Raw genomic sequence first — 111,263 nt, forward strand, 5'->3', positions numbered from 1 at the left:
TGCCGAACAGGCATTGCGCTCGATCGCCTGGGAAGGCCGCTTCCTGGTGATCGGCTTTGCCGCCGGCGATATTCCGAAGATGCCGCTGAACCTCGCGCTGCTGAAGGGCTGCGACATCAGAGGCGTGTTCTGGGGCGCCTGGACCCGGCAGAATCCGGAGAAGAATCGCGCCAATCTCGAGAAGCTCGTGAAGTGGACGGCGGAAGGCAAGATCTCCTCGCATGTCGACCGCACGTTCCCGCTGGCGCAGACCGCCGACGCAATGAAAGTGCTGGCGGGACGCCAGGCCATGGGCAAGGTGATCCTGCATCCGTGAGGACGCAGGCGGTGCCGCCACATAGGCAACCGCATCGCGGGAATCACCGGCGTCGCTGAAGCTACGCCGGCGTTTTCGCGCAGCGCCGTCTGGTTGAGCCTTTCTCAACCATCACCGTCAAAATTGCGGTGCATTCGCCCGCTTCGCCCGAATCAAACCAAACTATTTCCTGATTCGCGCAAACCGCCGTCGTTTTTTGGGCTGATTCGAACGGCGTTTTACCGGTTCCGTTTGCGGGACACTTCTGGACAAAAGCAAGAAGACTGAAGCCGGGAATGCCCCTGCGTTGCGTTGGTAAGGGGAGCATCACCATGGAGACGACGGCACATCGCCCGTCGACGGAGTCGACGGCGCTCGACTCCCATCGAGCAGCATCACATTCACCGACCGCGTCCTTTATCCGGGCGCGGGCCGCACGGGCCGATCTATCGCAGGACGATCCAATCCCACTCTTCCTGTCCGATCCGCTCGGTGCGCCGGACCCACGCGAATATGCGCCGATCGAGGTGCGCTCCAGACTGATCCCGCGAGTTCTCGGGGCGGTCCTGGCGGCATCCACGGTGGCTGTTCTGGCCGTGCTGTTTCAGTCCGAGATTCACGGCCTCTTTGCCGCCAATGCCGCAAACTGGATCGGCATCGCGGCGGACCAGGCCATGGCGTCGACCCATGCGCCCGCCGTACCGCAGACGGCGGGCAAGGGGCCGGAGCGCGAGAGCGATACGAGGCTGGCGAATGCCGACACGCAGGATCTTCCTGCGCCGTCGACGCCGAGCCGCGAAGCGATAGCGACCGCCTATCAAAGCGCGCTACAGGCGCAGGCACCAGCGCCTGTGGCGGCCGCAGCTGCCGCACCACCCGAGCCACCTTCACCCGCCAATCGGCTTCCGCCTGCCAGGACACTCGACGCGGACACGCTGGCGGGGCTGATGGCGCGCGCCAGGAGCCTGATGACCGTCGGCGACATCGCCGCGGCGCGGCTCCTGCTCGAACGCGCGGCCGATGCACAGGATGCGACGGCGGCGTTCGTGCTGGCGCAGACCTATGATCCCGCCGTGCTGGGCACCAAGGACACGCGGAGCATCACTGCGGACGCCGCAGCCGCGCGCGACTGGTACCGGAAAGCCGAGCAGCTTGGATCGGCGGAGGCGAAGCAGCGCCTCACCCAACTTCAGAACTAGATCTAGCAGGGGACATCATGCGTAACACTTTGAAGATGGCGCTTGCCGCCGTCTTGACGATCTGTGCCTTCGCGGCACGCGCCGAGCAGACCGAATACGATCCGGCCAAGGTCTCGGACAGCTTGAAAGCCATCTTCCAGTTCGGCTCGAACTCGACCAAGCAGGCGCTGAACGCCAACACCGTCACGCTGATAACCGGCACGATCGGCGGCACTTACGTGCAATTCGGCGCCGACCTCGCCTCCGTCCTCGACGACGGCAACAAGATCCGCGTGCTGCCGATCGTCGGCCGCGGCTCGGTGCAGAGCGTTGCCGACATCCTGTTCCTGCAAGGCGTCGATCTCGGCATCGTGCGCGCCGACACGCTCGACTATCTCGAGCGCAAGGGCTTCGCCAAGGACATCAAGAAGCAGTTCACCTATGTGTCCAAGCTCTACAATGAAGAGATGCAGGTGATCGCGCCGAAATCGGTCGCCACCCTCAAGGACCTCGAAGGCAAGACGGTGAGCGTCGACCTGCCCAACGGCGGCACCTTCGTCACCGCACTCACCGTGTTCGAGCGGCTCGGGATCAAGGCGAAATTCGTCTATATCGAGCAGCGTATCGCGATGGAGAAGCTGAAGGCTGGAGAGATCGACGCCGTCGTCGTGGTCGGCGGCAAGCCGTACAAGTCGGTCTCGACCTTCAGCAATGACGGACGCTTCCATCTTGCGGGCGTCGACTATGCAAAGCCGCTCCAGAGCGACTATCTGCCGGCGACGCTGACGCCCAAGGACTACCCGAACCTGATCAAGGACGGCGAGAGCGTGGACACGATCGCGGTGCCGGCGGTGCTTGCCGCGTATAATTGGGCGCCGAACACCGAGCGCTATCGCAAGCTCGCGCTGTTCGTGGACGCGTTCTTCACCAAATTCCCCGCGCTCCAGAACCCGCCCTTCCATCCCAAATGGAAGGAGGTCTCGCTTGCGGCGCCGCTCGCCGGCTGGAACAGATTGCCGGTGGCGCAGCAATGGCTTGACCGGCATGGTATCGAGCCGGTGACGCGGCAGCGCTTCGAGGCCTTTCTGAAGCAGAGCCCGGCAGCTGCGAAGGTGTCCGACGCAGAAAGGGAGACGCTGTTCAAGCAATTCCAGGCCTGGGACGCCGAGAAAGCACGGGCGGAGAAGAAGTAGCGAGCCCTCCTGTTATTGCGCGGCGTCCGTCGCTTCCACACCGCGCTTCAGTGCGGCGCGCGCGGCCTGCCGATGCTCCGACGTGATGTGGCTCGCGACCATGCGGATGGCGGTCGCGAGCACGGCGGCATCGTCGGTGAAGCCGAGCACCGGCATCACGTCTGGAATGAAGTCGAACGGCAGGATGAAATAGGCAATCGCGCCCAGCAGCGATGCCTGCACATGGCGCGGCGTCTGCCGGTCGAACGCGCAATAATAGGCGGCGAGCAGATCTTCCGCGAACGGCAGATGCGCGGCGACGCGCTTCAGCTTGCTCCAGAAGCGGCGGCGCACGCTGTCACGATCCTCCGCGAGCCGATCGGCCGGCTCGAAGCCGACGCTGTGTTCGGCAGCCATGTCTGGAAAACTCCCCTTCAACCGGACGCGGCGGATCGCCGCATCGTGTGCCGATCACGACATGGGGATGCGAATCCTGCCTGCAAGTGTCAGCCTGATACCGGCTTAGCGATGGCATTCATCGCCGTGGCAAGCTCGATGTCGAGCTTGGTGACGCCGCCCGCATCATGGGTCGACAGCACCACCTCGACCGTCTTGTAGACATTGCGCCATTCCGGATGGTGATCCATCTTCTCGGCCACCAGCGCCGCGCGGGTCATGAAGCCGAAGGCCTCGTTGAAATCCTTGAAGACAAAGGTTTTTCCGATGGCATCGCGGCCCTGGACCTCGGTCCAGCCCGGGATACCGCCCAGTGCCTGCTTGCGTGTGTCCGCCGATAGCCGTCCTGCCATCATCGTCCTCCGTCCTTCAGGGGAACTTTACCCTAACACCGTGCCTATGGCCCGGGTTCGGATCGATCCGCTAACCATGACGCAGATGTAACCCCGCCGGACAAGAAATTTGCTACAATTGCGGGTGCAAATCGCCGGCCGAGATGAGACTGAGCCTGAAGCGCCTGTTTGGGAGATCGATGACCGGGGATTCAAACCTGGCCGAAACGCCCTCTCCGCCTTCGCCGCGATCCGCGGCGCGGAAGACGGCGCTCGTGTCTCTGGCGCTGGTGCTCGCCATCGTCGGCGCGCTGGCCGGCGGCTATTATTTCGCGATGCGACCGGTGACGCTGAAGATTGCGGTCGGTCCCGCCAACAGCGACGACGTCAAGGTGGTGCAGGCGCTCACGCAGGCCTTCGCGCAGAGCAAGGGCTTCGTGCGGCTGCGCCCGATCCAGACCGACGGCGCCACCGCCAGCGCGGAGCAACTCGCCGAAGGCAAGGCCGATCTTGCGATCGTGCGCGGCGATCTCGATGTCCCCAAGAACGCGCAAGCGGTCGCCACGCTGCGCAAGAACGTCGCGGTGCTCTGGTCAGTGCCCGGCAAGGGCAAGAAGAAGGGCGCGAAGATCACCAAGATCGCCCAGCTCGCCGGCCATCGCATCGGCGTGATCGGCCGCACCCAGGCCAATGTCAGCCTGCTCAAGGTGATCCTGCAGCAATATGGCGTCGATCCCACCAAGGTCGAGATCGTGCAATTCCCGGCGAGCGAAGCCGCCGAAGCGATCAAGAGCCAGAAGGCCGACGTCTATCTCGCGGCCGGCCCGGTCAACAGCAAGATCACGGCGGATGCGATCGCGGCCTCCGCCAAGGATGGCGGCTCGCCGACCTTCATCGCGATCGATTCGGCTGACGCGATCGCGCAGAACCATCCGGTCTATGAGGCCTCGGAAATTCCTGCCGGCACTTACGGCGGGTCTCCCGATCGTCCCGATGACGAGGTCAAGACCATCAGCTTCTCGCACCACATCGTGGCGCGCAAAGGCCTGTCGGAGACCACGGTCGCAGCCTTCACCCGGCAGCTCTTCGCCGTGCGCCAGCAATTGCTGACCGAATTCCCGCAAACCGCGAAGATCGAAACGCCCGATACCGACAAGGACGCGGTGATCCCCGTGCATCCGGGCGCCGCGGCCTTCGTCGATGGCGAGGAGAAGACCTTCCTCGACAAATACAGCGATTACATCTGGTGGAGCCTGATGGCGCTCTCGGCCACCGGCTCGATCGGCGCCTGGTTCGCCGGCTATCTGAAGAAGGACGAGCGCGACAACAACAGCCATTTGCGCGAGCGCCTGCTCGACATGCTCGCCGCGGCCCGCAAGAGCGAGACCACCGAGGACCTCGACCAGATGCAGGCCGAAGCCGACGACATCCTGCGCGACACGCTGCGCTGCTACGATCACGGGGCGATCGAGGAAGGCGCGCTGACGGCCTTCAACATTGCGCTCGACCAATTCCACGCGGCGGTTGCCGACCGCAAGGCCGTGTTGATCGCCTTGCCGCAGAACCTGCAGCGCACCGGCGCGCAATTCCGGGCCGCCGGCAACGCATAAACGCGCGCGCTTGTAATCGCCGCGTCACATTCTCTCAATATAGCTCCCGCTGTCATTCCGGGATGGTCCGAAGGACCAGACCTCAGGTGCGCAATTGCGCACCGGGGAATCTCGAGCTTCGGGCTTCGCGCTTCGCGCGCTCCGGAATGACGGCGCAAGACAATGAGCCAGCGAGCCCATGAAGATCAAATTCTCCCGCCGTCGTTTCCTCACCACCAGCGCCGGTGCACTCGGCGCCATCGCGATGCCGCATCTGTCGCGCGCCGCCGACCGCCCTGCGGTGACCCATGGCGTACAGTCCGGCGACATCACCGTCGATGGCGGCGTGGTCTGGGCGCGCACCGACCGGCCGGCGCAAATGCTGGTGGATGTGGCGACGACTGATACCTTCAAGGACGCCCGCGCGCTGCCGCCCATCGCGGCGCTGCCCGAGAGCGACTTCACCGCGAAGATGCTGGTGGACAATCTCCCTGCCGGACAGGACATCTTCTACCGCGTCCGCTTCCGCGATCTCTCCCACACCGCGATCGAAGGCGAGCCGGTAGTCGGCCGCTTCCGCACCGCGCCGGCCGACCGCCGCGACGTCAGCTTCGTCTGGGGCGGCGACGTCGCAGGCCAGGGCTGGGGCATTAATCCCGATGACGGCGGCATGTTCACCTTCTCGGCGATGCGCAAGCACCGCCCGGACTTCTTCCTGCATTCCGGCGACACCATCTACGCCGACGGCGTGATCCCCTCCGAGGTCAAGCTTGCCGACGGCAAGGTCTGGAAGAACGTCACGATCCCCGAAAAAGCCAAGGTCGCGGAGACGCTGGACGAGTACCGCGCCGCGCACAAATACAATTTCACCGACGACAATGTCCGTGCCTTCAATGCCGAGGTGCCGATCTTCGTGCAGTGGGACGATCACGAGGTGACCAACAACTGGTCCCTCTCGAAGGACCTGCCCTCGACCTACAAGGTGCGCGACATCTCGCTGCTCGCCGCGCGCGCGGGCCGCGCCTTCCACGAGATGTATCCGATGCGCGAGAGCATCAATGAGCCGGGCCGGGTCTATCGCAAGATCTCCTACGGCCCGCATCTCGACGTGTTCATCCTCGACGAGCGCAGCTATCGCGGCCCGAACGGCGCCAATCTCGAGGCGGATTACGGCCCGGCCAGCTATTTCCTCGGCCCCGAGCAGATGGCCTGGCTGAAGCGCGAACTGCTCAATTCCCGTGCGACCTGGAAGGTGATCGCCTCCGACATGCCGCTCAGCCTGATCGTCTACGACGACGCCACCAACAAGAAGGGCTCGGAAGCATTCGCCCAAGGCGATGGCCCGGCGCGCGGCCGCGAGCTCGAGATCGCCGACATCCTTCGCTTCATCAAGATGGCGCCAATCAAGAATACGGTGTGGCTGACGGCGGACGTGCACTACGCCGCCGCGCATTATTACGATCCGAACAAGGCGCAATTCCAGGATTTCGAGCCGTTCTGGGAATTCGTCTCCGGTCCGCTGCATGCCGGCACGTTCGGTCCGAACGAGCTCGACAATACGTTTGGTCCGGAGGTGCGCTTCGTCAAGGCACCGGGCGACGACAAGCAGAACCTGCCGCCGTCCGCGGGCATGCAGTTCTTCGGCCACGTCAAGATCGATGGCGCGTCCGGCCAGATGACCGTGACCTTGCGCGACCGCGCCGATGTCGCGCTGTGGTCGACCACGCTCGATCCGAAATTCGCCTGAGCCGACTTAGCCGCCGCGCGTCTGCAACGCTGCCTCCAGCGCATCGCTGGAGCACGGCTTTTGCAGCCGCGGGCGCGCGGCAAACTGCGCGGGAATGCTGGTCTCCGCGCCGTAGCCGGTGACGAAGACGTAGGGAATTTTCAGCGCCGCGAGCCGCTCGGCGATGGCGAAGCTTGTTTCGCGGATCAGAGAGACGTCGAGCAGCGCAAAATCGGGCGCGCGCCTCGCGATCGCATCCAAGGCCTGCGCGACCGTGCCCACGGTACGGACGCTTCTCACGCCAAAACCGAGCAGGCGATCCTCGAAATCGATGGCGATGATCGGATCGTCCTCGACGATCAGCACATCAGCGGGAATGTCGGCCGCACCGTCCGGGGAAGCAGGTATCATGATCGTGTCTATTGAGGGCTGCATGGTATTACCGTTCAGGACAGCCTCAGGCCGATGCCTGCGCCCAGCGCATCGGAGGGTTCCCGGAACGAAACTCACCACAGAACAGTTTTCACGTCTGTTCACATGTGCACACAGGCCGTGGGCGGAACTCGCTACTGTGAGGAGGAGGACGGGAGTTCACGATGGATGCGCGTATCAGCAAGGCAAGCGAGGTCGAGAGCCGCCCCGCCAACAATCTTCTGCGGCGGCTGAGCCCGGCCGATTATGCGCTGATCGCTTCCTATGTCACCGTTGACGAGGCCGGCGCGAACCATCTGCTCTACAGCCCCGGCGACGATGTCCAGGTCGTGCACTTTCCCTGCGGGCCGTCGCTCGCGACGTTCCTGGTCCCGAACGAAGACGGGCGCGACGTCGAGACCATTCTGGTCGGCCGCGAAGGCGCCGTCGGCGGCATCGTCAGCGAAGGATTTCTGCCGGCCTATACCCGCATCTGCGTCAAGTTCGGCGGGCCATTTGCGCACATTCACGTCGGCAAACTGGAGGCGGCCAAGGCGCGCTCGCCGTCACTGCGCAATATCTTCGCCCGGTACGCCGACTGCATGCTGGCGCAGATTTTCCAGTCGACCGCCTGCAACGCGATCCACTCGATCGAGCAGCGCACGGCCAAATGGATCATCGCGGCGATGGAGCGGACCGGCGACGAAAGCAGCGTGCCACTGACGCATGAGCAGCTCGCCACCTTGCTCGGGGTCGGGCGCAGCTATGCCAGCCGCGTGCTGCAATCGTTCAAGGCCGAAGGCGTGCTCGACACCAGGCGCGGCTCGATCCTGGTCCGCAATCATGACGGCCTGCGCCTGCGCGCCTGCCTGTGCAACGACGCCGTGAAGCTGCATTTCGAGGAGGTGCTGCGGGGGGTCTATCCGAGCGAGGAGGCGAACAGCAGTCCGGCGCAGGGCTGACGTCCGGGCACCCGCCGCGGCCGGTTCAGGGCCCAAACCGTCCTTAAGACCCGGGAATTCCCGGGCAAAATTCAATCAACCAATCCCGAAAGAACGCATTGTTTTTTGGCGGTTTTTGCTTATATTGCGCCGCAAACGTATGGAGTGCCCGGTCGATCTGGCCGGGCTTCCTTTTTGGGTGTAATAGGCCCCGTTTTCCACGTTTCAGCGTTGTCCGTGAAGAGGTCCCGGCTTGACCGGCGAGATCGCGCTTAACCCATTGTCCGACCGCAAAGAAGCTCACTCATGAACCTCCGTAACGTCGCCATCATCGCCCACGTCGACCATGGCAAGACGACCCTCGTCGACAAGCTCCTCCAACAGTCCGGTACGTTCCGCGAGAACCAGAAGGTGACGGATCGCGCGATGGACTCCAACGATCTGGAGCGTGAGCGCGGCATCACCATTCTGGCCAAGGCGGCCTCGGTGCAGTGGAAGGACACCCGCATCAACATCGTCGACACGCCCGGCCACGCCGATTTCGGCGGCGAGGTCGAGCGCATCCTGAACATGGTGGATGGCGCCCTGGTGCTGGTCGACGCGGCCGAAGGTCCGTTGCCGCAGACCAAATTCGTGGTCTCCAAGGCGCTCAAGGTCGGCCTCAAGCCGATCGTCGTCATCAACAAGGTCGACCGCCCGGACGCGCGTCCGACCGAAGTCATCAACGAGGTGTTCGACCTGTTCGCGGCGCTCGACGCCAGCGAGGAGCAGCTCGATTTCCCGATCCTGTATGGGTCGGCCAAGCAGGGCTGGATGGCCGAGAGCCCCGAGGGTCCGCAGGACAAGGGCATGGAGCCGCTGTTCGACCTGGTGCTGCGCCACGTCGCCCCGCCGAAGGTCGAGGAAGGTCCGTTCCGCATGATCGGCACCATCCTGGAGGCCAACCCCTATCTCGGCCGCATCATCACCGGCCGCATCTCGTCAGGCGTGCTCAAGCCGAACCAGCAGGTCAAGGTGCTGCATGCCGACGGCAAGCTGGTCGAGACCGGGCGCATCACCAAGATCCTGGCGTTCCGCGGCCTCGAGCGCACGCCGCTCGACGAAGCCGAAGCCGGCGACATCGTCGCGATTGCGGGCCTCACCAAAGGCACTGTCGCCGACACCTTCTGCGATCCGACCGTCGAGGTGCCGCTGCCCGCGCAGCCGATCGATCCGCCGACCGTGTCGATGTCGTTCATCGTCAACAACTCCCCGCTCGCCGGCACCGAAGGCGACAAGGTGACGAGCCGCATGATCCGCGACCGTCTGCTGCGCGAAGCCGAAGGCAACGTCGCATTGCGCGTGGTCGAGGCCGCCGACAAGGATGCGATGGAAGTGTCCGGCCGCGGCGAATTGCAGCTCGCGATCCTGATCGAGACCATGCGTCGCGAGGGCTTCGAGCTCTCGGTGTCGCGCCCGCGCGTCGTCTACCAGAAGGACGAAGCGACCGGCGCCACCATGGAGCCGATCGAGGAGGTCGTGATCGACGTCGACGAGGAGCATTCCGGCGTCGTCGTGCAGAAGATGAGCGAGCGCAAGTCCGAGTTGATCGAGATGAAGCCCTCGGGCGGCAACCGCCAGCGGCTGGTGTTCTACTCGCCGACCCGCGGCCTGATCGGCTACCAGGGCGAACTGCTGACCGATACCCGCGGCACCGCGATCATGAACCGCCTGTTCCACGGCTATGCCCCCTACAAGGGCGAGATCCAGGGCCGCCGCAATGGCGTGCTGATCTCCAACGACCAGGGCGAAGCGGTGGCATACGCCATGTTCAAGCTGGAAGACCGCGGCCCGATGATGATCGAGCCGGGCTGGAAGGTCTACAAGGGCATGATCGTCGGCGAGCACACCCGCGACAACGATCTCGAGATCAACGTGCTCAAGGGCAAGCAGCTCACCAACATCCGCACGACCTCGAAGGACGAAGCCGTGCGCCTGACCCCGCCGATCCGCATGACGCTGGAAAAGGCGCTCGCCTATATCGAGGACGACGAGCTCGTCGAGGTCACCCCGAAGTCGATCCGCCTGCGCAAGAAGCACCTCGACCCGAACGAGCGCAAGCGCGCCGAAAAGGCCAAGGAAGCGGTGGCGTAAAAGCCGGGTCATCACCGTCATTCCCCGCGCAGGCGGGGAATCCAGTACGCCGCGGCCTCTCTGTACTTCACAACCGTCTCTGCAATACTGGATCACCCGCTTTCGCGGGTGATGACATCTCGTTTTGTGGTGGCGCCTCAGCGAACGTGCTAGAGCCCACCCATGTCCTTGCCTTCCTCCGTTGACGTCGCAATCATCGGCGCCGGTGCAGCCGGCCTCGGCGCGGCACATGCGCTGGAAGGCTCCGGGCTGTCCGTGATCGTACTGGAGGCGCGCAACCGCCTCGGCGGCCGCGCCTGGACCGTGCAGGCCTCGCCTGAGGTCACCTTCGACGTCGGCTGCGGCTGGCTTCATTCAGCGGACAGGAACTCCTTCGTCGCGATCGCGCGAAAACTCGGCTTCGAGCTCAACAAGGACCTGCCGCCCTGGCGCGAGCGCGCCTATGGCAATGCGTTTCCGCAGGAGCTCCGCGACGATTTCATGCGCGCGATGGACGCGTTCTACGAGCGACTGTGGCAGTCCGCGCAAAAGGGCAAGGACGAGCCCGCGAGCCGCAGCCTCGAACCCGGCAATCGCTGGAATCCGATGATCGACGCGATCTCGACCTACATCAACGGCTGCGAACTCGAGGACATGTCGACGCTCGACTGGGACGCCTATGAGGACAGCGAGCTCAACTGGCGCGTCCGCCGCGGCTATGGCGCGCTGATCGCCGCCTATGGCGCGCCCGGCCCGGTCGCGCTGAACTGCAATGTCGCGCTGATCGACCATTCCGGCAAGCACGTCCGCCTTGAGACATCCCTGGGCAGGCTCACCGCCGACAAGGTGATCGTCACCGTGCCGACCAACCTCATCGCCGAGGAAGCGATCCGCTTCTCGCCGCCGATTCCCGCCAAGGTCGATGCCGCCGCCGGCCTGCCGCTCGGCCTCGACGACAAGGTGACACTCGCGCTCGACGGCGCCGAGGCCTTCCCGAAAGAAGGCAATCTACGCGGCGCCACCATGCGCACCGGAATGGGCACCTATCACATCCGCCCGTTCGGCCAACCCTGCATCGAAGGTTTTTTCGGCGGCAGCTTTGCTCGCCAGCTCGAAGATGCAGGCGAAGGCGCCATCGCCGCGCACAGCATCGACGAGATCGCAGGCTTCCTCGGCAACGAGATCCGCAGCAAGCTGAAGCCGCTATATGAGTCGCGCTGGGGCCATGACCCGTTTGCGCGAGGGTCCTACTCGCACGCGCTGCCGGGACGTGCGGGGGACCGCGCGGTGCTGGCTGCGCCGGTCGATGGGCGATTGTTCTTTGCGGGTGAAGCGACGTCGCCGAATTTCTTCACGACGGCCCATGGGGCGCGGGACAGCGGAGAACGGGCGGCGGAGGAAGTGCTGGCGATTGTCGGCAAGCCATGACCACCCACTCCGTCATTGCGAGCGCAGCGAAGCAATCCCAGACTGGCAGGCGGTAACAGCCTGGATTGCTTCGTCGCTTCGCTCCTCGCAAGAACAGGAAGGCACCACTACTCGATCACACGCGCGCGCAAATCGGCATCCGGCACGAAGCACGCATCATACTTGCCGAAGATGCGATAGCGGTTGCGCGCGATGAGGCCGTAGACGGGGTCGCGCAGCGGCTTCGGCACGGCCAACAGAGCGCGCGCCCAACCCCAGCCGGGAAGCAGCGACAGCACCGTCAGCGCTGCATCGGACTTCATGAACGCCTCGCCGTCATGGACGACGGCATTGGTGTCGGGGTCATCGGGGTCGATGCCGAACGTGCGCGCGAGCCTCGCCCCATAATCCGACTGGATCGGCGTGAAGCGAAACTGCTTCGCCGTGTCGCGCTGTGCGACGAAGCGCACCCAGCGCGAGCAGAAGATGCAGACGCCGTCGAACAGGATGACGTCGTCATCAGGCCATTTTGGCATCAGATCCTCTTTTTGGCGCGTATTCTTCACGCGAAACGGTATCCACTTGGCTCGAAAGCGCTATCGATTATCCAGCATCAGAAGCGCCATCAGCATCAGCACGATCGCCGGTCCTGTCTTCACCAGCGCGCCGAGCGGCTCGATCCAGAGATCCGGCGTCAGGATCGCCGCGCCGCACATATAGCCGAGTGAGGCGACGATGCCCGCAATCAGGCCGATTGCAGCGGTGCGGCGGAAGGCGATCAGCACGCCGATGCTCATGTCGATCAGGCTGGCACTTGTCGTGATGGGATCGACCAGCGGCGCCGGAAAGCCGTGCGTAGCCAGGATGCCGGTGGCGGCACGGTAGGACACGAACAGCGCGATGACGCCGGAGACGAGCCAGAACGCGACCAGGCTCGCGAAGATCAATGCCTTGACCAGGAACAGCCGCGCGAACCATTTGTCCTGAATGGTGGCGGGATGGCGCCCGATCGTTTCTGCGAGCGTCTTCGGCGTGATGCCTGACGCGGCGATCCACGCCGAGGGATCACCGGTGACACCGCGGCGCAACTCGGCGATCGCCGTAGAGCGCATCGGCGGCATCCAGCCGAGAGTGTTTGCGAGATCGCCGATCCCGGCACCGAGATCGAGCATGAGAGCCGGCATCGCGATGCGCGGCCAACCGGCTGTGCCGAACGCGTGGCGAAACTGCTTGACGACGCCGGCCATGGTGATCGGCTCGGATTGCATCAGATCCCAGCTGACCGCTTTCATGGACGCATCGTCGATGTCGCGCGCGGCGAGCCAGGCGATGGTCGCCGAAATATCCTCGACCGCGACAGGCTGGAATGGTGTCGCCATCTCCTTGTCCGGCAAGTCGAACGGGAAGGCGGCGAGCGCGCGCAGCATGGCGCTGCCGCCATAGGCTGACGGTGCGACGACGAAGCCGGGCCGCAGGATCGCGTGAGCAAAGCCCGAAGCCGCGATCAGCCGCTCGGCCTCGCGCTTGGTGGTGGCGAACGCGCTGCGATCGGTTTCGGCTGTTCCGGGAATCGAGATGTGCACCAGCCTGATCGCGCGGCCGCTCACGGCGATGGCTTGAAGCAGCCGTGCGACAAAATCGCGATGAACGGCGCTGGTGTCGCTCCCGGGACCATCCTGGAGCACCCCGAGGCAGTTCACGACGAGATCAACCGCATGCTCCTTCAGCAAGGCGGTCAGGGCGGCCGCGTCGAGCGACAGGATCGGCAACTCGATATCGAGCGCGCTCATTCTCTGTGCCGGTGACAGGCTGCGTGCGAGACCAACCACGCGAAGGCCGCGCTCGCGCAAATCGTCAATGACATAGCGGCCGATCAGACCCGAGGCGCCGAGCACCAAGATGGTTCGAGAGCTCATGACATCTTTCAAGACGGTTTTGCGATCATGAGCCAGAGGATCGCCATCGTCGCGCCGAAGCCGGGGAAGCCGAACGCGAACCAGCGACGGAACAGGACGGAGTAGCGCGCGGGCAGCGCGGTGCGCTGATCTGCGGCCTTGCGCGCGAGATCGCGCATCTCGATCTGCATGAAGACGACGGGAATCCAAAACAGGCCCGCGATCGCGTAAAGCGCGAGTGAGACGACGATCCAGCGTTCCGCGATCGACGTGGATGAGAGCATCATCAGCAACCCGCCCGTGACCGGCTGCAGGATCACCGCCGACAGCGTGAAGATCGCATCCGCAATCACGACCAGCGACGCCGTGCGGGCGATGAAGTCCGGGTTATCAGTGCGATGGGCCATCAGCATGAAGAAGGCGATACCGGTCCCGGTGCCGAGGATGACGATGGCGCCGAGCACGTGCAGATATTTGACCAGGAAATACAGCGTCATGGCGTTCTGGTCGCCACAGGCCTTGGCAGGTTCAGCGCACGCGTCAGTTGGCTGCTTGCAGCCTCGACGCCCGCCTCGGTCTCGATCATCCAATGCCCCTCGCTGCCGGCGGCCGGCAGCATATGAAAATCGTCCTTGCCGCCGCCGCTGCGAAATGCATCCGCCAGGGCCTTCGAAAAGGCTGGCGCAAAATAGCTGTCATTGGCTGCAACCAGCGAGGTGACGGGAATGCGCGCCGACTTGCCGAACTCGGCAGCGGCGGCGAGAAGCGTATGCGGCGCGCAGACCTTGTTCGGCTCGTCATTGGCGTGACCACCGCGCCCGGGCGCAAACACCGCGATCGCCGAGATCGCTTTCGGATCGGCATTCGCAAGCGCCAGTGCACCCCATCCACCGGCGGAATGGCCGAGCACGATAGCGGCGTCCTTGCGAATGAAATCCTGCTTTTGCAGATAATCCAGCGCGAGCGAAATTTCCTCTGCGGTGGCGCGGCCCGCGCGCGCGTAGTCCGCCTCGTCGCAGCCGCCCTGGTCCTCGACATATCGGCCACCGGTCGCACCATGGCCGAGGCGCTCCGGCACCAGCACGGCAAAGCCGCGCGCGACGAGAAACGCTGCGAGCGCGCGGTATTCCGGCTGCGGCATTTGCGCACGACGCAGCACGTTCTGCGTCGAGGCATGAGCGATCACCGCGAGCCGGAACGGACCACGACCAAGGGGGCGAAACAGCAGCGCACGCGCAGCGATGTCGGCTTCCGGTGACGGCACGCGCCATTCCTGGCGACGAAGCGGCTCGCCCTCTGCCCCCGATGCGCCGAACGCGACCTGAGCGCGCAGAGGCGGCGCCGTCAGCAAGGCCAGCACAAGCAGAGGGGTAAGAGACTTGAAGAACCGCATGAATTGCCGAGAGCGAACACCGATGACGCGGGCCAGATTAATCCGAACGAATCACTCCGGGCGGAATTTCTGCATTGCAATCATGCTTCATTGGTTGCGGCCGCGGAGTTTTGCACCGGCACATGGCGACCCGGCGCTGTTCGAAAAGACGTCTTGTCTTTTTTCGGTACAGCATGGTCAAAATACTGATGCAGAAAGTCCACAGGTTAACCGATAATTAACGATAGGACTTGCCGCCGGCGCGGCGACTTGGTTTGATCCCCTCCATGAGCACAACCCTGATCGAGGTCCGGCCGGCGAAAGCTGCCGATGCAGCTGCGGTGGCGTCCACCCATGACGAAGCCTGGCGTTCCGCCTATCAGGGCATCATTCCCGGCGCCGAGCTGGAGAAGCTGATCAATCGTCGCGGTCCACAGTGGTGGGACAGCGCGATCCGCAAGGGCAGCCGCGTCAGCGTGCTCGTGTTCGGCGACAAGATCGCAGGCTACGCCAATTACGGCCGCAACCGCGCCCGCAGCCTGCACTTCGACGGCGAGATCTACGAGCTCTACCTGCGCCCCGAGTTTCAGGGCCTCGGTTTCGGCCGCCGCCTGTTCACGGCGGCCCGCCGCGACCTCATGCAGAGCAATCTGAAGAGCATGGTCGTGTGGGCGCTCTCGGACAATGATCCGGCGACCGAGTTCTACCGGGCGCTTGGCGGTCGCATGGTGGCGCGCTCCTCGGAGCGGTTCGGGCCGAAGGCGCTCGACAAGGTCGCCTTCGCCTGGACCAACTAAGATTTCTCCTGAGCCGCTGAAACCTTAACCGGCAGCGGGGCCCATCCGTCGATACCATCAGCCTTCTGCGCCGATGATCGCCGGATTCATTATTTCATGAAAACACGATGGATCAGCGGGCCAAGCCCGCGTATGACAGCGCCGAAAATCGCTGCCGGGCGAGATTTAACGTCGGCAATAACGGAGCCTTTCCAATGCGTATCGATGCGGTCTCAATCGGAAAAAACGTTCCTGAGGACGTCAACGTCATCATCGAAGTCCCCGTGGGTGGCGAACCGATCAAGTATGAGATGGACAAGGAGGCCGGCACGCTGGTGGTCGACCGCTTCCTCTATACGCCGATGCGTTACCCCGGTAATTACGGCTTCATCCCGCACACGCTGTCGGACGACGGCGATCCCTGCGACGTGCTGATCGTCAACACCCGCGCCATCATCCCCGGCGCCGTCATGAGCGTGCGCCCGGTCGGCGTGCTGTTCATGGAAGACGAAGCGGGCGGCGACGAGAAGATTCTGGCGGTGCCGTCGTCGAAGCTGACGCAGCGCTACGACAAGGTGAAGTCGTATTCCGACCTCCCCGACATCACGCTGCAGCAGATCCAGCACTTCTTCGAGCACTACAAGGATCTCGAGAAGGGCAAATGGGTGAAGATCACGCGCTGGGGTGGCCCCGAGGAAGCGCAGAAGCTGATCCTCGAAGGCATCGAGCGCGAGAAGAAAAAGAAGAAGGTGTGAGGTTGATGCCCCTGATGCAGCGCAGCGGAAACGCTGCGCTGCTGAGCCGGGGCCCAATACAGCGCGGCCAGGGGTGCCGGCTCAGCGTCGTTTCATTTCGTGCCGCGCCGCGTCCGGGACACCAGCGCGGCGCTACACCGCGGGCTTCGGCAGACCGGCGATCGCACACGCCGCGCGCAGCGTGTTCACGAGCAGGCAGGCGACCGTCATCTGGCCGACGCCTCCAGGCACCGGCGTGACCGCACCGGCAACGCCGAGTGCTTCCTGATAGGCGACATCGCCGACGAGACGGGTCTTGCCGTCCTCCTTCGGGATGCGATTGATGCCGATGTCGATCACGGTCGCGCCCGGCTTCAGCCAGTCGCCGCGCACCATCTCCGGCCTGCCGACAGCGGCGTAGATGAGGTCGGCCTGCCTCACGATCCCCGGCAGGTCGCGCGAGCGCGAATGGGCGATCGTCACCGTGGCGTTCTCGTTCAGCAGCAATTGCACCAGCGGACGGCCGACCAGGTTGGAGCGGCCGATGACGACGGCGTTCATGCCTTCGAGCGAGGGGTGCACGTTCTTGGTCAGGATGATGCAGCCCAGCGGCGTGCATGGGGACAGCGCCTGGAAGCCGCCGGCGAGCCGGCCGGCATTGTTCGGATGCAGGCCGTCGACGTCCTTGGCAGGATCGATGGCATTGATCACGGCCTCGGTATTCAGCCCCTTGGGCAGCGGCAGTTGCACGAGAATGCCGTGCACCGCAGGATCGCGGTTGAGCTTGGCAACGAGCGCCAGCAGATCGGCCTGCGAGACATCCGCGGGCAGCTTGTGCTCGAACGACGCCATGCCGGCCGCCTGGGTCTGCGTATGCTTGGAGCGGACATAGACCTCGCTGGCGGGATCTTGGCCGACCAGGACCACGGCGAGGCCAGGCACCAGATTGTGCTCGCGCTTGACGCGGGCGACCTCGTCGGCGACGCGGGCACGAAGGTCCGCCGCGATGACTTTTCCGTCGATGATCCTGGCCGTCATGTCAGTTCCCCTCGTCTGTCGATTTGACCGGCGCGAGCTTGCGCAATGCTTCGGTAAGTCCGGCCGGATCACCCGCGACGGCGACCTGCTTCAGCCGCGACGTCGTCCCGGACAGGAGACTGACGCTGGCCTTGGGCACGCCGAGCGATTTCGCCAGCAGCGCCAGCACCGCGCGATTGGCCTCGCCGGCATCGGCAATGGCACGCACGCGCACCTTTAGCACGCTGCGACCGTCGGACAGCCGCTCGATCCCGTCGATGCTGTCACGTCCGCCGCGCGGCGTCACCCGCAGCGCGATGCTGATGCCCGCGGAGGAGACTCGCCAAGGTCCGCTCAAGGCTCGGCCACGGTTCCGGGCCTACGGCACGTTCGGATAGACGTACTCGGCGAGGTAGAGCTGGATCAACCACAGCACGAAGAAGGCGACGATCGGAGACATGTCGAGCCCGCCCATGCTGGGCAGCCTGCGCCTGATGGGTCCGAGGACCGGCTCGGTGATCCGATAGAGAAACTCCGCGATCGCCCCGACAAACTGGTTGCGGGTATTCACGACGTTGAACGCGATCAACCAGGACAGGATTGCAGATGCGATCAGCAGATAGATGTAGAGATTGATGATCTGGATCAGAATGAAGACTATCGGGCGCATCAGCGAAACACTCTCTGGGCCTGTGTCGTGGCGGTGATCACCGCTAGATACCGGTTCCCCCCGGCCCAAACAAGGGAAGTCGGTGTCCGGGTGGGTAAAACCCCCTTACACCCGTCCTTGACTTGACCTTGGCGGGGACTTAAATGGCGCCCGGTTGTCGGCCGCGTTTACCAGAGCGGCCAGCAAAGGGGCCATAGCTCAGCTGGGAGAGCGCGTCGTTCGCAATGACGAGGTCGGCGGTTCGATCCCGCCTGGCTCCACCACGCTTCGCCCTTCGGGCTAAGCGTGGCGCAGCCGCGAGAAGCCCGAAGGGTGAAGCATGGTGTCCGGCGAAGCCCGTAGGGCGTAGACGGACTGTTGCCCCCTACCTCCCCGTAAACCTTGGCGGCCGCTTCTCCATGAAGCTTGCGACGCCCTCCCGGAAATCGCTGCCGTTCAGCGCCACCATCATCTCCCTGTTGGCCTCGATCGTCGCCTCCGCCAGCGTCTGGAACGGCACCTCGTAGAGCTGCCGCTTGATCACGGCCATCGCGCTCGGCGAGACGAAATCAGCGAGGTCGCGGGCGTAGGCATAGGTCTCCTCGCGCAGCTTGTCGGGCGAGCAGAGCCGGTTCACCAGCCCGATCCGCAACGCCTCGTCGCTCGAAACACGACGCGCCGAGAGCAGCAGGTCCATCGCATTGGCATGACCGACGATGCGCGGCAGCATCCAGCTCATGCCGTGTTCGGCGATAAGGCCGCGCCGTGCAAAGGCTGTGGTGAACACGGTGTTGTCGGCGGCAAAGCGCAGGTCGCAATACAGCGCATGCACGAGGCCGATGCCGGCAGTGGCGCCGTTGAGCATTGCGATGACGGGTTTTCCGATCGACGGATAGAAACCGTAGCGCGTCTGCCAGTCCGGACGGCGATTCATGTCGAAGGGTGGCAGGTTGGAGGCGCGCCCGACGTCGTTTGGATCAAGCCCTTTCAGCGCGTCCATGTCGGCGCCGGCGCAAAAGGCGCGACCTGCGCCTGTCAGCACGATGACGCGGACATTGTCATCGGCGCTCGAGGCTTCCATGGCATGGCGCACGTCGCGTTCCATGACAGGCGTCCACGCGTTCATCCGATCAGGCCGATTGAGCGTGATGGTCGCGATCTTGTCCCTCACCTCATAGAGAATATGCTCATAGGCCATGACGCTCTCCCTTTGCTGCCGGCACGCGTTCGCGCGCGCTCGTTGGCCGCGAGCCTAGCACAGTCAGGGATGGAGCAGGCACCTGAGCAAAGGCGCGGGTTACTCGGCGGCTTGCGCCAGCACCGGCCGGCGCGCCAACCAGCTGTCGATGAAATGATCGAGCCAGGCACGTTCCGCGGCGTCATGGACCGCACGGTCCGCGAAATGATGATGCCGTTCGCGCGCGCCGGGCGCGCTGAGCCCGTCATAGCCGCGCGTGGTCCAGCGATGCATCATGGCGTAGGTCACATCAGGATGAAACTGCACGCCGAAGGCATTGCCTGATCGAAACGCCTGGTTGGGAAAGTCATCGCCTTCCGCCAGCAGTTCGGCGCCTTCAGGCAGCTCAAAGCCTTCGCGATGCCAGTGATAGACCTGCGCGGGCCAATCCGGGCAGAGCGCGTGTCCCGCCGTCGTCGGACGGATCGGGTAGTAACCGATCTGGGTCAGCGCCTGCGGATGCGGCGCGACGCGGGCCCCGAGCTGCATCGCCAGCATCTGCGCGCCCAGGCAGATGCCGAGGAACGGCCGCTGCTCGCGGAGCGGAATTTCGATCCAGTCGATCTCGCGGCGGACGTACTCATCGGGATCATTTGCGCTCATCGGGCCGCCGAAGACGACGGCACCGGCGTGCTGGTCGAGCGTGTCGGGCAGGGCGTCTCCAAAGCGCGGCCTGCGGATGTCGAGGCGATGGCCGAGCGCGCGGAGCGCATTGCCGACGCGGCCTGGTGTCGAGGATTCCTGGTGCAGGATGATCAGAACCGGCAGCCGGCGTTCGGAGGCGGCCGCGCTCGGCGTCCTTCCGGAGAAGGGCACCACATCTGCGCCACCAAACCTGTTCGTGCGGAACGACATGGCCTTTGCGAGTGCGAGCGGTTCAAGCCATCAGCATAGCTAAGCGGTGGTTAACATCGTGTGAGTTTGCACACACACCGCAGGACCAAAGCAAACTCCGGGCCATTCCCGGGATTTGGCGATCTTCAGTGCCGCTGCCTCTGGAATCTGCTGGTGGCCGAGAGGATGAAGCCGCGCGGGAAGAAGCGCAGCGCGAATGGCACGATCTTGATGCCGAGACCCGGCAGCACTGCCCGCTTGTTCGCCATCAGGCCACGATAGGCATCGCGTGCAACCGCGGCTGCCGACACATTGAGCAGGGCCGTATCATGCCCGGAGCCGACGCCGGCGCGCGCCTGGAATTCGGTCGGCACCGGACCCGGGCAAAGCACGGTGACGCGGACGCCGCGCGGCGCGAGCTCCGCCCGCAAAGCCTCAGTGAGCGAAATCACATAGGCCTTGGACGCGTAGTACACGGCCATCCCGGGACCCGGCAGGAAGCCCGCGACGGAGCCTACATTGAGAAGGCCGCCCCTGTTCCTGATCAGTTGATCGGCAAAGCGCAGCGACAGATCGGTCAGTGCACGCACGTTGACATCGACAATGCCGACCTGTTCGTCGCGGTCCCGCTCGACGGCGTCGCCGAACACGCCGAAGCCGGCATTGTTGACGAGATGATCGAGTTCGACGTCCTCGGCAGCGAGCGCGGCTGCGATCCGTTCGCCGGCATCGGCTTGCTGGAGATCGCAGGCGATCACGATGGGCTTTTTGCCGCACGTAGAGGCGAGTTCGTTCGCCAGCGCCTCGAGCCGGTCGGCACGTCGCGCCGTCAGCGCAAGCCGGTGCCCGTTTGCGGCAAACACACGCGCCAGCTCCGTACCGATGCCCGCCGAAGCGCCGGTGATCAACGTTACCCGCTCAGTCACGATCGCTGTCTCTTGAATTGAAGATTTTTGGCCCCGTAATGGGGGAACTGGAGCATAAGCCATGCGCGACAAGCAAGCGGCGCCGGCAGCATGGCCGCCAGAGCGGAGTAACGGGGAAAGTGAGAAAAACCGCGGATTTAGCAGGGAATCCGGCGCCGGGAGATTTCGACGGCTACATTAAAGTTTCGTCATGTCGTCGATACAATCGGCAATCGGCGCGTTGCCGATCGCTCAGCCGCCGAGAGCGCTATCCTTGATCTGACCGCCGGCGCGGTTCGCGACCGCGTGCTTGAGATCGATCCGGTCACGCTGGGAAATCCCGAGCAGGTCGGAGGCGCGCCAGACCACGTTGTCCTCGAACTCGGTCACCTGGCCGTCGGCATAGACCAGCTCCCACATCATCTCGACGATCCGCTTGCGGCCCTCTTCGTCGAGCGAGCGCATGATGACGCTGGTAAAGTGATAGAGATCGACCGCCTCGCCCTCGACCTCCGTCGCGTCCGCGATCAGCCGGTCGGCCGTGCCACGATCGAGCTTGAAATGGCTTTCGATGAGGCCGTGCAGCTTGCGCTGCTCGGCCTGCGTCGGCTGGCCGTCCAGCGAGACCACATGGATCAGAAGCGCGGTCGCCGCCAGCCGGTAATCGCTGTCTCCAAAGGCACGGTCCTGGGCATGGGGAGCAACAATGTCCTCGATGAATTGGCGCAGGCCGTCAAGCATGAGATCCTACCGAAATCGATGGCGCCGCGAGGAGCGCGGCGGCTACCAGCCCTATATGAGCGAGGAACTCAAGCGGCGCAACAAGCGCCAGTCCCGCGCGCTGCATTACGTTTCGGCAATCTGCTCTCGTCCCGGCCTGGTGCGCAGTTGCGCACGGGCCCTCACGGTATCTCGTACACCACCATCTTGTCGGCGATGCCGCGGAGCGCCGCCTGCTTCTGGATCGGCTTGATCTCACGCCGATGAAGGATCTCGGCAACCGCCGGCGCATCCAGCACCGGACCGGTGATGTGGATCTCCTGCGCGGTCGATAGGCTCTGCACGCGCGCCGCGATGTTGACGGTCTGGCCGAAATAATCCTGCCGCTCGTTGAGCATCACCGCCAGGCAGGGTCCCTCGTGGATACCGATCTTGACGATGAGGTCATCAGTGCCGCGCTGCTTGTTGAGCTTGTCCATCGCGGCGCGCATGCGCAAACCCGCAACGATTGCATGCTCGGGACGCACAAAGGTCGCCATCACGGCATCGCCGATCGTCTTCACCACCGCACCCTTTTCCGACGAGATGATCTCGAGCAGCGCGTGGAAATGCGCCCGCACGAGATCGAAGGCGGCGAGGTCGCCAACGCGCTCGTAGAGCGCCGTCGAGCCCTTGAGATCGGTGAACAGGAAGGTCAGCGAGGTGATCTGCAGCCGCTGGTCGAGGCTGAGATTGTCTGCCTTGAACACATCGCGAAACGTCTGGTTCGACAGCATGCGCTTTGCGGTAAGGAACGGCTTGCGCTGGCCGATCAGGTGATGGAGCGCATCGGCCGCAATGAAGACCGACGGCAGCACGCGGACGCCGGCCTGGTTCTCCAGCGACAGCCGCAGCGGCCCCGGCCGCATCGTCGTCGTCCCCGTCGGCGCCTGCACCTTGTTGTACATGATCGCGAGTTGCTGACGGTCCTTGGTCGGCTCGCCCTGAACGTCGATGAAATGAGCGGCGTGTGTCACCGGCTCGAAGATGATGATGAAGTCGCTCGGCAGTTGCAGCGACATGGTCGCCTTCTCGCCGGCTTGCAGCTCCATCGTATCGAGCATCACCTCGTTGGCCAGTGTCGCAAAGGATTCCTTATTGAAGTCGACACCCGAACTCCAGAACACCTGCTTGAAATACTCCCACACGGGAAGGGTGTCGGGGTCGTGCGCGGCAATGCGGCGCACGCGTGGATTCACGGTGAAGGAGACCTCGACCTGATCGTCGACGGAAGCCTTGTAGCCGCAGGCGCAGAGCGCGCAGTGATAATCGTCCGGCTTCAGCGCCTTCAACGTCGTATGGGCGCCAAGTACGCCGCCACAGCCGGGACACAGCACATTCCAGCCGAGATCGAACAATCCCAGCCGCGCCGAATGCAGGAAGGCGGAGATCGCGCGCTCTTCGTCGACGTCATGCTGCCTGGCGAAATCGAGGACATTGACCCGGTTCAGCTCGTGATCGTCGCCGTCTTCGATGAGACGCGCGATCGCATCGACAACCTTCGCGTCGGCGGTCTGCTTCAGAACGGAAAACTGGGCCTGGATATCGCTCATGGCGTAACTCTATCTGGGGTGGAACATTTCAACCGCGAGAGCCTGTCACCGACGCGTGATACGGAACATGGGTGAGTGGTCCGGCTGGGTCGTGACCACGCCATAGGGAATGACCGGCGTCGCGTCCGCCAGCTCGACGCGGAACGTGCCGATCAACCGCGCCAGCGCCAGCACGGACTCGGCCTGCGCGAACGGCGCGCCGATGCAGACGCGCGGGCCCGCACCGAACGGCAGATAGGCGAAGCGGTCCGGCTGCTCTTTCGTCATGAAGCGCTTGGGAATGAAGGCGTTCGGCTGATCCCACAGCCTCTCGTGCCGGTGCAACAGCCAGGGCGCGATCATGATGATATCGCCCTTGCTGACCTCAGCGCCGGCCACATTGTCCTTGCCGCGCGCGGCCCGGGCGATCAGGAAGGCCGGCGGATAGAGCCGCATGGTTTCATCGACCGTGGCGCGGGTAAATTTCTGCCGGTCGATATCAGCCATGCTGTCGAGATGCTCGCCGCGTGTCTCGGAGGCAACTTCCTCCTGCGTGTCAGGATCGAGCGCAAGCAGATAGAGCGCCCAGAACAGGGCGGTCGCGGTCGTTTCATGACCCGCCAGGATCATGGTCGCGACCTCGTCGACGAGTTGCTCGTCCGAAAATCCCTTGCCCGTTTCAGGATCGCGCGACTCGTCCATCAGATCGAACAGATCGCGCGGCGGCGCTCCGTCCTTCTTGCCCGCCGCGCGCCGTTCGGCGATCAGCATCGCGACGAACTCGGTCCAGCGCGTGCGGAAGCGGGCGCGCGCCCGATCCATCGGCGTCGGCCAGGAGACCGGCAGTACCATGTCGAGGAAATAGGCGCGCCCGAGCCGCTCGCCATATTCCATCACGAAATTGCGCAGGGTCGGGCCGTGCCGGTCCATGCCGAACGAGAACATCGTGCGGCCGGCGATCTCCAGCGTCATGCGCTGCATGACCTCGCGCAGATCGACCGGCTCGTTCGTGCGCGCATCCAGCTTCCCGATCGTTTCGTCGAGCACGGCCGTCATGTGCGGAACGAGGTTGGCGGTCGCACGCGGCGTGAAGGCGGGCGCGAGCGTGCGGCGCTGATGCGCCCAGCCGTGGCCCTCGGCAAGCAGGAGGCCTTGGCCGAGCACGGGACGCAGCATGCGGATGCCCGCCGGTGTCCGCGCATAGTTTTCGTAATTGCTCATCAGAACATGCCGGATCGCGTCCGGCTGGTTCAGGATGAAGCTCTTGTGCAGCAAGAAGCGACCCTGGATGATCTCTTCCTCGTAGGCGCGCTGCCCCCAGGTCGCGATCATGTTCTGCCTGATCACCGCGACGCGGCCGAAGAACGACAAATTGTCCGGCGCGCGCGGCGGTGTCGGGGGAATGATGGGCCGACGCACACTGGCGATGGTCATGGCTCGCTCCCGCAGATGTCGTCGCCGTAAAGGCTTGCGCAGGCAGATAGCTAGTAAGTCAGCTCGGCAATCGCAATCCTGTTCTCCGAGGCAGGCCAGGCGCGCGCGACAATTCGTTCTTCGTTGAACTGGGCCACAACGTTACGCCCGACCTCGCTCGCCGGAAGGCGCAGGGTCGCTGTCGCATCCGTGGGCACGCCCGGATGGACGTCGGCGGGCTCATGGCCGTCGAACAGAACGATATCGCGCGGCAGGCCGAAATAGCCGCGCGGGCGCGACATGATCACGACGGCGCCGGCATCCTTGTCCGCCGGAAGGAACGAGCGCGCGGCGCGCAGATGCACGACGTCGGAGGAGCGCGGGAAGGGCGAGCGATAGAAATGCGTGATCGGGGCGCCGGGCGAGGTGAGCACGATCTCGAGCGGCGAGGTGGGATCGACCTCGGCCGGCCCCCAGCGGCCCTCGGCGCCCGTCGTGATGCGGTACGCCGCATCGCCCCTGCGTTCCGCGCTCTCGCCGTCGACATGATAGATCTCCACCACCGCGCCGGCCACCGGACGATTGGTCGGCACGCTATCCACCATGCCCGTGACCAATCCGCCGAGGCGAACGGTCCGCTCCGGCGTGATCGCGATGCGCGTAGGCTCACGGCCGGCGATGAACTTGTAGATCTCACGGAACGCCCGCGGGTGATACGCGGTTTCGCGATGGTCGATGGTGCCGAGCACGAGATTGGTCGCGCCTTTCAGCTCCGGCCCCTCGGCGGTGACGTTGGTCGGCACGCCGGGCTTGCCCATGAAGCGGCCGTCGGGCTGCGCATATTTGTCCATGCCGTCGCTGCGCAGCGTGAGGAAAGGGACGCCCGGCGTCACCTCGCTGTCGCCCGCATTCAAGCCGCGCAGGAAGGCGCCGCGCCCGTTGAATTCGCTGCCGAGGAGATCGTCGAGCGCAAACACGCCGTGATTGGGCGTGCCGCACAGGATTGCGTGGCTGACATCGCCGGCGCCGCCGTTCTTGATGACGTTGCGGATGGAATTGCCGCCGCGCGAATTACCGACCAGCGCCACGCGCGCCGCTCCGGTGCGGCGCTTCAACTCCGCGATGGCGGCAGCAAGCTCGCGGCGCTGATCCTCGGTCGAGGAACGGTTGGCCTGCTCGACGGTGTCGTCAGCGCGCGCCGTGGGATTGATGAAATTGATCGCCATCATACGGTCATGTGCGATGCCGTTGGATTCCATCCGCCACAGCGTCGTCATCCAGAGCGCGTCGTAATCGCCATTGCCGTGGACGAACAGGATCGGCGGCGTCTCGGCGCCCTGGTTCGCCGCCCTCGTTTGCGCCAGCGCCTCCGTCCGGATGCTCGCAACCGCGAAAGGCAAACTCCCCACACCTTGCAGGATTGTCCGTCGTGACAGCTTCATGTGTTCCTCCCCGCCAAAACCATGTCTTTGCACCGCTTATAGCGGCCTAACCACTGGACAGCGAAGGACTTTCGCAGGCATCACTGAGCTCGCCGGAATCCTTGAAACCATTTCTGCCAGAGGACTTGGAAGGGTATATGACCGAGCAGACGAACCGTCAGAATCGTTCCGCCGACGGCATCACAGCCCCCCTGCGGTACACCATATTCCGGCGCATCTGGCTCGCCAGCCTGCTCTCCAATCTCGGCCTCCTGATCCAGGGCGTGGGCGCGGCCTGGGCGATGACGCAGATGGCGGCCTCCGCCGACAAGGTGGCGCTGGTTCAGACTGCCCTGATGCTGCCGATCATGCTGATCTCAATGCCGGCCGGCGCCATCGCCGACATGTACGACCGCCGCATCGTGACCCTGATCGCGCTCATGATCGCGCTCACCGGCGCGTCCGCCCTGACGATCCTGGCCGGGCTCAAGCTGATCGCCCCGGAATCGTTGCTGGCCTTCTGCTTCGTGGTCGGCAGCGGCAACGCCTTGTTCGGCCCCGCCTGGCAGTCCTCGGTCAGCGAGCAGGTGCCGCAGGACGCCCTGCCATCGGCGGTGGCACTGAACGGCATCAGCTACAACATCGCGCGCAGCTTCGGTCCTGCGGTCGGCGGCGTGATCGTTGCCGCGGCGGGCGCGGTGGCGGCGTTCGCCTGCAACGCGGTTCTCTATCTGCCGCTGCTCGTCGTGCTGCTGCTGTGGCGGCGGGTGGTCGAGCCCTCGCGGCTGCCGCGGGAGAAACTCAACCGCGCCATGGTTTCGGGCTTCCGCTACATCACCAATTCGCCGCCGATCAAGATCGTGCTGCTGCGAACGCTGGTGATGGGCCTGATCGGCGGCGCGATCATGGCGCTGATGCCGCTGGTCGCGCGCGATCTCTTGCACGGCGGGGCACAGACCTACGGCATCATGCTGGGCGCGTTCGGGATGGGCGCGGTGGTCGGCGCGCTCAACATTCACGAGCTGCGCAAGCGCATGAGCGGCGAGGCTGCGATCCGCGCCTGCACGATCTCGATGGCGTTTGCGATGGCCGCAATCGCCCTGAGCACCGAGCCGGTGCTCACTGCGGCCGCGCTGGTGCTGGCGGGAGCGGTCTGGATGGCCGCAGTGGCGCTGTTCAACATCGGCGTGCAGCTCTCGGCGCCGCGGTGGGTCGCGGGACGCTCGCTCGCGGCGTTCCAGGCCTCGATCTCCGGCGGCATCGCGATCGGCGCGTGGGGCTGGGGTCACCTCACCGACTATGCCGGCGTCGAGGTCGCGCTCCTGACTGCGGCGAGCCTGATGCTGATCTCGCCGGTGCTCGGGATCTGGCTGACGATGCCGCGCGTCGGCGCTCGCAACGAAGACGCGGGCGTGTTGGCCGACCCTGAGGTCAAGCTCTCGCTCACCGCACGTAGCGGACCGCTGGTGGTCGAGATCGAATATCGGGTCGCCCAGGAGAACGCGCGCGCCTTCCATAACATCATGCAGGACGTGCAGCTCTCCCGGCAGCGCAACGGCGCCTATGGCTGGTCGATCGCGCGCGACATCGCCGATCCGGAATTGTGGACCGAACGCTATCATTGCCCGACCTGGCTCGACTATTTGCGTCAGCGCAACCGCGCGACCCAATCCGAACGCGCGCTCTATCAGCGTGCGAACGATCTCCATATCGGCATCGAGCCGGTGCGGATCCGCCGCATGCTCGAGCGGCCGTTCGGATCGGTGCGCTGGAAGGAAGAGACGCCGGACCGGGCTGCAAGCGAAGTGCTGCCCGTGGTCGCGACCGCCGCGGGCAGCAGCACGTAAGGTTTGTTGCGCAGCCCTGCTACTGCCCGTGATCCGTCAGCATCTTGTCGCAGGCCTTGCCGAGGCGCGCACGGTGCTCCTTCAGGCAGGCCAGCACGGCGCTATCGCCATTGTTCATCACGGCACGGCAGAAGCGCGTGACATCACGCGCGCATGCGTCGTGGCCGGTCTGCTGCTGCGCGGACGCGCTCGATGCGCAAAGGAGCAAAGGAATGATGAAAAGAAATCTGGTCATCGCGTAATGCCTCGTAGCCGAAAAATGTGCCGGCGAAGCTAGTGCGACGATCCCTGACCCGCAACGGCTTTGTTGATGGCTTGCCGGCGCCGGCCGATGGCCTCGGCATCAAGCCGGGGCACATCGCGCGGGAGCTTCGCGAAGCGGGCTTTTTGTCCGTGCTCTTATCGGCGGTGCTTCATTGCCGGTCCTGGGCGTCAGCGACCTTGCGTGAGGCGCCCTTGGCGAGGTCCTTGTCCATCACCGCGCGGCAACCGGTGCTCAGGTCCGAGCGATGCTTGATCATGCACGCGGTGATCTTCGGGATGTCCGGGATTTCCGACGAGCACAGGCGGAAGGCGTCGCCCGTGCACATCTGCTGCGCTTCGGCCGAGAAGGCGAAGCTCGAAGTTGTCGAGACGATCGAGACGATCGCGGCAATGCCCAGAGCCAGGCTGGTGTCGCGGATCCTTGCAGTCAGGGACTTCCCAGAAAACGACGTCGTCATGTGAGGCTCCCATTGGCGACCCGCGAAAGGCGGGACCCGTTGTTGATGGGAATGACCATGCTCCCGGAAAATCCTTTCCACTGTGATGTCAGTCACGCGCGGGCCGCCCTTTGTGACCTCAGTCACTTTGGCGCACCTGCTTAAAATCCCTCCGCAACCGCCGTCGCGTTGGTGTCACGTTAACTGTTCCTTCGCATTAATGGCTCGGGCGCGGGAAAATCCGCTGGTTTGGTTGCGTATTTGGAAAGAGTAGCGATGCGTAATGCGTTGGGCCTGATGCTGGCCAGTGTGGTTGCGGCGATCGTGATCGCCGGAGGTTGGTATTTTTATTCCTCGCGCGCCGACCAGGGCGCCCCCAAGACAACGGCCGCCCGCGCCGCAGATCCGCTGCCCGCGCCGGCCAGGCTTGCCGCCAAGGACGACGTCGAGACCACCGCGGCGATCGCCGCCAAGCCCGCCGCTGCTGCCGCCGCGGCGGCTCCTGCGCCTGCACCGGCGGTGGCACCGGTCCAGGATACGACCTGCACCAATCCGAATGCGCTCGGCGTCTCGCGCGTGGTCGAGATCGACACGACCGGCGGTCCGGGCTTCGGCTTCGAGCAGTACAAGCAGTTTGATTTCCTCGCCGACAAGGAGGTCGTGCTGACCTTCGACGACAGCCCGTGGCCGCACAACACGCCGGCCGTGCTGAAGGCACTGGCCGACGAATGCACCAAGGGCCTGTTCTTCTCGGTCGGCAAGCACGCCAGCTGGCATCCGGAAATCCTGCGCCAGGTTCTGGCCCAGGGCCACACCGTGGGCACGCACACATGGTCGCACCTCAATCTCGCCGGCAAGAAGATGACGGAGCAGCAGGCCAAGGACGAGATCGAGAAAGGCTTCAGCGCCGTGAAATGGGCGCTCGGCACCAATCCATCGCCGTTCTTCCGCTTTCCGCAGCTTTCTCAGAGCCCGGCCCTCGTGAGCTATCTCGGCAGCCGCAACATCGGGATCTTCTCGACCGACCTCGACTCCTTCGATTTCCGCAAGGAGAGCACGCCGGACAAGATCATCAGCAACGTGATGACCAAGCTCGACAAGCTCGGCAAGGGCATCATCCTGATGCACGACTTCCAGAAGCGCACCGGCGAAGCGCTGCCGACGCTGCTCGCGCGCCTCAAGGCCGGTGGCTACAAGGTCGTGCAGGTGAAGGCGAAGACCACGTTCGAATCGCTGCCCGAGTACGACGAGGCGGTGCTCAAGGAGATGAAGGTGCCGACGTCGAGCAGTGCGGCCAACGTGCGCCCGGTCTCGAGCGTGGTGCAGACGGTCTCCCAGCGCTGAGCACGACAGATTGCAAGACACGAAATGGCCGGGCTCAGCCCGGCCATTTTTGTTTGAAGAGCAGAACCGTCTGCTTACCAATAGATGCCGTGCCGGTGCAGCTCGCTGATGATGCGGCCTTCGGTCCAGACTTGCTTGTGCCTGGGCCTGTCCGCCTTCGCAGTCGTCTTCGGTGCAGGCGGAGTCGCAACCGGCACCGACGCCGGCGTGGTTGTTGCGGCCGCAGCAACTGGAGCGGTGGTCGAAACCGCCGGCGGACGATCGACATAGGCCGGCGCCGCAGCCGCTGGCGCAACTTCACTGACCTGCGTGGCGGCGACCGTCGGCGCGGCCGCTTGCGGTGCCGGAGCCACTTCGTTCGTCGCAGCCAGCGAGAGGCTGCGCTGGCCGCCTGCCTGGGCAGACGCAGAGACCAGAACCATGACCGCCACCAGAATGATCTTGCGCATGTGAAATCTCCCCGTGTTGGCGTGACAGGGACAGTAGGGGCGCGCTGCGGGAGGTTATGTGATAGAGATCACGGACGCTGCCCTCGCCGATTTCACCAGCGTATCGCAGTGACACAAGCGTGGACGCGGGCTTCAGGGAGAACAACCCGCTTGTGACGGTCGGACACGGGCCGGACAAAGGGGGGTGCTGGTGCCGCAAGAGGGATTCGAACCCCCGACCCCGTCATTACGAATGACGTGCTCTACCGACTGAGCTATTGCGGCGAACCCTGCCGGGGCCCGGATAGGGCCGGCCCCGATACGCGCGTTCCTGATATCGGGCATGGCCCGAATTGGCAAGGACAAGCGGCAGGCGAAATGGGACTCACGCGCCCCAGCGGGACCAGAATCCGCGCCAGCCGCCGGCCTGGGCCTTTGGGGTACCGATTTGCTCCGTAAATTCATCGCTTGGGCCGTCGTCGTCGATCCCGGGATCATCGGGCGCACGGACGATCGGCATGACGGCCTGGACCGGTGCCTGCGCCGGCTGGCCGAGGTCGGCACGGGTCCGGAACACCGGGGTCGCCGCCACCGGCGTTGATTCGGCGGCTTCCGAGGCCGGCTCGACCGCCTCCGCTGGCGTTATCACCGGTTCTTCCTTGGCGGCCGGGGGCGCGTTGTCTTGCGCGGCCGGAGCAGGGGCCGGAGCAGGAGGGGTCGCAGCCGGCGCGATTGCGGCCGGTTCCGCGGGCACCTCATTCGCCACCGTCACCCGCTTGGGCGGCGGAGCGGCCAGCATGGCTTCCTCGAAGGCCGAGGATTCGATGGTCGCGCCCTTGTCCGAGGGCAGGCTCGCAACCGGCGTCTGCCACTGGAAGGCATCGAGCCGCCCCGTGACCGGGGAGACCGGACGCCAGCGATCGCTGACATAGCCGTCGGCGGTCCAGGCGGGATCGTGCCGGGCACGCACCGCGCGCAACGTCCAGGCGCGGGCGCGTCCGCCGTCGCCGTGCTCGCTGCGCTCGAGCTCGGCCATCAGCAGCGCCACGCGCTGGGTCGGGTCGTTGACGTAGGGCGCCAGCACTTCGCGCGCGCGCGCGAATTCGGAGGCATCGATCGCGGCGCGTGCAATCGCCAGCTGTCCCTCGACATGGCCGGGCTTGTCGGCGCCCGTTTTCGCCGCGAGCGTCTCGATCCGCTGCAGGCGCTGCCGCGCAGAATCGCCGAGCTTCACATGCGCGTAGGCGTCGGCCAGATCGGGATGCGGATTGGCGAGCCAGGCGGCTTCGACCAGCTTCATGGCGCGACGCACCTGATGCGCTTCGCTCTCGAATTTCGCCGCCAGCACTGCGGCCGGCACCAAGGTCGGCGCGAGCTTGACGGCTTCCATCACGCTCTCGCGCGCCACGTCGCGGTCCATGGTCTCCAATTCCAGCGCGCGCGCCGTCAGCAGCACGCCGCGCTGGCGGCGATAGGCTTGCTTGTCGATCAGGCCTGCGGACAGATTCGAATCCAGGATCGCGAGCGCGCCGCTCCAATCGCCGCGCGCGCAGCGGAAGCCAAGCACCGCATGCGAGGCCCAGGTCGAGGATGGCGACAGCTTGATCGCTTCCTCCGCGATCATCACCGCGCCGACCGCATCGTCGGCGCGCTGCGCCTCGATGAAGAGGCCGCGCAGGCCGAGCAGCCGCGTGTCCTCGCGCTCGGCCATGGCGCGGAAGGCGCGCTGCGCCTCGTCGCGATTGCCGCCGAGCTGAGCCGATTGCGCGTGCAAGAGAAGCGCGAGCGGATCATCCGGGGCATGGCGCCGCGCCGCTTCGGCGTGACGGCGGGCAAGGGCGGTATCGCCGTGGCCGATCGCAAGCAAGCCATGCGTGATGGCGTGGCGGCCGCGCGCGCGGCGCTTTTCGTGCCGGCGGCGGCGGATCCGACCGGGCATGCGCCAGATCGCGGTCACGATGCTCCAGAGCAGGACAATCAAGACGGCAAAGATGCCGAGGCAGAGCACGAACACCGGAATGCTCGGCGAGGCCCGATAAGCGCCCCAGGTCATCACGACATTGCCGGGCTGATCGGCAACCCAGGCCGCGCCGGCGCCCGCGAGCGCAATCAGGACGAGGAAGAGGACGATGCGAAGCATGGCTATCCCTATACGCGCGGATTGTTGCGCGAATCTTATTGCGCAGGCTTGGTGAGACCGGCCAGAGCGTCGTCGGCAAATTGACGGGAGGCCGCGAGCGCGGCATCGCGCGCATCGGCCTTGTCGAGCCAGCCTTGCGCGGGCGCACGATCGGCCTCGGGCAGTGTCTTCAACTCGCGACGCGCCTCGACGAAATCGTTGCGCAGCGCCGCCGCCGTGATCCGAGCGACAATGGCACCGCGATCGGTGCCGGCCCCGTCGGTACGCTCGATTCTGACGAGCTTCGATGCTCCAGCCTGGAGCCGCTCGACGATGCCCGCCCCCGCGGCCGGAGCCTCGGCCGGCGGCGACAGCTTTGGCACGATGTTGAGGAGCTCGCGGCTCAGCGCGACCGGCGTCGGAATCCCTGAGGCCGCGAACATGTCGAGCGGTTTCAGCATCTCGGGCTTGGCCGCAAGCGACCGCGCGGCTGCGAGCTGCGCCTCATAGGGGTCGTTATGGCGAACGGCAACGTCGAGCAGTGTGGCGGCAACGACATGGCGCAGCGGCTTGTCGTCCGTCTGCCTGGCATCGGCGGCGATCTTTTCGCCCTGCTGCGCGATCTCGGCGCGGGCAGAGGTGCTGGCGCGCTCGAGCTGGGAGACGCGCTCGTCGAGGGCGGCGAGACCGGACGACGAGGCCGCATCGCGCGGCGCGGATTTCGCATCGTTCAATGCGCCCGCGACCTTGTCGGATTGCGTACGCAAATTGGCGACGTCGCTACGCAGCGTGGCGACGGATTTCTCCAACGCATCGAGCCGCGACGTCATCGCCGGATCTGGCGCGGGCCTGACCGCCTTGGCTTCGATTGCGGCGACACGTCCGCTCAGCGCATCGATGGTCGCGCTCGTCACCTGCGGCGCGGCCGCCGGCGCCTGGACCGCAGGCCAGCCCAGCACCCAACCGACCGCGATCACGAGCGCGGCCGCGACGGCGCCGGAAAATGGCGCGATGACCCAGGGAGAGATGGGGACCGACGCAGCAGCGGCTTGCGTGTCATCTCGCTGCGGCTCAGCCTTGTCTGTCTCAGCTCTGGCTGTCTCAGCCTTGCCGGTCTCGACCGTGCCATCATCGACATCGGCCTGCCCGGATCTTGCCTGCTCAGCCGATGGCTGCGCCTCCGGCTCGCCCACCACGTCCTGCGGCTGGGTGGAGACTTCGGTCGCCTCGAGGTCGATGGTGGGCGGCGTGCGCTTGGCACGGCCGGACTCGGGAGCCAATCCTGCCTCTTCAGGCTTGTCGTCGGCCATCGTGACGGTTCCTCACACTTGCATACCAGAGACGAGCCCGATTGCGTCGGATTCGGCCCGTCCTCTTACGCCAAACGGGTCCGCAAAGCACGCTCCAAGGCGTCAAACAGGGCATTTTCGTCCGGGGTCGCGGCCACCAGAACCTGCGACGCGCCGGCATCGCGCAGAACGCTGGCAACCGTCTCGGACAGGCAGCATTGTGGGATCGCGAGTGCCGAGATTTCGACGCCCTCGTCCCGGGCCGCATCCAGGAAGGCGCGCGCGCTGCGCCGGGAGTAGTGCAGCACCGCCTCGATGCCATGGGCGGCAAAGCCGTCGCTGACCTCGCGCGGCAGGATATTGACCGGCGCCATGCGATACGTCGTTTGCGTGACCACGCTAAATCCTTCCGCGCCAAGCTCGCCGCCGAGATCCCGCGACAGATCGGCCCCGGCAAGATAAAGCAGCGTACTCTTTTTCTTCAGCACCTTGTCGCGCGCACCTTGCATCATCTTATCGCGCAAGGACGCGGCATCACCGCCGGCAACGAGCACCTTCGTGAAGCCGATGTCGCGCGCCACGGCGGCGGTGTGCTCTCCGACCGCGAACAGCGGCAGCTCCAAGAGGCCGCGGTCGCGCAATTGCGGCGCGACGCCGCGGATCGCATTGGCCGATGTCACGATGATGGCGCTGTAGCCGGTTTCGCCTTCGTCATGAAAAGCGACCGGCTCGAACTTGAGCACCGGCGCGAGCAGCACCACATGCCCCCGCGCGCGCAGATTCTCCGCTGTTGCCTGATTGTCGGGATGCGGCCGTGTGACAAGAATGGACATCGCTTGTGTTCCCGATCCACGTGGCGGTGACGCATTGACGAATGCTGTCGGACGTACCAGAACTCTGCTTTACGGATGAGCGCAAGGGCGCAAATTGGATAACAATTCGCCAATGCTGGTACTGGGCATCGAGACCACCTGCGACGAGACCGCGGCGGCGGTGGTCGAGCGCGCGCCGGACGGACGCGGCAAGATCCTCTCCAATATCGTGCGGTCGCAGGTCGAGGAGCACGCCCGCTTCGGCGGCGTGGTGCCGGAGATCGCCGCGCGCGCCCATGTCGACCTGCTCGACGGCATCATCGAGCGCGCCATGAGAGAGGCGGGCATCGACTTCGCCGAGCTCGACGGCGTTGCGGCAGCCGCAGGACCGGGGCTGATCGGCGGCGTCATCGTCGGCCTCACCACCGCGAAGGCGATCGCAATCGTGCATGACACGCCGCTGGTCGCGGTCAACCATCTCGAGGCGCATGCGCTGACCCCGCGACTGACGCACGGCATCGAATTTCCTTATTGTCTGTTCCTCGCCTCCGGCGGCCACACCCAGATCGTCGCGGTCGCCGGGATCGGCCAATATGTGCGGCTCGGCACCACCGTCGACGACGCCATCGGCGAGGCCTTCGACAAGGTCGCGAAGATGCTGGGCCTGCCCTACCCCGGCGGACCGGAAGTCGAGCGCGCGGCGGCGACTGGCGATCCGACGCGTTTTGCGTTTCCGCGGCCGATGCAGGGCCGTCCCGACGCCAATTTCTCGTTGTCGGGATTGAAAACAGCGGTGCGCACCGAGGCGAGCCGGCTCAGCGCGATCACGCCGCAGGACATCGGCGATCTCTGCGCGAGCTTCCAAGCCGCAGTGCTTGACTCGACCGCCGACCGGCTGCGCGTGGGCCTGAAACTCTTCCGCGAACAATTCGGCGCGCCGCGCGCGCTGGTCGCCGCCGGCGGCGTCGCCGCCAATCAGGCGATCCGCGGCGCACTGCTCGACGTTGCCGGGGAAGCGAAGACGCAGCTGATCATGCCGCCACCCGCGCTCTGCACCGATAATGGCGCAATGATCGCCTGGGCCGGCGCCGAACGCCTCGCGCTCGGCATCACCGATACGATGGACGCGCAGCCGCGCGCCCGCTGGCTGCTCGACGCCAACGCCACCGCGCCTGATGGCTACGGCAAGACGCGGGCGGGGTATTGACCATGACGCCGTTCCGCTCCGTCGCGGTGATCGGTGCCGGCGCCTGGGGCACGGCGCTGGCGACGGTGGCCGCGCGCGCGGGGAGGAGCGTGACGCTGTGGGCACGCAACGCCGACCATGCTGCGCGGATCGCATCGACCCGTGACAATCCGCGGCTTCCCGGCGTGCGGCTCGCGCCGGAGATCGTCGTCACACACGAGCTCGCACAAGTCGCGCGCGCCGACTTGCTGCTGATCGCGACCCCGGCGCAGCATCTGCGCGGCGTGGTCAACATGCTGGCCTCGCACATCACCCCGTCCGCGCCCGTCATCGCCTGCGCCAAGGGCATCGAGCACGGCACCCACAAATTCATGACCGACGTGATCGCGGAAGCCGCGCCGCATGCGCAGCCGGCGATTCTGTCCGGTCCGAGCTTCGCTCACGACGTCGCGCACGGATTGCCGACGGCGGTGACGCTGGCGGCGAAGGACGAGGCGCTGGCGAGCGCACTGGTGCAGGCGCTGGGCTCGCCGACCTTCCGTCCCTATCACTCCACCGACATCCGCGGCGTCGAGATCGGCGGCGCGGCCAAGAACGTGCTGGCGATCGCGGTCGGCATTGCGGTCGGGCGCAAGCTCGGTGCTTCCGCGCAGGCTGCACTGACCACCCGCGCCTTTGCCGAGTTGACGCGGCTTGGCCGCGCGCTCGGCGCACGCGGCGAGACACTCACGGGCCTGTCCGGGCTCGGCGATCTGATCCTGACCTGCTCGAGCCCGCAATCGCGCAATTTTGCGCTTGGGCTCGCGCTCGGCCGCGGTGAGCCGCCGTCCGCGGGCAAGCTTGCCGAAGGCGAATTCACCGCGCCGGTGCTGATCGAGCTCGCGGCTTCGCAAAACATCGAGATGCCGGTATCAGAAGCTGTCGCATCAATCCTGGGCGGCAGAAGCACGATCGACGCGGCGATCTCCGGACTGTTGACGCGGCCTTTCAAGGCAGAGGAATGAACATGGCGTACTGGCTGGTGAAATCCGAACCATCGGTGTGGTCCTGGGACCAGCAGGTCGCGAAGGGCGCCAAGGGCGAAGCCTGGACCGGCGTGCGCAACTACACTGCGCGGATCAATCTCGTGAACATGAAGAAGGGCGACAAGGCGTTCTTCTATCATTCCAACGAGGGCAAGGAGATCGTCGGGATCGCGGAAGTCATCAAGGAGGCCTATCCGGATCCGACCGACAAGACGGCAAAGTTCGTCTGCGTCGACATCAAGGCCGACAAACCCTTGAAGACGCCGGTGACGATGGTCGCGATCAAGGCCGAGAAGAAGCTGGCCGAGATGGCGCTGGTTAAATATTCGCGCCTGTCCGTGCAGCCGGTGACGCCTGAGGAATGGAAGCTCGTCTGCAAGATGGGCGGGGTATGATTCGCTCCAAGTGAAGGCCCAGCTGTGACGAATTCGTGATAGTGCGGGAGCGCCGTCACAACCATTGATATCTGCCGGCAGAGTTCCTAGGTACCGCAGAGGAATGGACGTTCAACAGGCCTACTCGCGTCATGGCGATGCAAGAAAGGGACGGCGGCGAGCAATCGCCAGGGTCCGCGGACGGCCCGACAGGGGCCTTTCCATTCCGTGCTCGAAAAGATACCTCGTCGGCGCTTGCGATACTGCTGGCGGGCGCCGCCATGATCGGAGCCATCATCGGGTGGTTTCTCATCACGCGGGCTGCGCCTGACGCTCCCGTCATTGCGTTGGTGCCGCAGGAACAGGTGGCTGACGCCATCCCGACCCTGACGCCGGATGGCCAGCGCGTTGCGCAATCCGACAGCCGGCAATGCCGTTATCCCATCGCATTCATCACGGTATCGACCCCGGGCAACCCCGCCGGGGGAATCGTCACGTTTCGCACCAGCAGATATCGATCGCCCTCTTTCCGCGTCACCGACCAGCCGCAGAGAATTGCCCTGCCAAACCCGCTGCCCGACAGCGGCGGCCTCGACCCGCTGACTGTGGACGGCGACGCCAAGGGTTTGCTCGTATCCCTTTATCCGACGGCCCAGATGGAGCCGGTCGGCGGTTCAAGCACCGTTACGGTGCGATGGCCTGGGCGTCCACCATGCAAGTGAGATTTGCGTGCAGGTGAGATTTTCAAGTGAGACTTGAATGCAGAGCCTTGTGAACGCGCGCTTCATCCTCGCTTTCATCCTGATCGGCGTGGCGACGGCAGGCCTTAGTGCGCTGCTGTTCAATCCGCAGATCGGCTTTTTCGGCTGGATCGGATCGCTCTTCTCCGACATGACCGTGCTGCGATTCGTTGGCATCACCCTGACGATCGTCTCCGCGACCGGCATCGGCTACATCGCCGCCCGCCTTGGAGCCGACCCCACGGCGTCAGGCTTCGTGCCGATCGGAAGCGGCTACACTTACGGCCGCAGGCTGACGACCGTTCCCGGGACCGGCGAGACCAGAATGGTGATGCGCACCGCGGACGACGCGCTTGACGACGTCGACATGATGGTCGGGCTCGCCTCGGTCAAGACCGAGATCAACAAGCTGCTCGCGAGCCTGGAGGTTGAACGGCGGCGGCGCGAGCAGGGCCTGCCGGTGTTCGCCACGAGCCGGCACATGGTGTTCACCGGTCCTCCCGGAGTCGGCAAGACCGTGGTGGCCAGGGCCATCGGCGACATCTATCGCTCGCTCGGCGTGCTCCGCAAAGGCCATCTGATCGAAGCCGACCGCAGCCAGCTCGTCGCGAGCTACGTCGGCCAGACCGCGCCGAAAACGCTCGACGTCTGCCGCACCGCGCTCGACGGTGTCCTGTTCATCGACGAGGCCTACAGCCTCAGTCCGGCGGAATGGAAGGGTGATTTCGGCCGCGAGGCCATCGAGGCGCTGCTGAAATACATGGAAGACCACCGCGATCGCTTGGTCGTGATCGTCGCCGGCTATCCTACCGAGATGCATCGCTTCATCGCCAGCAATCCCGGGCTCGCCAGCCGCTTCACCAAGACCATCGATTTTCCGCCGTACGACGGCCTCGAGCTCTGTGAAATCTTGCGCGCGATGGCGTCGGAGCAGCAATATCTGCTGCCGATCGGCGTCGAGACGGTACTCGCGCCATGGATCGATTCGCAGCGCGACGATCCGCAATGGGGCAACGCGCGCTCGATGCGGACGCTGCTCGAAAAGACCCGCGAGGCGCACGCGCTGCGCACGTCGCGAGACCCCGATGCGAGCGTCGCCGAGTTCGAGCTGAGCGACATTCAATCGGCCATCCGGGACAGCTGACATGAACATGGCGGTTCGCATCGTCGCGTTTCACGGCGCATTGTGGAGCATTGATCCCTGGTATCGGTGGTCGTGGTACGCTTGGCCCATCGCGACGGCCGTGCTGATCACGGGCTGGGTCCTGATCAGCAAGCCGGTCAACACCGGCGCCTGGGGTAACGCAGGAAGCTGGGCGAAGCCGATCGCGCAGAAGGCGACCGCCACACCGATCAAGACGACGACGATCAATACGGTGGACATCGAGGTGATGAGCTGCTTTGCCAATAGCGGCCCGTCGTCGGAAAGCACCTGCACCAGATTGATCGATGGCGGCAAGATATCGGGCTCGAAGCTGGCATCGGTCTACACCCAGCGGGGCTTCATGCAGCGCGACCGGGCACCGGAAAGCGCGATGTCGGACTTCAATGCCGCGCTGAAGATCCAGCCCGACTACGCTGCGGCCCTCAACGACCGCGCCTGGATCTACATGACGCGCGGAGACTACGATGCGGCGCTTCAGGATCTGGATAAGACCGCAAGCCCGTCGACGCCCTGGCTGACAGCGGCGGTCGCGTATTATTACCGTGGCTTTGCTTACCTGCGGCTGAAAGACTATGCGAAGGCTCTGGCCGATTTGAACGAAGCCATCAGGCGGCAATCCAACAATGCCGACTACTACCTGGCACGCGGCGAGACCCAGCAGGCTCAACGGAGCTATGATGCCGCCTTGCGCGACTTCGACGAGTTCGGCAAGCGCAGCCCGAAAGATCCGCGCGGTCTGTTGGCGCGCGCCGCGATCTTCGAAGCCATGGGCAGGCCGCGTGATGCCCTGACGGCGTTGCAGGGCGCAATGACGCTGGCGCCCGACAACGACTTCATCAAGTCGGAACGCGACCGAATTCGCAGGCAAGTAAAGGACAATGATCCTGCGAGGAGCAATGCCGGCGAACCGCCGCCGACCTGATTCTCGAACCGCTGCGGTCGCGATGCCCGGCCGCAAAAGCCGCGCGCGCCAGGCTACGATCCCCGCCCTCGCGTCTGTGGCAGCGCAAGCACCTCGCATGGCGAGGCAATGCCGCGCAGCTTGTGCAGTCCGAGCGCGATCAGCGGCATATCCGTCTCGGCGGCGAGCGCGCCCGACACCAGCACGGTCCTACGAAGCGGCTTGCACAGGCCTTCGAGCCGGCTGGCGAGATTGACGGCGGGACCGATCGCCGTGAAGTCGAGCCGATTGGCGGCGCCGATATTGCCCCAGAGCATCTCGCCGAGATGAAGGGCAGCCCCGAACGAAAGTAGCGGCAATCCTTGCGCGCGGCGCTCCGCGTTGAGATACGCCATCCCGGCTTCGGCCGCGGCTGCGGCGCGCAAGGCGGCATCACAGGCGCGCCGCGGCGTCGCCTCTGTCACCGGAAAGATCGCGAGCACACCATCGCCGATGAATTTGAGCACCTCGCCGCCGAAGGCGTGAACGGCACCGGCGATGCGATCGAACCAGGCATCGAGTGCGGCGATGACGTCGGCAGGCCGACTGGTTTCCGACAGGGTCGTGAAGCCGCGCAGATCGGCATAGAGCAGCGCAGCCTGGATGGTTTCACCGAGATCGCGCCGCAACGGCGCTGCCAGCACCCGCTCGGCGCTGCGCTTGCCGAGATAGGTTTCCAGCGTCGCACGCAACGTCGCGCGTGCAGCGAGCGCGGCGAGCGGCGTTGCGGCAAAGCGCGCGGCGTGGCGCAGTTGGTCGATTTGGCCTGATGTGAACGGATGCGGACCGATCCAGCCGAGCAGCGGCCCATCGCGCCCGACAATGTCCTCGTGCACGTCGCCGCCCGCGATATCGCGCAGCCAGCGGCGACCGGCATCGTCAGGCAAATCGGGCGGCAGCCCGCCTGGCGCAAAACCGAGCGCCTCGATCACCCGGCCGTTGTCCGCACGCCACAACCAGGTCCGCTTCGCGATCAGCGGATGCGGCACCTCCAGCGTCAGGGCGCCGGCCGCAAGCGGCACGCCGTCGGCGAGCAGATGCGTGCCGAGGTCCGCGAGCAGGCGATCGGCGCCGGCGGTTTCCGAGGCGGCGTCGACAAGCCAGGCGAGGGTCGGGGAGAGTTGCATGATCCGATGATGGCGAAGGAGGACCGTCTTTGTCACGGGCAATCCTTGACGGGCCGCTTGGGCGCCGCCATGTGCCAGGAGCACCCTGGGGATGATCACCGATGACCGAGCCCTTCGTATTTCGACGCGAGACCCAGATCGCCGCCCCGCGTGCCACCGTCTTCGCCTATTTGACCGATCCGGAGAAAATCCTGAGCTGGATGGGCTCGGATGCGACCACCGAGCCGCATCCCGGCGGGCTTTATCTTCTGAGGGGTATCGGCCCGCGTGGCAGCATCGCCCGGGGCGCCTTCCGCGAGGTCGTGCCGGTGCATCGCCTGGCCTATACGTTCGGCTGGGAGGGCGGTCAGGAAGTGCCGCCCGGCTCGAGCCTGATCGAGATCGACCTGATCGAACGCGACGATGGCACGCTGCTGCGCATGACGCATAGCGGGCTGCCGACCGAGGAACAGATGGCCGCCCACGCGAAAGGCTGGGCGCATTATCTGAACCGACTGACGTGCGCCGCCGCGGGCCGCGATCCAGGCCCTGACCGAGGCATCTCGGACAATATGTAGCGATGCGCGGGCTACACCGCCGCGGTCGCCACCACCTGCTGCAACAGCTGCTCGCGGCGGGCCTGCGAGCGTTGGCCCTTCATGGTCGCCGCGAAGCGCTCGAGGATGCCCTCTTCGAACGCGGTGACGATGGTGTCGTGGACGTAGCTCTTGCGGCAAATCGCCGGCGTGTTGGAGAGCTTGTCGGCGGCGGCGCGGATCGCGTCCAGCACCTGCTTCTTGCGGCCGCGCTGGCTGGTCGCCGGCGTGATCCGCGACAGCGATTCCACGACGACAGCCGAGGCCATCAGGGTGCGAAAATCCTTCAGCGAAATCTTGATGCCCGCGATCTCGCGCAGGAACGCGTTCACCTGCGTGGTGCTGACGGCGCGCACGACGCCGTAGGCATCGCGATACTGGAACATGCGCTTGCCGGGGACGCTTTGCAAAATGCCGATGGCGCGCACCAGCTTGGCGGCGTCGCACTCCTTGCGAACGGCTTTGCCGCCCTTCGCCTTGAAGGTGAGCACGAAGCAGTCGTCTTCCAGCGTGACGTTGGACTTCAGCAGCGTCGTGGCCCCGCGGGTGCCGTTGAGGCGGGCGTAGGATTCGTTGCCGGGCCGGATCGCGGTGCGCGCGATCAGCTCGATCACGGCCGAGAGCGCGAATTCGCGGGTCGGCTCGTCGCCCGACAGGAACGCCGACACCTTGCGCCGGATTTTGGGCAGCGCGCCAACCAGCTTTTCCAGGCGATGCGCCTTGCGATGCTCGCGGACCTTCTCCCAGTCGGCGTGATAGCGATATTGCAGCCGGCCTGCGGCATCGCGCCCCACCGCCTGGAGATGTGAGCTCGGATCGGCCGAGTAGCGCACCTCGCGGTAGGCCGGCGGCACCGCCATGGCATGCAGCCGACGGATTGTGCGGGCGTCACGGATATGCGCGCCATTGGGACGGACGAAGGAATAGCCCTTGCCGCGCTTGATGCGGCGGATGGTCAGCTCGTTCTGGTCGCCGAGCCGCAGGCCCAGTTCCTTGGCGAGCGCCTCCACCGTTGCAGGGGACGCCGCATCGAAGACCTTTTTCGGGCTGGGACGGGTGGAACCTGATGGTTTGGGCCATTGTCCGAGGGCCTTGGCCAGCGCAATGGCAGCAGGATCGGCGGAGGCAGGCCGCATCGTCCCGAGATTCTGCTGATCCATCATGGTCTTAAGCCCAGGCCCTGTCTGTTACCGTTCAATGCCGCTGTTCTGACGTTTGTTCCAAGCCTCGCTTGGAGAGCCTCTTCGGACCCGGGTTAGCCACTTAGGGTGTTCCGAACCGCATTGCGAGTCCCGAATCAGTGAGAAGCGGTCTCCAAATACCTCCCGCGGCGCATGGGCTCCCTGCAAGGGCCGCTTCCCAGGTTTTGGGTCAAGAGCCAAAAGCCGCCACTCGGCCTGTTTCAGAATTGCGACAGCCGGCCGTTGCGGCTTGATTCTCCGCATGGCCGGCCGCTCATCGAAGGTCCAGCTTGTGCTCCTTGTCGGGGCCCGTTAGCCCGACGCATAATCGTTCAACGATGAAGTCGGCTCGCCAGTCCGCTGTGCTCGGCTTGCCGTATGTGGAGGGAAGCATGTCCGAGAAGATCTACGACGTCCCCGCGGAATGGGCCAAGCGCGCCTGGGTCGATCAGGCCAAATACAAGGACATGTATGCCCGCTCGGTCGCGGACCCCAACGCGTTCTGGGCCGAGCAGGCCAGGCGCATCGACTGGATGCACGCGCCGACCAAGATCGAGAACGTCTCCTTCGCGCCGGGCAACATCTCGATCAAGTGGTTCGAGGATGGCATCCTCAATGTCGCTCACAATTGCATCGACCGGCATCTGCACAAGCGCGCCAACCAGACCGCGATCATCTGGGAAGGCGACGATCCCTCGCAGTCCAGGCACATCACCTACAAGGAACTGCACGACGAGGTCTGCCGGATGGCCAACATCCTGCGCACCCGCAACGTGAAGAAGGGCGACCGCGTCACCATCTATCTGCCGATGATCCCGGAAGCGGCCTACGCGATGCTGGCCTGCGCGCGGATCGGCGCCATCCACTCGGTGGTGTTCGCGGGCTTCTCGCCGGATTCGCTCGCCCAGCGCATCAACGACTGCCAGTCCAAGGTCGTCATCACCGCTGACGAAGGCCTGCGCGGCGGCAAGAAGGTGCCGCTGAAGGCCAATGTCGACGCGGCCCTCGCAAAATCCGAGGGCGTCGACTGGGTCGTCGTCGTCAAGCGCACCGGCGGCAAGATCGACATGAACCCGACCCGCGACCTCTGGTATCACGAGGCCGCGGCGATGGTGACGACGGAATGCCCGGTCGAGCACATGCATGCCGAGGATCCGCTGTTCATCCTCTATACCTCGGGCTCGACCGGCCAACCCAAGGGGGTGCTGCACACCTCGGCCGGCTATCTCGTGTTCGCCGCGATGACGCACCAATACGTGTTCGACTATCACGATGGCGACATCTACTGGTGCACCGCCGACGTCGGCTGGGTCACCGGCCACAGCTACATTCTCTATGGACCGCTGGCCAACGGCGCGACCACGCTGATGTTCGAGGGCGTGCCGAATTACCCCGACAATTCCAGGTTCTGGAACGTCATCGACAAGCACAAGGTCAATATCTTCTACACCGCTCCGACTGCGATCCGCGCGCTGATGCAGGGCGGCGACGAGCCCGTGAAGAAGACCTCGCGTGCCTCGCTCCGCCTGCTCGGCTCGGTCGGCGAGCCCATCAACCCCGAGGCCTGGGAGTGGTATCACCGCGTCGTCGGTGACAACAGGTGCCCGATCGTCGATACCTGGTGGCAGACCGAGACCGGCGGCATTCTCATCACGCCGCTGCCGGGCGCGACCAGGCTCAAGCCGGGTTCGGCGACGCAGCCGTTCTTCGGCGTGGTGCCTGAAATCGTCGATGCCGACGGCAAGGTGCTGGAGGGTGAGACCACGGGCAATCTCTGCCTGACCCGCTCATGGCCGGGCCAGATGCGCACCGTCTACGGCGACCATGCCCGCTTCGAGCAGACCTATTTCTTGACCTACAAGGGCAAGTACTTCACCGGCGACGGCTGCCGGCGCGACGCCGACGGCTATTACTGGATCACCGGCCGCGTCGACGACGTCATCAACGTCTCCGGCCACCGCATGGGCACGGCGGAGGTCGAGAGCGCGCTGGTGGCGCATGAGAAGGTGTCGGAGGCCGCCGTGGTCGGCTTCCCGCACGACATCAAGGGCCAGGGCATCTACGCCTATGTCACCCTGATGGCCGGCATCGAACCGACCGAGGAGCTGCGCAAGGAGCTCGTGACCTGGGTCCGCAAGGAGATCGGCCCGATCGCCTCGCCCGACCAGATCCAGTTCGCGCCAGGCCTGCCCAAGACCCGTTCCGGCAAGATCATGCGCCGCATCCTGCGCAAGATCGCCGAGGACGAACCGGGCAGCTTAGGAGACACCTCGACGCTCGCCGATCCCGCCGTGGTCGATGATCTCGTGAAGAACCGGCAGAACAAGAAGTCGGTCTGAGCTCCCGTGCCCCGGACGCAGCGCAACGCCTCTTTGGCGGTGCGCTGCAGAGCCGGGGCCCACGTCACGGCAGAACGCTTGGCTTCTGAGTCCCGGCTCTGCGGAGCAGCGTTGCACCCGCGTCCGCGACACGAGACTGCCTTTCGCGCCGACGCCGTCCAAAAACGCCCCCGGTTCACGCCCTCACGCACTTGTCAGGGCGCACCCCGGCGCGGTGGTATCTTTCCCGCCCAGTGTTGTTTTCAGGTCATTTACTTTATTTCGAACATTTCCTTTCTTCCCCCTGCCGGCTCGCCCCCGGCGGCCGCGCGTGGAAACCATCCGGTTAACAAGCGCGTTGAGAATGTCTGGGCGAGGCCGGCGATTTCAGGTTTTGCGTGAATTTGGACGATCCGTTCCGGGCCGAGGGGAAAATTGATGTCGATGAAGATTGCATTCGCGCTGGCCGCGACCGTCGCCGCGGGGGCCTTGATGCCGACGACAGCCCAGGCGCGGCCGGAACTGGTGGGCGCCCATCTGGCCGACTACTCGCCGGGCACCATCGTGGTCAAAACCAACGAACGCAGGCTGTATCTCATCCTCGATGACGGCCACGCCATGCGCTATCCGGTCGGTGTCGGCAAATCAGGCAAGCAGTGGGCCGGCACCACCCGCATCGACGGCAAGTATCGCAATCCGGCCTGGTCGCCGCCCGCCGAGGTGAAGCGCGACAAGCCGCAGCTTCCCGACGTGATTCCGGGCGGATCGCCGCGCAACCCGATGGGCGTTGCAGCCATGACGCTGGCCGGGGGAGAATATGCCATCCATGGCACGAACGTGCCGAACTCGGTCGGCGGCTTCGTCTCCTATGGCTGCATCCGTATGCTCAACGACGACATCACCGATCTCTACAGCCGCGTGTCGGTCGGAACGAAGGTCGTCGTGACACGCTGATCGCAGCCACCAAACAGCGATTGAAAGAGCCGCGTTTCGACGCGGCTTTTTTGTTACCAGAAGCGCCAGCCGCGCGTACACCAACCATCGCGATGGCCGCCATCGTAGCTGCGCGCATAGCCGCCCGCGAGCATCGCCGCCGAAACGTTGGCGGTTCGTCTGGTCGCCACGTCGGCCAGAACACGCCCGTATTTTTCCGTCCCGAGATTGTAGATCGTGACGCCGCCCTGGCCGAGCAGGTTGCGCAGCGCCTCGGTGGCGGCTTCCGCCTTGTCAAGCTCGTCGTGACAGGATGCCTTCATCTCGGGCGCATCGATGCCGCGCAGCCGAACCCGCGCGACGAGATCGCGTCCGTCGCGTTGATGCACCCGCGCCAGGAAGGTGTCACCATCGATGGTGCGGACGACGTCGACCTGCAGGCGGTTCTCGGCAGAGCCTGAATGCCGAAGGATGATCTCGGCATCCTGCGCGCGGCCATCGGCCGGATGCGGCACCCGCCAATTCGTCCCATGCCGGAAGGTCAGCACGACCGCGACCACGACGCTGACGATGAACATCCACGGCACCAGTCCGGAGAGACGACGGCTAAATGGCGAGCCGCCAAAAGACGACCGACCGGACCTATCTGGGTCGAAGCGCGACATCCAAGCACGCTAGGGCTGAGTGGGTCAGACCGACAAGTGACTAAAAAATCCGAACCTCAAAAGTCCGAGGCGATCCCCTTGCGCTCCCAATCGCCGTAGCGCGTGGGCTCGGGTCCCTTCGGCCCCTGCAATTCCTTCGGCGCAGCTTCGGCACGGGCCGCTGTGGCTTGCCGGCGTGCCTCCGCTTCGGCCAGCGCGCGCTGGGCGGCCGCCGGCAAGGGTTTGCGATTGGGGACAGGAGACTGGTCGTTCATCGTTCGGGTCCTAGCGCAGGATCGTCAGGCGCGCGACGTTCAATAACGCATTGCTGAAATGGCTCCGGCGGGCTGAAATCGCCAGAGGCCGTTCTTACATTTGGCATATTCGCATGCCACAGAAGCTGATCTTAAGGCATGCGCCTACCCGGCGGAACTGCCGCTTGCTCAGAACCTTACGTCCGCATGCCATCTCAACGTTTCGTTCCTCCATCCGAAGTGCCTGGTCTAGCGGCGCGGCGGATCGCTGCCGACATCGTCGACGGCGTGTTGCACAAGCACCGCACGCTCGACGACCAGCTCGACGGCTCCGGCGCTCATCCCGGACTGAAGACGCTCGCCGACCGCGACCGCGCGCTGATGCGGCGTCTGGTCGCGACCATCCTGCGTCGGCTCGGCACGCTCGGCCATGTGCTGTCGCGCCTGCTCGACAAGGGTATCCCGTCCGATGCGCCGCGCGCGCAGAGCGCCCTCTTGATTGGTGCCGCCCAGATCCTCTGGATGGACGTGCCCGATCACGCTGCGGTCGATCTGTCGGTGCGCCTGGTGCAATCCGACCGGCGCGCCGCGCGCTATGCCGGCCTCGTCAACGCGGTGCTGCGCCGCTGCGCGCGCGAAGGCCAGGCGCTGGTCGAGGAGGTCGCGACGCAATCGCTGGACCTGCCGCCCTGGCTGCTGGCGCGCTGGAGCGCGCATTACGGCGAGGCGACCGCACGGGACATGGCGCTCGCGCTCGGCCACGAACCTTCGCTCGATCTGACTGTGAAGTCCGACGCCGCACATTGGGCAAGCCGTCTGCATGGCGAAGTGCTGCCGACCGGATCTGTGCGCACGCTGCTGCATGGCTCCGTGACCATGCTGCCCGGATTCGCCGAAGGACAATGGTGGGTGCAGGACGCCGCCGCCGCGCTGCCGGTCCGGCTGTTCGGAGATATCGCCGGTAAGTCCATCGCCGATCTCTGCGCCGCGCCCGGCGGCAAGACGGCGCAGTTGGCACAAGCCGGAGCGCGTGTCACGGCGCTGGACCGTTCGCCCGCGCGCGTGGCGCGGCTGCGGGAAAATCTCAACCGGCTGTCGCTCCAGGCCGAGACTGTGGTCGCTGACGCCGTGGAATGGACCGGCCCAGAGGACGGCTTCGACGGAATCCTGATCGATGCCCCCTGCACCTCGACCGGAACGATTCGCCGGCATCCTGATGTTGCCTGGCTGCGGCAGGACTCGGACGTTGCCGCGATGTCCGTTCTCCAGCAGCGGCTGCTGAAGAAATCGGTCTCGTTGCTCAAATCGGGCGGCACGCTGGTCTATTGCACCTGTTCGCTGGAACCCGAGGAAGGCGAGCAAGCCGTCGTCACGCTGCTGGCGGCAGAGCCGTCGCTTCGCCGCGTCCCGATCGAGGCGAGCGAAGTCTCCGGGCTCGGCGAGATCATCACCGCCGAGGGCGATCTCCGGACCTTGCCGAGCCATCTGCCGCACGCTGACCCGAAGCTCGGTGGGCTGGACGGATTCTTCGCGGCCCGGCTCGTTAAATCCTGATTTTGCACCGGATTTTGCTGCCACGCCCCTGATTCGGGGTCTTTCAAGGTGGTGTCCGCGGTCCGATTCTGGGATTAATAAGGATTCGTCGGAATCCTCTCCCCCTTCAAGGTAAGGCGTGTCGGTCGCTCAACGCAGACGTATCTCGACGCTGGTCATGAACCGCTTTGCGCGGAACATGCTCGCGCGCGCGAGCGGCGGTTCCGTTGCGCTGTCGCGGGTCTGGCCCGGTCGCACCGACCGGTTGATCATCGCGCCGCATGATCTGCGCACCGCGGATGCGACGCGCGCCGCCGAGATCTATGCAGGGCGCTTCGTCTTCGCCGGCAAGATCGTCAACTGCCACGGACGCTCCATCTTCGATCTCGATCCGCCCTCGGAGGATTGGGAGGTCGCGCTGCTCGGCTTCGGCTGGCTGCGACACTTGCGCGCCGCCGACACCGCACTGACCCGGGCCAATGCGCGCGCGCTCGTCGAGGACTGGATCAGCAACCCCGCCAACAAGCGCCGTCCGGTCGCCCGCCGCGCCGACGTGCTGGCGCGGCGCGTGATCTCGCTGCTGTCGCAAGCGCCCCTGGTGCTCAGCGATACCGACAACAAATTCTATCGCCGTTACTTGCGCGCGCTCGCACGTGAGATCCGCTTGCTGCGCTTCGCCATGGTCAACATCCCCGACGGGGTGCCGAGACTGCAGGTGCAGATCGCGCTCTGCTACACAACGCTGTGCCTCGCCAACCAGGCCCGTCACATCCGCAGCGCGTCGAAAAAGCTGTCGGACGAGTTGCAGCGGCAGATCCTCCCCGACGGCGGGCATATCTCCAGAAATCCCGGCGCGCTGATCGAGCTGCTGATCGACCTGCTGCCGCTGCGGCAGACCTTTGCCGCGCGCAACATCGCGCCGCCGCCGGCGCTGCTCAATGCGATCGACCGCATGATGCCGATGCTGCGTTTTTTCCGGCACGGCGACGGCAATTTCGCGCTGTTCAACGGCATGAGCGCGACGCCATCGGATCTGCTGGCCACGCTCCTCGCCTATGACGACGCCCATGGCGCACCAATGGCGAACATGCCGCACACCGGCTTCCAGCGCCTCGATGCCGGGCCGACCACTGTGATCATCGACACCGGCCCGCCGCCGCCGCCCGGCGTCAGCCACGACGCGCATGCCGGTTGCCTGTCGTTCGAATTGTCTTCCGGCATCAGCCGCATCGTCACCAATTGCGGCATGCCGGCCACGGGCCGCGACAATTGGCGGCCGTTCGCGCGCGGCACCGCGGCGCATTCGACGCTGACCTATCACGACACCTCGTCCTGCCAGTTCGTCGAGATGTCAGCGATGAAGCGGCTGCTGCACGGTGCACCGGTCACCAGCGGCCCCCACGACGTCGAGAGCTATCGCGAGATCACCCAGGACGGCACACTGCTCACGACCTCCCATGACGGCTATCTCGCCAAGTTCGGCGTGATCCATCGCCGCGTGCTGATGATGGCCAATGACGGCGCGCGGATTGACGGCGAGGATACGCTGTCGCCGCCGCAGGGCGCGCGGCTGAAAGGCGCCGGCGCCGACTTCGCGCTGCGTTTCCACCTGCATCCCGCGGTGAAGGCGAGCCGCCTGTCGGATGCCCGCGGCGTCATGTTGGTGCTGCCGAACCGCGACGTCTGGACCTTTGAAGCCTTGGACGAGAAGGTCGACCTGGAGGACAGCGTGTTCCTGGCCGGCAATGACGGCCCGCGCCGGACCGCCCAGATCGTGATCCGCCAGGATGCCCGCCAGGCGGCCTCGGTTCGCTGGAGCTTTGTGCGCTCGACCGCATCACCGGCGGTCACCAATGCCCGCCGCAACGCCCGCCGGGAGCCGGAACTTCCGCTGTAAAGAGCCGGGATTCGGCGCTATCCGATCGTTGTGAAGGGCCTCGAAAACTGCTATCGACCGCTCGTTCGCGCGACTGGCGACCTTGGATGGAGCACCATCGGGAAGCGCGATACATACCCGCCGCGCGCCTGGGCATAGACACTCCCTGAACAGAGGATCTTGCTCATGACTGACCATCCCCGCCGCGTCACCCGCGCCCTTCTCTCCGTCTCCGACAAATCAGGCCTGATCGACTTCGCCAAGGCGCTTGCCGCGCATGATGTCGAGCTGGTCTCGACCGGCGGAACCGCCAAGGCGATCGCCGCCGCCGGCCTGAAGGTGAAGGACGTCTCCGACCTCACCGGCTTCCCCGAGATGATGGACGGCCGCGTCAAGACGCTGCATCCGAAGGTGCATGGCGGCCTGCTCGCGATCCGCGACAACAAGGAGCACGCGGAAGCGATGAAGGCGCACGGTATCGCGCCGATCGACCTGCTCGTCGTCAATCTCTATCCGTTCGAAGCGACCGTCGACAAAGGCGCGGGATTCGAGGATTGCATCGAGAACATCGATATCGGCGGTCCCGCGATGATCCGCGCCGCCGCGAAGAACCACGACGACGTCGCCGTGGTGGTCGAGGCCGACGACTACAAGGCCGTGCTCGACGAGCTCGCCGCCAACAACGGCGCGACCACGCTGAAGCTGCGCCGGCGGCTTGCCGCAAAGGCCTATGCCCGCACCGCGGCCTATGATGCTGCCATATCGAACTGGTTCAACCGCCAGCTCGAGATCGAGGCGCCCGACTTCCGTGCCTTCGGCGGCAAACTGATCCAGTCGCTGCGCTACGGCGAGAACCCGCACCAGACGGCGGCGTTCTATGCAACACCGGACAAGCGCCCGGGCGTCTCGACTGCACGGCAGCTCCAGGGCAAGGAGCTCTCCTACAACAACATCAACGACACCGATGCGGCCTATGAGTGCATCGGCGAGTTCGACGCCCGGCGCACCGCTGCCTGCGTCATCGTCAAGCACGCCAATCCCTGCGGCGTTGCTGAAGGCGCGAACCTCGTCGAGGCCTATCGCAAGGCCCTGGCTTGCGACTCGACCTCGGCCTTCGGCGGCATCATCGCGATGAACCGCGCGCTTGACGCCGACACCGCGCGCGAGATCACCAAGATCTTCACCGAGGTGATCATCGCGCCCGATGCCAGCGAGGAAGCCATCGCCGTCATCGGCGCGCGCAAGAATCTACGTCTGCTGCTTGCCGGCAGCCTGCCCGACCCGCGCGCGCCCGGCCTCACCGCCAAGACCGTGGCCGGCGGTCTTCTGGTGCAGAGCCGCGACAACGCCGTGGTCGACGACATGACTTTCAAGGTCGTGACCAGGCGTGCGCCCAGCGATGCCGAGATGCGCGATCTCAAATTCGCGTTCCGGGTGGCAAAACACGTCAAGTCGAACACGATCATTTACGCCAAGGATCTCGCCACCGTCGGCATCGGCGCGGGCCAGATGAGCCGGGTGGATTCGGCCCGCATCGCAGCGCGCAAGGCACAAGACGCCGCCAACGAGCTGAAGCTCGTCGAACCGCTCACCAAGGGTTCGGTCGTGGCGTCGGATGCGTTCTTCCCGTTCGCCGACGGCATGCTCGCCTGCATCGAAGCCGGCGCTACTGCCGTGGTGCAGCCCGGCGGCTCGATGCGCGATGACGAGGTCATCAAGGCCGCCGACGAGCACGGCATCGCCATGGTGTTCACGGGGACAAGGCACTTCAGGCACTGAGGCTGGCGACTCGTCATTGCGAGCGCAGCGAAGCAATCCGGAATCTTTCCGCGAGGAGCTCTGGATTGCTTGGTCGCACCGGCGCAAGATTGCTTCGCGATTTTGTCGCGGGCTCCTCGCAATGACGGTGGTGAAACCGGAGAGCGCAGCTACTCCTTCACCCGCATCGATCAGCCGCGGCGGGATGATGGAGACATCGCCGGGCTTGCCGATCCACAGCGCGCAGGAGGCCGCCACCGGAACCGCACCGAATGCAGCGAAACGTGAAAGTAGGGCTGGGCGGCCCAATCGGGGAAGATCCAGCCGACGACGCTGCGCGCGGCGGATAGCTCCGCGAGGCGAGGGCCACTGGCGCATCCGGGGCGATCGTCATCACCCTGTCCTCATCACAAACAGTTTTGCCTCTCTTAGCGCAAACCGTATAGCATTATCGCGGCGCGCTTGAATTCGCCTGAAGGCTCAGCGGAAATCCGATGATGGCGTCATTTTCGACACGGCGCGCTTTTTTCGCGCTCATCGCTACTCTGACGTTTGGTCTGGCGTCGGCGGTAGCACAAGATGCGCGGCTCCCCTATGTGCCGCCCGCGCTCGACAGCGTGCACGCCATTCCGGCCGAGCACGGCATGGTGGTGGCACAGGAGAGGATCGCGGCGCATGTCGGCGCCGACGTCTTGCGACGTGGCGGCAACGCCGTCGATGCTGCCGTCGCGACCGGCTTCGCAATGGCGGTGACTTATCCGCGCGCCGGCAATATTGGCGGCGGCGGCTTCATGGTGATCCATTCCGGCGAACGCAACGAAGACGTCGCGATCGACTATCGCGAGACCGCGCCTGCGGCGACCACCGCGCAAGTCTTCCTCGGAGCCGACGGCAAGCCCGATCCCGCAAAATCGCGCGATTCCGGGCTTGGCATCGGCGTGCCCGGCACGGTCGCAGGCCTGGCTCTGGCACTCGATAGATACGGCTCGGGTCGGTTCACGCTGGCGCAGTTGCTGGAGCCTGCGATCGCACTGGCCCGTGATGGATTCATCATCACCGACGACATCGCCGATACGCTGCCTGGCTGGTATCCGCGACTCGCGCGCTGGCCGTCCTCAGCCAAGATCTTCGCAAGGTCCGATGGCAGGCCATTTGGCGAAGGTGACAGGCTGGTGCAGAGCGATCTCGCCGACACGCTGGCGAGCGTCGCGGCGCAAGGACCGCGCGGCTTCTACGAGGGACCGGTGGCGGAAAAGATCGCCAAGGCCGTCTCCGATGCCGGCGGCATCATGACGCCAGCTGATCTGAAGGCCTATCAGGCGGTGATCCGCACGCCGGTGCGCGGCACCTATCGCGGCTACGACATCGTCTCGATGCCGCTGCCGTCCTCAGGCGGCGTGGTGCTGCTGGAGACCCTCAACATCCTCGAGGGCTTTCAGCTCGCGGACCTGAAGCAGGGATCGCCGGCCTCGCTTCATCTGCTGATCGAGGCCATGAAGCGCGCCTACGCCGACCGTGCGCGCTATCTTGGCGATCCCGCCTTCGTCAACGCGCCGATCGATAGGCTCACGGCGAAGGATTACGCCGCCAAGCTGCGCGCCGGCATTTCTGCCGAACGCGCCACGCCGTCGAAGGATCTCGTTTCGACCGCCACATCGCCGCACGAAGGCAGCAATACGACGCACTACTCGGTCGTCGACAATAGCGGCAACGCCGTCAGCAACACCTACACACTGAACTTCAGCTACGGCGTCGGTCTCGTCGCCGACGGCACCGGCGTGCTGCTCAACAATGAACTCGACGATTTCACCGCCGCCGTCGGCGCCTCCAATGCCTATGGTCTTGTCGGCTACGAGGCCAATCTGCCCGGGCCGGGCAAGCGGCCGCTGTCGTCGATGTCGCCGACCATTGTGCTGAAGGACCGCAAGCCGGTGCTGGTGACGGGCTCGCCTGGTGGCAGTCGCATCATCTCGACCGTGCTCCAGGTGATCGTGAACGTGCTCGACTACAGGCTGGACGTCGCGGCGGCGGTGGCTGCGCCGCGGCTGCATCATCAATGGCTGCCGGATGAAGTTCGCGTCGAACGCGGCTTTCCCGACGACGTGCTGTTCGAGCTGAAGGCGATGGACCATCTCGTCGTCGAGCCGATGGGACAGACGTCGGCCAATTCGATTCTCGTGACCCCGAACGGGCCCCTCGGCGCGCCCGATCCGCGCACGCGCGGTGCGGAAGCTGCGGGACAGTAGCCCTGACGCTGCAGGGCAAGAGCGCGGGCCGGCTTGCGCCGGCCGCCGCGCGTGCTACCACCGCTCGGCCAAAAGAATTTGCCGGGGAAACGCACATGACAACAGCCGATCCGAGCGGGCGCATCGAGCGCGCCGAGATCGAGGACAGCAGCCTTCTCGCCTTTTATCGCGACATGAACGTCGCCGAGCGCCGAACCTTCTGGGCTTGCGCGGCAGGCTGGGCGCTCGACGGCATGGACTTCATGATCTACCCGCTGGTGATCGGCACCATCATCGCGCTGTGGAAGGTCGATGCGGGCTCCGCCGGCCTTGCCGGCACGGTGACACTGCTGGCCTCCGCCATCGGCGGCTGGCTCGGCGGCTATGTCTCGGACCATATCGGCCGGGTCAGGACGCTTCAGATCACCATCATCTGGTTCTCGGTTTTCTCGCTGGTCTGCGCCGTCGTACAGAATTTCGAGCAGCTGCTGATCGCGCGCGCCGTGCTCGGCCTCGGCTTCGGCGGCGAATGGGCCGCAGGCGCCGTGCTGATGGGCGAGGCGATCCGGCCGCAATATCGCGGCCGCGCCGTCGGCTCGGTGCAATCGGGCTGGGCGGTCGGCTGGGGCCTTGCCGTGCTGGCGCAAGCGATCTTGTTCTCGTTGATGCCGGCAGAGACGGCGTGGCGCTGGATGTTCGTGATCGGCGCCCTGCCGGCGCTGCTGGTGTTCTACATCCGCCGCTCCGTCACCGAGCCCGAGATCGCCGCTGAAGCCCGTGCCAGGCAGGCCGCGAGCGGCGATCGCCCCGCGCTCTGGGAGATTTTTTCGGGCCCGATCCTGAAGACCACGATTCTCGCCTCACTCGCTGCGACGGGCTGCCAGGGCGGCTACTACGCCATCACGTTCTGGGTGCCGCAGTTCCTGACCAAGGAGCGGCATCTGTCCATCGTGGGATCGACCGGCTATCTCTCGACGCTGATCATCGGTTCCTTCATCGGCTATCTCGTCGGCGCCTGGCTCGCCGACCGCATCGGACGGCGTAACCTGTTCTTGATTTTCTCGATCGGAGCGATGGCCGTCGTGCTGCTCTACACGCAACTGCCGCTGAACAACGAGATCCTGTGGGTGCTCGGCTTTCCGCTTGGTTTCTTCGCCTCGGGTTATTTCTCAGGGATCGGCGCGTTCCTGACCGAGCTCTATCCGACGCGTCTGCGCGGCTCCGGCCAGGGCTTTTGCTATAATTTCGGCCGTGGCATCGGTGCGCTGTTTCCCTTCCTCGTCGGTGCGCTCTCGGCATCGACCTCGCTGGCCAATGCGATCGCGATCTTCGCGGTGGTGGCTTACGCGCTGTTCTTCATCGCGGCGTTCGCGCTGCCCGAGACGCGCGGGCGGGTGCTGCACGCGGACTGACAGATCATCGCGGGGCGCTGGAGAAACTTACCGCCCGACCTGGTACGGTCCGCCCTTTTCCAGCGCGCGCGCATAAGCCGGCCGCGCGTGGATGCGTTCCAGAAACGCCATCGCCTTGGGATGGCCCTGCTCGAGTCCGCCGCGGGCTTGGGCCGCTTCGAGCGGAAAGCTCATCTGGATGTCGGCGGCCGTGAATTCGCTGCCGGCGAACCACTCGCTTTTGCCGAGCTCGCCCTCCCAATAGTCCATGTGCTGCTTGAGCTGCGGATTGACCAGCGCCGTGAGCGCCTGGTTCGAAACCTTGCGCACCAGCGGGCGAAGCAGCGCCGGCGCGCGTTTCGGCATCAGCGTGAACAGCAGCTTCAACAGCAGCGGCGACATCGCGGACCCCTCGGCGTAATGCAGCCAATAGGTGAAGCGCAGCCGCTCCGGCGTATCAGGCGGCGGGATCAGGCGGCCATTGCCATAGGTCGCGACGAGATATTCGATGATCGCGCCTGACTCGGCGACAGTGTTGCCGTTGTCGGTGATGACGGGCGATTTGCCGAGCGGATGAATCGCACGCAGCTCCTTCGGCGCGCGCATGTCCGGCTGGCGCTGATAGCGCACGATCTCATAGGGCACGCCCAGCTCCTCGAGCAGCCACAGCACGCGCTGCGAGCGCGAATTGTTGAGGTGATGGAGGGTCAGCATCGCGAGAATCCCCGGGCTTGGTTTGTTGGGCCGGCCGCGTACCTGCCAGCCCGGAACCACAATGTCGAGCCGTTCGGAGGATATTTTCATCCGGGTATATTGACGGCGATTATTTACCCGGGTATTAAAGGCGCCACCATCGTCAATATGGCAATGATTTCAATGCAAGCAACTTTCACCGCGTTTCAAGGGCAGCGCCGCCTGGTGTCCGGGCCGGCGGGAGAGGTCGCTCTGGTCGTCAAGCGGGTGGCACCGCGGACGGACGAGGCGATCATCATCTTCGAGGACGCCACGGGCCGATCGATCGACTTCGATCTGCGCGGCGGCGATCGCGAGGTGCTGGCGCGTTTGGCGAAGCTGATCCCGCCGCCGGTCGAGGAGGCCGCGCCGCCGGCCGAGCCGCGCGGACGCGGCCGGCCAAAGCTCGGCGTGGTCGCGCGCGAGGTGACGCTGCTGCCGCGGCATTGGGAGTGGCTCGGCGTGCAGCCCGGCGGCGCTTCGGTCGCGCTGCGAAAGCTCGTCGACGAGGCCAGGCGCGCCAGCGGCGACAAGGATCGCGCACGGCAGGCGCGCGATGCGGCCTATCACTTCATGTCGACCATGGCAGGCAATCTGGTGCAATTCGAGGAAGCCTCGCGCGCGCTGTTCGCGGATGACCGGCGCCGCTTCACCGGACTGATCGCCGACTGGCCGGCCGATATCCGCGACCACATCGTCAAGCTCGCCTACGGCGACCGCGCTTAGCCGCGCAGCACGTCTCACAACCCTATCGACGGCCAAGCCGCGCATTGCTCGGCAGCGGCTTCGCATGCCCTCGTGAAAGGCAGAACCATGTCCGTTCCAAAGCCGCTCCGGCAGACCTTCCTGCGCTTCCTCGCGCCGTTGATGCTGAGCAACGCGCTGCAATCGTTGTTCGGCACGGTCAGCAATGTCTATGTCGGTCATATGATCGGCGTCGATGCACTCGCTGCGGTCTCGATCTTCTTCCCGGTATTCTTCTTCCTGTTCGCTTTCGTCATGGGCCTGAGCACCGGCGCCACCGTGCTGATCGGCCAGGCCTTTGGTGCGGGCAAGCTCGACAGGATCAAGATCGTCGCTGGCACGACGCTCGCGGTCGGCCTGCTGCTCTCGATGTCAGTGGGACTGGTCGGTGGCCTGTTCAGCCGGCAATTGATGATCGCACTCGCGACGCCCGCCGACATTCTCGAGCAGGCTAGCCGCTATGCCCGCATCATGCTGCTGACGATGCCGTTTGGCTTCACTTTCCTGCTGATGACCGCGATGATCCGCGGTGTCGGCGACGCAGTGACGCCGCTGTTGGCATTGGCGTTGTCGACTGCGATCGGTCTGATCCTGACACCGATGCTGATCCACGGCGCGGTCGGCATCACCAGCCCGGCCTGGGCGGCTGCGATCTCCAACGCAGTGACGCTGATCGCGCTCGCCGTCTATCTGCTGCGGAAGAAGCACGTGCTCGCACCGGACGCAGCACTGCTGCGCCATGTGCGGATCAATCGCGCGGTGATCGGACAAATCCTGGGCATCGGCTTGCCGAGCGCCGTCGGCATGGTCGTGATGGCGATCGCCGAGCTGGTGCTGCTCGGCCTCGTCAACGGCTTCGGATCCGACGCCACGGCTGCGTACGGCGCCGTCAACCAGGTGATGGGCTACACGCAGTTCACGGCGATGTCGATCTCGATCGCGGTCTCGATTCTCGGCGCCCAGGCCGTCGGCGGCGGCGACCGGACGCGGCTCGATGGCATCGTGCGAACCGGCCTCGCGTTCAACCTCGTACTCACCGGCGGGCTGGTAACGTTGATCTATCTCGCGCCCCGCGCCGTGCTCGGCATCTTCATCACTGACGGCGCCGTGCTCGATCTGGCGAAAGGACTGCTCTTCGTCGCCCTCTGGAGCTCGGTGCCGTTCGGCCTTGCGACGACATTCTCAGGCGCGATGCGTGCCGCAGGCGTCGCGCTGACGCCGATGCTGCTGTCGATATCAGCCATCGTTGCGATCGAGCTGCCCAGTGCGGTGATCCTCAGTCGCACCATCGGGCTTGCGGGCGTATGGGCCGCTTATCCGATCGTATTCTGCGCCATGTTCGTTCTGCAGATGGGCTATTACCTCCTGGTGTGGCGCAAGCGGGCCATCCGGCGTCTGGTCTGATCACCAAGATATTATGACCATCATTAAACGGTGGACCTGTGGCGCGCCCTGCGCCACAATGGGTGAAAAGCGACGTCAGGGAGAACGCATTTGACCCGCACCGCCCCGCAATTCCTGTTCGATTTCGGCAGCCCCAACGCCTATCTCAGCCATCTCGCCATCCCCGCGATCGAACGGCGCATCGGTGTCAAATTCGAATATGTGCCGATCCTGCTCGGCGGCATTTTCAAGGCGACCAACAACAGATCGCCGGCCGAGACGCTCGCCGGCATCAAGAACAAGCGCGAGTTCCAGGCGGTCGAGACCGAGCGCTTCGTCAAGCGCTTCAGGGTTCAGCCCTACGTCTTCAACCCCAACTTTCCCGTCAACACGTTGAACCTGATGCGCACCGCAATCGCGGCGCAGCTCGAGGGTGTGTTCGAGACGTATGTCGACGCCGCCTTTCACCACATGTGGCGCGAGCCGAAGAAGATGGACGACCCTGAAGTGGCCGCGAAGGCGCTGGCGTCCTCCGGTCTCGACGCTCAAAAGCTGTTCGCCCGCGCCCAGGAGCCGGACGTGAAGGGCAAGCTGATCAAGAACACCGAGGAGGCGGTCGCGCGCGGCGCCTTCGGCTCGCCGACCTTCTTCGTCGGAACCGAAATGTTCTTCGGCAAGGAGCAGCTGCGCGAGGTCGAGGAGATGGTGTCGGGAAAGTGAAGCGCGCGCAAGGCGGCCGGCGGATAGCAAGTGGAAATCGCCCCTGCTATTCGCTACTCCCTATCGCCAATCGCCAATCCTAAAAGCGGAGGTCTCCCATGCGTATCCTCGTGGTCGGCGCCGGCGCCATCGGCGGCTATTTTGGTGGCAGGCTGTTGCAGGCTGGCCGCGACGTGACCTTCCTCGTCCGTCCCAGGCGCGCCGGCGAACTCGCGCGCGACGGCCTGGCCATCAAGAGCCCGAACGGCGACGCGACGCTGAAGAATCCGCCGACCGTGCAGACCGACGCGATCAAGGACACATTCGACGTCGTGCTGCTCAGCTGCAAGGCGTTCGACCTCGACGACGCCATCAACTCGTTTGCCGCTGCGGTTGGCCCAAACACCGCGATCATCCCGATGCTCAACGGCATGAAGCATCTCGACACGCTCGACCAGAAGTTCGGCAAGGAGCGCGTGCTCGGCGGTCTCTGCGCCATCGCGGCGACGTTGAACGAGAAGCGGGAAGTGGTGCAGCTGCAGCCGATGCAGGCGATCAGTTACGGCGAACGCGACGGCAAGTCGTCGGATCGCATCAAGGCGATCGACGAGGCCTTCAAGAGCGGCATTGTCGGGGCCACCGTCAGCGAGAACATCATGCAGGACATGTGGGAAAAGTGGGTGTTCCTCTCCTCGCTCGCAGCCTCCACCAGCCTGATGCGGACCTCTGTCGGCAACATCCTTGCGGCACCCGGAGGCAGGGACTTCCTGCTCGGCATTCTCGACGAGACCAGCGCAATCGCCACCGCGTCCGGCTACACGCCTGGCGGCCCGTTCTTCGAGCGCGTGAAGGGCAACCTCACCACCGAGGGCTCTCCGATGACGGCCTCGATGTTCCGGGACATCAAGGCGGGCCTCCCCGTCGAGGCCGATCACGTGATCGGCGACCTCATCGCGCGCGCTGATGCCGCCAAGGTGCCGGTGCCGAAGCTGCGCATCGCGTACACGCATCTGAAGGCGTATGAGAAGCAGCGCGCGGGCTAATCGCGCCCAGCGCTATTTGAAACATGCGAGATAGCGAGCGACTGCGGGGCTGCATCTGCTCGTTCTTGCGCGAGCCGGCGCGGAAGAACACGAGCTGCCCTTGCAGGAATTGATCCGGCTGGCCGCATGCGAGGGGATGTTCTCGGTCTGCGATATCCCGTTCTCGCCGTGGCAGCCGGAGCAAACGGCGGCCTTCTCCTCGACTACGGCATTATCCGCCGCGCTTGCAGAGGGCGCGCTAAGCGTGAGGAGCGCAGCCGCGCTGATCGCGTGCGAGATGAACTGCCGGCGCATGATGAGGACTCCGATCCATCCCCCTTGTGCTTCCGGGCCGTCCGGAGCGCGGGCTCGCGCTGCTCGCGAAAACAACCCCATGCACAGTAGGACAGGGGCCGGGAAGGTGTGCCCTGACGGCGGCCACGCCTGGTCGCCGAGACGATGTCGGGGCCGAAGCGCGTCCGGAGGATCGCCTGCCCGAGGTGGACGGCGCTGCGGTGACCAGGATCGTCACGCGAAACCCAAGCCAGCCGCCACCGGCGTGGAAAACCACGGCCTGACCTGATTTGGCTGGATGCACCGGGAAAAATTGGAGCGGGCGAAGGGGCTCGAACCCTCGACCCCGACCTTGGCAAGGTCGTGCTCTACCACTGAGCTACACCCGCATCCTGTGTCGGTCGCGTGACGCGCCGGCAACGGCTGTCGTATGCCAAAAGCGGGAGGCGAATGCAACAGCTACCGGCAGCATCATCTCGCTTTCGAGCCCCTATATGAGCCCCATCCCGGCCAAATCGACCGAAAATGGTCGGGAACTGCCGAATCGGCGCCTATGGATTGAAATTCGGCCGCCCCGGCCCAATTTTAGGGCCTGGAACGAAGCATATGCGATGGCGACGTGCTAAAGACCCGCCATTCCAGACATGAGACGAGGGGATCCCGTGACGATCATCGACCAGGCTAACGGAGCGGGTCCGGCTGCGGCCGATCTGATCAAGGACACCACCACCCAGACCTTCGTGAAGGACGTCATCGAGGAATCGAAGCGCCAGCCGGTGCTGATCGACTTCTGGGCGGAGTGGTGCGGTCCCTGCAAGCAGCTCACCCCCATCCTGGAAAAGGCAGTCAAGGCGGCCAGGGGCAAGGTCAAGCTGGTCAAGATGAACATCGACCAGCATCCGGCGATCCCCGGCCAGATGGGCATCCAGTCGATCCCGGCCGTGATCGCCTTCGTCAACGGCCAGCCCGCCGACGGCTTCATGGGCGCTGTGCCGGAGAGCCAGCTCAACGCCTTCATCGAGAAGCTGACCAAGGGTGTGACGGCGCCAGGCGAGCCCAACATTGCCGAGATCCTGCAGGAGGCCGAGGCCGTGCTCGCCGAGGGCGATGCCGCCGCGGCCGCTCAGATCTATGCCGAAGTGCTGCAGCACGAGGCGACCAACATCGCGGCATTGGCCGGGCTGGCAAAATGCTACGCCGTCTCGGGTGCGATGGAGCAAGCCAAGCAGACGCTCGCCATGGTGCCGGAATCCAGGCGCAACGACCCGGCCGTGAAGGCGGTGCAGACCGCGATCGATCTTGCCGAACAAGCGGAACAGCTCGGGCCTGTCGCCGAGCTGGAACGGAAAGTCGCCGAAAACCCGCTCGATCATCAGGCCCGCTTCGATCTTGCCACCGCGCTGAACGCGCAGGGCGATCGCACTGCGGCCACCGAGCAGCTGCTCGCGATCGTCAAGCGCGACCGCAAATGGAACGACGACGGCGCCCGCAAGCAGCTGGTGCAGTTCTTCGAGGCCTGGGGCGGCACGGATGAAGCAACCGTCGAGGGACGCAAGCGCTTGTCGACGATCCTGTTTTCATAGGGACAGCGTGCGGTTATTGTTTGCGCATGATCTTATCGGAACACCGCTGCGCAGTTTTCCGGATCATGCTCTAGCGGGGACGAGATGCCGATCAATATCGAATATCGCGGCCCCGCCGACCTGCCGGAAATAATTCCGGTTTTTCCGCTGCCGGGGGCGCTGCTGCTTCCCCGCGGCCAGATGCCGCTCAACATCTTCGAGCCGCGCTATCTCGCGATGGTCGACGATTCCTTCCGCGACGGCCATCGGCTGATCGGCATGATCCAGCCTGACGTCGCGCACTCGCCCAAAAATTCCGACAGGCCGAAGTTGTTCCGCGTCGGTTGCGTCGGCCGCATCACCCAGCTCGCCGAATCCGGTGACGGCCGTTACATCCTCGAGCTCACCGGCATCGCGCGCTTCAAGGTGGTCGAGGAGCTCGAGGTGCTGACCCCCTACCGGCAGTGCAAGGTCGATTTTTTCGCCTTCACCGACGATTTCACCGCGCGCATGGGCGAGGACGAGGTCAACCGCGAGGCGCTGCTGGTGGCGCTGGCGGATTTTCTCAAGGCCAATAATCTCAAGGTCGACTGGGAGGGTGTCGAAAGCGCGCCCAATGAGGCGCTCGTCAACGCGCTGGCGATGATGTCGCCCTACGGCCCGGCCGAGAAGCAGGCCATGCTTGAAGCGCCCGATCTGAAGACACGCGCCGAGATCCTGATCGCGGTCACCGAGATGGACCTCGCCAAGAAGCGCACCAGCGGCGATCCGCCGTTGCAATGACCGGTGCGATTGGGTTGAATCGTGATCGCGGTTTGGCTTTTGTTTGAGCATGATCTTTTCGGAAAACCGCTTCACACCTTTCCGGATCATGCTGTGGTTCACGCCGCGCGGATGGCTGCCTTCTCACCTCGCCTCAGCATCTTCGCAATGCCGGATGCAGGCATCGGCCGGCCGAAATAATAGCCTTGCGTTTCGACACAGCCCTCTTCACGGAGGATATCGAGCTGCTCCTTCGTTTCGGCGCCTTCGGCGGTCGTCGTCTTGCCCAGGCTGACCGCGAAGCGAACGACCGCCCGCGCGAGATGATGCGCGTCTGCGCTTGCGCTGGACAGTTCATTGACGAAGCTGCGGTCGACCTTGATCTTGTCGAACGGGAATCTCTGCAGGAAGCTCAGCGAAGAGTAGCCGGTGCCGAAGTCGTCCAGGGCTACTCGCACGCCGAGCTCGCGCAGTTGACCAAGTGCTGCGAAGACGGCCTCGCTGTCATGCATGATTGCCGTCTCGGTCACCTCGAGCTCAAGTCGGTCCGGCGGAACTCCCGAATTCGCCAGTGCGCCGACAATGACCGGGACAAGCTCCTTACTCTTGAACTGGGCCGGAGAGAGGTTGATCGCGATCCTGAGATGGGCGGGCCATTTGGCGGCTTCGCTACATGCGGTCGTCAGGATCCATTCTCCGAGCGGCACGATCAAGCCGGTCTCCTCCGCGAGCGGAATGAATTCGCCGGGCATGACCAGGCCTCGCCGCGGGTGATGCCAGCGTAGCAGGGCTTCGAAGCCGCGGATCTCACCGGTCGCGGTATTGACGAAGGGCTGGTAGTGCAGCTCGAATTCGCCGCCAGCAAGCGCATCCCGCATGTCGCGCTCCAGGTTCCGCCGCGCATGCATGAGCTCATCGAGCTCGGGCTCGAAGAAGCGGAATGCACCACGCCCGCCACTCTTGGCCGAGTAGAGTGCGAGATCCGCGCTCTTCATGAGCACGTCGGAATCGTCGCCATCGCGCGGCGCGATGGCAATTCCGATGCTGGTGCCCACCATGAACCGGTGATCGTCGAGATCGAAGGGTTCGCAAAGAGCTTTTCTGATGTTCTCGGCGAGCGCGGCGGCCTCAACGGCGGGGCTGGTCACATAGTCGATCACGGCGAACTCATCGCCGCCCAGTCGGGCAATCACCGCGGTTTCCGTGGTGCATTCGCGCAAACGCGTGGCGACGGCACGCAACAGGGAGTCCCCTGCGGGGTGTCCCAGCGTGTCGTTGACCTCCTTGAACCGGTCGAGGTCGAGCATCAACACCGCAAGTTCGAGGCCGCCATTGCGCGTCACGGCAAGTGCATGCTCCATCCGCTCCCGGAGCAGCACTCGATTTGGCAAACCGGTCAACGCATCGTGTTGCGCCATATGGACGATCTTGGCCTCGGACCGGCGTTGCTCGGTGACATCGAGATGCGTGGCGACCCAGCCGCCGCCGGCCATTGGCTGTCGCGTCACGCAGATCAACCGACCATCAGCGAACTCGTCGATTCTGCTCGAGACTGCATCGAACGGCAACGCGGCCAATTTCGAGAGGAATTGCTCGGCGGCGCCCTCGCTGGTACCGCTCTTGAGGATGCCGGTCATGACGCGGTGCCTGATGATGTCGGCGTGCGGCGTCCCCGTTTTCAGCAGCTCGGGCGGCAAGCGGTAGAGCTCGGCATAGCGCTCGTTGCAGACGACAAGCCGCTTCTCCGCATCGAACATGCACAAGGCCTCGACCATGTTGTTGATGGCCGTATCCAGCCTGAGTTTCTGCTCCTGGATTTCCCGTTGCGAATCTTCCACCTGTTGCCTGGCGCGGGAAAGTTCGCTGATGATGGCCTCGAATCTGCCGGTCCTGGTCGCAAGGCGACGATCCGCCAGGACACCGACGAAGCTCATCCCGAGCACCGACAGGGCCACACCGGCGATTGCGAGGGCCAGGAAGTTCGGTGACAGCGACAATGCATCGTTTGCCAGCGTCGGATCGGGAACGATCTGCACGGCGCCCATGGCCGTGAAATGATGCGACACGATGGCAAGCGTCAGCAGCAGCGCAGCGGCCAGGGTCCCCCGCTTGTCCTTGCGGCCGACGGCGACCGCGAGTGCGGCATAGCCCAGGGCCATGCCGAGACCGACCGAGACGAGCACCAGCGCCGGCGACCAGACCACATGACCCGGCACTTCGAGAGCCCACATGCCGATGTAATGCATGCTTGCGATGCCGGCGCCGATGATGCCGCCACCGGCAGCTGCGCGCCAGCGGCCGGAATTGTTAACGGCGACGCCGAAGCCGCCCGACGTCAGCACCATCGCGGCGGCCAGCGACAGCGCCGTCAGGCCGAGGCCGTAGCCGGTCGAGACGCCGGGGTCGTAGGCGAGCATTGCGACGAAATGCGTCGCCCAGATTCCGTAGCCGATAGCGGCACCGGCGATCGCAATCCAGATCCGCCGCGTCCAGGCGCCCGACGCGATCGCGCGATGAAAGATGCTAACCGCTACGATGCTTGCAGTGAAACAAACCAGGCCAGCGAGCACAACGAGCCGCCAATCGTGCTCGGTCGCAAGGCAGGAAACAACACGAAACATGCAATATCACTCCCTCGTCAATACTACCGAGGATTGATCCAGGCGCGCTTGTTCCGCGTTAATTTTTTGCAATGCCCGGTTGTATGCCTATCGCGAGGTAAACATTCTGCGGCAAATGACGCCATTGGCGTTAATTGTGCGGGTAAGCGCGCGCGAGTCCGCGTGAAACCACGCGGGTAACGGGAGGCCGGTTCGAACTTGCCAGCTCGGCCTAGGGATGGTTGCGGATGCGTTTGCGACCTGTGAACATCGCGCGCACCAGATTCTCGCGCTGAAGCACGCTCATCAACACCACGCCTGCAACATGCAACACGACCAGGACGATGGCCGCATCCGATGCGTAAGCATGGGTGTCCTCGACCCACCCGACGCCGAAGAAGGTGACGGTGACCGACATTGCGCCCGTGATCGCCGAGACGGCGAGTGACAACAGCAGCGCCAACAGCATCAACGCACCGGCGGGATTGAGCCCGATATAGCGGCCCGTGATGCCGCGGTGGAGATTCCAGAGATAGGAGGGGGCTGCCTGAAGGCGGACGCCGATCATGCGAAAGCGTGAATAGCGGCCGCCAAGGAAGCCCCAGACCAGGCGGAAGGCGAGAAGCCCGATGGCCGCATAGCCGACGATGCGATGCAGGCCGTCATGGACGGCGGGTGTAAACCAGGCGGCCAGAACGCAGGCGGCGAGAGCCCAGTGCCAGAGACGCAGCGGCAGGTCCCAGACGGCGACCGTTCGATCCGCGGGGATCGGTTTCGGCTCCCCGCGCGCATCTCGCAGCGCTTTGTCGATCAAGCCGGGACCATCCTTGGCCGTTACTTGGCAATCGTGTGCTTCAGGCTGAGATCTTCCGGGCTGTAGAACAGCTCGTAGAGCTTGCCTGCCTTGACGCCGTAGACCTCGTAGCATGAGCCTTCGATCTTGGAGCGGCGCACGTCATAACCCAACGCTTTCGCCTGGGCTTCGGCTTCGATCGCCGGCTTCCACGACGCCTTGTCGAGCTTGGTGCAATCCTTGAAGCCGTCGGCCATCACCGTCGACGCGATGCCGGAGCCGACCGTCAGCGCGATGGCGAGAACGCGAATGACTTTCACTGATATCTCCTCCACTGTCGCATATGCGCGACGCACGCCCGAAGGAAGCGAATGGGAAGGGGAAGTCAATCGCGATTCGGATCGGCGACGTCTTGGAGACATTCTAGCCGTCGCCAAAACATCAGCGCCCTCCGAGGGCCGGGCGTGTTTTGCCGTGTGCTGCGGCCTTACGCCTCACGGTTTGGTGGCTGCATTCAATAACCGGCAAGGGTCATCGCCACCACCGCACCGAGCGCCATCCAGCCGAAGTGGCGACCACGCGTCCCCCATGCGTTGGCGCAGGCGGAGAAGCCGAACACGCAGACCATGGTGACGACGATCCAGTGGCGCGCGAGCGCCGAATCCATCCAGGGCGCAGCGACCAGCAGCGCGCCGCACCCGATCCAGGCCACGGTCGAGGCCTGCCAGACCAGGCGGATCAAGCTGCGGAGCCGCTCCGGCTCGATGGTGGCGCGGGCAAAGACCTTGGTTTCGCCGAGGATGCCGTGGATGACGGCCACGATGATGGCCCCCACACCGGCGCATTGCAGCAAGAGATCACGCATCGCGGCCCCATACATGTGTGTATGGTCGTATAAGCGCTGGTGCACCGCCTGTCAATACAGTACTGTATGGCCGGATTTCGGAAACTGATATGACCGGGCAACTTTCCGCCGAGGACTGGATCAAAGAGGGCGTCAAGGCGCTCACCAGGAGCGGCTTCACTGCATTGAAGGCCGATCCCTTGGCAAAGAGCATGGGCGTTTCGCGGGGCAGCTTCTACTGGCATTTTGCCGATCTCGGCGCGTTCCACGCCGCCGTGCTGAAGCGCTGGCGCGAGATCGCGGCCGAGGAGATCATCGCTCGCGTCGAGGCCGACAGCGACGAGCCTGTGAGGGCGCTTCTGCGCAGGACCTTTGGCGCCCGGCTCGATCTCGAGCGCGCGGTGCGCAACTGGGCCGCGTTCGATCCGGCGGCGCAAGCGGCCGTTCGCGCCATCGACCGCCGGCGGCTCGACTATATCGAGGCGCTGCTGGCGACGCGGGGGGTTGCGCCTGCGCCCGCGCAGGCGCGCGCGCAGATCCTGTACTGGACGTTTTTGGGCTATGCACTCGCCAGCACGCCGATGCCGGCCGCGCGGCTGCAGGGCCTGCTCGACGAAATCGAGCGGCTGGTCTCGGCATAGCGCGCAATGGGCGGGCGTGATTTTCTATGCTACAGCCAGCCGACCGCCGGAGACCCCAATGAACGCGCCGACCGAACGTCCCGAAAATAGCGTCGATCCGAAACTGCTGGAGATCCTGGTCTGCCCGCTGACCAAGGGCCCGCTGGAATTCGACGCCGCCAAGCAGGAGCTGATTTCGCGGAGCGCCAAGCTCGCCTATCCGATCCGCGACGGCATCCCGATCATGCTGCCGGAAGAGGCGCGCAAGATCGATTGAGAACGGCGAATAGGGAATGGCGAGTAGCGAATGGATCTGCTCACCATTCGCCATTCGCCGCTCACAACGCCTCGCCCTTCAACAGCCGCGGGATCTCGCCGGTCAAACCCGCCGCCTGGCGGATGAAGAGGTTTTTGAGCGGCGGGGTGCGGTCGACGATGCCGAGGCCGATATCCCGCACGGTGCGCAGCAGGGTCGACTGATTCGAGAACAGGAAGTTCAGCGAGTTGGTGGCGACGCCCATCGCCATGGTGTCGAAGCGGCGCCAGCGCTGATAGCGATCGAGCACGTCGGCGCCGCCGATATCCATGCCGAGCCTGGCGGCATCGACGACGACCTCGGCCAAGGCGGCGACATCCTTCAGCCCCATATTGAGGCCTTGCCCCGCGATGGGGTGGATGACGTGGGCGGAATCGCCGACCAGCGCGAGGCGCTCGGCGACAAAGGAGCGCGCCACGAAATAGGACAGCGGAAACGCGCGCGGCTTGTCGAGCGCTTTCACCTCGCCGAGATGCAAGCCGAAACGCTGCTCGAGCTCGGCGTGAAACTCGTCCTCGCCAAGCGCGATGATGCGCGCGGCCTCAGCCCGGCGCTCGGTCCACACCAGCGACGATCGCTTGCCTGACAGAGGCAGGATCGCGAACGGGCCCGCGGGCAAGAAGTGCTCTTCGGCGCGGCCGTCGTGATCGCGCTCGTGGCCGACGGTGACGACGATGCCGGATTGGTCGTATTCCCAGCCGTGCGTCGCAATGCCCGCGCGCTCGCGCAATTTCGACTTCGCACCGTCAGCGGCGACGAGCAGGCTCGCCGCGATGACGCTGCCATCGCCGAGCGTCACGTCGATCCCCTCGGCGCGCGCGTCGTAGGACGACACGGTGGTGGCGCGAAGATCAACGCCTTCAGCTTCGGCCCGCACCACCAGCGCATCGATCAGGCGGCGGTTCTCGACCATGTGCGCGAAGGGCTCGCCGGGCGCGACATCGCCGGCGAAGTTCAAAAACGCCGGACGCGTGGCGTCCTCGAGCCTGGAATCGGTGACGACCATGTCGAGGATCGGCTGCGCCTCAGCCTTGACGTCGTCCCAGGCGCCGAGCGCCTCGAACAGGCGGCGGCAGGCGGCGACGATCGCGGTCGCGCGGGGATCGCGGCTGGGGCGCGCGGCGAGAGCGGGATCGGCGACGATGACGGGAATCTCGGGGCCGAGCCCCTGGCGCAGGGCCAGCGCCAGCGCGAGGCCCGCAAATGCGCCGCCGCCAATGACAATGCTCTTCTGTACCGACATACCAAGCTTCCCGGCCAATTCTGAGGTCTTGCTAGCAGACTTGAGGTGGGCGAAACAGTGCGGTGAAACAGGGGCGGAACAGCCCGCAAAGAAGGCCTGATGTGCCAGTCCGGGGCGATGGTTCGCGCCGGATGACGGCAAGAAAGCACCACCATGTCCAAAAGCCTCATCGACCTGATTTCGATCCTCGACCTCGAGCAGCTCGAGGTGAATTTGTTCCGCGGCAACAGCCCGAAGACGAGCTGGCAGCGGGTGTTCGGCGGGCAGGTGATCGGGCAGGCGATGGTTGCGGCCTGCCGCACCGTCGAGGGCCGGCTGCCGCATTCGCTGCATTGCTATTTCATCCTGCCGGGCGATCCGCAGGTCCCGATCATCTACCAGGTCGAACGCCTGCGCGACGGCAAGAGCTATTCGACGCGCCGGGTCACCGCGATCCAGCATGGCAATGCGATCTTCTCGATCATGGTGTCGTTCCATGCCGAGGAAGAGAGCGCGTTCGACCACCAGGACAAGATGCCTGACGTGCCGGCGCCGGAAAAGCTCACGGCGGAAGAGGTGGCGAAGCAGCCGATGTTCCGCGAGATGCCGGAGTTCATCCGCCGCTATTACGAATCCGATCGCCCGATCGAGCTGCGCCCGGTCGAGCTCGGCCGCTATTTCGGCCAGAAGATCGAGGACGGCCGCATCCATGTCTGGATCAAGACGGCGGCGACGCTGCCGGACGATCCGGCGCTGCACATGTGCGCGCTGGCCTATGCCTCGGACTTCTCGCTGCTCGATGCGATCATGGCGCGCTATGGCCGCACGCTGTTCGACAAGCGCATGATGCCGGCGAGCCTTGACCACGCGATGTGGTTTCACCGCCCGTTCCGCGCCGACGAATGGCTGCTCTATTCGCAGGATTCGCCGAGCGCACAAGGCGGCCGCGGCCTGACGCGCGGCTCGATCTTCAAGCCCGACGGCACGCTCGTCGCCTCCGTCGCGCAGGAAGGTTCCGTGCGCGAGCGGAGGAGCTGACATCTCGAGCGCGCGTTCATCGCGCTTGCGAGGCCCTGATCATGCTTACATCGAACGGCGCGGCGCGAGCTCGGTCTGCGAGGCGAACCAGTTCATGATCCAGCGATAGACCCACGGGATCGGGATCAGGAAACTGCACAGGATCGCGGCCACGATGCCGCGCCAGAGGATTCCGAGCCCGGTGCCTTTGAAGATGATCTCGCGGCGCGTGCCCTCGATGTTGCGGTAGATCCAACGTAGCTGGGCGGCGGCGACCCAGGCCCATCCGATGATGGTGATCATGGAAACCGCGAACAGCAGGTTCCAGCCGATGTAGCCCGCGACCGAGCCATTGAAGCTGAGGCCAAGCGGCTGCCCGTTGGAGGCGAGGTTGGCGATCATCCACTTGATCAGCAGCCAGTAGAGGGCGATCTCGGCGAGAAAGAGCGCAAGGTTCAGCACCTGGACGCCGGAATAGCCGACGACAGCGGCCAGAACGATGAAGCCGAAGAACCAGGGCACCATCGTCATCGCATTGCCGGTGAAGGACAGGTTCGGCCGTCCCGGGACCCTGACACAGGACACGATCCATCTCGTGTACCAGACGAACACCCACGGCACGGGAATGACGAGGGCCGAGAGGATCACCATCACCAGCGTGCGCCAGGTGAAGTCGAGAATGCCGAAATCGACCGACAGCGATCCGCCGGCCGCGCTGCCTGCGCCGGTATAGGCGCCGCCGCCCATCATCGGCGGGCCCCCGGCGGGAATGACCGGCGGCGCGCCGCCGCCAGGGATCAGTCCGGGAATTTCGGCCGCCTTCTGCCAGCCGGCCATGCCTTCGGACCACACCAGCGTGTCCGGCCGCACGACGCCTTGCGCGATCAGATCGCGGAATTGCCCCTCGAGATAGGGCCCCTGCTGCTTGCCCTCGGATGCATAAAACCAACTCGCCATGACGCGCGCCCCCAAAATACTTATGTACCGCCCGGCCGGCGCGGGTTCACCGCATCCTTGCCAAAAATGCATTGTGAGGGACGAACAGATGCCCTGTACAGAGGCGGCCGTTCACATGCCCGCCCTCGGCCAAGCGTTTTTCCGCTTCAATGTGCAAGTTTTTTGTGCCATTTGCCCGGAAAGATGCCAGATTGACGCAGCGCCGGGACATACGGCGGGGCGCATCCCGGGGAATAGGCCTGACCATGAAACTCGTCGTCGCGATCATCAAACCCTTCAAGCTGGATGAAGTCCGCCAGGCCCTGACGGCGATCGGCGTCCACGGCATGACCGTGACCGAGGTCAAGGGCTACGGCCGCCAGAAGGGTCACACCGAGATCTATCGGGGCGCGGAATATGTCGTGAACTTCCTGCCGAAGCTGCGGATCGAGATCGCGGTCGCCTCGGACATCGCCGACAAGGCGGTCAGCGTGATCACCGCTTCCGCCCGCACCGGGCAGATCGGCGACGGCAAGATCTTCGTCACGCCGATCGACCATGCGCTGCGCATCCGCACCGGCGAGACCGATAGCGACGCGCTCTAGATTTTTGTTTGACGCGTTTTCCTGGCGCGAACCGGTATCCACTTCGCTCGAAAACGCTCTGGTCTCTTCGTTCGCAGCGGGCAACGACGCCGTAGCGACGCAATCACGAATGCTGGGGGAAAACGACATGGCGGGATTGTTGCGCCGCGTGGCCGCTTTGGCTGCGCCGTTCGGATTGTTGTCGGTGATGGCCGCGCCGGCCCACGCCACGACATCGGAGATCAACACCGCCGACACCGCCTGGATGATCGTCGCCACCGCCCTGGTGCTGATGATGACGATCCCGGGACTGGCGCTGTTCTATTCCGGCATGGTGCGCAAGAAGAACGTGCTCGCGACCATGGCGCAGAGCCTTGCCGCGGTGACCATCATCTCCATTCTCTGGGTCGCGTTCGGTTACTCGCTGTGCTTCGCCGGCGACGGCCCGTGGATCGGCTCGCTCGATCGCTGGTTCCTCGCCGGCATGACCATGGACAGCGTCAACCCGGCCGCGAAGACGATCCCGGAAGCGCTGTTCATGCTCTACCAGATGACGTTTGCGATCATCACGGTGGCGCTGGTGGCGGGCTCGGTCGCCGACCGGATGCGGTTCTCCGCTTACCTCTTGTTCTCGGTGGCCTGGTTCATCTTCGTCTACATTCCGCTGGCACATTGGGTGTGGGGAGGCGGCTTCCTCAACAGCATGGGCGTGATGGATTTCGCCGGCGGATTAGTCGTGCATCTGTCGGCCGGCACCGGTGGCCTGGTGGCCGCGAAAGTGATGGGACGGCGTTACGGCTACGGCACCGAAAATCTGTCGCCGTTCGATCTGTCGCTTGCCGTGATGGGCACCGGCCTGTTGTGGGTCGGCTGGTTCGGCTTCAATGGCGGCTCGGCGGGTGCTGCCAATTCGCGCGCGGTGATGGCGATCATCGCGACCCATCTGGCGGCCTGTTCCGGCGCGCTGACCTGGGGCGCGATCGAATGGTCGACGCGGCGCAAGCCCTCGGTGCTCGGCATGATCTCGGGCGCCGTGGCCGGCCTCGGCACCATCACGCCGGCCTCGGGCTTCGTCGCGCCGTGGCACGGCATCGTCATCGGCATCGCCGCCGGCGCGATTTGCTATTGGGCCTGCACCTGGCTGAAGCACCGCTTCAACTATGACGATTCGCTCGACGTGTTCGGCGTCCACGGCATCGGCGGGCTGACCGGCACGCTGCTCGCCGGCGTGTTCGCGACCAGCGCCATCGGAGGCACCGCCGGCCTGCTCGAGGGCCATCCGCAGCAATTGCTGATCCAGCTCTATGGCGTTGCCGTCACCTTCGTCTGGTCGGCGGGCGTGAGCTTCATCCTGCTCAAGCTGGTCGGCCTGTTCGTGCCCTTGCGCGTGTCGCGCGAGCAGGAGCTCGAGGGTCTCGACATCACCCAGCACGGCGAAGCGCTGCAATAATCAGGGCTTGCGCAACACATAAGCACGTGCTTATGTGTTGTCATGATCGAAGCCGATATTTTCAGGGCGCTGGCCGACCCGACCCGCCGCAGGGTCTTTGAGAAGCTCGCCGACGGCAGCCTCAATGCCAGCGCCTTGCGCGACGGATTGGAGATCAGCCAGCCCGCGATGTCGCAGCATCTTTCGGTGCTGCGCGCGGCAGGCCTCGTGCGCGAGCAGCGGCAAGGCCGCTTTGTGAATTACGAAGTCGATCCCGACGGGATCGTCGCCATCGGTACATGGCTTGCGCGCTACCGCGCCTATTGGCCGAAGCGCATGGAAGCACTCGCTGACCTCCTGAAGGATATGGATCAATGAGCGACGCCGCGAAGCCCGAACGTCCTGACGAAGCCCTTGTGCTCGAATATGAATTCGATGCTCCGCCGGCAAAAGTCTGGCGCGCCGTAACCATTCCCGCCCTGCGCGAGCGCTGGCTGCCGGATTGCGATCTTGCGGGCGCCGAGCCGGAAACATCGATCCCGGGCGAAGAGGTGCGCTACCGGCTTCGCGATTCCGAACCGCCGTATCGCGAGAGCCGCGTCATCTTCCGAATCGAGCCGAACGTGTCGGGCGGCACCCGCTTCCGCATCATCCAGCAGGCCTGCGAGATCAACGTAAAACTGCCGCAGCCGGCCAATTGCAATCGCTGCCTCATGCGCGCGGCGGCCTGACACCAACCGAACCTCATCACCTGCAGACATGGAGGTCGCCGATGCGCGACATGCTTCAGCTCGTCCCTATGGTCGTCGAGCAATCCGCACGCGGCGAACGGTCCTTCGACATCTACTCGCGGCTGCTGCGCGAGCGCATCATCTTCCTCAACGGCGAGGTCAATGACGCGATGTCGGGCCTGGTCTGCGCGCAGCTCCTGTTCCTGGAAGCGGAGAATCCGAACCGGCCGATCAATCTTTACATCAACTCCTATGGCGGCGTGATCACCTCTGGCCTTGCGATGTACGACACCATGCAGTTCATCAAGGCGCCGGTGCATACGCTATGCATGGGCACCGCGCGCTCGATGGGCTCGTTCCTGCTGATGGCCGGCGAGCCCGGCCACCGCGCCGCGTTGCCCAATGCGAGCCTTCACGTCCACCAGCCGCTCGGCGGCTTCCAGGGCCAGGCGTCCGACATCCTGATCCATGCCAACGAGATGCAGGACACCAAGCGGCGCATCACCAGGCTCTATGCGCAGCATTGCGGCCGGACCGTAGAGGAAGTCGAGCGGACCCTGGATCGCGACCACTTCATGACCGCGCAGCAGGGGGTCGAGTGGGGCCTGATCGATCGGGTATTTGCCGAGCGCCAGCCGGCCGATCGCGACGCCAGCTAATCGGCCCCCGCCTGTAACAAGATACCTGCATTGCTGCCCGACACGTGAGCAGCAATTGTGTCGGCACCCTGTCATGCCCAGTTTTTGATCACGTCTGACCACGTATTGAGCGCGACGTATTGGCGCATTGCGGCGGATTACCCGCCCAACGCGAAAATCCCCGTTTTCATAGTCCGTTAGGCAAGTCGCCGGTTCTGGCACGGCATTTGATTCTAAGGGTCCCGGCTGTGCCCGCGTAGTGAACTTCTCCCTCGTGGCGAACCAGTCGAGAAACGCCCGGCCATGTCCGGACCGGGCCCAAGCGGGGATAGGACCCATGAAAATTGTTATGGCGATTATCAAGCCATTCAAGCTGGAAGAAGTCCGTGACGCCTTGACCGCCATTGGCGTTCACGGTCTCACGGTGACGGAAGTCAAGGGATATGGCCGTCAGAAAGGCCACACGGAAATCTACCGCGGCGCCGAATATGCCGTGAGCTTCCTGCCCAAGATCAAGATCGAAGTCGCCATTGCCTCCGAGCAGGTCGACAAGACCATCGACGCCATCACGTCCGCCGCCAAAACCGGACAGATCGGCGACGGCAAGATCTTCGTCATCGGCCTCGACCATGCGGTCCGCATCCGCACCGGTGAAGCCGACGCCGCGGCCCTTTGATTTCGCGCTCAACCAAAATCCAATCAGGAGTAAATGAAATGACGTTTAAGCGTCCCTATGGCGCGGGATTGGCGGCTCTCGCAGTCGGCCTGTTCGCTGCGACCGCAGCCTATGCCGAGCCAACGGTCAACAAGGGAGACAACGCCTGGATGCTGACATCGACAGTGCTGGTGCTGTTGATGACCATCCCCGGCCTCGCGCTGTTCTACGGCGGCCTCGTTCGTTCCAAGAACATGCTCTCGGTGCTGATGCAGGTGTTCTACACCGTCTGCGTCGTCACCGTGATCTGGGCCGTCTACGGCTACAGCCTCGCCTTCACCGGCGGTTCCGACTTCATCGGCGGCTTCTCCAAGGCCTTCATGATGGGCGTCACCACCGACTCGAAGGCCGCGACCTTCTCGGTCGACGCCAACATCTCGGAGCTCGTCTATGTGTGCTTCCAGATGACCTTCGCGGCGATCACGCCCGCCCTCATCGTCGGCGCCTTCGCCGAGCGCATGAAGTTCGCGGCGATCGCTCTCTTCATTCCGCTCTGGGTCACGCTGATCTACTTCCCGATCGCGCACATGGTCTGGTACTGGCCCGGCCCGGACGCGATCCAGGATGCGGCCAAGGCTCTTGCTGCCGCGACTGACGCAGCGGCAAAGACTGCGGCTCAGGCCAAGCTCGACGAGATCAACGCCGACGCCGGCTGGATCTTCAAGAAGGGCGCGATCGACTTCGCCGGCGGCACCGTCGTGCATATCAACGCCGGCATCGCCGGTCTCGTCGGCGCTCTCCTGATCGGCAAGCGCGTCGGCTACGGCAAGGAGCTGATGGCTCCGCACTCGCTGACCATGTCGATGATCGGCGCCTCGCTGCTCTGGGTCGGCTGGTTCGGCTTCAACGCCGGCTCCAACTTGGAGGCCAACGGTGGTGCTGCGCTCGCCATGACCAACTCCTTCGTCGCCACTGCAGCCGCCGCGCTGTCGTGGATGTTCGCGGAGTGGATCGTGAAGGGTCATCCGTCGGTACTCGGCGTCATCTCCGGTGCTGTCGCGGGCCTCGTGGCCGTCACCCCTGCCGCCGGCTTCTCCGGCGTGATGGGCGCGATCGTCCTCGGTCTCGTGGTCGGCGTGGTCTGCCTGTTCTTCTGCACCGTCGTGAAGAACGCGCTCGGCTACGACGACTCGCTCGACGTGTTCGGCGTGCACTGCATCGGCGGCATCGTCGGCGCCCTCGGCACCGGCATCCTGGTCAATCCGGCTCTCGGTGGTGCCGGCATCATCGACTACACCGCGATCCCGCCCAAGGTTGCCGATTACGACTTCGCTGCGCAGATGCTGTCCCAGATCGAAGCCGTCTGCACCACGCTGGTGTGGTCCGGCATCGGTTCTGCGATCCTCTACAAGGTCGTCGACGTGATCGTCGGCCTTCGCGCCAATGTCGAGACCGAGCGTGAAGGCTTGGACATCACCGAGCACACCGAACGCGCCTACAACATGTAACCGTTCTCCCGGGCGCGATCTCCCTGGAGATCGCGTTCACTCCTGCGGTTTGGGCACATACCCGGCAATGCCCCGACCGTTGAGGGGCTCCAGCGCAAGTTGGAGCCCCTTTTTTTGGCAAAGCGTCCCGTCGCCCCTTGTTGGGGAGGGGGTGGCCGAGGAAATGATGCTGGTTCTTGATGATCCATTGAGGGCGGGCGCGCAACGGAAGGAATCCCCGCGCGGCCCCCCCTCCCTGACCCCACAACGCGGGGGGGAGGGAACAGAGAGAGCGCTGCTGCCGGCCGAACTCAAATCGACTTCGATCTTCCATCCCGTTGTTATCCGGCCCCATTATTCCAGCTCTGGACGCACCCGGCCGGCCGATGGTTAATCGCGTCTTAACCTCGCCCTATCTATGGTGAATTGAACCGCCTTCCCGCCGGCGCCCGCGTGCGACCGGCCGTTCCGAGAGTACTGGCGCCCAGAATGGTCATGACCGCTTCATCCCGTGCGCCGCTCGAAGGTGGAAGCGCCAATAACGAACGCTCGCCCTTCGTCCGGCTGAACGAGCTGCTGGCGCCGCATCAACCCGGCAAGCCCTTGATTTCGCTCGCAGTCGGCGAACCGCAGCATCCCGTGCCTGATTTCGTCGGCCCCGTGCTGGCCAAGCACATTGCCGATTTCGGACGGTACCCGATGAACCAGGGCACCGAGCCGTTTCGCCAGGCCGCGAGCGCCTGGCTGTCGTCGCGATTCAGGCTGCCGCGACCGCTCGATCCGAAGACCGAGATTCTGGTCCTCAATGGCAGCCGCGAGGGGCTGTTCCTCGCCGCGATCGCGGCAGCGCGCTATGTCGGCCCGAAGCCCGGCAAGCCCGCCATCCTGATGCCGAACCCGTTTTATCCGGTCTACGGCGCCGGCGCCGGCGCAGCTAACTGCGAGCCGGTTTACCTGCCGACCACCGTCGACAACGGCTTCCTGCCCGATCTCGATGCCATCGACGAGGCGACGCTGGCGCGCACGGTGGCGTTCTACCTGGCATCGCCAGCCAATCCGCAGGGTTCGGTCGCATCGCGCGATTATTTCACGCGCCTGAAAAGCCTCGCCGACCGCCACGGCTTCGTGATTCTCAGCGACGAGTGCTACTCCGAGATCTACACAAGGGAAGCACCGGGCAGCGCGCTCGAATGCGCGGGCGCCGATTTCACCCGCGTGCTTGCGTTCCAGTCGCTGTCGAAGCGCTCCAACCTGCCGGGCCTGCGCGTCGGCTTCGCCGCCGGCGACAGGAAGCTCATCGGCATGTTCCTGGAGCTGCGCAACATCGCGGCGCCGCAGGTGCCGGTACCGCTCCAGCATGTCGCGACCGTTGCCTATGGCGACGAGGCGCATGTCGAAGAGAACCGCAGGCTGTACCGGATCAAATTCGATCTCGCCGACCAGATCATCGGCAATCGCTATGGCTATCGCCGGCCCGATGCCGGCTTCTGCGTCTGGCTCAATACGTCGGAGATCGGCGACGACGTCTCCGTGACCCTCAGGCTCTACAAGGAAGCCGGCGTGCGCGTGGTGCCCGGCTCCTACTTGGCGCGGCTTCAGCCCGACGGCTTCAATCCCGGTGCCGGCTATATCCGGCTGGCGCTGGTGCAGGACAGTGAGACCACGGCGCAGGCGCTGCACCGGCTGGTCGAAACTCTGGGTTAGGCGGGCCCATGAGCATGTCGACAATCGAACGCGTCATTCCCCTGGTCGGCCATCTGCCGCCTTCGCTCCGCGAGGGGCTGGCGAGGCGCGTGCGCGAGCTGACCGGCTTCGGCCTGGTCACGCTGTCGGGCGTCGCCTCCGCCGCGCTGATGACATGGTCGGTCCAGGACCCGAGCCTCAGCCACGCGACCTCGCGGCCGATCCACAACGTTCTCGGCTACGCCGGCGCCATCGGCGCCGACCTCGCCATGCAGATCCTCGGGCTCGGCGCGATCATGCTGATCCTCACCGTCGCGGTCTGGGGCTGGCGCATGATGACCCACCGTCCGTTCGATCGCGAAGCGCTGCGGCTCGGCGCCTGGATTCTCTGCACGGTGATCACGGCCGGCTTCGTCAGCTGCTGGCCGCATGGCGGCGCCTGGCCGCTTCCCACCGGTTTGGGCGGCGTGGTCGGCGATGCGCTGGTGCGTGCGCCCGCGGTGATCTTCGGGCCACCAGGCGCGATCTATCGCATGGCGCTCGGCGCCATCCTGTTCGTCGCGCTGGCCGCGACCTTCCTGATCGCCTGCGGCCTCGGTGCCCGCGAGCGCGATGATGAACTCGCGGAGATCGAGGACGACGACAAGACGCTCGATGACGAAGACGACGGCGATCGCGGTTCGGTGTCGCTGGGCTGGCTGTTCCATGCGCTGATGAGCACCAAGGCGCGGCTGATCTGGCTGTGTGGTGCCGCCTATCGCTCGCTGGTTTCGAGCGGATCGAAGAGCAAGGCCGTTCCGTTCAGCCGACAAGAACCCAATCTCGGCGGCGGCCGCGCCGCGCCCTCGATCTCGCCGCAATCCGAAGACGAGGACCACGAGAACGAGGACGAGCACGAGGAAGAAGAAGACGAAGAGGAGGAAGAGGAGGAGCCGATCGCGCGTGCGCCACGCAAGAAGGCTGCACCGAAAGCCGCTTCCAGGAAATCCTCCGACAAGTTCGAGCTTCCATCCGTGTCCGTGCTGGCTGCGCCCAAGGCCGGCGATCGCCAGCCGCTCAGCAAGGCCGAGCTGGAGGCCAATTCGCGTTCGCTCGAAGGCGTGCTGCAGGACTTCGGCGTGCGCGGCGAGATCGTGAAAGCCAATCCGGGTCCCGTCGTCACCCTGTACGAGCTCGAGCCGGCGCCCGGTATCAAATCGTCGCGCGTGATCGGGCTTGCCGACGATATCGCCCGCTCGATGAGCGCGCTCTCGGCGCGCGTCGCCGTCGTGCCTGGCCGCAATGCCATCGGCATCGAGCTGCCGAACGCGCATCGCGAGAAGGTTTATCTGCGCGAGCTGCTGGTCGCCAAGGAAACCGTCGACACGGTGGCAAAGCTGCCGCTCTGCCTCGGCAAGACCATCGGCGGCGAGCCCGTCATCATCGACCTCGCGCGCACGCCGCATATGCTGATCGCGGGTACCACCGGCTCCGGTAAGTCGGTTGCAATCAACACGATGATCCTGAGCCTGGTCTATCGGCTGCGGCCGGATCAGTGCCGGCTGATCATGGTCGATCCGAAGATGCTCGAACTCTCCGTCTATGACGGCATTCCCCATCTGCTCACACCCGTCGTGACCGATCCGAAGAAGGCGGTGGTCGCGCTGAAATGGGCCGTGCGCGAGATGGAAGAGCGCTACAAGAACATGGCCAAGCTCGGTGTGCGCAACATCGACGGCTACAACACGCGGCTCGGCGAACTGAAAGCCAAGGGCGAAGAGCCGACGCGCACCGTACACACGGGCTTCGACAAGGAGACCGGGAAGGCGATCTACGAGGAAGAGAAGCTCTCGCTCGATCCGCTGCCCTACATCGTGATCATCGTCGACGAAATGGCCGACCTGATGATGGTCGCCGGCAAGGACATCGAAGGCGCGGTGCAGCGCCTCGCGCAGATGGCACGCGCCGCCGGCCTGCATGTGATCCTTGCCACACAGCGTCCGTCGGTGGACGTCATCACCGGCACGATCAAGGCGAACTTTCCGACCCGCATCGCCTTCCAGGTCACTTCGAAGATCGACAGCCGCACGATTTTGGGCGAGATGGGCGCCGAGCAGCTGCTCGGCCAGGGCGACATGCTCTACATGGCCGGCGGCGGCCGCATCAGCCGCGTGCACGGACCGTTCGCCTCGGACGACGAAGTCGAGAAGGTGGTGCGCCACCTCAAGACGCAGGGCCAGCCGGAATACCTGGAAGCAGTCACCGCCGAAGAGCCGAGCGAGGACGAAGACGGCGGCGCCGTGTTCGACGCCAGTGGAATGGGCGCGGATGGCGGCGGCGACCTGTTCCAGCAGGCCGTTGCGATCGTCAAACGCGACCGCAAGGCCTCGACCAGCTACATCCAGCGCCGGCTGCAAATCGGCTATAACCGCGCCGCATCGCTGATGGAGCGCATGGAACTGGAAGGCATCGTCGGACCCGCCAACCACGCCGGCAAACGCGAGATTCTGGTCGAAGAAGAAGACAGTCACATGTGAGGCAAGGGGGCCTCCGGCCCGCCTCGGAATGACATTTTCACGGAAAATCGATCTCTGCTTTTGCTCGAAATCACGTTAAAACGACGCCCAGCCACACAGGACGACGCGTTGACCAGACATCCGGACATTGGATTCGCAGCCTCTCTCGCTGCCCGCAGCGCGCGCGCGGCGGGTGTGCTTCTCGTCACCGCCGCCTTGGTGACCGCAGCGTCGTTTGCGCAGAACGTGCCGGTGCCGAAGCCGGCACCGAAGAGCCGTGACAATGCTGCGCCCGCCGGGGGGCCGGCGATCACAGGCGCGACGCAGGCTCCGCCGAATCCGATCATTCCCGATCCGCGCCGCAACGTGCCGAGCAGCATCTTCCAGACGTTCGATGCGAACCAGAAAGCGCAGGCGGCCAAGGTCAGCGCCTATCTGTCGTCGCTGTCGACGCTGGTCGGAAATTTCGTCCAGGTCGGCCCCGACGGCAGCAAGACGCAGGGCGATTTCTACATCCAGAAGCCGGGCAAGGTCCGCTTCGAATATGATCCGCCGAGCCCGATCGACATCATCGCCGATGGATCGTCGGTGGTGGTGCGCGACCGCAAGCTCGCGACGCAGGACGTCTATCCGCTGTCGCAGACGCCGCTGCGCTTCCTGTTGTCAGACCGCATCGATCTGATGAAGGACACCAACGTCGTCAACGTCACCGCCGACGATCTCTTCATCAGCGTCACCATCGAAGAGAAGCAGGCCCTGGTCGGCACCAGCCGCCTGCTGCTGATGATCGGCGCCAAGGACGGCCAGCTGAAGCAATGGACCGTCACCGATCCCCAAGGCTATGACACCACGGTAGCGGTCTACAATCTCGATGCGGGCAAGAAGCTCGATCCCAACATGTTCAAGATCGACTTCACCAATTACAACGTGCCGTCGCCGGGGTAGCGCTGCGGCACCGCCCCTGTGGACAAGCATTTCGGCCGCGACGATCCATGCTAAGACGCAACTCTCATGCGTCTTTCCCTGACAACCTGGAACATCAACTCGGTGCGGCTGCGCATCGATCTGGTCGCGAAGTTTCTCAAGAGCGCACGGCCCGACGTACTGTGCCTCCAGGAGACCAAGTGCATCGACGACGCCTTTCCGCTGAAGCGCTTCAAGCGGCTCGGCTACGAGCACGTCGCGCTGAACGGGCAGAAGGGCTATCACGGCGTCGCCATCGTATCGAAGATTCCGTTCGAATCCACCGACATCCGCACCTTCTGCGACAAGGTGGATTCGCGCCATATCTCGGTGTCGTTCGGCGCGAAGGCCAACATCGCAAAGCCGCTGGTGCTGCATAATTTCTACGTGCCCGCCGGCGGCGACATTCCCGATCCCGCGCTCAACGAAAAATTCGACCACAAGCTCCGTTTCCTCGACGAGTTGAAGGCGTGCGAGCCGCTGCATCCCCGCGGGGAGGATCGTCATATCCTGGTCGGCGATCTCAACGTCGCGCCGCACGAGAACGATGTGTGGTCGCACAAGCAGCTTCTCAAAGTGGTCTCGCATACGCCTGTCGAAACCGAGAAGCTGAAGGCGGCGCTCGAAGCCGGCGAATGGATCGACGTCGCGCGCGACCGCATCCCGATGTCGGAGAAAGTCTACACGTGGTGGAGCTACCGTTCCGCCGACTGGACCGTCGGCGACCGCGGCCGGCGGCTCGATCACATCTGGGTGTCGCGCGCGCTGAAGGATGCGGTCAGCGATTTCAAGATCCTGCGCGATGCACGGAGCTGGGAGCGTCCCTCCGATCACGTCCCTGTCACCGTGACGCTGGAGGTGTGAAGCCTGTAGCCGCGCTTGACGCTCTCATCCCGAGGAGCGCGCATCGCGCGCGTCGCGAAGGATGGCCGCAGGCGGTAACCGGGCCTTCATGGTTCGAGACGGCGCTGACGCGCCTCCTCACCATGAGGATCAGCCCGTGAGCTTCGCGCCGGCCATCAGGATGTCGCTGGCGATCTGGCTGGAGCGAACCGCGAATTCGTCGCGCAGGCGGACCGCCGCAGCGGGATCGCTCTCGAGCACACGCTGAAACAGGCTGCGTGCGATGCGGATGACGGAGGAGTGCTCCAGTGCGACCGCGCCGGAGGGCCGCTTCATCGGCACCACCAGCGCGAGCTCGCCGATCAGCGTACCGGGGCCGGCGATCATCTCGGCGCCGGCGCCGTCATCGACGCGAAAGGCGCCGCGCTGGACCACGAAGCCGGCGTCGGCATTGTCACCGAGATTGAACAGGATATCGCCGCGAACGAAGTCACGCTGCTCGGAACCGATCGCCAGCATGCGCAACGAGGCGTCTCCCAACAGGCGCAGTGTCGGGACACGCTCGAGCAGCGCTACGTCATCGTCGATTGACATTCCGGTCCGTGGCTCGTGGAACGCGCCAAATTACGACGAATCGCGCGCATCCGGAACGTATCACGGCACCAGCTTGTAGCCACCGGCTTCCGTCACCAGGATTTCCGGGTTGGCGGCGTCCTTCTCGATCTTCTGGCGGAGGCGGTAGATGTGGGTTTCCAGCGTGTGGGTGGTCACGCCGGAATTGTAACCCCAGACCTCCTGGAGCAGGGTCTCGCGCGAGACCGGCATCTGGCCGGCCCGGTAAAGGAAGCGCAGGATCGCGGTTTCCTTTTCGGTGAGGCGCACCTTGCGGGCATTGGCCGCGGTCAGCATCTTGGAGCCGGGGCGGAAGGAGTAGGGACCGACCGAGAACACCGCGTCCTCGCTGGCCTCGTGCTGTCGCAACTGGGCGCGGATGCGGGCCAGCAACACCGCGAAACGGAACGGCTTTGCGACATAATCATTGGCACCGGATTCCAGGCCCAAAATCGTGTCGGAATCGGTGTCATGCCCGGTCAGCATGATGATCGGCGCCTTGAAGCCGCCCTTGCGCAACGAGCGAACCACTTCGCGGCCATCGGTGTCGGGAAGGCCGACATCCATCAGAACGAGATCGGGAGCGTTGGCCTTTGCTGCGCTGGCGCCCTTGGCGCCGGTATCGACGGCGGAGGCTTCAAATTCTTCGTGCAGCGATAATTGCTCCACCAACGTGTCGCGCAGATCGGTATCGTCATCCACGATCAGGATCTTGCGGGCATTGGCCATAGGGGGTCATCCTTTTGGAGTCCGGCGAGGCGCATCATGCCGCACTCAGCCGCGGTGGGAAGTTTAAAGCGATCGCTATTTTTATTGTTGTTCGTGTTGAAGTAGTGGGCTGTCACCGATTCACAAGCCGGAATCACTCTAACCCAGAATAGCAGGGCGGATCGATGAATGTCCTGTAATGAATATTGTATGGCGCGTTCACCATGAAAAACAGAGCTGAGTCAGCCAGTTACAACAGAAATCGTGGATCGGGACCGCTTTCCGCGATCCGCGTTAAGGCTGCCGCCGGGAATCCGCGCCGGGGCTGGCTGACGGCAGGCGGCTTGACGATTCCAGTGGCGCTGGGGCGCGGCGGCATTCGGGCCAATAAGCGCGAGGGCGATGGCGGCACCCCCAGGGGCCGTTTTCGTCCCCAGCAATTGTGGTGGCGGGGCGACCGGCACAGCCGTCCCAAGACCTTTCTGCCGGCACGGACGATCGGCGACATGGATGCCTGGTGTGAAGATCCCGGTGATCGCCACTACAACCAGTGGATCCGCCGCGGGGAGGACGAGGGCGGCGACCGGCTGAAGCGGGCGGACCATCTCTATGACTTCATCATCGAAATCGACCACAACACCAGGCCGCGCATCGCCGGCCGCGGCAGCGCCGTGTTCCTGCATCTGGCGCGCGACAATTTCGGCCCGACCGCCGGCTGCGTCTCCATGACCAGGGCGGCGATGCTACAACTGCTGCGGCGGATAGGACCGAGAACGACAATCATCATCGGGTGACGGTTCATGCTCGGCAAGGATCAGACCGCCGCCGCTTCGCGCTCCCGCGAGCGAGGCCGGCCGCCGGCCGCCAACGGCTCCTACCTATGCCCGAAGATGGCGCTTCCTACGCGCACATGGGTGGCGCCTAACATGATGGCGGTCGCATAATCCGCGCTCATGCCCATCGACAGGTTCTTTAGTCCGTTGCGCGCGGCGATCTTGGCCGTCAGCGCGAAATGAGCCGCCGGCGGCTCGTCCACCGGCGGGATGCACATCAGGCCTGAGATCGTCAGACCATAGGTGTCGCGGCAGCTCTTGAGGAAGGCGTCCGCCTCGCCGGGCGCGACGCCGGCCTTCTGCGGCTCCTCGCCGGTGTTGATCTGGACGAAGAGTTGCGGGTGCTTGTTCTGAGATTCGATTTCCTTGGCTAACGCCTGGCAAATGCTCGGACGGTCGACAGAATGGATCGCATCGAACAGCGCGACCGCCTCTTTCGCCTTGTTGGATTGCAGCGGCCCGATCAGATGCAGCGCGATGCCGGAGTAAACAGATGTTAGTGCCGGCCACTTGGCCTTGGCTTCCTGCACGCGATTTTCGCCGAATACGCGCTGTCCGGCGCCGATAACCGGGATGACTGCATCCGCCGCGAACGTCTTGGACACCGCGATCAACGTGACGGACGCACGATCACGCCGCGCATCCTTGCAGGCGCGTGCAATCTCCGCCTCGACCGCAGTGAGCGCATTTGGTGAATCGCCGGTTAGCGGCGCCGTGTCTCGTTCTGTCATGGTGGCGGTCGAGCTGTGATCGTAACGGAAGTAAGTCCAATTTTACCGAGTTCAAGAAAGGGATTTTGAACCCTTCGCTTTACCTTGGTGCGCGGGATGGGTCGCGCATATGGCAAACGTTAGTTTCAACCGCAAACGAGCAAAACTCAAGCAGGTCCTCGGCATCAGGGCCAGGCTTGCATTGCTCGCGGTGATTCTGGTCGCGCCGCTGATGCTCGATCGCATTCGATCGCTCGAGCACACCCGCACCGAGCAGATTGCGCAGGCCACGGCCGAATTCACCACCGTCGCAAGGCACAGCGCCGACGCGCAGCGCGAGGTGATCTCGTCGGTCGAGACCATCTTGAAATCGGAAGCCTTCATCCGTGCCTCCGCCGGCGGCGTCAGCAAGAGCTGCGACGTGCTGCGTGCGAGCCTGCCGACGAGCCTTCCCTGGATCCGCACGCTCCTGATCGCCGGCCAGGACGGCCGGATCCAGTGCGCGACCAACAACATGTATGTCGGCCTCGACCTCTCCGATCGGCCCTATTTCCAGCAGGCGCAGCAGACCGGCCGCTTCGTGCTGTCCGACTTCATCCTGTCGCGACCGGTGCAGGCGCCGACCGTGATGGCGGTCTACCCGGTGTCCGCGTTCAGTGGCGTCGCTGATGCCGTCGTGCTCGCAACCGTCAACCTCGACTGGATGTCGAAGGTGATGAACAATCTTGGCGGCCGCGAAGGCATCACGGCGGTGCTGGTCGACAGCGCCGGCACCGTGATGGCCGCACCCGCCGACCAGCGCGGCGCGGTCGGTCGTCCGCTCGACGACATGCCGCTGATGTCCGCGATTGCCGACATGGCCTTGCGCTCCGACCAGGACGAGGGTTCGCTGTCGTTCCTCGCCGCCGATGGTTCGCGTCGCGCGGTCAGCTACACGCGCATCGCCGGCACCAATGCCCGCCTGATCGCCAGTATCGATGAGGACAAGGTGTCCGCGGCGGTGAGCCGCGACATCAGGACCGCCTATCTCCAGCTCGCCTTCGTCGTCGTGTTCGTGCTGCTCGGCGCGCTGATAGCAGCTGAAAAGCTCGTGATCATGCCGATCGAAATGCTCGCCGACATGGCCAAGCGTCTCGGCGAGGGCGATCTGTCGGCCCGCGCAGCGCGTAAAAGCCTGCCGTCCGAATTCGTGCCGCTGGCGCGCGCGTTCAACGCGATGGCCGCGCAGCTCAGCCAGCGCGAGCGCGAGCTGATCGCAAGCAACGACCGGCTGACGGTGATGGCGTCGATCGACATGCTGTCGGGCCTCGCCAACCGCCGCGGCTTCCAGAGCCGCCTCGACTTCGAATGGATGCGCGCCCAGCAATATGGCAGCGAACTCGCGTTGCTGATGATCGATGTCGACCATTTCAAGCTGTTCAACGACACCTACGGCCATCTCGAAGGCGATTCCTGCCTGACCCGGCTCGGCGAGTCGTTGTCCGGCATCGCCGCCGATACCATGGGCTTTGCGGCACGCTATGGCGGCGAAGAGTTCTGCCTGCTACTGCCGAACACCGACGTGAACCACGCCGTCGAGATCGGCGAGCAGGTGCGCGCGGCCGTGCTGAAGCTTTGCCTGCCGCACATCACCTCCGCCCACATGGTGGTTACGGTGTCGATCGGCGTTGCGGCGACGCGGCCCAACGAGAGCTTGCGTCCGGGCGATCTGATCGAAGCCGCCGACGCCGCGCTCTACGCCGCCAAGCATCGCGGCCGCAACAACGTGGTCGAGCATGGCGTGCAGGCGATCGACAACGGCGCCACGGAAATGATGGTTAGCGGTGCCGCCCTGGTCGCGTCTTGAAGCCGGGCCTCCGCCGTCTTGAAACGGAGCGTTTGAGGTGCCTCGGGGGTCCTATCGCATTTCGGCAACCCATTGACCGGCTGAGGACTTTTATGGCCTAGTCCGCCCTCTCAAGGCGGCCCGAACTCTCGAAAACCCAACGATTCCATGACCTCCGAACGCTATAACGCCCGCGACGCCGAACCGCGCTGGCAACGCATATGGGACGAACAGGCGATCTTCGTCTCGAAGAACGATGATTCCCGGCCCAAATACTATGTGCTGGAGATGTTCCCCTACCCCTCCGGGCGCATCCATATCGGCCATGTCCGCAATTATACGCTCGGCGACGTGCTGGCCCGCTTCATGCGCGCCAAGGGGTTCAACGTGCTGCATCCGATGGGCTGGGACGCCTTCGGCCTGCCGGCCGAGAACGCCGCCATCGAGCGCAAGGTCGCGCCGAAGGCCTGGACCTACGACAACATCGCGGCAATGAAGAAGCAGCTCCGCTCGATCGGGCTGTCGCTGGACTGGTCCCGCGAATTCGCGACCTGCGATCCCGGCTATTACAAGCATCAGCAGAAGATGTTCCTGGACATGCTCGCCGCGGGCCTTGCCGAGCGGGAGAAGCGCAAGCTCAACTGGGATCCGGTCGACATGACCGTGCTCGCCAACGAGCAGGTGATCGACGGCCGCGGCTGGCGCTCCGGCGCCGTCGTCGAGCAGCGCGAGATGAGCCAATGGGTGTTCAAGATCACCAAGTACGCGCAGGAATTGCTGTCCGCGCTTGATGGCCTCGACCGCTGGCCCGACAAGGTCAGGCTGATGCAGCGCAACTGGATCGGCCGCTCCGAGGGCCTCTTGATCCGCTTCGCGCTGGATCAGGCGACGACGCCTGCCGGCGAGAGCGAGCTGAAGATTTTCACGACCCGCCCGGACACGCTGTTCGGCGCGAAATTCATGGCAATCTCGGCGGATCATCCGCTGGCGCAGGCAGCAGCCGCGAAGAACCCCAAGCTTGCGGAGTTCATCGCCGACATCAAGAAGATCGGAACCGCGCAGTCGATCATCGACACCGCGGAGAAGCAGGGTTTCGACACCGGCATCCGCGCGGTTCATCCGTTTGATCCGAGCTGGAAGCTGCCGGTCTATGTCGCCAACTTCGTGCTGATGGAATACGGCACCGGCGCGATCTTCGGCTGCCCCGCGCATGACCAGCGCGACCTCGACTTCGTCAACAAGTACAATCTGGGCAACACGCCTGTCGTGTGCCCCGAGGGCCAGGATCCCAAGACGTTCGTCATCACCGACACCGCCTATGACGGTGACGGCCGCATGATCAATTCCCGCTTCCTCGACGGCATGACGATCGAGCAGGCGAAGGAAGAGGTTGCAAAGCGCCTCGAGGGTGAGCTGCGCGGCAACGCGCCGGTCGGTGAGCGCCAGGTCAATTTCCGCCTGCGCGACTGGGGCATTTCGCGCCAGCGCTATTGGGGCTGCCCGATTCCCGTCATCCACTGTCCGAAGTGCGATGTGGTGCCGGTGCCTGATGCCGACCTTCCGGTGGTGCTGCCGGAGGATGTCAGCTTCGACAAGCCGGGCAACGCGCTCGACCACCATCCGACCTGGAAGCACGTCACGTGCCCCCGATGCGGTGGCAAGGCGAGCCGCGAAACCGACACCATGGACACCTTCGTGGATTCGTCCTGGTATTTCGCGCGCTTCACCGATCCCTGGAACGCGACCGCGCCGACGACGCCTGATGTCGCCAACCGGATGCTGCCGGTCGACCAGTATATCGGCGGAGTCGAGCACGCGATCCTGCATCTGCTCTATAGCCGCTTCTTCACCCGCGCCATGAAGGCGACCGGGCACCTTGCGCTGGACGAGCCGTTCGCCGGCATGTTCACGCAGGGCATGGTGGTGCACGAGACCTACCAGAAGGCCGACGGCAGCTGGGTGCAGCCGGCTGAGGTGAAGATCGAGGTCGACGGCAACGGACGCCGCGCCGTGCTGCTCAGCACAGGCGAGGACGTCACGATCGGTCCGATCGAGAAGATGTCGAAGTCGAAGAAGAACACGGTCGATCCCGACGACATCATCGCGACCTACGGCGCCGATGTTGCCCGCTGGTTCATGCTGTCGGACTCTCCGCCCGACCGTGACGTGATCTGGAGCGACGAGCGCGTCCAGGGCGCCTCGCGCTTCGTGCAGCGGCTGTGGCGGCTGGTGAACGATGCCGTGGAACTCGGCAAGGGCGCGCCGGCGGCTCGGCCGGCCTCGTTTGGCGACGACGCGATTGCCCTGCGCAAGGCCGCCCACGGCGCGCTCGACAAGGTCACGACAGGCATCGAGCGGCTGCACTTCAACGTCTGCCTCGCCCATATCCGCGAGTTCACGAACACCTTCTCGGAGGTGCTGCAGCGCACCGGTCCGGCGGCACCCGACTTGGCTCCGGATCTGGCTTGGGCGATCCGGGAAGCCAGCCAGATCCTGGTCCAGCTGGTCTCCCCGATGATGCCGCATCTGGCCGAGGAGTGCTGGCAGGTTCTGGGCCAGCCCGGGCTGGTTTCCGAGGCCAATTGGCCGCAAATCGAACGCGATTTGCTGGTCGAAGACAGCGTGACCCTGGTGGTCCAGGTCAACGGCAAGAAGCGGGGTGAGGTCACGGTTGCAACAGCGGCCCAGAATCCGGAAATCGAGGCTGCCGCTTTGGCCCTCGATGCTGTAAAGCTGGCCCTGGACGGCAAGCCCGTCCGCAAGGTGATCATCGTTCCCAAGAGGATCGTGAATGTTGTCGGCTAGGATCCGTATCGCAGCCCGCTTGCTGGCGGTCGCCGCTTTGGCGGCGCTGACGGCCGGCTGCTTCCAGCCGATGTATGCCGAGCATACCGACGGCACCCCGGGCTTGCGTGAAAAGCTGATGGGGGTCGAGCTTCCGCCGATCAGCAAGGCCAACGCCTCGCGAGAGGCCCGGGTCGGCGTCGAGGTCCGCAACGCCCTCGCCTTCAAGCTTTACGGCTCGGCGACGGGGATGCCACCGACCCATCGGCTGGAGATCCGTTTCAGCACAACCAAGTCGTCGCTGATCGTCGATCCCAATACCGGCCTGCCGAACACCGAAAACTACGGCATCGACTGCCAGTACAATCTGGTCGAGGTCGCGACCGGCAAATCGGTGATGACCGGCACCACGTTCTCGCGCGTGTCCTACGACATGCCCGGCTCCTACCAGCGCTTCGCCCGCAACCGTGCGGCGCGTGACGCCGAGGATCGTGCCGCGAACGAGATCGCCGAGAACATCAACACCCGGCTTGCCGCGTTCTTCACCGCAGGCACCTGATTCAGTTCCCTCGTTCCGGGGCGGCCACAGGGCGAACCCGGAATCCAGAGATTGTAGATCGAGACTCCCGGTTCGCGCTTGGCGCGCCCCGGAATGACGAACCTTGAGCAACATGGTCGCGCTGCGCGGAAAAGAGATCGACGCCTTCCTGGCCCGGCCCGATGCGGGGCGGCCGGTCGTCCTGCTCTATGGCCCTGATGCCGGCCTCGTGCGCGAGCGTGCTGACGCCCTGATTGCATCCGCCGTCGACGATCCCGACGATCCCTTCTCGCTGGTGAAGCTCGATGGCGACGAGCTCTCCGCCGAACCCTCGCGCCTGGTCGATGAAGCCATGACCGTGCCGCTGTTCGGCGGCCGCCGCGCCATTCGAATCCGCGCGGGTTCGCGCAGCTTCGCCAGCGGCGTCGACACACTGTGCGAGATGAACGTGAAGGATTGCCGCATCGTGATCGAGGCCGGCGAGCTGCGGCCGGAATCGCCGCTGCGCAAGGCCTGCGAGAAGGCCAAGACCGCCGTGGCGATCGGCTGCTATCCCGACACCGAGCGCGATCTCGCGAAGCTGATGGAGGACGAGCTCCGCATCGCCAATCTGCGCATCGCGCAGGATGCCCGCGCCGCGCTGATGTCCTTCCTTGGCGGCGACCGCCAGGCCTCGCGCAACGAGCTGCGCAAGCTCACGCTCTACGCCCACGGCAAGGGCGAGATCACGCTTGAGGACGTGATGTCCGTGGTCGCCGACGCGTCCGAGCTGAAGCTCGATCCGATCGTCGACGGCGCCTTCGCCGGCCGGCCCGACATCGTCGAGACTGAATTCGCAAAGGCCATGATCGCCGGCACCTATCCCGGCCTGATCATCTCGGCCGCACAGCGCCAGGCCGCGTGGCTGCACAAGTCGGCGCTCGCGATCGCCGACGGCACGCCGGCCTCGGCCGTGCTCGATAGCGGTTATCCGCGGCTGCATTTTTCACGAAAGCCTGCGGTGGAGGCGGCGCTGCGCAATTTCAGCGTGACGCGGCTCGCCGCCATCATCGAGCAGCTTGCGACCGCCGCACTCGACACCCGCAAGCAATCGACGCTCGCCGCCGCCATCGCCCAGCGCACGCTGATGGCGATCGCCGCGAATGCGAAGCGGCGGGGGTAAGGCCGACGCTCTTCAGCTCATCGGGAGCGCAGCTCTCGCCCACGTCATTGCGAACGTGGCGAAGCAATCCAGAATCTTTCCGCGGAGGGACTCTGGACTGCTTCGCTGCGCTCGAGCGTTTCACGTTTTGATGGAAGCGTATCCGGCGTTTTCGAAGTAGTTGCTGCATTCGTTGGGCTGGATGGTTGTGATGAGGCCGCCGATATGGCGGCAAATGTCGTCGATCTTGCGCTTCTGGGCGGAGCGCATCCAGTGCTTGATCTTGGCGAAGGTTTGTTCGATCGGATTGAGGTCGGGGGAGTATGGCGGTAGGTACCAGAGCCTGGCGCCGGCGGCTTTGATCAGGCTGCGCAGGGCAGCCGATTTATGGCTGCCGAGATTGTCCAAGATGACGATGTCACCCGGCTGAAGCTGCGGGACGAGAACCTGCTGGACATAGGCGCGGAAGCATTCGCCGTTGATCGGGCCATCGAACAGGCAGGGTGCGGTGAGACGGTCACAGCGCAATGCGCCAAGGAATGTCAGCGTCCGCCAGTGACCATGTGGCGTGAAGCTGCGCACCCGCTCGCCTTTTGGTCCCCATCCGCGCAGTGGGGCCATATTGGTTTTGATCCAGGTCTCGTCGATAAAGACCAGGCGCCGGGGATCGAGTTTGGCCTGCCATGAGCGCCAGCGCTGGCGTCTACGCGCGATGTCGGAGCGAGCTCGCTCGAGGGCGAGCAGCGTTTTTTTTGAACCGCAGTCCCTCGCGCCGTAGAAACAGCCAAACCGCATTGTGGGAGACCTTGACCCCGCGCGCGAAAAGCTCGTCCTTGAGGGCGTGAAGCGTCAAATGCGGCGTCTGACTGATCCGCTCCTTGATGAAGGCGCGATGTGGCTCAAGCACGGGCTTGCGATGGCCGCCCATCTTTCCGGGCGCTACCGAGCCGGTCGTCCGATAACGCTGCGACCACTTCACAACCGACGAAACCGCAACCCCAAACCGTGTTGCTACCGAGCGGCAGCTCTCGCCCTTTACAACTGCCGCAACCGCACGCTTACGCAGATCATTGGAAATTGGTCGGACCATCGGATGCTGGCCTCCATCCCAGCCAGCATCTTGAATCATATTCGTCTCTGATCCGGAATCCCTTCCGATTCAATAAATTCGTGAACCGCTCTCGCACGAGTGGATGGAGCCTGCGCGCCAGTACGACACCAGGGACGCGCCTACAGCGCGCCCTTCGCCAGCCGCTTCATCACCTCGTCGAGCTGATCGAGGTTGCGGTAGTTGATCTGGACCGAGCCGCCGGGGTCGCGGTGATTGACTGTCACCCTGAGGCCGAGCGCATCGCTGACGCGCTTCTCGAGATCGATCGTATCCGGGTCCTTCTCCTTGTTGGCCGCGGTGGTGCGCGTCTTTTGCGGCTTGCGCTCCGGCACGCCCTCTTCATGCGAAAGCGCTTCGGCCTGGCGGACGTTGAGGCCTTCCGCGACGATGCGCTTGGCGGCAGCGAGCGGATCGGGCACGCCGATCAGGGCGCGGGCGTGACCCGCCGTCAGCTCACCGCTGGTGATCAGGGTCTGCACCTCCGCCGGCAGCTTGGTCAGCCGCATCATGTTGGCGACATGGCTGCGGCTCTTGCCGACGACCTTTGCGATGTCGTCCTGGCTGCGTTTGAACTCGTTGGCGAGCGCATGATAGCCGAGCGCCTCTTCCATCGGGTTGAGGTCTTCGCGCTGCACGTTCTCGACGATCGCGAATTCCAGCGCATCGCTGTCGCTGATGTCGACCGGCACGATCGGAACTTCATGCAGACCGGCCATCTGCGAGGCGCGCCAGCGCCGTTCGCCGGCAATGATCTCGAAGCGATCCTGCGCGCCCTTCACGGGACGGACCACGATCGGCTGGATCACGCCATGCTGCTTGATCGATTCGGACAACTCCTTGAGCTCGGTGTCCGAAAAGGTGCGGCGCGGATTGCGCGGATTGGCCTTGATGAATTCGATCGGTACCTTGCGCTGCGCGCGTGGACGGTCGACGTGCTGAGCTTCGCCGCCGACGTCACCGATCAGACTCGCAAGACCTCGGCCCAGTCGCGAACGCGCTTCATCGGCCATCGCCAGCTCCCTTGGATTCACGCTGCAGCACTCCAGAACTGAATTTCGAATCGTGGAAGGTAGGGTGGGTTAGCGGAGCGTAACCCACCATTGCTTCGACTGTGGTGGTAGACTGGTGGATCACGCCTTCGGCTAACCCACCTTATGCATCGGTGTTGGATCAATGCGTGACGCGCAGCTCCCGCTCGCGCTGGATCACTTCGGTGGCGAGCCGCAGATAAGCTTCGCTGCCGACGCATTTGAGATCGTAGACCAGCACCGGCTTGCCGTAGGACGGCGCTTCCGAGATGCGGACGTTGCGCGGAATCATGGTCTTGTAGACCTTCTCGCCCATGAACTGCCTGACATCGGCGACGACCTGGTTGGAGAGGTTGTTGCGCGAGTCAAACATGGTCAGCACGATGCCGTGGATCGACAGGTTCGGGTTGAGCGTCGAGCGCACCTGCTCCACCGTTTGCAGCAATTGCGACAGACCTTCGAGCGCGAAGAACTCGCACTGCAGCGGCACCAGGATCGCATCCGACGCAGCCATCGCATTCACCGTGAGCAGGTTCAGCGAAGGCGGGCAGTCGATCAGCACGTAGGTGTAGTCGGCCTCAGGCGAGACGTTGTTGTTGAGCGCCCCGATCGCATCGCGCAGCTTGAAGGCGCGTCCGGGGGTGGTGCCGAGCTCGAGTTCGAGGCCGGAGAGATCCATGGTCGAGGGCGCGATATGCAGCCGCGGCACCGCGGTCGAGACCACCGCCTCGCGCAGCGGGGCTTCGCCGATCAGCACGTCGTAGGTCGAGCATGAGCGGTTGCGGCGATCGATGCCGAGGCCGGTCGAGGCGTTGCCCTGCGGGTCGAGATCGACGATCAGGACGCGCTCGCCAATCGCCGCGAGTGCCGTGCCGAGATTGATCGCAGTGGTTGTCTTGCCCACGCCGCCCTTCTGATTCGCCAGCGCCAGGATGCGCGGGTGACCATGGGGAACGTCGGCCTTTTCTGGGTCCGTCTGATCTTGCTGCGGCACGTCAATTACGGTCATCGAAATTCCCCAACTCAACCCCTGAGCGCCTCAGGCGCGCCGTTCAACTGAAGTCAGCTCGACGATCCAGCCATCGCCCGTCCTGCTGCGATGGAGTTGCGGCTGAATATTCCAATATTTAGCGGCTTCGGTCAATTCAGCCTCTACATCTTGGCCCTTTGGAAATAACGCCTTTGCGCCTTGACGCAGCAGCGGCTCCGCAAAGCCGATGAGCTGATGTAGCGGAGCTAGCGCGCGAGCGGTGACGCAATCGACAGGGCCGGTGATTCTATCCACATTATCCCCGATCTCGGCGAGATGTACGACTCCCGGAGATGTGGTGATGCGAACAGCTTCGCGCAGAAAAGCGGCCTTCTTGGCGATTCGCTCGACGAGGTGGACGTTCGCACCTGGAGTCCCCGCCATGGCGCAAGCCAACACGACGCCGGGAAAGCCGCCACCACTGCCGAGGTCGGCCCAGCGTGTCGCTGAGGGTGCGAGATCGACGAGCTGAAGTGAGTCGGCGATGTGCCGGGTCCAGAGCTGCGGCAAGGTCGAGGGCGCGACCAGATTGGTCTTGACCTGCCACTCCCGCAGCAGCGTGACGTAGCGATCGAGCCGAGCCTCCGTTTCATGTGAGACAGGCGCGAGCTTCAACGCCGCGCGCTTGTCGGCGGCGATGATGGAATCAAGCGCCTGATCCTTGGCGGCGGCCTTGTCGATCTTCGGCTTGGCCGACCCCGGATCGGATCGACGCGTGGCGCCCTCGCCGGCTCCGGGTCGTCGCGATAGCGGCCTGTCCCCGCCCGATCCGCGCTGTTTCACGTGAAACGCCTATGCGATTGCTTTGGTCGACTTACGCGCCTCGCGGCGAAGATAGGCCGCAAGGATGCCGAGTGCGGCCGGCGTCATGCCGTCGATCCGGCCGGCCTGGCCGACCGTGAACGGCCGCGCTTTCTCCAGCTTGGCCCGGACCTCGTTGGAGAGACCGGGGACTTGGCTGTAGTCGACCTCCGACAGCACCATTCCCTCGTCGCGCCTGAAAGCCTCGACGTCGGCACTCTGGCGTTCCAGATAGACATCGTATTTGGCGTCGATCTCGAGATGGGTCGCGATCACCGCGTCGATAGCGGACAGCTCCGGCCAGATCGCCCGGACCTGGCGCCAGCCGATATCGGGATAGGCCATCAGCTCGAAGGCCGAGCGTCGCTGACCATCCCGGTTCAAAGACAATCCGTGCTTGATCGCCTCGTTCGGGGTGATGGTCAGGGACTTCGAGAGAGCTCGGGCCCCGTTTAAGGCATCCATCTTGGCTCGGTGGAATCGGGTTCGGGCACTGCCGACGCAGCCGAGAGCGATCCCCTTCTCCGTCAGGCGCTGATCGGCATTGTCCGCCCGCAAGGTCAGCCGATACTCGGCCCGCGAGGTGAACATTCGATAGGGTTCGCTGATGCCGCGGGTCACGAGGTCGTCGATCATGACGCCGAGATAGCCGTCGGCGCGGTCGAACACCGTCAACGCAGCACCACTGGCTGAGAGTGCCGCATTCAGGCCGGCCACGATGCCCTGCCCGGCAGCTTCCTCATATCCCGTGGTGCCGTTAATCTGTCCCGCCAGGAAGAGACCGCGCAGTCGTTTGGTCTGGAGGGTCGGATCGAGCTCGCGGGGATCTATGTGGTCGTATTCGATGGCATAGCCCGGACGGACCATCTTCACCCGCTCCAGACCGGGAATGCTGGCGAGGATCGCGAGCTGGACCTCCTCCGGCAGCGAGGTCGAGATGCCGTTGGGATACACGGTCGTATCGTCCAGCCCTTCCGGCTCCAGGAAGATCTGATGGCCATCGCGGTCGCCGAAGCGGACGATCTTGTCCTCGATCGAGGGACAATAGCGCGGTCCCGAACTCTTGATCTGGCCGGAGTACATCGGAGAGCGATGGACATTGGCCCGGATCACCTCGTGGGTCGCTGATGTCGTCCGGGTGATCCCGCACTGGATCTGCGGGGACGTGATCCGCTCGGTCATGACCGAAAACGGCTCGGGCGGCTCGTCTCCGGGCTGCATCTCGACCGCAGACCAGTCGATGGTCGAGCCATCAAGACGTGGTGGAGTGCCGGTCTTCAACCGTCCCAGTGTGAAGCCGGCACGCTCAAATGACGTGGAAAGACCCATCGCGGGGGCCTCGCCGACCCGTCCGGCGGGCCAGTTCTTCTCGCCGAGATGGATCAGACCCCGCAGGAAGGTGCCTGTGGTGACAACCACAGCCCCTGCCCGGAGCTCACGGCCGTCAGCCAAGCGCAGTCCCGTGACCCGGCCATCGGTCACGACCAGTTCGTCGGCCTCGCCTTCGATCACCGACAGACCAGCGGTCTCCCGGATCGCCGTCTGCATCGCGGCGGCATAAAGCTTCCGGTCGGCCTGGGCCCGCGGACCTCGGACTGCGGGACCCTTGCGGCGGTTCAGCACCCGAAACTGGATGCCGCCGGCATCGCCGACCCGGCCCATCAGGCCGTCGAGGGCATCAACCTCACGCACCAGATGGCCCTTACCGAGACCACCAATGGCAGGATTGCAGGACATCGCGCCAACCGTGTCGAAACGATGTGTCAGCAGAGCGGTCGGAGCACCCATTCGGGCGGCCGCAGCCGCGGCTTCACAGCCGGCGTGGCCGCCGCCAATGACGATGACGTCGTAAATCTCTCGCTCTGATCGCATGGGCGCACTTCTAGCTCAGAGGGTGGAAAGCCGGAAGTGGAAACTGGGTGAGATGGCGTTTCACGTGAAACGGCACCGCGGCAGGCGGAGCGGCTTCGCGACACCCCATGGACAATGGGAGCGCGGGCCGTGTTTCACGTGAAACAAGCCGGCGGCGGCACGACGCTGGGCATGAGCCGTTGAGCCGTGACGCACGCGTTTTTGCGCGAAGTGAAGCAATCAGAACCCCTCGACAGGAGAGTCTGGATTGCTTCGAAGCGCGCCTCGAACGAGGCGGATGGAGCATCGCGAACAACCGCAGCGGCGCGCTGGTGTTTCACGTGAAACGAAGCGGTCCGCTCCATGTTTCACGTAAGCCGACAAGGAATGGAACAAGAGCTAGTTCTACATTAAAGAACTAGGACTACTTTCCAATGCAGAATTTCTGGAAGATGGCCCCGAGGACGTCCTCAACGTCGACCCGACCCAGCAGCCGACCGAGGGCATAGGCGGCGGCACGCAGCTCTTCGGCGGCGAGTTCTTCGCCATCTTCTACAAGCGCCAGACTCCGGCGCAAGCTGCCCGAGGCCCTGCTCAACAGATCTCGTTGACGAGCCCGGGTCAGCAATGCCCCTTCACTGGTTCCGAAGAAGTCCGCAGCGAATTTCACGAGGGACTCGACCAATTCAGGAATGCCATCGCCGCGGCTTGCCGAAATTGCGAACTCGCCCTGGGCCCCCACCCCTCCGAGATCGATCTTGTTGCGCACGACCCAGACCGGGCCCCCAGGCCGATTGCGCGATTTCGTCGCCGGATCATCGGCTCCCTTTCCGTCCACCAACCAAAGGACGAGGTCCGCGTCATCGGCGCGCGCTCGCGCGCGGCGCACGCCCTCCTGCTCGACGGGATCGTCGGTCTCGCGAATGCCGGCCGTGTCGATGACGGTAACGGGATAGCCATCGAGATCGAGCTGCACCTCGATCACGTCGCGCGTGGTGCCGGCGTGGGGCGAGACGATCGCGACGTCGCGGCGGGCGAGCTGATTCATCAACGTCGATTTTCCGACATTCGGCTCGCCCGCGATCGCGACCACTAGGCCGTCCCGCAGGCGTTCAGAATGTCCCTGTGCCGCAAGGACCTTTGTAATCTCATCGTGCAGCGCTTTGATCGCCTTCACGGCCGGCGCCCTCAATTCCGCGGGCACATCGCCTTCATCGGAAAAATCGATTCCGGCTTCGATCAGTGCCGAGGCTTCGATGATGCGCTCGCGCCAGTCGCGCGCGCGATCGCCGAGCAGGCCCCGCAGTTGGCGCAGTGCCTGGCGACGTTGGCGGTCGGTGTCGGCGTGGATCAGATCGTCGAGGCCCTCCGCTTCGATGAGGTCGAGCTTGCCGTTCTCGAAGGCGCGCCGGGTGAACTCGCCGGGTTCGGCCGCGCGGGTATTCGGAATGTTAGAAATCGCTGCGAGGAGCGCGGCCAGCACAGCGCGGCCGCCATGGACATGAAATTCGGCGACGTCCTCGCCGGTCGCACTGCCCGGCCCCGGAAACCAGAGTGCGACCGCGTCGTCGATCGGCTGGCCAGCGCTGTCACGCAGCAGCCGGCGGCTGGCCTGCCGGGGCACCGGCAATTCGCCCGCGAGGTTCGTCAGCACCAGGCTGGCCCGCGGGCCCGACACGCGCACCACGGCGATCGCGCTCGGCAGACGGCCGGACGACAGCGCAAAGATGGTCTGATCTCGCAGGTGCATGGCTTATTTGTCCGCCTCCAGGTGAAAAGGCAAACGGCGCGTCGTCTTTGCTGCAATGCAACACATACTACAGCACGTCTTCTCAGCCTCAAGTCCGTTTCGGCTCGCACCAAGGCAACTATTTTCTTGAAATATCAAACTGTTACAAGAACTTCGGCTGCGCGGCACCTCCACCGCGATGCTGCGCATTTCCCGCAGCAAAGCCGCAAGAAAAGAGGGCGCCCGAAGGCGCCCTCTGATGTTTTGCTGCATTCTGACTCAGGTATTCATGGAGTCGAAGAACTCGGAATTGCTCTTGGTCGAGCGCAGCTTGTCGAGCAGGAAATCGATCGCATCCATCGTGCCCATCGGATTCAGGATGCGGCGGAGCACGTACATCTTCTTGAGCACCTGCGGATCCGTGATGAGCTCCTCCTTGCGGGTGCCGGAGCGCGAGATGTCGATCGCCGGGAAGGTACGCTTGTCCGAGACCTTCCGGTCCAGGATGAGTTCCGAGTTGCCGGTGCCCTTGAACTCTTCGAAGATGACTTCGTCCATGCGGCTGCCGGTATCGACCAGCGCCGTCGCGATGATGGTCAGCGAGCCGCCCTCTTCGATGTTGCGGGCGGCGCCGAAGAAGCGCTTCGGCCGCTGCAGCGCGTTGGCGTCGACACCGCCGGTCAGCACCTTGCCTGACGACGGCACCACGGTGTTGTAGGCACGGCCAAGCCGCGTGATCGAATCGAGCAGGATGACGACATCGCGGCCATGCTCGACCAAGCGCTTGGCTTTTTCGATCACCATCTCAGCGACCTGGACGTGACGCACGGCCGGTTCGTCAAAGGTCGACGATACGACCTCGCCCTTCACCGAGCGCTGCATGTCAGTGACTTCTTCCGGACGCTCGTCGATCAGCAGCACGATCAGGTAGCAATCCGGGTGATTCGCAGTGATCGAATGCGCGATGTTCTGCATCAGCACGGTCTTACCCGTGCGGGGCGGCGCCACGATCAGCGCGCGCTGGCCCTTGCCGATCGGCGCGACGATGTCGATCACGCGTGCAGAAAGGTCTTTCCGCGTCGGATCGTCGATTTCCATGCGGAAACGCTGATTCGGAAACAGCGGCGTGAGGTTGTCGAAATTGACCTTGTGCTTGGCCTTTTCCGGGTCCTCGAAATTGAGCGTGTTGACCTTCAGCAGCGCGAAATAACGTTCGCCCTCTTTCGGACTCCGAATATGGCCTTCGATGGTGTCGCCGGTGCGCAGGCCGAAGCGGCGGATCTGCGAAGGCGAGACGTAGATATCATCTGGGCCCGGCAGATAATTGGCATCGGGCGAGCGGAGAAAGCCGAAGCCGTCGGACAGCACCTCGACGACGCCCTCGCCGACGATGTCGGTTTCTGCGAGCGCAAGCTGTTTGAGGATGGCGAACAGCAGCTCCTGCTTGCGCATGGTGCTGGCATTCTCGACCCCATTCTCTTCCGCGAACGAGACGAGCTCGGCCGGCGTCTTCGACTTGAGGTCCTGGAGTTTAATTTCCCGCATTGGGGTGGTCCTGTGGGGTAACCTTGGGAGGGGGTGCGAGGAGGCTCTGAAATGCGGACGTGAGAAGGTAAGGTCCGCAGGTCTGGCAAGGTTAAGTGCCGGTGGGGGCTTCAAACCTGATGCGGTGTCCGGCCTTTAAAAGAGCTCGGACACAACCACATCCGCCTGCGTTGGGTGGGATATCGCCAGTATAGAAAATCGCTTTCCACTCCGCAAGCCGAAGCGCTGAGCGATCCTTCATGTTTCCTGCCTGGAATTTCGCCTAGAACGGCTTCACGATCACCATGATGACGATGATGATCATCAGGACGGTCGGAACCTCGTTGATAATACGGAAGAATTTCTGGCTGTGCGGGCGCCGGTCGGCGGCGAAATCCCTAAGCCAGCGGGAAAAAAAGCCGTGGACCGCGGACATCGCCAGCACCATTGCCAGTTTGACGTGCAGCCAGCCGAAGCTGAACCAATGGCCGGCCCAGGCGAGATAAAGCCCAGCGAGCCAGGTGACAATCATGGCAGGATTGATGATCGCCTTGAACAGGCGGCGTTCCATGATCTTGAAGGTTTCGGACTGTTTCGAGCCGATCTCGGCCTCGCAATGATAGACGAACAGCCTGGGCAAATAGAGCATGCCGGCCATCCAGGAGATGACCGCGATCACGTGCAGCGCCTTGATCCAGAGATAGACGTCTTCAAACATGTCCGGGCATCCTTTGCCCAGCCATCAGGCGGTCTGGGGATAGTAAGAACTCGTTAAGGTCTCACCTGCACACATATCCGCCCGCAGGACCTTCCTCAAATCTAGAATCTTAGATTCTTAAGGTTTGAGTCTATGTGACCGTGGATTGGACTCACGCAATTCCGTCCGCAAGTTCACATGCGCTTGTTCACATCCATCAACATATCCCAGCGGGTTCTCGCGCCGTTCGATAAGTCAGCCAGCTTCAATGGCTTGCGCCGTCCTGTCGGCAGCTTATCAAAGGGGTTATCCGCGCCGTCCCGTTTCCATGTCGGCGGGGCTTCGGACTTGTTCTGACGGGCAGTGATGTGAAGAAAATTGGCACTTGTCCCGCCCCTGGTGTCGCACAACCCTTTCCGAGAGGTTAAGGTCCACAGAAATCCACAGATCACACCGACTCCATACAAAGGGTTTTTGTGCCGACCTCGAACAATTATTTCCATCTGCACCTGGTCTCCGACTCCACCGGCGAAACGCTGATCACGGTCGCGCGCGCCGTCGCCGCGCAATATGCCAACGTCACGCCGGTCGAACATGTCTATCCCCTGGTGCGCAGCCAGAAGCAGCTTGACCGTGTGCTCGACGAGATCGAGGAAGCCCCTGGCATCGTGCTGTTCACGCTGCTGGAGAAGGACCTGGTCTCCAGGCTCGAGGACAAGTGCAAGGCGATCAACGTGCCGAGCCTCTCGATCATCGGCCCGGTCATGCAATTGTTCGAAGCCTATCTCGGCGCCGCGACCACCGGTCGCGTCGGTGCGCAGCACGTGCTCAATGCCGAATATTTCAAGCGCATCGACGCGCTGAACTACACGATGATCCACGATGACGGCCAGCACGTCGAAGGGCTCGAGGAAGCCGACGTCGTCCTGGTCGGTGTGTCCCGCACCTCCAAGACGCCGACGTCGATCTATCTCGCCAACCGCGGCATCCGCACGGCCAACGTGCCGCTTGTTCCCGGCATTCCCGTTCCACCGCAACTGGAGACGCTGACCCGGCCGCTGGTGGTGAGCCTGCACGCGACGCCGGAGCGTTTGATCCAGATTCGTCAGAACCGCCTGCTTTCCATGGGCGCCGAATCGGGATCCGGCAGCGACAGCTATACCGACAGGCAGTCGGTCACCGAGGAGGTCGCCTTTGCGCGCAAGCTGAGCGCCAAGCACGATTGGCCGTTGCTGGACGTGACGCGGCGTTCGATCGAGGAAACCGCAGCCGCGATCATGAAGCTCTATAGCGATCGCCAGCGCAACCGGCCCTTGGAATAGGGTTCGAGATGGCTTTGTGGCGCGGCAAAACTCCGTTGATCCTGGCCTCGCAGAGCAGCGCGCGCAAAATGCTGCTGGCGAACGCCGGGCTCGACTTCGAGGCGGTGACGGCTGATGTCGACGAACGCGGCATTCAGGCCGCGTCAAAGCTTTCGAATCCGCGCCAGATTGCCCTGCTGCTGGCACGCGAGAAGGCAAACGCGGTCTCAGTCCATCGTCCCGGAAGCCATGTGATCGGTGCCGACCAGACCCTGGCGCTGGGGGATCGTCTCTTCAACAAACCCGCCGGCCGCGCACAGGCGTTGGCGCAATTGCACGATCTCTCCGGTAACACGCACGAGCTGAATTCCGCCGTCGCCGTCGCACATGACGGCAGGATTGTCTTCGAGGATGTCTCGGTCGCACGCATGACCATGCGGCCAATGTCCGAGGCTGAGCTGTCAGCCTATCTCGATGCCGCAGGCGACGCCGTCACCACGAGCGTCGGCGCTTATCAGCTCGAAGGTCTCGGCATCCATCTGTTCGAGCGCATCGAGGGGGACCATTTCACCGTTCTGGGCCTGCCGCTGCTGGCGCTGCTTGCGTTCCTGCGGCGCGAACAGCTAATTGCGGTGTGACTGACAGGGATGGTTTTGCGCCGATGCGGATTCTCGGACTGACCGGCTCGATCGGGATGGGCAAATCCACCACCGCGAAATTGTTCGCGGAGGCCGGCGTTCCCGTCTACGACGCCGATGCGGCCGTCCATCAACTCTATCAAGGCGAGGCCGCGCCCGCCATCGAGGCCGCCTTCCCCGGCACCACCGCGAACGGCAAGGTCGACCGGCCCAAACTGTCCGCGCGCGTCGTTCATGATCCCGCCGCGATCAAGCAGCTGGAACAGATCGTCCATCCGATGCTCGGCGCCTCCCGGCAAAAATTCTTTGCTGACGCGGAAGCCGCCAGGGCGCCGGTGGTGGTCCTGGATATTCCCTTGCTGTTCGAGACCGGCGGCGAGAAACGGGTCGACGCGGTCGTTGTGGTCTCGACCTCGCCCGAACTGCAGCGCGAGCGCGTGCTGGCGCGCGGAACCATGGACGAGGCCAAGCTCGATGCCATCATAGCCAAGCAGATGCCCGACGCCGAAAAGCGCAAGCGGGCTGATTTCGTGGTGGATACCTCACACGGACTTGAGCCGGTGCGCGCGCAAATCACGCACATCCTGACCGAGGTCGTTAAGATGCCGCAGCGGCGAGCCTGATTCGCTGTCCACACCGGCATCTCAGATCTCTTAGAACATGCGTGAAATCGTTCTCGATACCGAAACCACCGGCCTCGATCCGTTGCGCGGTGATCGCCTGGTCGAAATCGGCTGCGTCGAGATTTTCAATCGCATGCCGACGGGACAGACCTATCACGTCTATATCAATCCCGAGCGTGACATGCCGGCGGAAGCCTTCGCGGTGCACGGGCTATCGGCCGAATTTCTCTCGACCAAGCCGCTGTTCCACGAGGTGGTCGACGATTTTCTGGCCTTCATCGGCGACGCGCCGCTGGTGATCCACAACGCCTCCTTCGACATCAGCTTCATCAATGCCGAGCTCGACCGGATCAAGCGCGCCGCGATCCCGCGTGAGCGGCTGGTCGATACGCTGCTGCTGGCGCGCCGCAAGCATCCGGGCGTGTCGAACCGGCTCGACGATCTCTGCTCGCGCTATTCGATCGACAATTCGCACCGCACCAAGCACGGCGCGCTGCTCGATTCCGAGCTGCTGGCGGAAGTCTATGTTGATCTGGTCGGGGCGCGGCAGTCGCAGCTCCTGCTGGCATCGGAAGCCCAGGAGATTCGCGTGAATGCCGGCAGCGATACACCGCGGCGGCAGCGGCCCGTGCCGCTTGCGCCGCGGGTGTCAGACGCCGAGCGCGAGGCCCATCGGGCCTTCATCGCGACGATGGGCGAAAAAGCGATCTGGAACGAGTTTTTGCCCGCTCCAGCTGCCACGCCTGCCGGTTAGGCCTGGCCGACCTGGCCACCGGCGGCCATTTGCCGTTCCATGTTCTGGCGATACAGACCGACGAAGTCCACCGGGTCCAGCATCAGCGGCGGGAACCCGCCGTCGCGCACCGCCGTTGCGATGATTTCGCGGGCGAACGGGAACAGCAGTCGCGGGCACTCGATCATGACCAGCGGGTGCAGGTTCTCCTTCGGCACATTGGCAATGCGGAACACGCCGGCATAGGCGAGCTCGAACGAGAACATCACCTTGCCTGCGGTTTCGGCCTTGCCCTCGACCGCCAGCGTCACCTCGAACTCGGTTTCGCTGAGATTGCTGGCGTTGACATTGATCTGGATGTTGATCTGGGGCGGCTGGCTCTGCTGCTGGAGCGAGCTCGGCGCGTTCGGATTTTCGAACGAGAGGTCCTTGGTATATTGCGCCAGCACGTTGAGCTGGGGAGCCTGGGCCGCGTCGGGAGGCGTGCCGTTACCGTTGGTCATCAAAGTGTCTCCTTACCCGATTTGGGCTGAATTTCGCGGCGGTTGGCTAACATAGGCCCGCCTCATTCCACAAGGACGAACGGCTCCAAAGCCTCGATCGGGGCCGCGCCCGCAATTGCGACATCTGACCTGCCCCGGACACGAAATCGGACGTTAAACGCTTGAAGATGCGCGATTTCCGCCCAGGATCGGGTTTCCCCTCGAGCATAAAACGCGCTACACTTCGCACTGTGCCAAAAGGCGCCATTGGCCGGGCCAGATTTCGTGCCTACATCGGGCGGACGTGACGCGCGGGCCTAAAAGGGTGATGTCATCTTGCCGTTCCGGTATGGAACGGTCTACTGGCCGGATTGATTTTTCCGGCAGCGACCCCAAAGAAGACCTGAGTAAAGACCAGAAAGCGATACGACGTGGACATCTACACCATCATCTTTCTTGCGCTGGCGGTCTTTATCTTCCTGCGACTGCGTAGCGTGTTGGGCCAACGAACCGGCAATGAGCGGCCGCCGTTCGATCGCACGGCCCGCAATGCGCTGGGTGGTGCCCCCGACAAGAACGTCGTGACCATGCCGGGCAAGGTAATCGACCAGGCTCCGCTGCCGCCGACCGCCGAGCCGGCCGCGCCCTCCGACCGTTGGAAGGGCCTCGCCGAGCCAGGGACCGCGCTGGCCCAAGGCCTCGACGCCATCGTCGACAGGGATTCCACTTTCGACCCGCGCCATTTCATCTCGGGCGCCCGCGGCGCTTACGAGATGATCGTGCTGGCCTTTGCCAATGGTGATCGCCGCGCGCTGCGCGACCTCTTGTCTTCGGAGGTCTATGAGAGCTTCGACGCAGCCATCAGGGAACGCGAGAAGAACGATCAGAAGACCGAGACGCGTTTCGTCTCGATCGACAAGGCCGAGCTCGTCGGCGCCGAACTGCGCGACCGTACGGCCCAGCTCACCGTGCGCTTCGTGTCGCAGATGATTTCGGTGACCCGCGATAAGGTCGGCAACATCGTCGACGGCAACGCCGACAAGGTCGCCGATATCACCGACATCTGGACTTTCGCCCGCGACACCACCTCTCGCGATCCGAACTGGAAGCTGGTTGGCACCGGAAGCGCGAACTAAGACCTTCCTGAAGACCAGCGCGACCGCCCTTTGCGCAGGTCTTGTCGTGCTGGCTTCGTTTTCGCTTGGCGCCGAGGCTGCACGGCGCCACTACCGCAGCCATTACCATCACGTTCCCGAAGTGGCCGCGATCCCTCCGCGCGCCTTGCCCTATCCGCAGCTCCCTCTCCCGTTCGAAATTCCCGGCGCGCAATATCTGCCGGTGGCCTGGGCCGACGTGAAGGGCTGGGGCGATGACGATCATCTCGCCGCCTACAAGACTTTCCGCGCCAGCTGCCATTCGATCAATGCGCAGACCGCTCCGCCCGAGCCGAAAGCCTTGGCCGGCTCGCTGATTGAACCCTGCCGAGCCGCCAAGTCGCTCGACAAGTCACGCGAGCCGACCGACGACGCGGCCGCAAAGAGCTTTTTCGAGGCAAACTTTTCGCCGCTGCGCATCTCGCGGCTCGGCGAGCCCGACGGCTTCGTCACCGGCTATTACGAGCCGGTGCTGGACGGTTCGCGCACCCAGACCGACGTTTACAACGTTCCGGTCTATCGTCGTCCCTCGAACCTGTTCGTGCGCGGCTTCAACCAGGCCTCCGTCAGCCTGCCCAACAAGGGACCGGTCTATCGCAAGATCGGTCGCCGCAAGCTGGTGCCCTACTACGACCGTGGGGAGATCGAGGACGGCAAGATCGCCGGTCGCGGGCTGGAGATCGCCTGGCTGAAGGACCCGACCGATCTGCTGTTTGCCCAGATCCAGGGCTCGGCGCGGATCAAGTTCGACGACGGCAGCAGCATCAGGCTCAATTACGATTCCTACAACGGCTATCCCTACACGGCCGTGGGACGCATCCTGATCGAGCGCGGCATCATTCCGAAGGAAGAGATGTCGATGCAGAAGATCAGGGAATGGATGGCGCAGAACCCTGATGGTGCCAAGGAGCTGCGGCGCCAGAACCGCTCCTACATCTTCTTCCACGAGGTCAACCTGTCCGACAAGGACGAGGCGGTCGGCGCGCAGGGCATCCCGCTGACGGCCGGCCGTTCGATTGCGGTCGACAAGTCGCTGCATGTCTATGGCACGCCGTTCTTCATCGAGGGCGAGCTGCCGCTCGAGTCCGATCGCGCCAAGACGCCGTTCCATCGACTGATGATCGCGCAGGACACCGGCTCGGCGATCATAGGTCCCGCCCGCGCGGATCTCTATTTCGGCGCGGGCGCTGACGCCGGCCGCGTCTCGGGCCGGCTGCGGCACCCCATGCATTTCGTGATGCTGGTGCCGAAGAGCCTCGATCCGAATTTGCGCGCTGCGCGGCTGCCGGTGCCGGATCCGCGGCCGTCGGAGAAGATCGCAAAACTGTTTCCTCAGCCGGCCGTTTCAACGCCGGTCAAAGACGAGACCGTGGCCATTGCCGGCCCGGTGCCGCTGCCGTCGCCGCGTCCTGTGATAGAACCTGCCCGCGAACCGCGCAGGCATATGAAAAGCCGTTCCCAGCAATGAAGCGATCGTCCCGTCCGCCCGTGCTGGAGCCGCGTCCCCCACGCCGTCGTGTGCTCACCGAGGAAGATCACGAGCTGTGGGAGCTCGTGGCAAGGCAGGTCAAGCCGCTGCGGAAACATCGCGCGACGAAGCTGCACGCCGCGCCGCGCGCCGAGCCGTCGCCGGTATCGCCGGCTGCCAAGCCCGCGCTGTCGCCGCGGCTGTCGGCTGCTCCGCCCGCGCTGCGTCCATCGAAGCCGGCGATGCCGCCGCTCGCCCCGCTCGGCAAGCGCGAACGGACGAAGCTGTCGCGCGGCCGCAGCGAGATCGAGGCACGGCTCGATTTGCACGGCATGACTCAGATGCGCGCTCATCGCGCCCTGACCGGCTTCCTTCATCGCGCCCATCACGAGGGCCTGACCTTCGTGCTCGTCATCACCGGCAAGGGCCGCAGCGGCGGTGAAAGCGGCGTGCTCCGCCGCCAGGTGCCGGAATGGCTGAGCCTGCCGGAATTTCGTGCCTTCGTGGTCGGGTTTGAACAGGCTGCAATCGGGCATGGCGGCGAGGGTGCGCTGTACGTGCGGATCAGGCGGGCGCGATTTTAGTGGAATCGAGCGAGCCCCGGGGCTCCTCTTGCCGCTCCCCGCTTGCGGGAGAGGGGGCGCACCGCCTATGTGGCTACTTATGACTCCTAAAACGGCCGGACGATGCCGACGCGCGGAATCAGCGTGATGATCAGGCCGAAAATATTGGTCTTCTTGTCCTCGGCCGGTATCACCGGCGTCTCGTGCTTCGCCGGCAGCATCTTCACAGCGTGCAGGATCAGGAACATGCAGACCGCCCAGCTCGACATCCAGCGCGAATAGTCGAACACCATCGCGAACATCACGACATAGCCAAGGCTGACGCCGATCAGCGCCGCGACGATCAGGCGTCGGTGCAGATCGCTCGCCAGTGCGCGGATCAGATCGGACAAATAGCGCCACAGCGGCGTGTGCAGCCAGATCAGCAGCGCGAACACGGGAATGCCGAGGCTGTTATGCGGCAGCCAGGCCCAGGTGTCGGAAATCTCCTTCGAGAGCGGCTGGTACCAGATATAGGCGAATTGCAGCAGATCGGTGCGCGAGGGATCGACCATCCGGGTCTTCAGATAGGCCACGAAATCCGCTTCGGGGATCGGCATCGTTCCGAGGAACTGGGCCGCGAAGAACAGCGCGGAAACGGCGACGACGGCCACGACGCCAAACCCGATGTTGGTCCGGTTGCAGCCGTAGGTCAGGTAGTGCCTGATCACGACGATGGTGATGATCGTCGGCACATACATCAGCAGATGGATGTGGTGGATCAGGACGAGGATGATCGAGAACAGCGCCGCCGTCGCCACGAACAGCAGTGACCGCGCCGGCATCAGCAGCAGCACGAGCGCCAGCAGGCAGCCATAGATGTCGAAATGTCCGAGCGTGTGCATGAAGTTCTTGAGAAAGTACGGCGAGCCCGCGATGAAGACGAAGAGCGGCAGCGTCTTGGCGGTGAAGCCGAACGTCTTCTGGAACAGCCTGAGATAGAGTCCCAGCGTCACCAGCCACGCCGCGCCTGAAATCGCGAATACCAGCCAGACCGGCACCTTGTCCGTGAACAGCGCGACGATCGCTCCGATCAGCGCGCGCTTGATGAAGCCGAAATGGTAGTCGACGAGCAGATGGATATAGGGGACGTAAGGCGGCAGCTTCACCTTGTGGATGAACACGCCGACGATCACCGCCGCGTTGATCGCGAGCAGCAGCCGCCAGGGATTTTTCTTGAGGTCGGCGATCACGTGGCACCCGCGGCGGGTCGAACTCCGCCGTCGTCTCTGGCCTGGTGTGCAATTTCGCACCAGGCCAGGGACGACAGTGGGATTGATAGCTGGACTGGCCCGATTTTACAAAATGAACCGGCTCAGATCGGCGTTCTTGGCGAGGTCGCCGACGTGTTTCTGCACGAAATCGGCATCGACCCGAACGGTCTCGCCGTTGCGGTCGGGGGCAGTGAAGGAGATCTCGTCCAGCACCCGCTCCATGACCGTCTGCAGCCGCCTTGCGCCGATGTTCTCGACGGTGGAATTGACGGCGACGGCGACGTCGGCGAGCGCGTCGATGGCGCTGTCGGTGATGTCGAGCGTCACGCCCTCGGTATGCATCAAGGCGACATATTGCTTGATCAGCGAGGCCTCGGGCTCGGTCAGGATGCGACGCATGTCGTCGCGAGTCAGCGCCTGCAGCTCGACGCGGATCGGCAGGCGGCCCTGCAATTCCGGCAGCAGGTCGGACGGCTTGGCGACGTGGAAGGCGCCAGAGGCAATGAACAGGATGTGGTCGGTCTTCACCGCGCCATGCTTCGTCGACACCGTGGTGCCTTCGATGAGGGGCAAGAGATCGCGCTGCACGCCTTCGCGCGAGACATCGCCGGCGGCGCGGCCTTCACGGGCGCAGATCTTGTCGATCTCGTCGAGGAAGACGATGCCGTTGTTCTCGACCGCGCTGATCGCCTCCAGCGTCAGCTGATCGGTGTCCAGCAGCTTGTCCGATTCCTCGTTGACGAGGATCTCGTGCGAACCCTCGACCGTCAGCCGCCGCGTCTTGCTGCGGCCGCCCAGCTTGCCGAAGATGTCGCCGATCGAGATCGCGCCCATCTGCGCGCCCGGCATGCCCGGGATCTCGAACATCGGCATGCCGCCGCCTGACGACTGCGTCTCGATCTCGATTTCCTTGTCGTTGAGCTCGCCGGCGCGCAGCTTCTTGCGGAAGGATTCCCGGGTGGCCGAGCTGGCATTGGCGCCGACCAGCGCATCGAGCACGCGCTCTTCGGCTGCGAGCTGGGCGCGGGCCTGCACGTCCTTGCGCTTGCGTTCGCGCACCTGGGCAATCGCAACCTCGACGAGGTCGCGCACGATCTGCTCGACGTCGCGTCCGACATAGCCGA

106 protein-coding genes, 3 tRNA genes, 1 pseudogene and 1 riboswitch (2 of these 111 only partly in view) are annotated in these 111,263 nt (G+C 64.5%); of the genes and pseudogenes, 59 read left to right on the forward strand and 51 right to left on the reverse strand.

What is annotated here, in order from left to right:
• The 3 genes from ACVIIW_RS08665 to ACVIIW_RS08675 form a co-directional block, all read left to right on the forward strand.
• Positions 1-316, forward strand: the 3' portion of a protein-coding gene (locus ACVIIW_RS08665; RefSeq protein WP_456700355.1) for an NADPH:quinone oxidoreductase family protein. 659 nt of this gene lie to the left of the window's left edge; only the last 316 of its 975 coding nucleotides appear in the window; its start codon lies beyond the left edge, outside the window; it ends in the stop codon at positions 314-316.
• Positions 317-627: 311 nt separating this feature from the next.
• Positions 628-1,494 carry a hypothetical protein gene (locus ACVIIW_RS08670; RefSeq protein WP_456700356.1) on the forward strand — a complete coding sequence of 289 codons (867 nt, stop codon included), beginning with the start codon at positions 628-630 and terminating at the stop codon, positions 1,492-1,494.
• A gap of 17 nt (positions 1,495-1,511) precedes the next feature.
• Positions 1,512-2,666, forward strand: a complete 1,155-nt coding sequence (locus ACVIIW_RS08675) for a TAXI family TRAP transporter solute-binding subunit (protein ID WP_456700357.1) — start codon at positions 1,512-1,514, stop codon at positions 2,664-2,666.
• Between the two features lie 12 nt (positions 2,667-2,678).
• Here the strand turns inward: ACVIIW_RS08675 and ACVIIW_RS08680 are convergent, their stop codons facing one another.
• Both ACVIIW_RS08680 and ACVIIW_RS08685 read right to left on the reverse strand, forming a co-directional pair.
• Entirely contained in the window at positions 2,679-3,062 is a 384-nt protein-coding gene (locus ACVIIW_RS08680) for a YkvA family protein (RefSeq protein ID WP_456700358.1), read from the reverse strand.
• Between the two features lie 89 nt (positions 3,063-3,151).
• Entirely contained in the window at positions 3,152-3,457 is a 306-nt protein-coding gene (locus tag ACVIIW_RS08685; protein WP_456700359.1) for a 4a-hydroxytetrahydrobiopterin dehydratase, read from the reverse strand.
• 140 nt (positions 3,458-3,597) lie between these two features.
• Here ACVIIW_RS08685 and ACVIIW_RS08690 point away from each other — a divergent pair, with 140 nt between their 5' ends.
• Both ACVIIW_RS08690 and ACVIIW_RS08695 read left to right on the forward strand, forming a co-directional pair.
• Complete coding sequence (locus ACVIIW_RS08690; protein WP_456700360.1) at positions 3,598-5,043, forward strand: TAXI family TRAP transporter solute-binding subunit; 1,446 nt, start codon at positions 3,598-3,600, stop codon at positions 5,041-5,043.
• A gap of 178 nt (positions 5,044-5,221) precedes the next feature.
• Entirely contained in the window at positions 5,222-6,769 is a 1,548-nt protein-coding gene (locus tag ACVIIW_RS08695) for an alkaline phosphatase D family protein (RefSeq protein ID WP_456700361.1), read from the forward strand.
• Between the two features lie 6 nt (positions 6,770-6,775).
• Here ACVIIW_RS08695 and ACVIIW_RS08700 read toward each other — a convergent pair whose 3' ends face one another.
• Entirely contained in the window at positions 6,776-7,159 is a 384-nt protein-coding gene (locus tag ACVIIW_RS08700; protein ID WP_456700362.1) for a response regulator, read from the reverse strand.
• A 185-nt stretch (positions 7,160-7,344) separates the two neighbouring features.
• Here ACVIIW_RS08700 and ACVIIW_RS08705 point away from each other — a divergent pair, with 185 nt between their 5' ends.
• The 3 genes from ACVIIW_RS08705 to ACVIIW_RS08715 all read left to right on the forward strand — a co-directional run bounded on the left by ACVIIW_RS08705 (position 7,345) and on the right by ACVIIW_RS08715 (position 11,640).
• A complete protein-coding gene (locus ACVIIW_RS08705; RefSeq protein ID WP_456700363.1) occupies positions 7,345-8,121 on the forward strand; it encodes a Crp/Fnr family transcriptional regulator in 777 nt (258 codons plus the stop codon).
• A 285-nt stretch (positions 8,122-8,406) separates the two neighbouring features.
• A complete protein-coding gene (gene typA / locus ACVIIW_RS08710; protein ID WP_092232650.1) occupies positions 8,407-10,233 on the forward strand; it encodes a translational GTPase TypA in 1,827 nt (608 codons plus the stop codon).
• A gap of 162 nt (positions 10,234-10,395) precedes the next feature.
• Positions 10,396-11,640: a flavin monoamine oxidase family protein gene (locus tag ACVIIW_RS08715; protein WP_456700364.1), complete on the forward strand. Its 1,245-nt coding sequence runs from the start codon at positions 10,396-10,398 to the stop codon at positions 11,638-11,640.
• A 107-nt stretch (positions 11,641-11,747) separates the two neighbouring features.
• Here the strand turns inward: ACVIIW_RS08715 and ACVIIW_RS08720 are convergent, their stop codons facing one another.
• Genes ACVIIW_RS08720 through ACVIIW_RS08735 form a run of 4 tightly spaced genes read right to left on the reverse strand, consistent with a single transcriptional unit; the run spans position 11,748 to position 14,907 of the window.
• On the reverse strand, positions 11,748-12,155 hold the full coding sequence (locus ACVIIW_RS08720; RefSeq protein ID WP_456700365.1) for a thiol-disulfide oxidoreductase DCC family protein: 408 nt from the start codon (positions 12,153-12,155) through the stop codon (positions 11,748-11,750).
• A gap of 60 nt (positions 12,156-12,215) precedes the next feature.
• The gene (locus ACVIIW_RS08725) at positions 12,216-13,535 is read right to left on the reverse strand and encodes an SDR family oxidoreductase (protein ID WP_456700366.1); all 1,320 of its coding nucleotides are present in this window, start codon (positions 13,533-13,535) and stop codon (positions 12,216-12,218) included.
• Positions 13,536-13,543: 8 nt separating this feature from the next.
• Positions 13,544-14,011, reverse strand: a complete 468-nt coding sequence (locus ACVIIW_RS08730) for a DUF2269 family protein (protein ID WP_456700367.1) — start codon at positions 14,009-14,011, stop codon at positions 13,544-13,546.
• A complete protein-coding gene (locus ACVIIW_RS08735) occupies positions 14,008-14,907 on the reverse strand; it encodes a dienelactone hydrolase family protein (protein WP_456700368.1) in 900 nt (299 codons plus the stop codon). Before ACVIIW_RS08735 ends, ACVIIW_RS08730 begins: the two co-directional genes overlap by 4 nt.
• A gap of 266 nt (positions 14,908-15,173) precedes the next feature.
• Here ACVIIW_RS08735 and ACVIIW_RS08740 point away from each other — a divergent pair, with 266 nt between their 5' ends.
• Together ACVIIW_RS08740 and ppa are read left to right on the forward strand one after the other, a co-directional pair.
• Complete coding sequence (locus ACVIIW_RS08740) at positions 15,174-15,683, forward strand: N-acetyltransferase family protein (protein ID WP_456700369.1); 510 nt, start codon at positions 15,174-15,176, stop codon at positions 15,681-15,683.
• Positions 15,684-15,877: 194 nt separating this feature from the next.
• Positions 15,878-16,417, forward strand: a complete 540-nt coding sequence (gene ppa, locus ACVIIW_RS08745) for an inorganic diphosphatase (protein ID WP_456700370.1) — start codon at positions 15,878-15,880, stop codon at positions 16,415-16,417.
• Positions 16,418-16,549: 132 nt separating this feature from the next.
• On the opposite strand, the gene folD is transcribed toward ppa, so the two are convergent.
• The 3 genes from folD to ACVIIW_RS08760 are packed head-to-tail and all read right to left on the reverse strand — an operon-like array spanning position 16,550 to position 18,083.
• Positions 16,550-17,434, reverse strand: a complete 885-nt coding sequence (gene folD / locus ACVIIW_RS08750) for a bifunctional methylenetetrahydrofolate dehydrogenase/methenyltetrahydrofolate cyclohydrolase FolD (RefSeq protein ID WP_456700371.1) — start codon at positions 17,432-17,434, stop codon at positions 16,550-16,552.
• A gap of 1 nt (position 17,435) precedes the next feature.
• Complete coding sequence (locus ACVIIW_RS08755) at positions 17,436-17,771, reverse strand: DUF167 domain-containing protein (RefSeq protein WP_456700372.1); 336 nt, start codon at positions 17,769-17,771, stop codon at positions 17,436-17,438.
• A 21-nt stretch (positions 17,772-17,792) separates the two neighbouring features.
• Positions 17,793-18,083 carry a YggT family protein gene (locus ACVIIW_RS08760; protein ID WP_092232626.1) on the reverse strand — a complete coding sequence of 97 codons (291 nt, stop codon included), beginning with the start codon at positions 18,081-18,083 and terminating at the stop codon, positions 17,793-17,795.
• 187 nt (positions 18,084-18,270) lie between these two features.
• Here ACVIIW_RS08760 and ACVIIW_RS08765 point away from each other — a divergent pair.
• Positions 18,271-18,346 (forward strand) — tRNA-Ala (locus ACVIIW_RS08765).
• Positions 18,347-18,447: 101 nt separating this feature from the next.
• Here the strand turns inward: ACVIIW_RS08765 and ACVIIW_RS08770 are convergent.
• The 7 genes from ACVIIW_RS08770 to ACVIIW_RS08800 all read right to left on the reverse strand — a co-directional run bounded on the left by ACVIIW_RS08770 (position 18,448) and on the right by ACVIIW_RS08800 (position 26,184).
• Positions 18,448-19,260, reverse strand: coding sequence for an enoyl-CoA hydratase (locus tag ACVIIW_RS08770; RefSeq protein ID WP_456700373.1), 813 nt, complete (start codon positions 19,258-19,260; stop codon positions 18,448-18,450).
• Positions 19,261-19,359: 99 nt separating this feature from the next.
• Positions 19,360-20,154: a glutamine amidotransferase gene (locus ACVIIW_RS08775; RefSeq protein ID WP_456700374.1), complete on the reverse strand. Its 795-nt coding sequence runs from the start codon at positions 20,152-20,154 to the stop codon at positions 19,360-19,362.
• A gap of 125 nt (positions 20,155-20,279) precedes the next feature.
• The gene (locus ACVIIW_RS08780) at positions 20,280-21,059 is read right to left on the reverse strand and encodes an SDR family NAD(P)-dependent oxidoreductase (RefSeq protein WP_456700375.1); all 780 of its coding nucleotides are present in this window, start codon (positions 21,057-21,059) and stop codon (positions 20,280-20,282) included.
• A gap of 231 nt (positions 21,060-21,290) precedes the next feature.
• Positions 21,291-21,779 carry a tellurite resistance TerB family protein gene (locus tag ACVIIW_RS08785; RefSeq protein WP_456700376.1) on the reverse strand — a complete coding sequence of 163 codons (489 nt, stop codon included), beginning with the start codon at positions 21,777-21,779 and terminating at the stop codon, positions 21,291-21,293.
• A 161-nt stretch (positions 21,780-21,940) separates the two neighbouring features.
• The gene (locus ACVIIW_RS08790; protein WP_456700377.1) at positions 21,941-23,350 is read right to left on the reverse strand and encodes a DUF5939 domain-containing protein; all 1,410 of its coding nucleotides are present in this window, start codon (positions 23,348-23,350) and stop codon (positions 21,941-21,943) included.
• 45 nt (positions 23,351-23,395) lie between these two features.
• Positions 23,396-24,763 (reverse strand): cytochrome P450, encoded by a 1,368-nt coding sequence (locus ACVIIW_RS08795; protein WP_456700378.1) that lies wholly within the window; start codon positions 24,761-24,763, stop codon positions 23,396-23,398.
• A 50-nt stretch (positions 24,764-24,813) separates the two neighbouring features.
• Positions 24,814-26,184 carry a hydrolase gene (locus ACVIIW_RS08800; protein WP_456700379.1) on the reverse strand — a complete coding sequence of 457 codons (1,371 nt, stop codon included), beginning with the start codon at positions 26,182-26,184 and terminating at the stop codon, positions 24,814-24,816.
• Between the two features lie 137 nt (positions 26,185-26,321).
• Between ACVIIW_RS08800 and ACVIIW_RS08805 the strand changes: the two genes are divergently transcribed.
• Positions 26,322-28,010, forward strand: coding sequence for an MFS transporter (locus ACVIIW_RS08805; RefSeq protein WP_456700380.1), 1,689 nt, complete (start codon positions 26,322-26,324; stop codon positions 28,008-28,010).
• A 19-nt stretch (positions 28,011-28,029) separates the two neighbouring features.
• On the opposite strand, the gene ACVIIW_RS08810 is transcribed toward ACVIIW_RS08805, so the two are convergent.
• A complete protein-coding gene (locus ACVIIW_RS08810) occupies positions 28,030-28,245 on the reverse strand; it encodes a hypothetical protein (protein WP_456700381.1) in 216 nt (71 codons plus the stop codon).
• A gap of 178 nt (positions 28,246-28,423) precedes the next feature.
• Positions 28,424-28,732, reverse strand: a complete 309-nt coding sequence (locus tag ACVIIW_RS08815; protein ID WP_456700382.1) for a hypothetical protein — start codon at positions 28,730-28,732, stop codon at positions 28,424-28,426.
• Between the two features lie 255 nt (positions 28,733-28,987).
• Between ACVIIW_RS08815 and ACVIIW_RS08820 the strand changes: the two genes are divergently transcribed.
• A complete protein-coding gene (locus tag ACVIIW_RS08820; RefSeq protein WP_456700383.1) occupies positions 28,988-30,055 on the forward strand; it encodes a polysaccharide deacetylase family protein in 1,068 nt (355 codons plus the stop codon).
• Between the two features lie 74 nt (positions 30,056-30,129).
• Here the strand turns inward: ACVIIW_RS08820 and ACVIIW_RS08825 are convergent, their stop codons facing one another.
• From ACVIIW_RS08825 to ACVIIW_RS08845, 5 genes are all read right to left on the reverse strand, one after another.
• Complete coding sequence (locus ACVIIW_RS08825; RefSeq protein WP_456700384.1) at positions 30,130-30,504, reverse strand: hypothetical protein; 375 nt, start codon at positions 30,502-30,504, stop codon at positions 30,130-30,132.
• Positions 30,505-30,692: 188 nt separating this feature from the next.
• Positions 30,693-30,768, reverse strand: a tRNA-Thr gene (locus tag ACVIIW_RS08830).
• A gap of 100 nt (positions 30,769-30,868) precedes the next feature.
• A complete protein-coding gene (locus ACVIIW_RS08835) occupies positions 30,869-32,623 on the reverse strand; it encodes a heme biosynthesis HemY N-terminal domain-containing protein (RefSeq protein ID WP_456700385.1) in 1,755 nt (584 codons plus the stop codon).
• Positions 32,624-32,658: 35 nt separating this feature from the next.
• On the reverse strand, positions 32,659-33,912 hold the full coding sequence (locus ACVIIW_RS08840; RefSeq protein ID WP_456700386.1) for a COG4223 family protein: 1,254 nt from the start codon (positions 33,910-33,912) through the stop codon (positions 32,659-32,661).
• A gap of 65 nt (positions 33,913-33,977) precedes the next feature.
• Positions 33,978-34,724 (reverse strand): uroporphyrinogen-III synthase, encoded by a 747-nt coding sequence (locus ACVIIW_RS08845; RefSeq protein WP_456700387.1) that lies wholly within the window; start codon positions 34,722-34,724, stop codon positions 33,978-33,980.
• 112 nt (positions 34,725-34,836) lie between these two features.
• Between ACVIIW_RS08845 and tsaD the strand changes: the two genes are divergently transcribed.
• The 6 genes from tsaD to ACVIIW_RS08875 all read left to right on the forward strand — a co-directional run bounded on the left by tsaD (position 34,837) and on the right by ACVIIW_RS08875 (position 40,115).
• Positions 34,837-35,910 carry a tRNA (adenosine(37)-N6)-threonylcarbamoyltransferase complex transferase subunit TsaD gene (gene tsaD / locus ACVIIW_RS08850; RefSeq protein ID WP_456700388.1) on the forward strand — a complete coding sequence of 358 codons (1,074 nt, stop codon included), beginning with the start codon at positions 34,837-34,839 and terminating at the stop codon, positions 35,908-35,910.
• A 2-nt stretch (positions 35,911-35,912) separates the two neighbouring features.
• Positions 35,913-36,893, forward strand: a complete 981-nt coding sequence (locus tag ACVIIW_RS08855; RefSeq protein WP_456700389.1) for an NAD(P)H-dependent glycerol-3-phosphate dehydrogenase — start codon at positions 35,913-35,915, stop codon at positions 36,891-36,893.
• Positions 36,894-36,895: 2 nt separating this feature from the next.
• A complete protein-coding gene (locus ACVIIW_RS08860) occupies positions 36,896-37,309 on the forward strand; it encodes an EVE domain-containing protein (protein WP_456700390.1) in 414 nt (137 codons plus the stop codon).
• Positions 37,310-37,569: 260 nt separating this feature from the next.
• Positions 37,570-38,010 carry a hypothetical protein gene (locus ACVIIW_RS08865; RefSeq protein WP_456700391.1) on the forward strand — a complete coding sequence of 147 codons (441 nt, stop codon included), beginning with the start codon at positions 37,570-37,572 and terminating at the stop codon, positions 38,008-38,010.
• Positions 38,011-38,047: 37 nt separating this feature from the next.
• On the forward strand, positions 38,048-39,172 hold the full coding sequence (locus tag ACVIIW_RS08870; RefSeq protein WP_456700392.1) for an AAA family ATPase: 1,125 nt from the start codon (positions 38,048-38,050) through the stop codon (positions 39,170-39,172).
• 1 nt (position 39,173) lies between these two features.
• Positions 39,174-40,115: a tetratricopeptide repeat protein gene (locus tag ACVIIW_RS08875; RefSeq protein ID WP_456700393.1), complete on the forward strand. Its 942-nt coding sequence runs from the start codon at positions 39,174-39,176 to the stop codon at positions 40,113-40,115.
• A gap of 53 nt (positions 40,116-40,168) precedes the next feature.
• Here the strand turns inward: ACVIIW_RS08875 and ACVIIW_RS08880 are convergent, their stop codons facing one another.
• Positions 40,169-41,260, reverse strand: a complete 1,092-nt coding sequence (locus ACVIIW_RS08880) for an adenylate/guanylate cyclase domain-containing protein (protein ID WP_456705117.1) — start codon at positions 41,258-41,260, stop codon at positions 40,169-40,171.
• 101 nt (positions 41,261-41,361) lie between these two features.
• Between ACVIIW_RS08880 and ACVIIW_RS08885 the strand changes: the two genes are divergently transcribed.
• Entirely contained in the window at positions 41,362-41,817 is a 456-nt protein-coding gene (locus ACVIIW_RS08885; RefSeq protein ID WP_456700394.1) for an SRPBCC family protein, read from the forward strand.
• An 11-nt stretch (positions 41,818-41,828) separates the two neighbouring features.
• On the opposite strand, the gene ACVIIW_RS08890 is transcribed toward ACVIIW_RS08885, so the two are convergent.
• The gene (locus ACVIIW_RS08890; RefSeq protein WP_456700395.1) at positions 41,829-42,998 is read right to left on the reverse strand and encodes a DNA topoisomerase IB; all 1,170 of its coding nucleotides are present in this window, start codon (positions 42,996-42,998) and stop codon (positions 41,829-41,831) included.
• Positions 42,999-43,408: 410 nt separating this feature from the next.
• Between ACVIIW_RS08890 and acs the strand changes: the two genes are divergently transcribed.
• The gene (acs, locus tag ACVIIW_RS08895) at positions 43,409-45,355 is read left to right on the forward strand and encodes an acetate--CoA ligase (protein WP_456700396.1); all 1,947 of its coding nucleotides are present in this window, start codon (positions 43,409-43,411) and stop codon (positions 45,353-45,355) included.
• Positions 45,356-45,772: 417 nt separating this feature from the next.
• Positions 45,773-46,288, forward strand: a complete 516-nt coding sequence (locus tag ACVIIW_RS08900; RefSeq protein WP_456700397.1) for a L,D-transpeptidase — start codon at positions 45,773-45,775, stop codon at positions 46,286-46,288.
• 53 nt (positions 46,289-46,341) lie between these two features.
• Here the strand turns inward: ACVIIW_RS08900 and ACVIIW_RS08905 are convergent, their stop codons facing one another.
• Both ACVIIW_RS08905 and ACVIIW_RS08910 read right to left on the reverse strand, forming a co-directional pair.
• Positions 46,342-46,932, reverse strand: a complete 591-nt coding sequence (locus ACVIIW_RS08905) for a thermonuclease family protein (RefSeq protein WP_456700398.1) — start codon at positions 46,930-46,932, stop codon at positions 46,342-46,344.
• Positions 46,933-46,988: 56 nt separating this feature from the next.
• Positions 46,989-47,186 carry a DUF1674 domain-containing protein gene (locus tag ACVIIW_RS08910; protein WP_456700399.1) on the reverse strand — a complete coding sequence of 66 codons (198 nt, stop codon included), beginning with the start codon at positions 47,184-47,186 and terminating at the stop codon, positions 46,989-46,991.
• Positions 47,187-47,372: 186 nt separating this feature from the next.
• Here ACVIIW_RS08910 and ACVIIW_RS08915 point away from each other — a divergent pair, with 186 nt between their 5' ends.
• From ACVIIW_RS08915 to ACVIIW_RS08935, 5 genes are all read left to right on the forward strand, one after another.
• A complete protein-coding gene (locus ACVIIW_RS08915) occupies positions 47,373-48,719 on the forward strand; it encodes an RsmB/NOP family class I SAM-dependent RNA methyltransferase (RefSeq protein ID WP_456700400.1) in 1,347 nt (448 codons plus the stop codon).
• A gap of 157 nt (positions 48,720-48,876) precedes the next feature.
• The gene (locus ACVIIW_RS08920) at positions 48,877-50,595 is read left to right on the forward strand and encodes a heparinase II/III family protein (protein WP_456700401.1); all 1,719 of its coding nucleotides are present in this window, start codon (positions 48,877-48,879) and stop codon (positions 50,593-50,595) included.
• A gap of 59 nt (positions 50,596-50,654) precedes the next feature.
• Positions 50,655-50,736, forward strand: a riboswitch (ZMP/ZTP riboswitch).
• A 24-nt stretch (positions 50,737-50,760) separates the two neighbouring features.
• Positions 50,761-52,353, forward strand: coding sequence for a bifunctional phosphoribosylaminoimidazolecarboxamide formyltransferase/IMP cyclohydrolase (purH, locus tag ACVIIW_RS08925; RefSeq protein WP_456700402.1), 1,593 nt, complete (start codon positions 50,761-50,763; stop codon positions 52,351-52,353).
• Between the two features lie 473 nt (positions 52,354-52,826).
• Positions 52,827-54,578 (forward strand): gamma-glutamyltransferase, encoded by a 1,752-nt coding sequence (gene ggt / locus ACVIIW_RS08930; RefSeq protein WP_456700403.1) that lies wholly within the window; start codon positions 52,827-52,829, stop codon positions 54,576-54,578.
• 95 nt (positions 54,579-54,673) lie between these two features.
• Entirely contained in the window at positions 54,674-55,969 is a 1,296-nt protein-coding gene (locus ACVIIW_RS08935; RefSeq protein WP_456700404.1) for an MFS transporter, read from the forward strand.
• Between the two features lie 27 nt (positions 55,970-55,996).
• Here ACVIIW_RS08935 and ACVIIW_RS08940 read toward each other — a convergent pair whose 3' ends face one another.
• Positions 55,997-56,662 carry a glutathione S-transferase family protein gene (locus tag ACVIIW_RS08940; RefSeq protein WP_456700405.1) on the reverse strand — a complete coding sequence of 222 codons (666 nt, stop codon included), beginning with the start codon at positions 56,660-56,662 and terminating at the stop codon, positions 55,997-55,999.
• Between the two features lie 147 nt (positions 56,663-56,809).
• On the opposite strand from ACVIIW_RS08940, the gene ACVIIW_RS08945 reads away from it, so the two are divergent.
• The 4 genes from ACVIIW_RS08945 to panE all read left to right on the forward strand — a co-directional run bounded on the left by ACVIIW_RS08945 (position 56,810) and on the right by panE (position 60,549).
• The gene (locus tag ACVIIW_RS08945) at positions 56,810-57,406 is read left to right on the forward strand and encodes a DUF2239 family protein (protein WP_456700406.1); all 597 of its coding nucleotides are present in this window, start codon (positions 56,810-56,812) and stop codon (positions 57,404-57,406) included.
• A gap of 87 nt (positions 57,407-57,493) precedes the next feature.
• Positions 57,494-58,828, forward strand: a complete 1,335-nt coding sequence (locus ACVIIW_RS08950; RefSeq protein WP_456700407.1) for an MATE family efflux transporter — start codon at positions 57,494-57,496, stop codon at positions 58,826-58,828.
• Positions 58,829-58,918: 90 nt separating this feature from the next.
• Positions 58,919-59,527, forward strand: a complete 609-nt coding sequence (locus tag ACVIIW_RS08955; protein ID WP_456700408.1) for a 2-hydroxychromene-2-carboxylate isomerase — start codon at positions 58,919-58,921, stop codon at positions 59,525-59,527.
• Positions 59,528-59,625: 98 nt separating this feature from the next.
• Entirely contained in the window at positions 59,626-60,549 is a 924-nt protein-coding gene (gene panE, locus ACVIIW_RS08960; RefSeq protein ID WP_456700409.1) for a 2-dehydropantoate 2-reductase, read from the forward strand.
• Position 60,550: 1 nt separating this feature from the next.
• Here panE and ACVIIW_RS08965 read toward each other — a convergent pair.
• Both ACVIIW_RS08965 and ACVIIW_RS08970 read right to left on the reverse strand, forming a co-directional pair.
• Positions 60,551-60,843 (reverse strand): annotated as a pseudogene (locus ACVIIW_RS08965) (c-type cytochrome); the annotation flags it as partial.
• A 293-nt stretch (positions 60,844-61,136) separates the two neighbouring features.
• Positions 61,137-61,211 (reverse strand) — tRNA-Gly (locus tag ACVIIW_RS08970).
• 273 nt (positions 61,212-61,484) lie between these two features.
• Between ACVIIW_RS08970 and trxA the strand changes: the two genes are divergently transcribed.
• Entirely contained in the window at positions 61,485-62,405 is a 921-nt protein-coding gene (trxA, locus tag ACVIIW_RS08975; RefSeq protein ID WP_456700410.1) for a thioredoxin, read from the forward strand.
• 84 nt (positions 62,406-62,489) lie between these two features.
• Entirely contained in the window at positions 62,490-63,167 is a 678-nt protein-coding gene (locus tag ACVIIW_RS08980) for an LON peptidase substrate-binding domain-containing protein (RefSeq protein WP_456700411.1), read from the forward strand.
• A gap of 98 nt (positions 63,168-63,265) precedes the next feature.
• On the opposite strand, the gene ACVIIW_RS08985 is transcribed toward ACVIIW_RS08980, so the two are convergent.
• The 4 genes from ACVIIW_RS08985 to ACVIIW_RS09000 all read right to left on the reverse strand — a co-directional run bounded on the left by ACVIIW_RS08985 (position 63,266) and on the right by ACVIIW_RS09000 (position 67,404).
• On the reverse strand, positions 63,266-65,767 hold the full coding sequence (locus ACVIIW_RS08985) for an EAL domain-containing protein (protein ID WP_456700412.1): 2,502 nt from the start codon (positions 65,765-65,767) through the stop codon (positions 63,266-63,268).
• Between the two features lie 211 nt (positions 65,768-65,978).
• Positions 65,979-66,560, reverse strand: a complete 582-nt coding sequence (locus tag ACVIIW_RS08990; protein ID WP_456700413.1) for a cytochrome b/b6 domain-containing protein — start codon at positions 66,558-66,560, stop codon at positions 65,979-65,981.
• A gap of 20 nt (positions 66,561-66,580) precedes the next feature.
• On the reverse strand, positions 66,581-66,859 hold the full coding sequence (locus ACVIIW_RS08995) for a PepSY domain-containing protein (RefSeq protein ID WP_456700414.1): 279 nt from the start codon (positions 66,857-66,859) through the stop codon (positions 66,581-66,583).
• Positions 66,860-67,053: 194 nt separating this feature from the next.
• Complete coding sequence (locus tag ACVIIW_RS09000) at positions 67,054-67,404, reverse strand: hypothetical protein (RefSeq protein ID WP_456700415.1); 351 nt, start codon at positions 67,402-67,404, stop codon at positions 67,054-67,056.
• Between the two features lie 89 nt (positions 67,405-67,493).
• Between ACVIIW_RS09000 and ACVIIW_RS09005 the strand changes: the two genes are divergently transcribed.
• Positions 67,494-68,024 carry a TetR/AcrR family transcriptional regulator gene (locus tag ACVIIW_RS09005; protein WP_456700416.1) on the forward strand — a complete coding sequence of 177 codons (531 nt, stop codon included), beginning with the start codon at positions 67,494-67,496 and terminating at the stop codon, positions 68,022-68,024.
• A gap of 58 nt (positions 68,025-68,082) precedes the next feature.
• Positions 68,083-68,280, forward strand: a complete 198-nt coding sequence (locus tag ACVIIW_RS09010) for a Trm112 family protein (protein ID WP_200297414.1) — start codon at positions 68,083-68,085, stop codon at positions 68,278-68,280.
• A 61-nt stretch (positions 68,281-68,341) separates the two neighbouring features.
• On the opposite strand, the gene ACVIIW_RS09015 is transcribed toward ACVIIW_RS09010, so the two are convergent.
• Positions 68,342-69,562, reverse strand: a complete 1,221-nt coding sequence (locus ACVIIW_RS09015; protein ID WP_456700417.1) for a ubiquinone biosynthesis hydroxylase — start codon at positions 69,560-69,562, stop codon at positions 68,342-68,344.
• A 153-nt stretch (positions 69,563-69,715) separates the two neighbouring features.
• Here ACVIIW_RS09015 and tesB point away from each other — a divergent pair, with 153 nt between their 5' ends.
• Positions 69,716-70,579, forward strand: coding sequence for an acyl-CoA thioesterase II (gene tesB, locus ACVIIW_RS09020; protein ID WP_456700418.1), 864 nt, complete (start codon positions 69,716-69,718; stop codon positions 70,577-70,579).
• Between the two features lie 45 nt (positions 70,580-70,624).
• Here the strand turns inward: tesB and ACVIIW_RS09025 are convergent, their stop codons facing one another.
• The gene (locus tag ACVIIW_RS09025; RefSeq protein ID WP_456700419.1) at positions 70,625-71,515 is read right to left on the reverse strand and encodes a DUF4339 domain-containing protein; all 891 of its coding nucleotides are present in this window, start codon (positions 71,513-71,515) and stop codon (positions 70,625-70,627) included.
• 245 nt (positions 71,516-71,760) lie between these two features.
• Here ACVIIW_RS09025 and ACVIIW_RS09030 point away from each other — a divergent pair, with 245 nt between their 5' ends.
• The 11 genes from ACVIIW_RS09030 (at position 71,761) to xth (ending at position 83,023) form a co-directional block, all read left to right on the forward strand.
• Positions 71,761-72,099 (forward strand): P-II family nitrogen regulator, encoded by a 339-nt coding sequence (locus ACVIIW_RS09030; RefSeq protein ID WP_092232482.1) that lies wholly within the window; start codon positions 71,761-71,763, stop codon positions 72,097-72,099.
• Positions 72,100-72,226: 127 nt separating this feature from the next.
• Entirely contained in the window at positions 72,227-73,528 is a 1,302-nt protein-coding gene (locus tag ACVIIW_RS09035; RefSeq protein ID WP_456700420.1) for an ammonium transporter, read from the forward strand.
• A gap of 42 nt (positions 73,529-73,570) precedes the next feature.
• A complete protein-coding gene (locus ACVIIW_RS09040) occupies positions 73,571-73,885 on the forward strand; it encodes an ArsR/SmtB family transcription factor (RefSeq protein WP_456700421.1) in 315 nt (104 codons plus the stop codon).
• Positions 73,882-74,238, forward strand: coding sequence for an SRPBCC family protein (locus ACVIIW_RS09045; RefSeq protein WP_456700422.1), 357 nt, complete (start codon positions 73,882-73,884; stop codon positions 74,236-74,238). The genes ACVIIW_RS09040 and ACVIIW_RS09045 overlap by 4 nt, the downstream gene beginning before the upstream one ends.
• A gap of 41 nt (positions 74,239-74,279) precedes the next feature.
• Positions 74,280-74,897 (forward strand): ATP-dependent Clp protease proteolytic subunit, encoded by a 618-nt coding sequence (locus ACVIIW_RS09050; protein WP_456700423.1) that lies wholly within the window; start codon positions 74,280-74,282, stop codon positions 74,895-74,897.
• A gap of 316 nt (positions 74,898-75,213) precedes the next feature.
• Positions 75,214-75,552 (forward strand): P-II family nitrogen regulator, encoded by a 339-nt coding sequence (locus ACVIIW_RS09055; protein WP_456700424.1) that lies wholly within the window; start codon positions 75,214-75,216, stop codon positions 75,550-75,552.
• Between the two features lie 38 nt (positions 75,553-75,590).
• Positions 75,591-77,039 (forward strand): ammonium transporter, encoded by a 1,449-nt coding sequence (locus ACVIIW_RS09060; RefSeq protein ID WP_456700425.1) that lies wholly within the window; start codon positions 75,591-75,593, stop codon positions 77,037-77,039.
• Positions 77,040-77,507: 468 nt separating this feature from the next.
• The gene (locus ACVIIW_RS09065) at positions 77,508-78,722 is read left to right on the forward strand and encodes an aminotransferase class I/II-fold pyridoxal phosphate-dependent enzyme (RefSeq protein WP_456700426.1); all 1,215 of its coding nucleotides are present in this window, start codon (positions 77,508-77,510) and stop codon (positions 78,720-78,722) included.
• Positions 78,723-78,730: 8 nt separating this feature from the next.
• Positions 78,731-81,217, forward strand: a complete 2,487-nt coding sequence (locus tag ACVIIW_RS09070; RefSeq protein WP_456700427.1) for a DNA translocase FtsK — start codon at positions 78,731-78,733, stop codon at positions 81,215-81,217.
• Positions 81,218-81,325: 108 nt separating this feature from the next.
• On the forward strand, positions 81,326-82,141 hold the full coding sequence (locus ACVIIW_RS09075; RefSeq protein WP_456700428.1) for an outer membrane lipoprotein carrier protein LolA: 816 nt from the start codon (positions 81,326-81,328) through the stop codon (positions 82,139-82,141).
• Between the two features lie 66 nt (positions 82,142-82,207).
• Positions 82,208-83,023, forward strand: a complete 816-nt coding sequence (gene xth / locus ACVIIW_RS09080) for an exodeoxyribonuclease III (RefSeq protein WP_456700429.1) — start codon at positions 82,208-82,210, stop codon at positions 83,021-83,023.
• Positions 83,024-83,152: 129 nt separating this feature from the next.
• Here xth and ACVIIW_RS09085 read toward each other — a convergent pair whose 3' ends face one another.
• Both ACVIIW_RS09085 and ACVIIW_RS09090 read right to left on the reverse strand, forming a co-directional pair.
• Positions 83,153-83,596, reverse strand: a complete 444-nt coding sequence (locus ACVIIW_RS09085; protein WP_456700430.1) for a cyclic nucleotide-binding domain-containing protein — start codon at positions 83,594-83,596, stop codon at positions 83,153-83,155.
• 60 nt (positions 83,597-83,656) lie between these two features.
• On the reverse strand, positions 83,657-84,343 hold the full coding sequence (locus ACVIIW_RS09090) for a response regulator transcription factor (protein WP_007598630.1): 687 nt from the start codon (positions 84,341-84,343) through the stop codon (positions 83,657-83,659).
• Positions 84,344-84,546: 203 nt separating this feature from the next.
• Here ACVIIW_RS09090 and ACVIIW_RS09095 point away from each other — a divergent pair, with 203 nt between their 5' ends.
• On the forward strand, positions 84,547-85,116 hold the full coding sequence (locus tag ACVIIW_RS09095; RefSeq protein ID WP_456705118.1) for a L,D-transpeptidase family protein: 570 nt from the start codon (positions 84,547-84,549) through the stop codon (positions 85,114-85,116).
• Positions 85,117-85,196: 80 nt separating this feature from the next.
• Here the strand turns inward: ACVIIW_RS09095 and ACVIIW_RS09100 are convergent, their stop codons facing one another.
• Positions 85,197-85,886: a YggS family pyridoxal phosphate-dependent enzyme gene (locus ACVIIW_RS09100; RefSeq protein WP_456700431.1), complete on the reverse strand. Its 690-nt coding sequence runs from the start codon at positions 85,884-85,886 to the stop codon at positions 85,197-85,199.
• A 109-nt stretch (positions 85,887-85,995) separates the two neighbouring features.
• Between ACVIIW_RS09100 and ACVIIW_RS09105 the strand changes: the two genes are divergently transcribed.
• From ACVIIW_RS09105 to holA, 4 genes are all read left to right on the forward strand, one after another.
• Entirely contained in the window at positions 85,996-87,711 is a 1,716-nt protein-coding gene (locus ACVIIW_RS09105) for a diguanylate cyclase domain-containing protein (RefSeq protein ID WP_456700432.1), read from the forward strand.
• 147 nt (positions 87,712-87,858) lie between these two features.
• Positions 87,859-90,495, forward strand: coding sequence for a leucine--tRNA ligase (gene leuS / locus ACVIIW_RS09110; protein ID WP_456700433.1), 2,637 nt, complete (start codon positions 87,859-87,861; stop codon positions 90,493-90,495).
• The gene (gene lptE / locus ACVIIW_RS09115; RefSeq protein WP_456700434.1) at positions 90,482-91,033 is read left to right on the forward strand and encodes an LPS assembly lipoprotein LptE; all 552 of its coding nucleotides are present in this window, start codon (positions 90,482-90,484) and stop codon (positions 91,031-91,033) included. Before leuS ends, lptE begins: the two co-directional genes overlap by 14 nt.
• 112 nt (positions 91,034-91,145) lie before the next feature.
• Complete coding sequence (holA, locus tag ACVIIW_RS09120; protein ID WP_456705119.1) at positions 91,146-92,174, forward strand: DNA polymerase III subunit delta; 1,029 nt, start codon at positions 91,146-91,148, stop codon at positions 92,172-92,174.
• A gap of 120 nt (positions 92,175-92,294) precedes the next feature.
• Here the strand turns inward: holA and ACVIIW_RS09125 are convergent.
• The 8 genes from ACVIIW_RS09125 to hemJ form a co-directional block, all read right to left on the reverse strand.
• Positions 92,295-93,243 (reverse strand): IS630 family transposase gene (locus ACVIIW_RS09125; RefSeq protein WP_456700435.1). Its coding sequence is split into 2 segments (ribosomal slippage): positions 92,295-92,906 and positions 92,908-93,243, totalling 948 coding nucleotides; the frame shifts between segments, so codons are not numbered across the junction.
• Between the two features lie 140 nt (positions 93,244-93,383).
• Positions 93,384-94,274, reverse strand: a complete 891-nt coding sequence (locus tag ACVIIW_RS09130; RefSeq protein ID WP_456700436.1) for a ParB/RepB/Spo0J family partition protein — start codon at positions 94,272-94,274, stop codon at positions 93,384-93,386.
• Between the two features lie 160 nt (positions 94,275-94,434).
• Entirely contained in the window at positions 94,435-95,301 is an 867-nt protein-coding gene (locus tag ACVIIW_RS09135) for a ParA family protein (RefSeq protein WP_456700437.1), read from the reverse strand.
• Positions 95,302-95,331: 30 nt separating this feature from the next.
• On the reverse strand, positions 95,332-96,105 hold the full coding sequence (rsmG, locus tag ACVIIW_RS09140; RefSeq protein ID WP_456700438.1) for a 16S rRNA (guanine(527)-N(7))-methyltransferase RsmG: 774 nt from the start codon (positions 96,103-96,105) through the stop codon (positions 95,332-95,334).
• A gap of 9 nt (positions 96,106-96,114) precedes the next feature.
• Positions 96,115-97,995 carry a tRNA uridine-5-carboxymethylaminomethyl(34) synthesis enzyme MnmG gene (mnmG, locus tag ACVIIW_RS09145; RefSeq protein WP_456700439.1) on the reverse strand — a complete coding sequence of 627 codons (1,881 nt, stop codon included), beginning with the start codon at positions 97,993-97,995 and terminating at the stop codon, positions 96,115-96,117.
• A gap of 403 nt (positions 97,996-98,398) precedes the next feature.
• Positions 98,399-99,724, reverse strand: a complete 1,326-nt coding sequence (gene mnmE, locus ACVIIW_RS09150; RefSeq protein WP_456700440.1) for a tRNA uridine-5-carboxymethylaminomethyl(34) synthesis GTPase MnmE — start codon at positions 99,722-99,724, stop codon at positions 98,399-98,401.
• 258 nt (positions 99,725-99,982) lie between these two features.
• Positions 99,983-101,248: a transcription termination factor Rho gene (gene rho, locus ACVIIW_RS09155; protein WP_092232423.1), complete on the reverse strand. Its 1,266-nt coding sequence runs from the start codon at positions 101,246-101,248 to the stop codon at positions 99,983-99,985.
• A 262-nt stretch (positions 101,249-101,510) separates the two neighbouring features.
• The gene (gene hemJ / locus ACVIIW_RS09160) at positions 101,511-101,945 is read right to left on the reverse strand and encodes a protoporphyrinogen oxidase HemJ (RefSeq protein ID WP_456700441.1); all 435 of its coding nucleotides are present in this window, start codon (positions 101,943-101,945) and stop codon (positions 101,511-101,513) included.
• Positions 101,946-102,400: 455 nt separating this feature from the next.
• Between hemJ and ACVIIW_RS09165 the strand changes: the two genes are divergently transcribed.
• Genes ACVIIW_RS09165 through dnaQ form a run of 4 tightly spaced genes read left to right on the forward strand, consistent with a single transcriptional unit; the run spans position 102,401 to position 105,240 of the window.
• A complete protein-coding gene (locus ACVIIW_RS09165; protein WP_456700442.1) occupies positions 102,401-103,246 on the forward strand; it encodes a pyruvate, water dikinase regulatory protein in 846 nt (281 codons plus the stop codon).
• Between the two features lie 8 nt (positions 103,247-103,254).
• Positions 103,255-103,863, forward strand: a complete 609-nt coding sequence (locus ACVIIW_RS09170) for a Maf family nucleotide pyrophosphatase (RefSeq protein WP_456700443.1) — start codon at positions 103,255-103,257, stop codon at positions 103,861-103,863.
• Between the two features lie 23 nt (positions 103,864-103,886).
• Complete coding sequence (gene coaE, locus ACVIIW_RS09175) at positions 103,887-104,486, forward strand: dephospho-CoA kinase (protein ID WP_456700444.1); 600 nt, start codon at positions 103,887-103,889, stop codon at positions 104,484-104,486.
• Positions 104,487-104,523: 37 nt separating this feature from the next.
• Positions 104,524-105,240: a DNA polymerase III subunit epsilon gene (gene dnaQ, locus ACVIIW_RS09180; RefSeq protein ID WP_456700445.1), complete on the forward strand. Its 717-nt coding sequence runs from the start codon at positions 104,524-104,526 to the stop codon at positions 105,238-105,240.
• On the opposite strand, the gene secB is transcribed toward dnaQ, so the two are convergent.
• Positions 105,237-105,722, reverse strand: a complete 486-nt coding sequence (secB, locus tag ACVIIW_RS09185) for a protein-export chaperone SecB (protein ID WP_456700446.1) — start codon at positions 105,720-105,722, stop codon at positions 105,237-105,239. The genes dnaQ and secB overlap by 4 nt on opposite strands.
• A gap of 410 nt (positions 105,723-106,132) precedes the next feature.
• On the opposite strand from secB, the gene ACVIIW_RS09190 reads away from it, so the two are divergent.
• From ACVIIW_RS09190 to ACVIIW_RS09200, 3 genes are read left to right on the forward strand one after another with little or no spacing between them, the layout of a single operon-like run.
• Complete coding sequence (locus ACVIIW_RS09190) at positions 106,133-106,837, forward strand: Tim44/TimA family putative adaptor protein (protein ID WP_456700447.1); 705 nt, start codon at positions 106,133-106,135, stop codon at positions 106,835-106,837.
• On the forward strand, positions 106,815-108,323 hold the full coding sequence (gene mltA, locus ACVIIW_RS09195) for a murein transglycosylase A (RefSeq protein WP_456700448.1): 1,509 nt from the start codon (positions 106,815-106,817) through the stop codon (positions 108,321-108,323). Before ACVIIW_RS09190 ends, mltA begins: the two co-directional genes overlap by 23 nt.
• On the forward strand, positions 108,320-108,907 hold the full coding sequence (locus tag ACVIIW_RS09200; protein WP_456700449.1) for a Smr/MutS family protein: 588 nt from the start codon (positions 108,320-108,322) through the stop codon (positions 108,905-108,907). Before mltA ends, ACVIIW_RS09200 begins: the two co-directional genes overlap by 4 nt.
• A gap of 86 nt (positions 108,908-108,993) precedes the next feature.
• Here ACVIIW_RS09200 and ACVIIW_RS09205 read toward each other — a convergent pair whose 3' ends face one another.
• Together ACVIIW_RS09205 and hslU are read right to left on the reverse strand one after the other, a co-directional pair.
• Entirely contained in the window at positions 108,994-110,118 is a 1,125-nt protein-coding gene (locus tag ACVIIW_RS09205; RefSeq protein WP_456700450.1) for a hypothetical protein, read from the reverse strand.
• A gap of 105 nt (positions 110,119-110,223) precedes the next feature.
• Positions 110,224-111,263 carry the 3' portion of an ATP-dependent protease ATPase subunit HslU gene (gene hslU / locus ACVIIW_RS09210; RefSeq protein WP_456700451.1) on the reverse strand. It continues 265 nt past the right edge of the window, so 1,040 of the gene's 1,305 nt are visible here — the last part of the coding sequence; its start codon lies beyond the right edge, outside the window — the gene reads right to left on this strand; its stop codon occupies positions 110,224-110,226.

The organism is Bradyrhizobium sp. USDA 4449 (assembly GCF_054056275.1).

What these genes read in the sequence shown, in the direction of transcription:
- ACVIIW_RS08910 (WP_456700399.1), bottom strand. Translation starts at nt 47,186, where the DNA reads ATGAACGACCAGTCTCCTGTCCCCAATCGCAAACCCTTGCCGGCGGCC.
- ACVIIW_RS08865 (WP_456700391.1), top strand. Translation starts at nt 37,570, where the DNA reads ATGATCGGAGCCATCATCGGGTGGTTTCTCATCACGCGGGCTGCGCCT.
- ACVIIW_RS08855 (WP_456700389.1), top strand. Translation starts at nt 35,913, where the DNA reads ATGACGCCGTTCCGCTCCGTCGCGGTGATCGGTGCCGGCGCCTGGGGC.
- ACVIIW_RS08695 (WP_456700361.1), top strand. Translation starts at nt 5,222, where the DNA reads ATGAAGATCAAATTCTCCCGCCGTCGTTTCCTCACCACCAGCGCCGGT.
- ACVIIW_RS08835 (WP_456700385.1), bottom strand. Translation starts at nt 32,623, where the DNA reads ATGCTTCGCATCGTCCTCTTCCTCGTCCTGATTGCGCTCGCGGGCGCC.
- ACVIIW_RS09040 (WP_456700421.1), top strand. Translation starts at nt 73,571, where the DNA reads ATGATCGAAGCCGATATTTTCAGGGCGCTGGCCGACCCGACCCGCCGC.
- ACVIIW_RS09100 (WP_456700431.1), bottom strand. Translation starts at nt 85,886, where the DNA reads ATGACAGAACGAGACACGGCGCCGCTAACCGGCGATTCACCAAATGCG.
- folD (WP_456700371.1), bottom strand. Translation starts at nt 17,434, where the DNA reads ATGACGGCCAGGATCATCGACGGAAAAGTCATCGCGGCGGACCTTCGT.
- ACVIIW_RS09130 (WP_456700436.1), bottom strand. Translation starts at nt 94,274, where the DNA reads ATGGCCGATGAAGCGCGTTCGCGACTGGGCCGAGGTCTTGCGAGTCTG.
- rho (WP_092232423.1), bottom strand. Translation starts at nt 101,248, where the DNA reads ATGCGGGAAATTAAACTCCAGGACCTCAAGTCGAAGACGCCGGCCGAG.
- ACVIIW_RS09015 (WP_456700417.1), bottom strand. Translation starts at nt 69,562, where the DNA reads ATGTCGGTACAGAAGAGCATTGTCATTGGCGGCGGCGCATTTGCGGGC.
- coaE (WP_456700444.1), top strand. Translation starts at nt 103,887, where the DNA reads ATGCGGATTCTCGGACTGACCGGCTCGATCGGGATGGGCAAATCCACC.
- ACVIIW_RS08900 (WP_456700397.1), top strand. Translation starts at nt 45,773, where the DNA reads ATGTCGATGAAGATTGCATTCGCGCTGGCCGCGACCGTCGCCGCGGGG.
- panE (WP_456700409.1), top strand. Translation starts at nt 59,626, where the DNA reads ATGCGTATCCTCGTGGTCGGCGCCGGCGCCATCGGCGGCTATTTTGGT.
- ACVIIW_RS08685 (WP_456700359.1), bottom strand. Translation starts at nt 3,457, where the DNA reads ATGATGGCAGGACGGCTATCGGCGGACACACGCAAGCAGGCACTGGGC.
- ACVIIW_RS08725 (WP_456700366.1), bottom strand. Translation starts at nt 13,535, where the DNA reads ATGAGCTCTCGAACCATCTTGGTGCTCGGCGCCTCGGGTCTGATCGGC.
- ACVIIW_RS08735 (WP_456700368.1), bottom strand. Translation starts at nt 14,907, where the DNA reads ATGCGGTTCTTCAAGTCTCTTACCCCTCTGCTTGTGCTGGCCTTGCTG.
- ACVIIW_RS08945 (WP_456700406.1), top strand. Translation starts at nt 56,810, where the DNA reads ATGGCAATGATTTCAATGCAAGCAACTTTCACCGCGTTTCAAGGGCAG.
- hemJ (WP_456700441.1), bottom strand. Translation starts at nt 101,945, where the DNA reads ATGTTTGAAGACGTCTATCTCTGGATCAAGGCGCTGCACGTGATCGCG.
- ACVIIW_RS08890 (WP_456700395.1), bottom strand. Translation starts at nt 42,998, where the DNA reads ATGATGGATCAGCAGAATCTCGGGACGATGCGGCCTGCCTCCGCCGAT.
- ACVIIW_RS08985 (WP_456700412.1), bottom strand. Translation starts at nt 65,767, where the DNA reads ATGTTTCGTGTTGTTTCCTGCCTTGCGACCGAGCACGATTGGCGGCTC.
- ACVIIW_RS08880 (WP_456705117.1), bottom strand. Translation starts at nt 41,260, where the DNA reads ATGCAACTCTCCCCGACCCTCGCCTGGCTTGTCGACGCCGCCTCGGAA.
- ACVIIW_RS08815 (WP_456700382.1), bottom strand. Translation starts at nt 28,732, where the DNA reads ATGACGACGTCGTTTTCTGGGAAGTCCCTGACTGCAAGGATCCGCGAC.
- ACVIIW_RS09000 (WP_456700415.1), bottom strand. Translation starts at nt 67,404, where the DNA reads ATGCGTGATCTCTTGCTGCAATGCGCCGGTGTGGGGGCCATCATCGTG.
- ACVIIW_RS09010 (WP_200297414.1), top strand. Translation starts at nt 68,083, where the DNA reads ATGAACGCGCCGACCGAACGTCCCGAAAATAGCGTCGATCCGAAACTG.
- ACVIIW_RS08845 (WP_456700387.1), bottom strand. Translation starts at nt 34,724, where the DNA reads ATGTCCATTCTTGTCACACGGCCGCATCCCGACAATCAGGCAACAGCG.
- mnmE (WP_456700440.1), bottom strand. Translation starts at nt 99,724, where the DNA reads ATGCACCTGCGAGATCAGACCATCTTTGCGCTGTCGTCCGGCCGTCTG.
- ACVIIW_RS08875 (WP_456700393.1), top strand. Translation starts at nt 39,174, where the DNA reads ATGAACATGGCGGTTCGCATCGTCGCGTTTCACGGCGCATTGTGGAGC.
- acs (WP_456700396.1), top strand. Translation starts at nt 43,409, where the DNA reads ATGTCCGAGAAGATCTACGACGTCCCCGCGGAATGGGCCAAGCGCGCC.
- ACVIIW_RS08705 (WP_456700363.1), top strand. Translation starts at nt 7,345, where the DNA reads ATGGATGCGCGTATCAGCAAGGCAAGCGAGGTCGAGAGCCGCCCCGCC.
- ACVIIW_RS09045 (WP_456700422.1), top strand. Translation starts at nt 73,882, where the DNA reads ATGAGCGACGCCGCGAAGCCCGAACGTCCTGACGAAGCCCTTGTGCTC.
- ACVIIW_RS08770 (WP_456700373.1), bottom strand. Translation starts at nt 19,260, where the DNA reads ATGGCCTATGAGCATATTCTCTATGAGGTGAGGGACAAGATCGCGACC.
- tesB (WP_456700418.1), top strand. Translation starts at nt 69,716, where the DNA reads ATGTCCAAAAGCCTCATCGACCTGATTTCGATCCTCGACCTCGAGCAG.
- ACVIIW_RS09005 (WP_456700416.1), top strand. Translation starts at nt 67,494, where the DNA reads ATGACCGGGCAACTTTCCGCCGAGGACTGGATCAAAGAGGGCGTCAAG.
- ACVIIW_RS09060 (WP_456700425.1), top strand. Translation starts at nt 75,591, where the DNA reads ATGACGTTTAAGCGTCCCTATGGCGCGGGATTGGCGGCTCTCGCAGTC.
- ACVIIW_RS09070 (WP_456700427.1), top strand. Translation starts at nt 78,731, where the DNA reads ATGAGCATGTCGACAATCGAACGCGTCATTCCCCTGGTCGGCCATCTG.
- ACVIIW_RS08785 (WP_456700376.1), bottom strand. Translation starts at nt 21,779, where the DNA reads ATGCTTGACGGCCTGCGCCAATTCATCGAGGACATTGTTGCTCCCCAT.
- ACVIIW_RS08810 (WP_456700381.1), bottom strand. Translation starts at nt 28,245, where the DNA reads ATGACCAGATTTCTTTTCATCATTCCTTTGCTCCTTTGCGCATCGAGC.
- ACVIIW_RS09095 (WP_456705118.1), top strand. Translation starts at nt 84,547, where the DNA reads ATGAAAAACAGAGCTGAGTCAGCCAGTTACAACAGAAATCGTGGATCG.
- ACVIIW_RS08790 (WP_456700377.1), bottom strand. Translation starts at nt 23,350, where the DNA reads ATGAGCGATATCCAGGCCCAGTTTTCCGTTCTGAAGCAGACCGCCGAC.
- ppa (WP_456700370.1), top strand. Translation starts at nt 15,878, where the DNA reads ATGCGTATCGATGCGGTCTCAATCGGAAAAAACGTTCCTGAGGACGTC.
- ACVIIW_RS08715 (WP_456700364.1), top strand. Translation starts at nt 10,396, where the DNA reads ATGTCCTTGCCTTCCTCCGTTGACGTCGCAATCATCGGCGCCGGTGCA.
- ACVIIW_RS08800 (WP_456700379.1), bottom strand. Translation starts at nt 26,184, where the DNA reads ATGAAGCTGTCACGACGGACAATCCTGCAAGGTGTGGGGAGTTTGCCT.
- ACVIIW_RS09170 (WP_456700443.1), top strand. Translation starts at nt 103,255, where the DNA reads ATGGCTTTGTGGCGCGGCAAAACTCCGTTGATCCTGGCCTCGCAGAGC.
- ACVIIW_RS09090 (WP_007598630.1), bottom strand. Translation starts at nt 84,343, where the DNA reads ATGGCCAATGCCCGCAAGATCCTGATCGTGGATGACGATACCGATCTG.
- xth (WP_456700429.1), top strand. Translation starts at nt 82,208, where the DNA reads ATGCGTCTTTCCCTGACAACCTGGAACATCAACTCGGTGCGGCTGCGC.
- ACVIIW_RS08905 (WP_456700398.1), bottom strand. Translation starts at nt 46,932, where the DNA reads ATGTCGCGCTTCGACCCAGATAGGTCCGGTCGGTCGTCTTTTGGCGGC.
- ACVIIW_RS09030 (WP_092232482.1), top strand. Translation starts at nt 71,761, where the DNA reads ATGAAACTCGTCGTCGCGATCATCAAACCCTTCAAGCTGGATGAAGTC.
- ACVIIW_RS08885 (WP_456700394.1), top strand. Translation starts at nt 41,362, where the DNA reads ATGACCGAGCCCTTCGTATTTCGACGCGAGACCCAGATCGCCGCCCCG.
- leuS (WP_456700433.1), top strand. Translation starts at nt 87,859, where the DNA reads ATGACCTCCGAACGCTATAACGCCCGCGACGCCGAACCGCGCTGGCAA.
- ACVIIW_RS09025 (WP_456700419.1), bottom strand. Translation starts at nt 71,515, where the DNA reads ATGGCGAGTTGGTTTTATGCATCCGAGGGCAAGCAGCAGGGGCCCTAT.
- ACVIIW_RS08935 (WP_456700404.1), top strand. Translation starts at nt 54,674, where the DNA reads ATGACAACAGCCGATCCGAGCGGGCGCATCGAGCGCGCCGAGATCGAG.
- ACVIIW_RS08690 (WP_456700360.1), top strand. Translation starts at nt 3,598, where the DNA reads ATGAGACTGAGCCTGAAGCGCCTGTTTGGGAGATCGATGACCGGGGAT.
- ACVIIW_RS08775 (WP_456700374.1), bottom strand. Translation starts at nt 20,154, where the DNA reads ATGTCGTTCCGCACGAACAGGTTTGGTGGCGCAGATGTGGTGCCCTTC.
- ACVIIW_RS08760 (WP_092232626.1), bottom strand. Translation starts at nt 18,083, where the DNA reads ATGCGCCCGATAGTCTTCATTCTGATCCAGATCATCAATCTCTACATC.
- ACVIIW_RS08840 (WP_456700386.1), bottom strand. Translation starts at nt 33,912, where the DNA reads ATGGCCGACGACAAGCCTGAAGAGGCAGGATTGGCTCCCGAGTCCGGC.
- secB (WP_456700446.1), bottom strand. Translation starts at nt 105,722, where the DNA reads ATGACCAACGGTAACGGCACGCCTCCCGACGCGGCCCAGGCTCCCCAG.
- ACVIIW_RS08870 (WP_456700392.1), top strand. Translation starts at nt 38,048, where the DNA reads ATGCAGAGCCTTGTGAACGCGCGCTTCATCCTCGCTTTCATCCTGATC.
- ACVIIW_RS08730 (WP_456700367.1), bottom strand. Translation starts at nt 14,011, where the DNA reads ATGACGCTGTATTTCCTGGTCAAATATCTGCACGTGCTCGGCGCCATC.
- ACVIIW_RS09065 (WP_456700426.1), top strand. Translation starts at nt 77,508, where the DNA reads ATGGTCATGACCGCTTCATCCCGTGCGCCGCTCGAAGGTGGAAGCGCC.
- ACVIIW_RS09105 (WP_456700432.1), top strand. Translation starts at nt 85,996, where the DNA reads ATGGCAAACGTTAGTTTCAACCGCAAACGAGCAAAACTCAAGCAGGTC.
- ACVIIW_RS08825 (WP_456700384.1), bottom strand. Translation starts at nt 30,504, where the DNA reads ATGCGCAAGATCATTCTGGTGGCGGTCATGGTTCTGGTCTCTGCGTCT.
- ACVIIW_RS09135 (WP_456700437.1), bottom strand. Translation starts at nt 95,301, where the DNA reads ATGACCGTAATTGACGTGCCGCAGCAAGATCAGACGGACCCAGAAAAG.
- typA (WP_092232650.1), top strand. Translation starts at nt 8,407, where the DNA reads ATGAACCTCCGTAACGTCGCCATCATCGCCCACGTCGACCATGGCAAG.
- purH (WP_456700402.1), top strand. Translation starts at nt 50,761, where the DNA reads ATGACTGACCATCCCCGCCGCGTCACCCGCGCCCTTCTCTCCGTCTCC.
- lptE (WP_456700434.1), top strand. Translation starts at nt 90,482, where the DNA reads ATGTTGTCGGCTAGGATCCGTATCGCAGCCCGCTTGCTGGCGGTCGCC.
- dnaQ (WP_456700445.1), top strand. Translation starts at nt 104,524, where the DNA reads ATGCGTGAAATCGTTCTCGATACCGAAACCACCGGCCTCGATCCGTTG.
- ACVIIW_RS08860 (WP_456700390.1), top strand. Translation starts at nt 36,896, where the DNA reads ATGGCGTACTGGCTGGTGAAATCCGAACCATCGGTGTGGTCCTGGGAC.
- ACVIIW_RS09035 (WP_456700420.1), top strand. Translation starts at nt 72,227, where the DNA reads ATGGCGGGATTGTTGCGCCGCGTGGCCGCTTTGGCTGCGCCGTTCGGA.
- ACVIIW_RS09055 (WP_456700424.1), top strand. Translation starts at nt 75,214, where the DNA reads ATGAAAATTGTTATGGCGATTATCAAGCCATTCAAGCTGGAAGAAGTC.
- ACVIIW_RS08720 (WP_456700365.1), bottom strand. Translation starts at nt 12,155, where the DNA reads ATGCCAAAATGGCCTGATGACGACGTCATCCTGTTCGACGGCGTCTGC.
- ACVIIW_RS08675 (WP_456700357.1), top strand. Translation starts at nt 1,512, where the DNA reads ATGCGTAACACTTTGAAGATGGCGCTTGCCGCCGTCTTGACGATCTGT.
- ACVIIW_RS08950 (WP_456700407.1), top strand. Translation starts at nt 57,494, where the DNA reads ATGTCCGTTCCAAAGCCGCTCCGGCAGACCTTCCTGCGCTTCCTCGCG.
- ACVIIW_RS08915 (WP_456700400.1), top strand. Translation starts at nt 47,373, where the DNA reads ATGCCATCTCAACGTTTCGTTCCTCCATCCGAAGTGCCTGGTCTAGCG.
- ACVIIW_RS08670 (WP_456700356.1), top strand. Translation starts at nt 628, where the DNA reads ATGGAGACGACGGCACATCGCCCGTCGACGGAGTCGACGGCGCTCGAC.
- ACVIIW_RS08820 (WP_456700383.1), top strand. Translation starts at nt 28,988, where the DNA reads ATGCGTAATGCGTTGGGCCTGATGCTGGCCAGTGTGGTTGCGGCGATC.
- ACVIIW_RS09050 (WP_456700423.1), top strand. Translation starts at nt 74,280, where the DNA reads ATGCGCGACATGCTTCAGCTCGTCCCTATGGTCGTCGAGCAATCCGCA.
- ACVIIW_RS09085 (WP_456700430.1), bottom strand. Translation starts at nt 83,596, where the DNA reads ATGTCAATCGACGATGACGTAGCGCTGCTCGAGCGTGTCCCGACACTG.
- ACVIIW_RS08680 (WP_456700358.1), bottom strand. Translation starts at nt 3,062, where the DNA reads ATGGCTGCCGAACACAGCGTCGGCTTCGAGCCGGCCGATCGGCTCGCG.
- ACVIIW_RS08795 (WP_456700378.1), bottom strand. Translation starts at nt 24,763, where the DNA reads ATGACCATCGCCAGTGTGCGTCGGCCCATCATTCCCCCGACACCGCCG.
- ACVIIW_RS08920 (WP_456700401.1), top strand. Translation starts at nt 48,877, where the DNA reads ATGAACCGCTTTGCGCGGAACATGCTCGCGCGCGCGAGCGGCGGTTCC.
- ACVIIW_RS09200 (WP_456700449.1), top strand. Translation starts at nt 108,320, where the DNA reads ATGAAGCGATCGTCCCGTCCGCCCGTGCTGGAGCCGCGTCCCCCACGC.
- ACVIIW_RS08980 (WP_456700411.1), top strand. Translation starts at nt 62,490, where the DNA reads ATGCCGATCAATATCGAATATCGCGGCCCCGCCGACCTGCCGGAAATA.
- holA (WP_456705119.1), top strand. Translation starts at nt 91,146, where the DNA reads ATGGTCGCGCTGCGCGGAAAAGAGATCGACGCCTTCCTGGCCCGGCCC.
- mnmG (WP_456700439.1), bottom strand. Translation starts at nt 97,995, where the DNA reads ATGCGATCAGAGCGAGAGATTTACGACGTCATCGTCATTGGCGGCGGC.
- ACVIIW_RS08940 (WP_456700405.1), bottom strand. Translation starts at nt 56,662, where the DNA reads ATGCTGACCCTCCATCACCTCAACAATTCGCGCTCGCAGCGCGTGCTG.
- ACVIIW_RS08805 (WP_456700380.1), top strand. Translation starts at nt 26,322, where the DNA reads ATGACCGAGCAGACGAACCGTCAGAATCGTTCCGCCGACGGCATCACA.
- ACVIIW_RS08740 (WP_456700369.1), top strand. Translation starts at nt 15,174, where the DNA reads ATGAGCACAACCCTGATCGAGGTCCGGCCGGCGAAAGCTGCCGATGCA.
- ggt (WP_456700403.1), top strand. Translation starts at nt 52,827, where the DNA reads ATGATGGCGTCATTTTCGACACGGCGCGCTTTTTTCGCGCTCATCGCT.
- tsaD (WP_456700388.1), top strand. Translation starts at nt 34,837, where the DNA reads ATGCTGGTACTGGGCATCGAGACCACCTGCGACGAGACCGCGGCGGCG.
- ACVIIW_RS08700 (WP_456700362.1), bottom strand. Translation starts at nt 7,159, where the DNA reads ATGATACCTGCTTCCCCGGACGGTGCGGCCGACATTCCCGCTGATGTG.